Source organism: Streptomyces sp. NPDC002619 (genome assembly GCF_042889305.1).
Classification (GTDB): domain Bacteria; phylum Actinomycetota; class Actinomycetes; order Streptomycetales; family Streptomycetaceae; genus Streptomyces.
The window spans coordinates 31683-147025 of record NZ_JBIAQV010000010.1 but is presented as its reverse complement, the minus strand read 5'-3'; the positions used below and the strand labels follow the sequence as shown (position 1 = coordinate 147025).

At 70.7% G+C, this 115343-nt stretch carries 94 protein-coding genes, 2 tRNA genes and 1 pseudogene (1 of these 97 only partly in view); 51 read left to right on the top strand and 46 right to left on the bottom strand.

Features of this window, described 5'->3' with window-relative positions:
- Positions 1 to 179 carry the 3' portion of a rodlin gene (locus tag ACFYXB_RS18755; RefSeq protein ID WP_389583479.1) on the top strand. Its footprint begins 229 nt before the window's first position, so the window shows 179 of its 408 coding nt (coding positions 230-408); its start codon lies beyond the left edge, outside the window; it ends in the stop codon at positions 177 to 179.
- Between the two features lie 56 nt (positions 180 to 235).
- Here the strand turns inward: ACFYXB_RS18755 and ACFYXB_RS18750 are convergent, their stop codons facing one another.
- The 4 genes from ACFYXB_RS18750 to ACFYXB_RS18735 all read right to left on the bottom strand — a co-directional run bounded on the left by ACFYXB_RS18750 (position 236) and on the right by ACFYXB_RS18735 (position 7479).
- Positions 236 to 2179, bottom strand: a complete 1944-nt coding sequence (locus tag ACFYXB_RS18750) for an AMP-dependent synthetase/ligase (protein ID WP_389583476.1) — start codon at positions 2177 to 2179, stop codon at positions 236 to 238.
- A gap of 107 nt (positions 2180 to 2286) precedes the next feature.
- Positions 2287 to 3831 (bottom strand): von Willebrand factor type A domain-containing protein, encoded by a 1545-nt coding sequence (locus tag ACFYXB_RS18745; protein ID WP_389583474.1) that lies wholly within the window; start codon positions 3829 to 3831, stop codon positions 2287 to 2289.
- Positions 3832 to 3979: 148 nt separating this feature from the next.
- Positions 3980 to 4843 (bottom strand): ABC transporter permease, encoded by an 864-nt coding sequence (locus tag ACFYXB_RS18740; RefSeq protein ID WP_389583472.1) that lies wholly within the window; start codon positions 4841 to 4843, stop codon positions 3980 to 3982.
- Entirely contained in the window at positions 4840 to 7479 is a 2640-nt protein-coding gene (locus tag ACFYXB_RS18735; protein ID WP_389583470.1) for a CocE/NonD family hydrolase, read from the bottom strand. The genes ACFYXB_RS18740 and ACFYXB_RS18735 overlap by 4 nt, the downstream gene beginning before the upstream one ends.
- 145 nt (positions 7480 to 7624) lie before the next feature.
- Here ACFYXB_RS18735 and ACFYXB_RS18730 point away from each other — a divergent pair, with 145 nt between their 5' ends.
- Positions 7625 to 8038 (top strand): GNAT family N-acetyltransferase, encoded by a 414-nt coding sequence (locus ACFYXB_RS18730; protein ID WP_351356215.1) that lies wholly within the window; start codon positions 7625 to 7627, stop codon positions 8036 to 8038.
- Between the two features lie 6 nt (positions 8039 to 8044).
- On the opposite strand, the gene ACFYXB_RS18725 is transcribed toward ACFYXB_RS18730, so the two are convergent.
- Positions 8045 to 9436, bottom strand: a complete 1392-nt coding sequence (locus ACFYXB_RS18725) for an APC family permease (protein WP_389583467.1) — start codon at positions 9434 to 9436, stop codon at positions 8045 to 8047.
- A 362-nt stretch (positions 9437 to 9798) separates the two neighbouring features.
- On the opposite strand from ACFYXB_RS18725, the gene ACFYXB_RS18720 reads away from it, so the two are divergent.
- The gene (locus ACFYXB_RS18720; protein ID WP_389583464.1) at positions 9799 to 10629 is read left to right on the top strand and encodes a hypothetical protein; all 831 of its coding nucleotides are present in this window, start codon (positions 9799 to 9801) and stop codon (positions 10627 to 10629) included.
- 73 nt (positions 10630 to 10702) lie between these two features.
- Here ACFYXB_RS18720 and mmsA read toward each other — a convergent pair whose 3' ends face one another.
- Genes mmsA through iolC form a run of 5 tightly spaced genes read right to left on the bottom strand, consistent with a single transcriptional unit; the run spans position 10703 to position 16850 of the window.
- The gene (gene mmsA, locus ACFYXB_RS18715; RefSeq protein ID WP_389583462.1) at positions 10703 to 12205 is read right to left on the bottom strand and encodes a CoA-acylating methylmalonate-semialdehyde dehydrogenase; all 1503 of its coding nucleotides are present in this window, start codon (positions 12203 to 12205) and stop codon (positions 10703 to 10705) included.
- Positions 12206 to 12219: 14 nt separating this feature from the next.
- Entirely contained in the window at positions 12220 to 14127 is a 1908-nt protein-coding gene (gene iolD / locus ACFYXB_RS18710) for a 3D-(3,5/4)-trihydroxycyclohexane-1,2-dione acylhydrolase (decyclizing) (RefSeq protein ID WP_389583675.1), read from the bottom strand.
- Between the two features lie 5 nt (positions 14128 to 14132).
- Positions 14133 to 14957 (bottom strand): 5-deoxy-glucuronate isomerase, encoded by an 825-nt coding sequence (gene iolB / locus ACFYXB_RS18705; RefSeq protein WP_388497292.1) that lies wholly within the window; start codon positions 14955 to 14957, stop codon positions 14133 to 14135.
- A gap of 7 nt (positions 14958 to 14964) precedes the next feature.
- Entirely contained in the window at positions 14965 to 15888 is a 924-nt protein-coding gene (locus tag ACFYXB_RS18700) for a deoxyribose-phosphate aldolase (protein ID WP_351356300.1), read from the bottom strand.
- An 11-nt stretch (positions 15889 to 15899) separates the two neighbouring features.
- The gene (gene iolC / locus ACFYXB_RS18695; RefSeq protein ID WP_389583459.1) at positions 15900 to 16850 is read right to left on the bottom strand and encodes a 5-dehydro-2-deoxygluconokinase; all 951 of its coding nucleotides are present in this window, start codon (positions 16848 to 16850) and stop codon (positions 15900 to 15902) included.
- A 158-nt stretch (positions 16851 to 17008) separates the two neighbouring features.
- Between iolC and ACFYXB_RS18690 the strand changes: the two genes are divergently transcribed.
- From ACFYXB_RS18690 to ACFYXB_RS18680, 3 genes are all read left to right on the top strand, one after another.
- A complete protein-coding gene (locus ACFYXB_RS18690) occupies positions 17009 to 17935 on the top strand; it encodes a sugar phosphate isomerase/epimerase (RefSeq protein WP_351356235.1) in 927 nt (308 codons plus the stop codon).
- Positions 17936 to 18295: 360 nt separating this feature from the next.
- Positions 18296 to 18496, top strand: coding sequence for a helix-turn-helix transcriptional regulator (locus ACFYXB_RS18685; RefSeq protein WP_389583454.1), 201 nt, complete (start codon positions 18296 to 18298; stop codon positions 18494 to 18496).
- A 74-nt stretch (positions 18497 to 18570) separates the two neighbouring features.
- Positions 18571 to 19143, top strand: coding sequence for a GNAT family N-acetyltransferase (locus ACFYXB_RS18680; protein ID WP_389583451.1), 573 nt, complete (start codon positions 18571 to 18573; stop codon positions 19141 to 19143).
- Here ACFYXB_RS18680 and ACFYXB_RS18675 read toward each other — a convergent pair.
- Together ACFYXB_RS18675 and ACFYXB_RS18670 are read right to left on the bottom strand one after the other, a co-directional pair.
- Positions 19124 to 20167 carry a zinc-dependent alcohol dehydrogenase family protein gene (locus tag ACFYXB_RS18675; RefSeq protein WP_389583449.1) on the bottom strand — a complete coding sequence of 348 codons (1044 nt, stop codon included), beginning with the start codon at positions 20165 to 20167 and terminating at the stop codon, positions 19124 to 19126. The genes ACFYXB_RS18680 and ACFYXB_RS18675 overlap by 20 nt on opposite strands.
- 57 nt (positions 20168 to 20224) lie before the next feature.
- Entirely contained in the window at positions 20225 to 22459 is a 2235-nt protein-coding gene (locus ACFYXB_RS18670; RefSeq protein ID WP_389583446.1) for an MMPL family transporter, read from the bottom strand.
- Between the two features lie 165 nt (positions 22460 to 22624).
- Here ACFYXB_RS18670 and ACFYXB_RS18665 point away from each other — a divergent pair, with 165 nt between their 5' ends.
- The 4 genes from ACFYXB_RS18665 (at position 22625) to ACFYXB_RS18650 (ending at position 26439) form a co-directional block, all read left to right on the top strand.
- A complete protein-coding gene (locus ACFYXB_RS18665; protein WP_389583443.1) occupies positions 22625 to 23308 on the top strand; it encodes a TetR/AcrR family transcriptional regulator in 684 nt (227 codons plus the stop codon).
- Positions 23309 to 23404: 96 nt separating this feature from the next.
- A complete protein-coding gene (locus tag ACFYXB_RS18660; RefSeq protein ID WP_389583441.1) occupies positions 23405 to 23668 on the top strand; it encodes a hypothetical protein in 264 nt (87 codons plus the stop codon).
- 121 nt (positions 23669 to 23789) lie between these two features.
- Positions 23790 to 24029, top strand: coding sequence for a heavy-metal-associated domain-containing protein (locus ACFYXB_RS18655; RefSeq protein ID WP_388497281.1), 240 nt, complete (start codon positions 23790 to 23792; stop codon positions 24027 to 24029).
- 121 nt (positions 24030 to 24150) lie between these two features.
- Entirely contained in the window at positions 24151 to 26439 is a 2289-nt protein-coding gene (locus tag ACFYXB_RS18650; RefSeq protein WP_389583438.1) for a heavy metal translocating P-type ATPase, read from the top strand.
- A gap of 781 nt (positions 26440 to 27220) precedes the next feature.
- Here ACFYXB_RS18650 and ACFYXB_RS18645 read toward each other — a convergent pair.
- Positions 27221 to 28510, bottom strand: coding sequence for a citrate synthase (locus ACFYXB_RS18645; RefSeq protein WP_389583435.1), 1290 nt, complete (start codon positions 28508 to 28510; stop codon positions 27221 to 27223).
- Positions 28511 to 28687: 177 nt separating this feature from the next.
- Positions 28688 to 30982, bottom strand: coding sequence for an ATP-dependent RecD-like DNA helicase (locus tag ACFYXB_RS18640; RefSeq protein WP_389583433.1), 2295 nt, complete (start codon positions 30980 to 30982; stop codon positions 28688 to 28690).
- Between ACFYXB_RS18640 and rbsD the strand changes: the two are divergent.
- Positions 30981 to 31391: pseudogene (gene rbsD, locus ACFYXB_RS18635) on the top strand (D-ribose pyranase); the annotation flags it as partial. The gene ACFYXB_RS18640 and the pseudogene rbsD overlap by 2 nt on opposite strands.
- Before the next feature lie 185 nt (positions 31392 to 31576).
- Here the strand turns inward: rbsD and ACFYXB_RS18630 are convergent.
- The 3 genes from ACFYXB_RS18630 to ACFYXB_RS18620 are packed head-to-tail and all read right to left on the bottom strand — an operon-like array spanning position 31577 to position 34736.
- Complete coding sequence (locus ACFYXB_RS18630) at positions 31577 to 32440, bottom strand: sugar phosphate isomerase/epimerase family protein (RefSeq protein ID WP_389583430.1); 864 nt, start codon at positions 32438 to 32440, stop codon at positions 31577 to 31579.
- Entirely contained in the window at positions 32437 to 33588 is a 1152-nt protein-coding gene (locus ACFYXB_RS18625; RefSeq protein ID WP_389583427.1) for a dihydrodipicolinate synthase family protein, read from the bottom strand. Before ACFYXB_RS18625 ends, ACFYXB_RS18630 begins: the two co-directional genes overlap by 4 nt.
- The gene (locus tag ACFYXB_RS18620) at positions 33585 to 34736 is read right to left on the bottom strand and encodes a Gfo/Idh/MocA family protein (RefSeq protein WP_389583424.1); all 1152 of its coding nucleotides are present in this window, start codon (positions 34734 to 34736) and stop codon (positions 33585 to 33587) included. Before ACFYXB_RS18620 ends, ACFYXB_RS18625 begins: the two co-directional genes overlap by 4 nt.
- 198 nt (positions 34737 to 34934) lie before the next feature.
- Here ACFYXB_RS18620 and ACFYXB_RS18615 point away from each other — a divergent pair, with 198 nt between their 5' ends.
- The 5 genes from ACFYXB_RS18615 to ACFYXB_RS18595 all read left to right on the top strand — a co-directional run bounded on the left by ACFYXB_RS18615 (position 34935) and on the right by ACFYXB_RS18595 (position 39678).
- Positions 34935 to 35981 (top strand): LacI family DNA-binding transcriptional regulator, encoded by a 1047-nt coding sequence (locus ACFYXB_RS18615; RefSeq protein WP_389583421.1) that lies wholly within the window; start codon positions 34935 to 34937, stop codon positions 35979 to 35981.
- A gap of 52 nt (positions 35982 to 36033) precedes the next feature.
- Positions 36034 to 36453, top strand: coding sequence for a hypothetical protein (locus ACFYXB_RS18610; protein WP_389583416.1), 420 nt, complete (start codon positions 36034 to 36036; stop codon positions 36451 to 36453).
- Positions 36454 to 36572: 119 nt separating this feature from the next.
- Positions 36573 to 37505 (top strand): GNAT family N-acetyltransferase, encoded by a 933-nt coding sequence (locus ACFYXB_RS18605; RefSeq protein ID WP_389583413.1) that lies wholly within the window; start codon positions 36573 to 36575, stop codon positions 37503 to 37505.
- Between the two features lie 18 nt (positions 37506 to 37523).
- A complete protein-coding gene (locus tag ACFYXB_RS18600) occupies positions 37524 to 38324 on the top strand; it encodes a sugar phosphate isomerase/epimerase family protein (protein ID WP_389583410.1) in 801 nt (266 codons plus the stop codon).
- Positions 38325 to 38439: 115 nt separating this feature from the next.
- On the top strand, positions 38440 to 39678 hold the full coding sequence (locus tag ACFYXB_RS18595) for an MFS transporter (protein ID WP_389583408.1): 1239 nt from the start codon (positions 38440 to 38442) through the stop codon (positions 39676 to 39678).
- Here ACFYXB_RS18595 and ACFYXB_RS18590 read toward each other — a convergent pair.
- Positions 39656 to 40246, bottom strand: a complete 591-nt coding sequence (locus ACFYXB_RS18590) for an RBBP9/YdeN family alpha/beta hydrolase (protein WP_389583405.1) — start codon at positions 40244 to 40246, stop codon at positions 39656 to 39658. The two genes, ACFYXB_RS18595 and ACFYXB_RS18590, sit on opposite strands and share 23 nt — an antisense overlap.
- Before the next feature lie 124 nt (positions 40247 to 40370).
- On the opposite strand from ACFYXB_RS18590, the gene ACFYXB_RS18585 reads away from it, so the two are divergent.
- Both ACFYXB_RS18585 and ACFYXB_RS18580 read left to right on the top strand, forming a co-directional pair.
- Positions 40371 to 42224 carry a glycoside hydrolase family 3 protein gene (locus tag ACFYXB_RS18585; protein ID WP_389583403.1) on the top strand — a complete coding sequence of 618 codons (1854 nt, stop codon included), beginning with the start codon at positions 40371 to 40373 and terminating at the stop codon, positions 42222 to 42224.
- Between the two features lie 140 nt (positions 42225 to 42364).
- A complete protein-coding gene (locus ACFYXB_RS18580) occupies positions 42365 to 42979 on the top strand; it encodes a hypothetical protein (RefSeq protein ID WP_389583400.1) in 615 nt (204 codons plus the stop codon).
- 24 nt (positions 42980 to 43003) lie between these two features.
- On the opposite strand, the gene ACFYXB_RS18575 is transcribed toward ACFYXB_RS18580, so the two are convergent.
- The 10 genes from ACFYXB_RS18575 to ACFYXB_RS18530 all read right to left on the bottom strand — a co-directional run bounded on the left by ACFYXB_RS18575 (position 43004) and on the right by ACFYXB_RS18530 (position 58648).
- Complete coding sequence (locus ACFYXB_RS18575; RefSeq protein ID WP_389583398.1) at positions 43004 to 44440, bottom strand: S28 family serine protease; 1437 nt, start codon at positions 44438 to 44440, stop codon at positions 43004 to 43006.
- A 103-nt stretch (positions 44441 to 44543) separates the two neighbouring features.
- Entirely contained in the window at positions 44544 to 44936 is a 393-nt protein-coding gene (locus ACFYXB_RS18570; RefSeq protein WP_351349845.1) for a hypothetical protein, read from the bottom strand.
- Between the two features lie 111 nt (positions 44937 to 45047).
- Positions 45048 to 48767: an ABC transporter ATP-binding protein gene (locus ACFYXB_RS18565; RefSeq protein ID WP_389583396.1), complete on the bottom strand. Its 3720-nt coding sequence runs from the start codon at positions 48765 to 48767 to the stop codon at positions 45048 to 45050.
- Between the two features lie 267 nt (positions 48768 to 49034).
- Positions 49035 to 49892, bottom strand: coding sequence for a serine hydrolase (locus ACFYXB_RS18560; RefSeq protein WP_351349849.1), 858 nt, complete (start codon positions 49890 to 49892; stop codon positions 49035 to 49037).
- Positions 49893 to 50050: 158 nt separating this feature from the next.
- The gene (locus ACFYXB_RS18555) at positions 50051 to 51439 is read right to left on the bottom strand and encodes an extracellular solute-binding protein (protein ID WP_389583392.1); all 1389 of its coding nucleotides are present in this window, start codon (positions 51437 to 51439) and stop codon (positions 50051 to 50053) included.
- Entirely contained in the window at positions 51436 to 53991 is a 2556-nt protein-coding gene (locus tag ACFYXB_RS18550; protein WP_389583389.1) for a caspase family protein, read from the bottom strand. Before ACFYXB_RS18550 ends, ACFYXB_RS18555 begins: the two co-directional genes overlap by 4 nt.
- Positions 53992 to 53995: 4 nt before the next feature.
- Complete coding sequence (locus ACFYXB_RS18545) at positions 53996 to 54340, bottom strand: hypothetical protein (protein ID WP_389583387.1); 345 nt, start codon at positions 54338 to 54340, stop codon at positions 53996 to 53998.
- Positions 54341 to 54462: 122 nt separating this feature from the next.
- The gene (locus ACFYXB_RS18540) at positions 54463 to 56148 is read right to left on the bottom strand and encodes a thiamine pyrophosphate-binding protein (RefSeq protein ID WP_389583384.1); all 1686 of its coding nucleotides are present in this window, start codon (positions 56146 to 56148) and stop codon (positions 54463 to 54465) included.
- Positions 56145 to 57113 (bottom strand): agmatinase, encoded by a 969-nt coding sequence (gene speB, locus ACFYXB_RS18535; RefSeq protein ID WP_389583381.1) that lies wholly within the window; start codon positions 57111 to 57113, stop codon positions 56145 to 56147. The genes ACFYXB_RS18540 and speB overlap by 4 nt, the downstream gene beginning before the upstream one ends.
- 74 nt (positions 57114 to 57187) lie before the next feature.
- Positions 57188 to 58648, bottom strand: a complete 1461-nt coding sequence (locus ACFYXB_RS18530; RefSeq protein ID WP_389583378.1) for a sodium:solute symporter — start codon at positions 58646 to 58648, stop codon at positions 57188 to 57190.
- Between the two features lie 122 nt (positions 58649 to 58770).
- Here ACFYXB_RS18530 and ACFYXB_RS18525 point away from each other — a divergent pair, with 122 nt between their 5' ends.
- From ACFYXB_RS18525 to ACFYXB_RS18515, 3 genes are all read left to right on the top strand, one after another.
- Complete coding sequence (locus ACFYXB_RS18525; protein ID WP_389583375.1) at positions 58771 to 60636, top strand: PucR family transcriptional regulator ligand-binding domain-containing protein; 1866 nt, start codon at positions 58771 to 58773, stop codon at positions 60634 to 60636.
- Positions 60637 to 60701: 65 nt separating this feature from the next.
- Positions 60702 to 61490, top strand: coding sequence for a phosphatase (locus ACFYXB_RS18520; protein ID WP_389583372.1), 789 nt, complete (start codon positions 60702 to 60704; stop codon positions 61488 to 61490).
- A 103-nt stretch (positions 61491 to 61593) separates the two neighbouring features.
- The gene (locus ACFYXB_RS18515) at positions 61594 to 62037 is read left to right on the top strand and encodes a hypothetical protein (protein ID WP_389583369.1); all 444 of its coding nucleotides are present in this window, start codon (positions 61594 to 61596) and stop codon (positions 62035 to 62037) included.
- A 128-nt stretch (positions 62038 to 62165) separates the two neighbouring features.
- Here ACFYXB_RS18515 and ACFYXB_RS18510 read toward each other — a convergent pair whose 3' ends face one another.
- The 3 genes from ACFYXB_RS18510 to ACFYXB_RS18500 all read right to left on the bottom strand — a co-directional run bounded on the left by ACFYXB_RS18510 (position 62166) and on the right by ACFYXB_RS18500 (position 65054).
- Complete coding sequence (locus ACFYXB_RS18510) at positions 62166 to 63032, bottom strand: acyl-CoA thioesterase (RefSeq protein ID WP_389583366.1); 867 nt, start codon at positions 63030 to 63032, stop codon at positions 62166 to 62168.
- A 36-nt stretch (positions 63033 to 63068) separates the two neighbouring features.
- Positions 63069 to 64226 carry an acyl-CoA dehydrogenase family protein gene (locus tag ACFYXB_RS18505; protein ID WP_351349978.1) on the bottom strand — a complete coding sequence of 386 codons (1158 nt, stop codon included), beginning with the start codon at positions 64224 to 64226 and terminating at the stop codon, positions 63069 to 63071.
- A gap of 222 nt (positions 64227 to 64448) precedes the next feature.
- Positions 64449 to 65054: a TetR/AcrR family transcriptional regulator gene (locus tag ACFYXB_RS18500; protein WP_389583363.1), complete on the bottom strand. Its 606-nt coding sequence runs from the start codon at positions 65052 to 65054 to the stop codon at positions 64449 to 64451.
- Between the two features lie 96 nt (positions 65055 to 65150).
- Here ACFYXB_RS18500 and ACFYXB_RS18495 point away from each other — a divergent pair, with 96 nt between their 5' ends.
- Genes ACFYXB_RS18495 through ACFYXB_RS18480 form a run of 4 tightly spaced genes read left to right on the top strand, consistent with a single transcriptional unit; the run spans position 65151 to position 70904 of the window.
- Positions 65151 to 66767 (top strand): carboxyl transferase domain-containing protein, encoded by a 1617-nt coding sequence (locus ACFYXB_RS18495; RefSeq protein WP_389583360.1) that lies wholly within the window; start codon positions 65151 to 65153, stop codon positions 66765 to 66767.
- 11 nt (positions 66768 to 66778) lie between these two features.
- Positions 66779 to 68797 carry an acetyl/propionyl/methylcrotonyl-CoA carboxylase subunit alpha gene (locus ACFYXB_RS18490; protein WP_389583357.1) on the top strand — a complete coding sequence of 673 codons (2019 nt, stop codon included), beginning with the start codon at positions 66779 to 66781 and terminating at the stop codon, positions 68795 to 68797.
- A complete protein-coding gene (locus ACFYXB_RS18485; RefSeq protein WP_389583355.1) occupies positions 68794 to 69738 on the top strand; it encodes a hydroxymethylglutaryl-CoA lyase in 945 nt (314 codons plus the stop codon). The genes ACFYXB_RS18490 and ACFYXB_RS18485 overlap by 4 nt, the downstream gene beginning before the upstream one ends.
- 5 nt (positions 69739 to 69743) lie before the next feature.
- Entirely contained in the window at positions 69744 to 70904 is a 1161-nt protein-coding gene (locus ACFYXB_RS18480; protein WP_389583352.1) for an acyl-CoA dehydrogenase family protein, read from the top strand.
- Here ACFYXB_RS18480 and ACFYXB_RS18475 read toward each other — a convergent pair.
- The gene (locus ACFYXB_RS18475; RefSeq protein WP_389583349.1) at positions 70786 to 71514 is read right to left on the bottom strand and encodes a biliverdin-producing heme oxygenase; all 729 of its coding nucleotides are present in this window, start codon (positions 71512 to 71514) and stop codon (positions 70786 to 70788) included. The genes ACFYXB_RS18480 and ACFYXB_RS18475 overlap by 119 nt on opposite strands.
- A complete protein-coding gene (locus tag ACFYXB_RS18470) occupies positions 71511 to 71639 on the bottom strand; it encodes a hypothetical protein (protein WP_389583347.1) in 129 nt (42 codons plus the stop codon). The genes ACFYXB_RS18475 and ACFYXB_RS18470 overlap by 4 nt, the downstream gene beginning before the upstream one ends.
- 92 nt (positions 71640 to 71731) lie before the next feature.
- On the opposite strand from ACFYXB_RS18470, the gene ACFYXB_RS18465 reads away from it, so the two are divergent.
- The 6 genes from ACFYXB_RS18465 (at position 71732) to ACFYXB_RS18440 (ending at position 78746) form a co-directional block, all read left to right on the top strand.
- The gene (locus ACFYXB_RS18465; RefSeq protein ID WP_389583344.1) at positions 71732 to 72781 is read left to right on the top strand and encodes an ABC transporter substrate-binding protein; all 1050 of its coding nucleotides are present in this window, start codon (positions 71732 to 71734) and stop codon (positions 72779 to 72781) included.
- A 14-nt stretch (positions 72782 to 72795) separates the two neighbouring features.
- Positions 72796 to 73617 (top strand): siderophore-interacting protein, encoded by an 822-nt coding sequence (locus tag ACFYXB_RS18460; RefSeq protein WP_389583341.1) that lies wholly within the window; start codon positions 72796 to 72798, stop codon positions 73615 to 73617.
- A 102-nt stretch (positions 73618 to 73719) separates the two neighbouring features.
- Positions 73720 to 75186: a lysine decarboxylase DesA gene (gene desA / locus ACFYXB_RS18455; RefSeq protein WP_389583338.1), complete on the top strand. Its 1467-nt coding sequence runs from the start codon at positions 73720 to 73722 to the stop codon at positions 75184 to 75186.
- A complete protein-coding gene (locus ACFYXB_RS18450; RefSeq protein ID WP_389583335.1) occupies positions 75170 to 76456 on the top strand; it encodes a lysine N(6)-hydroxylase/L-ornithine N(5)-oxygenase family protein in 1287 nt (428 codons plus the stop codon). The genes desA and ACFYXB_RS18450 overlap by 17 nt, the downstream gene beginning before the upstream one ends.
- Positions 76453 to 76977: a GNAT family N-acetyltransferase gene (locus ACFYXB_RS18445; RefSeq protein ID WP_389583332.1), complete on the top strand. Its 525-nt coding sequence runs from the start codon at positions 76453 to 76455 to the stop codon at positions 76975 to 76977. Before ACFYXB_RS18450 ends, ACFYXB_RS18445 begins: the two co-directional genes overlap by 4 nt.
- Positions 76977 to 78746 carry an IucA/IucC family protein gene (locus ACFYXB_RS18440; RefSeq protein ID WP_389583330.1) on the top strand — a complete coding sequence of 590 codons (1770 nt, stop codon included), beginning with the start codon at positions 76977 to 76979 and terminating at the stop codon, positions 78744 to 78746. The genes ACFYXB_RS18445 and ACFYXB_RS18440 overlap by 1 nt, the downstream gene beginning before the upstream one ends.
- Positions 78747 to 78805: 59 nt before the next feature.
- Here the strand turns inward: ACFYXB_RS18440 and ACFYXB_RS18435 are convergent, their stop codons facing one another.
- Positions 78806 to 80371, bottom strand: a complete 1566-nt coding sequence (locus tag ACFYXB_RS18435) for a beta-N-acetylhexosaminidase (protein WP_389583328.1) — start codon at positions 80369 to 80371, stop codon at positions 78806 to 78808.
- A gap of 180 nt (positions 80372 to 80551) precedes the next feature.
- On the bottom strand, positions 80552 to 82117 hold the full coding sequence (locus tag ACFYXB_RS18430) for a purple acid phosphatase family protein (protein ID WP_389583325.1): 1566 nt from the start codon (positions 82115 to 82117) through the stop codon (positions 80552 to 80554).
- A 165-nt stretch (positions 82118 to 82282) separates the two neighbouring features.
- Between ACFYXB_RS18430 and ACFYXB_RS18425 the strand changes: the two genes are divergently transcribed.
- Positions 82283 to 82540 carry a hypothetical protein gene (locus tag ACFYXB_RS18425; RefSeq protein WP_351349898.1) on the top strand — a complete coding sequence of 86 codons (258 nt, stop codon included), beginning with the start codon at positions 82283 to 82285 and terminating at the stop codon, positions 82538 to 82540.
- Positions 82541 to 82553: 13 nt separating this feature from the next.
- Positions 82554 to 84371: a glutamine--fructose-6-phosphate transaminase (isomerizing) gene (glmS, locus tag ACFYXB_RS18420; RefSeq protein WP_388497214.1), complete on the top strand. Its 1818-nt coding sequence runs from the start codon at positions 82554 to 82556 to the stop codon at positions 84369 to 84371.
- 176 nt (positions 84372 to 84547) lie between these two features.
- On the opposite strand, the gene ACFYXB_RS18415 is transcribed toward glmS, so the two are convergent.
- Both ACFYXB_RS18415 and ACFYXB_RS18410 read right to left on the bottom strand, forming a co-directional pair.
- The gene (locus ACFYXB_RS18415) at positions 84548 to 85111 is read right to left on the bottom strand and encodes a GPR1/FUN34/YaaH family transporter (RefSeq protein WP_389583321.1); all 564 of its coding nucleotides are present in this window, start codon (positions 85109 to 85111) and stop codon (positions 84548 to 84550) included.
- Between the two features lie 152 nt (positions 85112 to 85263).
- Entirely contained in the window at positions 85264 to 85791 is a 528-nt protein-coding gene (locus ACFYXB_RS18410; RefSeq protein WP_351349904.1) for a universal stress protein, read from the bottom strand.
- Between the two features lie 342 nt (positions 85792 to 86133).
- On the opposite strand from ACFYXB_RS18410, the gene ACFYXB_RS18405 reads away from it, so the two are divergent.
- From ACFYXB_RS18405 to ACFYXB_RS18390, 4 genes are all read left to right on the top strand, one after another.
- Positions 86134 to 86403 carry a hypothetical protein gene (locus ACFYXB_RS18405; protein ID WP_389583318.1) on the top strand — a complete coding sequence of 90 codons (270 nt, stop codon included), beginning with the start codon at positions 86134 to 86136 and terminating at the stop codon, positions 86401 to 86403.
- Between the two features lie 378 nt (positions 86404 to 86781).
- Positions 86782 to 88008 (top strand): helix-turn-helix domain-containing protein, encoded by a 1227-nt coding sequence (locus ACFYXB_RS18400; protein ID WP_389583316.1) that lies wholly within the window; start codon positions 86782 to 86784, stop codon positions 88006 to 88008.
- A 131-nt stretch (positions 88009 to 88139) separates the two neighbouring features.
- Complete coding sequence (orn, locus tag ACFYXB_RS18395; RefSeq protein ID WP_351349910.1) at positions 88140 to 88748, top strand: oligoribonuclease; 609 nt, start codon at positions 88140 to 88142, stop codon at positions 88746 to 88748.
- 110 nt (positions 88749 to 88858) lie between these two features.
- Positions 88859 to 88931 (top strand) — tRNA-His (locus tag ACFYXB_RS18390).
- Between the two features lie 74 nt (positions 88932 to 89005).
- Here the strand turns inward: ACFYXB_RS18390 and ACFYXB_RS18385 are convergent.
- Complete coding sequence (locus ACFYXB_RS18385) at positions 89006 to 90061, bottom strand: LacI family DNA-binding transcriptional regulator (RefSeq protein ID WP_389583314.1); 1056 nt, start codon at positions 90059 to 90061, stop codon at positions 89006 to 89008.
- A gap of 346 nt (positions 90062 to 90407) precedes the next feature.
- Between ACFYXB_RS18385 and ACFYXB_RS18380 the strand changes: the two genes are divergently transcribed.
- From ACFYXB_RS18380 to ACFYXB_RS18365, 4 genes are all read left to right on the top strand, one after another.
- A complete protein-coding gene (locus ACFYXB_RS18380; protein WP_389583312.1) occupies positions 90408 to 91730 on the top strand; it encodes an ABC transporter substrate-binding protein in 1323 nt (440 codons plus the stop codon).
- Positions 91727 to 92752: a carbohydrate ABC transporter permease gene (locus ACFYXB_RS18375; RefSeq protein ID WP_388497202.1), complete on the top strand. Its 1026-nt coding sequence runs from the start codon at positions 91727 to 91729 to the stop codon at positions 92750 to 92752. The genes ACFYXB_RS18380 and ACFYXB_RS18375 overlap by 4 nt, the downstream gene beginning before the upstream one ends.
- Positions 92749 to 93645 (top strand): carbohydrate ABC transporter permease, encoded by an 897-nt coding sequence (locus ACFYXB_RS18370; protein WP_351349918.1) that lies wholly within the window; start codon positions 92749 to 92751, stop codon positions 93643 to 93645. Before ACFYXB_RS18375 ends, ACFYXB_RS18370 begins: the two co-directional genes overlap by 4 nt.
- A 158-nt stretch (positions 93646 to 93803) precedes the next feature.
- Positions 93804 to 95237, top strand: a complete 1434-nt coding sequence (locus ACFYXB_RS18365; RefSeq protein ID WP_389583309.1) for a GH1 family beta-glucosidase — start codon at positions 93804 to 93806, stop codon at positions 95235 to 95237.
- A 426-nt stretch (positions 95238 to 95663) separates the two neighbouring features.
- On the opposite strand, the gene ACFYXB_RS18360 is transcribed toward ACFYXB_RS18365, so the two are convergent.
- The 3 genes from ACFYXB_RS18360 to ACFYXB_RS18350 form a co-directional block, all read right to left on the bottom strand.
- Positions 95664 to 97121: a cellulose binding domain-containing protein gene (locus ACFYXB_RS18360; RefSeq protein ID WP_389583307.1), complete on the bottom strand. Its 1458-nt coding sequence runs from the start codon at positions 97119 to 97121 to the stop codon at positions 95664 to 95666.
- A gap of 110 nt (positions 97122 to 97231) precedes the next feature.
- A complete protein-coding gene (locus ACFYXB_RS18355; RefSeq protein WP_389583304.1) occupies positions 97232 to 98635 on the bottom strand; it encodes a sensor histidine kinase in 1404 nt (467 codons plus the stop codon).
- Complete coding sequence (locus tag ACFYXB_RS18350) at positions 98632 to 99339, bottom strand: response regulator transcription factor (protein WP_389583301.1); 708 nt, start codon at positions 99337 to 99339, stop codon at positions 98632 to 98634. Before ACFYXB_RS18350 ends, ACFYXB_RS18355 begins: the two co-directional genes overlap by 4 nt.
- Before the next feature lie 98 nt (positions 99340 to 99437).
- On the opposite strand from ACFYXB_RS18350, the gene ACFYXB_RS18345 reads away from it, so the two are divergent.
- Positions 99438 to 99968: a hypothetical protein gene (locus ACFYXB_RS18345; RefSeq protein ID WP_389583298.1), complete on the top strand. Its 531-nt coding sequence runs from the start codon at positions 99438 to 99440 to the stop codon at positions 99966 to 99968.
- A gap of 13 nt (positions 99969 to 99981) precedes the next feature.
- Here the strand turns inward: ACFYXB_RS18345 and ACFYXB_RS18340 are convergent, their stop codons facing one another.
- A complete protein-coding gene (locus ACFYXB_RS18340) occupies positions 99982 to 100851 on the bottom strand; it encodes a spermidine synthase (RefSeq protein ID WP_389583295.1) in 870 nt (289 codons plus the stop codon).
- A gap of 53 nt (positions 100852 to 100904) precedes the next feature.
- Positions 100905 to 101291: a hypothetical protein gene (locus ACFYXB_RS18335; protein WP_389583293.1), complete on the bottom strand. Its 387-nt coding sequence runs from the start codon at positions 101289 to 101291 to the stop codon at positions 100905 to 100907.
- A gap of 281 nt (positions 101292 to 101572) precedes the next feature.
- Between ACFYXB_RS18335 and ACFYXB_RS18330 the strand changes: the two genes are divergently transcribed.
- The gene (locus tag ACFYXB_RS18330) at positions 101573 to 103039 is read left to right on the top strand and encodes a hypothetical protein (protein WP_389583290.1); all 1467 of its coding nucleotides are present in this window, start codon (positions 101573 to 101575) and stop codon (positions 103037 to 103039) included.
- A gap of 7 nt (positions 103040 to 103046) precedes the next feature.
- On the opposite strand, the gene ACFYXB_RS18325 is transcribed toward ACFYXB_RS18330, so the two are convergent.
- Entirely contained in the window at positions 103047 to 103649 is a 603-nt protein-coding gene (locus tag ACFYXB_RS18325) for a histidine phosphatase family protein (protein ID WP_389583287.1), read from the bottom strand.
- 220 nt (positions 103650 to 103869) lie between these two features.
- On the opposite strand from ACFYXB_RS18325, the gene ACFYXB_RS18320 reads away from it, so the two are divergent.
- From ACFYXB_RS18320 to ACFYXB_RS18290, 7 genes are all read left to right on the top strand, one after another.
- Positions 103870 to 104823 (top strand): phosphatase PAP2 family protein, encoded by a 954-nt coding sequence (locus ACFYXB_RS18320; protein WP_389583284.1) that lies wholly within the window; start codon positions 103870 to 103872, stop codon positions 104821 to 104823.
- Complete coding sequence (locus ACFYXB_RS18315) at positions 104720 to 105913, top strand: hypothetical protein (RefSeq protein WP_389583281.1); 1194 nt, start codon at positions 104720 to 104722, stop codon at positions 105911 to 105913. The genes ACFYXB_RS18320 and ACFYXB_RS18315 overlap by 104 nt, the downstream gene beginning before the upstream one ends.
- Positions 105904 to 107490, top strand: coding sequence for a hypothetical protein (locus ACFYXB_RS18310; RefSeq protein WP_389583278.1), 1587 nt, complete (start codon positions 105904 to 105906; stop codon positions 107488 to 107490). The genes ACFYXB_RS18315 and ACFYXB_RS18310 overlap by 10 nt, the downstream gene beginning before the upstream one ends.
- Complete coding sequence (locus ACFYXB_RS18305) at positions 107487 to 108824, top strand: AAA domain-containing protein (protein ID WP_389583276.1); 1338 nt, start codon at positions 107487 to 107489, stop codon at positions 108822 to 108824. Before ACFYXB_RS18310 ends, ACFYXB_RS18305 begins: the two co-directional genes overlap by 4 nt.
- Before the next feature lie 284 nt (positions 108825 to 109108).
- Positions 109109 to 109480, top strand: a complete 372-nt coding sequence (locus ACFYXB_RS18300; protein ID WP_389583273.1) for a hypothetical protein — start codon at positions 109109 to 109111, stop codon at positions 109478 to 109480.
- Positions 109481 to 109602: 122 nt separating this feature from the next.
- Positions 109603 to 110157: a bifunctional DNA primase/polymerase gene (locus ACFYXB_RS18295; protein ID WP_389583271.1), complete on the top strand. Its 555-nt coding sequence runs from the start codon at positions 109603 to 109605 to the stop codon at positions 110155 to 110157.
- Positions 110148 to 110221 (top strand) — tRNA-Lys (locus ACFYXB_RS18290). Before ACFYXB_RS18295 ends, ACFYXB_RS18290 begins: the two co-directional genes overlap by 10 nt.
- Before the next feature lie 154 nt (positions 110222 to 110375).
- Here the strand turns inward: ACFYXB_RS18290 and ACFYXB_RS18285 are convergent.
- Complete coding sequence (locus tag ACFYXB_RS18285) at positions 110376 to 111590, bottom strand: M6 family metalloprotease domain-containing protein (RefSeq protein ID WP_389583672.1); 1215 nt, start codon at positions 111588 to 111590, stop codon at positions 110376 to 110378.
- 363 nt (positions 111591 to 111953) lie between these two features.
- Between ACFYXB_RS18285 and ACFYXB_RS18280 the strand changes: the two genes are divergently transcribed.
- Entirely contained in the window at positions 111954 to 113750 is a 1797-nt protein-coding gene (locus ACFYXB_RS18280) for a putative bifunctional diguanylate cyclase/phosphodiesterase (RefSeq protein ID WP_389583269.1), read from the top strand.
- Here the strand turns inward: ACFYXB_RS18280 and ACFYXB_RS18275 are convergent.
- Positions 113729 to 114817, bottom strand: a complete 1089-nt coding sequence (locus ACFYXB_RS18275; protein WP_389583267.1) for an LLM class flavin-dependent oxidoreductase — start codon at positions 114815 to 114817, stop codon at positions 113729 to 113731. The two genes, ACFYXB_RS18280 and ACFYXB_RS18275, sit on opposite strands and share 22 nt — an antisense overlap.
- Between the last annotated feature and the right edge of the window lie 526 nt (positions 114818 to 115343).

Here is a 115343-nt window from a genome sequence, read left to right as displayed (position 1 = left end):
TCAACGCCGGTTCGCTCGTCGGTGTCGTGCCGGTCTCGGTCCAGGACATCCCGGTCCTGTCCGCACCGCAGAACCAGCAGTGCGTCGAGAACTCGACCCAGGCCAAGGGCGACGAACCGCTCTCGCACATCCTGGACGACATCTCGGCCCTGTCCGGCAACGGCACCGGCAACAGCTGAGCCACCGCTCCGCCGCGGCGGGTCACCGGGTTCTCCGGTGGCCCGCCGTTCGCGTGTCACTTCCGGTACAGGGCCTCGATCTGCTCCGCGTACGCCGCCGTGACCGCGTGCCGCTTGACCTTCAGGGACGGGGTCAGCAGACCGTTGTCCTCGGTGAACTCGCCCTCGACCAGCGTGAAGGCGCGAATCGACTCGGCGCGCGAGACGGCCTGGTTGGCGTAGTCGACGGCCCTTTGCACATCGGCGCGCAGCTCGTCGTCGCGCACCAGCTCGGACAGCGGGGTGTCGGCGGGCCGCTTGCGCACGGACAGCCAGTGGGCGACCGCCTCGGGGTCGAGGGTGACGAGAGCGGCGACGAAGGGCCGGTTGTCACCGACGACGATGCACTGCCCGACCGGCGGGCGGCTGCGCAGCCGGTCCTCCAGGACGGCCGGGGAGACGTTCTTGCCGCCGGAGGTGACGAGGATGTCCTTCTTGCGGCCGGTGATGGTGAGATAGCCGTCGTCGTCGAGCGAGCCGAGGTCACCTGTGGCGAACCAGTCTCCCCCGGACTCCGTCCGGGGGGACCGCCAAAGGACCGCATCCGTGGCCGCCGGGTTGTTCCAGTACGAGCCGAAGACCAGACCGCCCTTGATCAGCACCTCACCGTCGTCGGCGATGCGGATCGCCGCGCCCGGAACCGGCTGACCGACCGTGCCGGGGCGGGGTTGCAGCGGGGGCACGATGGTCGCGGCGGCCGTCGTCTCGGTCAGGCCGTAGCCCTCGTAGACGATGATTCCGGCCGCATAGAAGAAGAGGTTGAGGTTGCGGTCGAGCGGGGAGCCGCCGCTGATGGCGTACCGCATACGGCCGCCGAGTTCCTTGCGTATACGGCGGTAGACCAGCAGGTCGTACAGGCCCCAGGCGGCGTACAGGCCGGGGCCGGGGCCTTTCCCTGTGCCCAGGAACTTGTTCAGGTAGGACTCGCCGAAGCGGACGGCGATGCGGTCCGCGCGGTCGAAAGAGGCACCGCGGCCGATCTTCTCGGCGGTGGCGCGGCCGGTGTCGTGGATCTTCTCGAAGAGGTACGGCACGCCGACCAGGAAGGTGGGGCGGAACTCCCGTAGCGCCGGGCGGAGTTCGTCGGGCTTGATGCTCGGGAAGTGGCCGATCTCGATGCGCGCCATGAGGCAGGCGATCTGCAGGGCGCGGCCGAGGATGTGGGCGAGCGGCAGGAAGAGCAGGGTGGACGCGGTCTGGCCGGTGACCTCGGTGAAGACGGGGTGCAGCAGCTGCACCGTGTTGGCCGCCTCGGCGTGCAGGTTGGCGTGGGTGAGGACGCAGCCCTTGGGCCGGCCGGTGGTGCCGGACGTATAGCAGAGGGTGGCGACGGTGTCGGGGGTCAGGGCTTCGCGGCGCTTGGTGACCTCCTCGTCGGGGACGTCCCGGCCGAGGGTGGTGAGCTCGGCGAGGGCGCCTTCGTCGAGGGTCCACACGTGGGGCGGTTCGGGGTGGCCGACGGTGCCCGTGTTGACGGTGGCGCTGTTCTCGGAAGTCTCGGTGACGACGTACCGGGCGCCGGAGTCGCGGACGATCCACTCCACCTGCTCGGCGGAGGAGGTGGCGTAGATCGGCACGGTCTGGCCGCCAGCCGCCCAGATCGCGAAGTCCAGGACCGTCCACTCGTAGCGGGTGCGGGACATCACCGCGACGCGGCCGCCCGGTTCGAGGCCGGCCGCGATGAGGCCCTTGGCGGTGTCCGTGACGTCACGGGCGAACGCGGCCGCCGTGACCGGGCGCCAGCCACCCGCCTCGCGGCGGCGCAGGATCACGGCGTCGGGCGCCTCGGCCGCGTTGGCGAAGGGCAGGTCGGCGGTGGACCCGGAGGCCGCCTGCGGCACGAGGGCCGGGGTACGGGCCTCGCGTACTACGCCGTGCTCGTCCCTGACGGTCTCCACCTGCGTACGGGCCGCCAGGTCGCTGCGCTTCCTGGCCCGCTTCAGATCCTTGCGTACGCCCATGACGGCTCCCGGTCGCGGCCTCGGATTCACTCAAGTTACTTACTTTGAAGTCAACTTACTCACACGTAATAGGTGGTCAACGGTTTCGACAGGACCGGACCGGCGCGCTAGCCGTCGGCGCGACGGGCCTGTCCGATCGCCTCGGCCAGCTGTCGTACGGCCGTGTCCTCGGTCTTCGTCGCCAAGTCGTCGGCGCGGTCCTGGAGTTCACCGAGGCTGGGGTCGCCGGGCAGGACGCGCCAGCGGTCGTCGCCCGAGCGCAGGGCGTCGGCGAAGTAGGCGGCGACTGCGGTGACCTGGAAGCGCGGGGTCGCGCTCCACACGGAGTCCTTCAGGGCGCCGGCCTCCAGCTCGCCCGACTCCTCGTGCGGGTCGCGGCTGTCGGGGTCGAGCCAGCGGACGGTGGCCGTGGCGAGGTGGCCGTCTGCGCCGGGCCTGGTGCGGACCGCGTAGAGGGCGGTCACGGTGTGGCCGGGGCCGACCTCGCCCCCGTCGACGCGGTCGTTGCGGAAGTCGTCGTCGGCGACCCGGCGGTCGTCGTAGCCGACGAGGCGGAACTCGGCGACCGTGTGTGGATCGAAGGCGACCTGGGCCTTGGCGTCGCGGGCGGTCAGCTCGATGTTCTGCGGGAGCTGCTCGCAGAACACCTTGGTGGCGTCGTCGTTGTCGGACACGTAGGCCGTGTGTCCGTCGCCCTTGTCGGCGAGGCGTTCCATGAGGGCGTCGCCGTAGTCGCTGCCCACGCCGACGCCGAACAGGGTGATGCCGTACTCGCGGCGATCGGAGGCGATGCGTTCGAGGATGGAGTCGGGGTCGGTGTCGCCGTCGTTGGCGAGTGCGTCGGAGACGAGGACGACCCGGTTGGTCGCGCCCTTGCGCAGGCCCTCGACGGCGGTGGCGTAGCCGGTCTCGACGCCCGCGGAGAGGTCGGTCGAACTCTGCGTCTCCAGGCCGTCGATCGCGTCGTGGATCTCGCCGCGGTGGCCGTCGAGCCGGGTCATCGGGAGGACGGTCTCGGCCTCGTCGCTGAAGGTGACGATCGCGACCGAGTCGTCGTCGCGCAGCCGGTCCGTCATCGTGTCGAGGGACTCCTTGGCCAGGTCGAGGCGGCCCGGCTCGGACATGGACCCGGAGACGTCGACCACGAACGTGAGGGCGGCGGGCGGGCGTTCACCCTGTTCCGCATTGCGGGTGGCGAGTCCGACCCGCACCAGGGACCAGTTCCGCTCGTTGGTGCGGGCGCCGTCGACGGTGACCGTGAATCCGTTGCCGTCAGGACGCCGGTAGTCCTGGCGGAAGCTGTTGACGAATTCCTCCGGGCGGATCGTCGACGGGGCGGGCCGCCGGCCGTCGGCGAGCGTGCGGCGCGCATAGCCGTAGGACGCGGTGTCGACGTCCAGGGCGAAGGTGGAGAGGTAGTCGGCGGAGGCGCGCTCCTTGGAGTCGGCCGCCTCGCCGTCGTTCTGTTCGCCCGAGGCCGAGCCCTGGCTCTGGGCGGGGGCGGGCGCGGGCAGACCGCCCGAACGCTTCGAGCTGTCGTAACTGCGCTCGCTGATGCCGCCGCCCCCGCCGCAGGCCGTCAGCAGCAGTGCGCCCATCGCCGTGAGGGCGAGCAGCGCGCCCCGCGCCCGCCGTGTCCCGTACCGATCCATCTCCACTGCCCCCTGTGCCGGTTGACGTCGACCTTCTGTGACTGTGACGGCGTACGGCGGGGGAACGTGCGGTACGGAGCGTTGCGGAACGATCTCAAAGAGGGCACGGCGCAGGGCCGTCGAGACCGGTGGGTGATCCTCCGGTGACCTAGGAGACGATGTCCTTGCGGGCGAAACCCCGGAAGGCCAGGGCGAACAGCACGAGCGCGTACGTTATCGAAATCGCCGCGCCCTGGATCATGCCGGACCACTCGGGATGCGGCTGTACGGCGTCGGCCCAGGCGAACTGCCAGTGCGCGGGCAGGAAGTCGCGCCAGTGGCCGAGGGCGGTGACGGCGTCCAGGACGTTGCCGACGATGGTCAGGCCGACCGCGCCGCCGACCGCGCCCAGCGGAGCGTCCGTCTTCGTCGACAGCCAGAACGCCAGCCCGGCGGTGACCAGTTGGGACACGAAGATGTACGCCACGACCACCACGAGGCGCTGCGCCGCCGTGCCCGGGTCGAGCGCGCCGCCGGTGGGGATCTCCAGCGGGCCCCAGCCGTAGGCCGCCGTGCCGACGGCGATGGCCACGAGCGGGAGCAGGATCATCGCAACGAGGCTGAGCCCGAGTCCGACGACGAGCTTGGACCACAGCAGGCGGGCCCGGGGCACGGGGGCGGCGAGCAGATAGCGCAGGGAGGACCAGCCGGCCTCCGAGGCCACGGTGTCCCCGCAGAACAGGGCGACGGGGATCACCAGCAGGAAGCCCGCCGACACGAACAGGTTCACCGCGGCGAAGTTGGCACCGGACGCGGTGGCCGTGTCCAGCAGGGTGACCTGGCCGTTGCGTCCGCCCGGCTCGCCACCGATCGCGAAGGCGACGAGCAGCACGAACGGCAGCACGGCGAGGATCGCGCCCATGACCAGCGTGCGCCGCCGCTTCAGCTGGCGGACCAGCTCCACCCTCAGGGGCAGGGTCCGTCCCGCCCGATAGCCGGCGGCGACCTCGACGGGCTCGGCGACCGTACTCACTCGGAACCTCCGATCAGGGTGAGGAAGGCATCCTCGAGACGGCGGTGGGGGCCGACCGACTCCACCGGCACGTCGAGCCGGACGAGTTCGGCGACCAGACGGACTGGGCTGCCCGTGGCATCGAGACGAACGAGGAGTCCGTCGTCGGTGCGGACGGCCGAGGCCACGCCGGTGAGCGCGGCCACCTTCTCGACGACCGGTTCCTCCACGGGCGTGGCGGTGCCCACGAGCAGGGTGTCGCCCGAGCCGATGATCTCGGCCACCGGGCCCGCCTGGACCAGGCGGCCGCGGTCCATCACCACCAGGTGGGTGCAGGACTGCTCGACCTCCGCGAGGAGATGGCTGGAGACGATCACCGTGCGGCCCGCGGCCGCGTAGCGGATCATCACCTTGCGCATCTCGCGGATCTGGGGCGGGTCGAGGCCGTTGGTCGGCTCGTCCAGGATCAGCAGGTCGGGCAGGCCGAGCATGGCCTGGGCGATGGCGAGGCGCTGGCGCATGCCCTGGGAGTAGGTGCGGACGGCGCGGGCGAGGGCGTCGCCGAGGCCCGCGATCTCCAGTGCCTCCTCCAGGTGGGCGTCCTCGGGCGGGCGGCCGGTCGCCTGCCAGTACAGCTCCAGGTTCTCGCGCCCGGACAGGTGCGGCAGGAAGCCCGCGCCCTCCACGAACGCGCCGACCCGCGACAGCACCGGCGCGCCCGGCCGGATCGCGTGGCCGAAGACGCGGATCTCGCCGCCGTCCGGCTTGATGAGGCCCATCAGCATGCGCAGGGTCGTCGTCTTGCCCGCGCCGTTCGGCCCGAGCAGCCCCAGTACCTGGCCCTTCTCGACGCGGAAGGACAGCTCCCGTACCGCGTACCGGTCGGACGAGCGGGCGTACCGCTTGCTCAAGTCGGTTATCTGCAGCGGGACTTCGGCGAGGGTGGGGTCGGGCGGCGCCGGAGCCGCCGTACGCCGGCGGCCGGTCAGCAGCAGGGCCAGGGCGAGCAGCGCGCCGGCTCCCGGCAGCCACCACACCCAGGCGGGCAGCGGCGCGGCGGCCGTGGTCACGCCGGGTGCCGTTGGGACGCTCAGGTCGCCCTTCAGGGAGACGGTGTACGTCGCCGGGGCCACCGGTGAGGCGTAGCCGAGGTCGGTCGAGGCGAGGACCAGGCGCAGGCGGTGGCCCTTCTGCACGTCGTGGTCGATCGCCGGGAGCGTGACGGTGACGTCCTTGCCGGACTTGGCTCCCTCGACGCGCAGGGGGGCGACCAGTTGGGAGGGCAGCACCTGCTGGGTGCCGCCGGGCGAGACGTCGTACACCTTCCCGAAGAGGACGGCGTCGTCGCTCGTCGACGTCACGTGCACGGTCGCCGTCGGCGATCCGGTGATCCGCAGGTCGCTCCTGACCGGGGCCGAGTCGAACCTGGCGTACTGGCCGGGGAAGTCGAGGGAGACGCCGAGGCCGAGGGCGGACAGCTGGGCGAGGCCGCCGGTGCCGCCGAGGCCGGGCAGGGCGGAGACGCCGGGCGGGCTGGCTCCGGCCGGGTTGGCGACGTGCTGCGCGCCGCCGGTCAGCGCGATCCGGCGCCGGTCGCTCTCCAGGCCGGGGTAGGTGTCCGCGCTCGCGCCCCGCAGCAGGGCGGCGCCGTCGGTGGAGTCGACGCCTCCGGTGCGGGTGATGCGGAAGGCCGGGCCGGTGGCGGCGCCCTTGTCGTCCTTGAGGTAGCGGTCGAACCAGGCCGTCACCCGGTCCTGGACGCGGCCGGTCTCCAGGTCGCCGCCGTCGTGCCCGCCCGCGATCCAGTCGACGTCGACCGGGGAGCCGTTCGCCCGGATCGCCTTCGCGGCGGCGTCGGACTGGGCGAGCGTGAACAGGGAGTCGGTCTGGCCCTGGAGCAGGAGGGTGGGCACCTTGATGCGGGCGCCGACGGCAGAGGGCGAGCGCTCGTCCAGGAGCTTGCGGGCGGCCGCGTCCGGCTTGCCCGACTCGGCGACCCGGTTGTACATCGCGCAGAGCGCGGGCTCGAACTGGGCGCACCCGCCGCCGGTGTTGAAGAAGATCCCGGCCCACAGCTTCTTGAAGACGCCGCCGGGGAACAGGGCGTCCGCGAGGTTCCAGTAGGTGATCGCCGGGGCGATGGCGTCCACCCGGTCGTCGTACCCGGCGGCCAGCAGGGAGATCGCGCCGCCGTACGAGGCGCCGGCCACGCCCACGCGCGGGTCGCCGCTCCGGTCCAACTGGACCTGGGGCTGCGTCGCCAGCCAGTCGATGAGCCGGGAGACATCGGCGACCTCGTGCTTCGGGTCGTTCAGGCCGATCTTCCCGGTCGACCTGCCGAAGCCGCGCGCGGACCAGGTCAGCACGGCGTAACCATCGCGTGCTAGGTCCTCGGCCTCCTGCCGTACGTCGGTCTTGCTGCCGCCGAAGCCGTGCGCCAGCAGGACGGCGGGGCGGCGGCCGGTGGCGGCGGAGGTGAAGTACGAGGTGTCGAGGCGCACCCCGTCGCCCACGTCCATGACCCGGTCGGCGCGGCGCACGGCGGGCACGTCGTCGGAAGCGGCGACGGCCGTCCACGTACCGGCCCCCGCGAGCACGACGACGGCGGCCACGGCGGCCAGCACCCGCCGCGGCCGCCGCAGCAGCACCCAGCTCACTTTCGCCTCCGGGGCAGTCGAAGATCCATGCCCTCAACGGTACGGGCCGCCACCGACAACCGATGCAGCCGCCGGTCTGAACCCCCGCCCCTCCCCGAGGAGTACGAGCCTGACGCCATGTACACCAGCCGTGGTACGAAGGCTCATGGAGATTCGCCGTGCCGGCTCCGTCGCCGAAGTCGCCGCCGCCGAGCATCTGTTCGATCATCCCGTCCGTACCGCATGGGCCGAGCGCTTCCTGACGGCGGCCGGACACCATCTCTTTCTCGCCTACGAGGACGGCGAGGACACCCCCGTCGGCTTTGTCAGCGGCGTCGAGACGATCCACCCCGACAAGGGCACCGAGATGTTCCTGTACGAGCTCGCGGTCGCGGACCCGTACCGGCGCCGGGGAATCGGGCGGGCGTTGATCGGCCGGCTGGCCGCGCTGGGCCGGGAGCTGGGCTGCTACGGCATGTGGGTCCTCATCGACGCCGGGAACGACGTCGCCCTTGCCGCCTATCGCAGTGCGGGCGGAAAGGACGAGGGGTCGTGCTCGGTGGTGACGTGGGACTTCTGACGCGGCTTACGCCTGCACGTCCTCGGGGATCGACACCAGCCAGCGGGTCTCGCGGCGCGGGCGGAGGTAGAAGACCCAGTAGAGGGTGGCCACGGCCGTGATGCCACCGGTCCACAGCAGGTAGCTCGCCTCCTGCTGGCTGAGGATGTACGCGAGGACGGCGATCAGCAGCACCGGCATCGCGGGCCACAGCGGCATGCGCCAGGCGGGCGTGTGCTTGTGGGAGCCACGCCGGGCCAGCAGGGCGGCGACCGCGACGAGGAGGTACATGCCGGTCACGGAGACGCCCGTGACGCCGTACAGGGTGTCCAGGTTGACGAAGCACAGCAGTGCGCCGGGGACGCCCACCGCGAGCGTGGCGACCCAGGGGGAGCCGAAGCGGCCGAGCTTGGAGAAGACGTTGTTGACCGGCTCGGGCCAGGCCTTGTCGCGGGCCGAGGCGAACAGGACCCGGGAGTTCTGGATGACCATGACGATGCCCGCGTTGATGATCGCGAGGGCCACGCAGAGGCTGACGAAGGTGCCGACGGCCGAGTTGGACCAGGCGGTGACCATGGAGCTGATGTCGCCGCCGGTCAGCTCCTTGAGGTCGGAGGCGCCGAGCGTGATGGCGACGACCGGGACCAGGATGATCACGGAGGAGATGGCCAGGGTGGCGAGGACCGTGCGGGCGACGTTGCGGCGCGGGTTCTCCAGCTCCTCGGAGAGGTAGACGGCGGTCGAGAAGCCCTGGGTGACGAAGAGGGCGATCGCGAGGCCGGAGACGACCAGCATGGCCGTCACGGTGTCCGTGTGCCCGTTCGCGCCGGCCACCTGCATCGAGGTGAGGCTGCCGAGGCCGCGGTGGCCGTGCGTGAAGCCGAGCAGGGCGACGACACCGGCGGCGATGACCTCCAGGACCAGGAAGATGCCGGTGATCCAGGCGTTGGCGCGCAGGTCGAGCAGGCCGGCGAGGGTGGCGAGCAGCATCACGCCGGCGCCGGCCATGGCCGGGTCGAGGTGGACGATCGGGGCGAGATAGTCGGCGGTGCCCATCGCGATGACCGGCGGCACGATCATCACGACCAGGAGAGAGAGGACGAAGACGAGCCAGCCCGCGAGGCGTCCGGCCATCGTCGACACCATGGCGTACTCGCCGCCCGCGCTGGGGATGAGGGTGCCCAGCTCCGAGTAGCAGAACGCCACGGCGATACAGAGGAGGGAGCCGATGGCGATCGTCAGGGCGGTGGCGGTGCCGAGCGAGCCGAACAGGTCGGGCACGACGACGAAGAGCGTGGAGGCGGGGGTGACGCACGAGAGGGTCAGGAGAGTGGCCCCCGTGACCCCGATGGAGCGCCTCAGCCCCGGCGAGGGGGCGGTCGCGGCCTCGGCCACGGACTTCTCAAGCGTGTCGGTCATGGAGGGGTTCCGATCGGCTCGTGCGGTGGTGGTTCGGGCGGGAGCGCTATCGCCTCCGGCGGCTCGCGTCGTACGTCTCTTGTTCTCGCTCCCGGCGCTGATGGAATCCCAACGAAAACCGGCGCGTCAATAGGTGTTTACCTACGGAATCCGTAGCTCAACGACGCCGTTGATCGCGTATCCGACACTTTCACGCAGTCTCCTGGGCGAGTTGTGTGCGTACGACATTCGCAGGGAGGGCGTTAAAAAAACGTCAGGAGATCCGGTATCCGGACGCCGAAAATGCGGTGGCATCGATGTCAGAAGGCCCCGCTAGGGTCGTCGATCACCAACGGCACACAGAATTTTCGGGGTGGGGACACATGAAGCTTCGGCACACCGCTGCCTGGGTGGGGTTCACGGCGGTGACACTGCTCGCGGCCTCCGCGTGCGGAACCGAGGGCGCGAGGTCGGCGGCCAAGGCCGTGAGCAACGGCGACAAGATCATGGCGGCGCTGGCACGCGCGACGGACCGGACGGAGAAGGTGGGATCCGCGCAGGTCAGGATGGTGACCAATGTCGGCACCGGCAAGCCGATCAGCATGGACGGCACATACTCCTGGGGCCACGGGTACGCGTTCGACGTCCAGATGGACACCAAGGCCGCGAACATGCAGTCCGTCCAGGACGACCCGACGATCCGCACGCTGCTGGTCGACGGCGCCTACTACTACGACGTCGACCCGCTGCCCTCCGGCCCGTACAAGGGCAAGGAGTGGATGAAGGTCGACAGCTCCGCGGTGCTCGGCGAGAAGGGCTCCCAGGCCCTGCGCGGGGACAACGGCAGTCCGTCGGCGTCCATGAAGGGTCTGAAGTACGCGAACGACGTCGAGGACCTCGGCTCGCAGACCGTGAACGGGCAGCGCACGACTCACTACCGGGCCGTGATCGACCAGGCCCACATGGGCAAGTTCAAGGAGGCGTACGGCGGCAAGGACAGTGCGGTGGGCTCGCTGACCGGTGGCACGACATCCATCACCATGGACGTCTGGGTCGGTCCGAAGGACCTTCCGGTGCGGCTGAAGGAGAAGTTCGGCGCCGGCACCGTGACCATGGACTTCGACAAGTTCGGCGACACGGCGACGATCACGGCGCCGCCGGCCTCGCAGACCGCCGACGTCACCGAGCTGCTGAAGAAACAGCGGCAGGGCTGAGCCCCGGCGTGACGGCGGTCGCCCCGTCCCCTCCCAGACAGGGGCAGCGGACGGGGCAACTGTCGCGACACGCTCAGTGGTTGCGCGGGAACCCGAGGTCGACGCCGGCGGGGGCGTCGGCCGGGTCCGGCCAGCGGGTCGTGATGACCTTGCCGCGGGTGTAGAAGTGCGTGCCGTCGTTGCCGTAGATGTGGTGGTCGCCGAAGAGCGAGTTCTTCCAGCCGCCGAAGGAGTGGTAGCCCACCGGCACCGGGATCGGCACGTTCACGCCGACCATGCCCGCCTCGATCTCCAGCTGGAAGCGGCGGGCTGCGCCGCCGTCCCGGGTGAAGATCGCCGTGCCGTTGCCGAACGGCGACGCGTTGATGAGGGCGACACCCTCTTCGTACGTGTCGACGCGCAGGACGCACAGCACCGGGCCGAAGATCTCGTCCTGGTACGCCTTCGCGCTGGTCGGCACCTTGTCGAGCAGCGAGATGCCGATCCAGTGGCCGTCCTCGAAGCCCTCGACCGTGTAGCCGGTGCCGTCCAGGACGACCTCGGCGCCCTCGGCCGCCGCGCCGTTCACGTACGACGCCACCTTGTCGCGGTGGACGGCGGTGATCAGCGGGCCCATCTCGGACGTCGGGTCGTTGCCGGGGCCGATCTTGATCTTCTCGGCGCGCTCGCGGATCTTCTCGACCAGCGTGTCGCCGATCGAGCCGACGGCGACCACGGCCGAGATGGCCATGCAGCGCTCGCCCGCCGAGCCGTACGCCGCCGAGACCGCCGCGTCCGCCGCCGCGTCCAGGTCGGCGTCCGGCAGGACCAGCATGTGGTTCTTGGCGCCGCCCAGGGCCTGGACGCGCTTGCCCTGCGCGGAGGCCGTGGTGTGGATGTAGCGGGCGATCGGGGTCGAGCCGACGAAGGAGACGGCCTTGACGTCCGGGTGCTCCAGGAGGCGGTCCACCGCCACCTTGTCGCCGTGCACGACGTTGAAGACGCCGTCCGGCAGCCCGGCCTCGGCCAGCAGCTCGGCGATCTTGAGGGACGCCGACGGGTCCTTCTCGCTCGGCTTCAGCACGAACGTGTTGCCCGTCGCGATGGCGATCGGGAACATCCACATCGGCACCATCGCCGGGAAGTTGAACGGCGTGATGCCCGCGACGACACCGAGCGGCTGGCGGATCGCGGCCACGTCGACGCGGCTCGCGACCTGCGTGGACAGCTCGCCCTTCAGCTGCACGTTGATGCCGCAGGCCAGGTCGACGATCTCCAGGCCGCGCGCGACCTCGCCGAGCGCGTCGGAGTGGACCTTGCCGTGCTCGGCCGTGATCAGCTCGGCGATCGCGTCCCGGTTGGCGTCCAGCAGCGCGCGGAAGCGGAACAGGATCTCGGTGCGCCTGGCGAGCGAGGACGTGCCCCAGGTGGCGAACGCGTCCTTCGCGGCGGCGACCGCGGCGTCCACCTCCTCGACGGAGGCGAACGCGACCTTCGTGGTGACCGCACCGGTCGCCGGGTCGGTGACCGGCCCGTACGTACCCGAGGCGCCTTCGACGGTCTTGCCGCCGATCCAGTGGTTGACGATCTTCGTCATGCCCAGAAACTCCTTCACAGATGGCGGCGTCGGGTGGAGACGTGCCGTTCGTACAGCTCTCGTGCCTTGACCGCGGACGCTCGGGTCGCGGTCTCGGCCACAGGTACATCCCACCAGGCCTGCGCCGGAGGCGCGCCCGACACAGTGTCTGCGGTTTCGGTCTCCACGTAGACACATGTGGGAGTGTCGGCGGCCCGCGCCTCGGCGAGCGCCGCACGCACCTCCGCGACGGTCCTCGCGCGCAGCACGCGCATGCCCAGGCTGGCCGCGTTGGCGGCGAGGTCGACGGGCAGCGGGGCGCCCGTGTACATACCTCTCCCAGACTCCGTCCGGGGGGACCCCCCGGACGGGAAGCGGTACGCGGTGCCGAACCGCTCGCCGCCCACCTGCTCGGACAGCCCGCCGATCGATGCGTACCCGTGGTTCTGCACGAGGAGGATCTTGATCGCGATCCCCTCCTGCACCGCTGTCACGATCTCGGTCGGCATCATCAGATACGTCCCGTCGCCGACCAGCGCCCACACGGGCCGGTCGGGAGCGGCGAGCTTCACACCGATGGCGGCCGGGATCTCGTAGCCCATGCAGGAGTAGCCGTACTCCAGGTGGTACTGGTCCCACGACCGCGCCCGCCACAGCTTGTGCAGGTCGCCGGGGAGGGAGCCGGCCGCGTTGATGATGATGTCGGACTCGTCGACCAGAGCGTCGAGGGCCCCGATGACCTGCGGCTGTGTCGGCCGTACGTCCTGTTCGTCGGCCTCGTAGCAGGTGTCGACGCGCTGTTCCCAGCGCTCCTTGTCCTCGGAGTACTCGGCGACGTACGTCTCGGCGACCCGGTGACCGTGCATCTCCAGCGCCTCGGACAGCTCCTGGAGGCAGCTGCGGGCGTCCGCGACCAGCGGCATTCCGGCGAGCTTGTGGCCGTCGTAGGAGGCGATGTTGAGGTTGAGGAAGCGGACGCCGGGATTCTCGAAGAGGGTGTTCGAGGCGGTGGTGAAGTCCGTGTAGCGGGTGCCGACGCCGATCACCAGGTCGGCGCTGCGGGCGAGTTCGTCCGCGGTGGCGGTGCCGGTGTGGCCGATGCCGCCGACGTCCTGGGGGTGGTCCCAGCGCAGGGAGCCCTTGCCGGCCTGGGTGGCGGCGACCGGGATGCCGGTGGTCTCCGCGAACTCGGCGAGGGCGTCCTCGGCACGGCTGTGGTGGACGCCGCCGCCCGCGACGACCAGGGGACGGCTGGCGGCGCGGATCGCCCGTACCGCCTCGGCGAGTTCGACCGGGTCGGGGCCGGGCCGGCGTACGGTCCACACGCGCTCGGCGAAGAACGCCTCGGGCCAGTCGAACGCCTCCGCCTGCACGTCCTGCGGCAGGGCGAGGGTGACGGCGCCCGTCTCGACGGGGTCGGTGAGCACCCGCATGGCCTGGAGGGCGCTCGGGATCAGGGCCTCGGGGCGGGTGATCCGGTCGAAGTAGCGCGAGACCGGGCGCAGGGTGTCGTTGACCGACACGTCGCCCGCGTACGGCACTTCGAGCTGCTGGAGGACCGGGTCGGCGGGGCGGGCGGCGAAGACGTCGCCGGGCAGGAGCAGCACCGGCAGGTGGTTGATCGTGGCGAGTGCCGCGCCGGTCACCAGGTTGGTCGCGCCGGGGCCGATGGACGTCGTCACGGCGTGTGTGGACAGGCGGTTCGACTGGCGTGCGTAGCCGACCGCCGCGTGGACCATGGCCTGTTCGTTGCGGCCCTGGTGGTACGGCATCGCGTCGGCGTACTCGACGAGCGCCTGGCCGACCCCGGCGACGTTGCCGTGGCCGAAGATGCCCCAGGTCGCGCCGATCAGCCGCTGCCGTACGCCGTCCCGCTCCGTGTACTGGACGGACAGGAAGCGGACGAGCGCCTGCGCGACCGTCAGCCTCACCGCCCGGGACATAGAGGTCATCGGTAACCCCCTGCGCTTTCTACGTGGTCCGGGTGGAAGCAGATCCGCCATTCCCGCGTCGCGCCGGGACCGGCCATGACGTTGAGGTAGTACATGGCGTGTCCGGGCTGGGCGATCGACGGGCCGTGCCATCCGTCGGGGACAAGGACGGCGTCGCCGGAACGGACCTCCGCGAGGACGTCGGATCCGCCCTCACGGGAGGGGAACACGCGCTGATAGCCGAACCCGTTCGGGCCGTCGATCTCGAAGTAGTAGATCTCCTCCAGCTCGGACTCCTCGCCCGGCCGGTTCTCGTCGTGTTTGTGGGGCGGGTACGAGGACCAGTTGCCGCCGGGTGTGATCACCTCGACCGCGATGAGCTTGTCGCACTCGAACGCGTCGGCGGAGGCGAAGTTGCGCACCTCGCGCGCGGACGTGCCGCTGCCACGCTGTTCGACGGGAACCTCCGGCGCGGGGCCGTAGCGGGCGGGGAGTCGTCGCTCGCACTTCGCTCCTGCCAGGGCGAAGCGGCCTCCCGCGCCGGAGGCGATCTGGACCCGGGTGTCCCGGGGCGCGTACACGAAGTCCGAGACTGAGGTGAACACGCTGTCCCGGCCCAGGACTTGGAACTCCTCATCCTCCACGTGCACGGTACAACCGCCGCTGATCGGAAGCACGATCCATTCACTGTCACCCGTGGTGAACAAATGGCTGCCGCCGGGCGACAGTTCGACGATGCGCAAACTGCTGTGCGTCCATCCGGCCCGTTTGGGGTCGATGTCGACGGCGTACTGGGCGTCCGCGGTGGAGCCCTTGGTCAGGTGCAGTCCGGTGCTGGTCATGCGGCCCTCACAGCAGTCCTACGGCGGTGTCGACGGCGGCGGCCACGTCGCCGTCCGCCGGGTACAGCAGCGTGCGGCCGACCACCAGGCCGCGCACGGTGGGCAGTTGGAGGGCGCCGCGCCATTTCTCGTACGCCGCGTCCTGGTCGTCGCCGACCTCACCACCGAGGAGCACGGCCGGGAGTGTGGAGGTCTCCATGACCCGGGCCATGTCGTCGGGGTTCTCGGTGACCGGGACCTTCAGCCAGGTGTAGGCCGAACTGCCGCCCAGGCCCGAGGCGATGGCGATCGACTTGGTGACGGCCTCGGCGGACAGGTCGTTCCGCAGCCGGCCCTCGGGCGTGCGGCGGCTGAGGAACGGCTCGACGAAGACGGGGAGTCGGCGCGCGGCCATGTCGTCGATGGCGCGGGCGGTGGACTCCAGGGTGGTGAGGGAGCCCGGATCGTCGTAGTCGATCCGCAGGAGCAGCTTTCCGGCGTCGAAGCAGAGGCGCTCGATGTCCTCGGGGCGATGGCCGGTGAAGCGGTCGTCGAGTTCGAAGGAGGCGCCCTGGAGGCCGCCGCGGTTCATCGAGCCCATGACCACCTTGTGGTCGAGGACGCCGAGCAGTAGCAGGTCGTCGAGGATGTCGGCGGTGGCGAGGACACCGTCCACGCCCGGGCGGGACAGCGCCAGGCACAGCCGCTCGAGGAGGTCGGCGCGGTTGGCCATGGCGAGCTTGCGGTCGCCGACGCCCAGGGCGCCGCGGGCCGGGTGGTCGGCGGCGACGATCATCAGCCGGCCGTGCTCGTTGAGCAGCGGCCTGCGGGCTCGGCGTACGGCGGCCTCGGCGATCGCCTCGGGATGGTGGGTGCGCGTGTGGACCAGCGTGGAGATGTCAACGCGCGCGTGCGCGGTCCCGTCCCCGCCCTCGCGGTGGGCGCCGCCCACCTTGCCCGCCCTCACAGCACCGCTCCGGCCTCGAGCGCGGCGGCCACCTCGTCCGGGGTGGGCATCGCGGAGGAGCACTCCAGGCGGGAGGCGACGATGGCGCCGGCCGCATTGGCGTGCCGCATGATCGTATCCAGGTCCCAGCCGGCCAGCAGACCGTGGCACAGGGAGCCGCCGAAGGCGTCACCGGCGCCGAGTCCGTTGAGGACGGTGACGGGGAGGGGCGGCACCTCGGCCGACTCGCCTGTGGCGCTGACCGCGAGGACGCCCTTGGGGCCCTGTTTGACGACGGCGAGTTCGACCCCGGCGTCGAGGAGGGCGCAGGCCGCCGCGTGGGGTTCGCGCACTCCGATGGCGACCTCCACCTCGTCGAGGTTGCCGACGGCGACGGTGGTGTGGCGCAGGGCCTCGGCGTAGAAGGGGCGGGCCTCGGCGGGGTCCTTCCAGAACATGGGGCGCCAGTCGAGGTCGAAGACCGTGATCCCGGCCCTGGCCCGGTGGGCGAGGGCCGCGAGGGTCGCCGTACGGCTGGGCTCCTCGCTCAGGCCGGTGCCGGTGACCCAGAAGATGCCGGCCTCGCGGATGGCGTCGAGGTCCAGGTCGTGGGCGTCGATCTCCAGGTCGGGCGCCTTGGGCCGGCGGTAGAAGTAGAGCGGGAAGTCGTCCGGCGGGAAGACCTCGCAGAAGGTGACCGGCGTGGGCAGTCCCGCGACCGGGGTGACCCAGCGGTCGTCCACGCCGAAGTCGCGCAGGGCCTCGTGCAGATATGTTCCGAAGGGGTCGTCGCCGGTGCGGGTGATCACGGCGGTGTGCCGGCCGAGGCGGGCCGCGGCGACCGCGACGTTCGTCGCCGACCCGCCGAGGAACTTGCCGAAGGTGGACACCTGGGCGAGCGGGACCCCCGCCTGCAACGGGTAGATGTCCACTCCGATCCGCCCCATGGTGATCAGGTCGTACGCCATCGGCTTCCCTTCTGCGTCATCCGGCTCGCACCGGGGCGGCGCGACTCACGCGGCTCTCCCCCGGTTTGTAGCCCCGTACGGGGCGCCCTGTCAATGTTTTGTCCAGACATTCGGACCAGGCCTTGACACCCCTTCCCGGGACCCGCACGCTGGCGACCATGACGTCGTTGTCACCTCAGTCTCAGTCTTCCGGTGCGTCTCGCATCCGGATCGGATCGGCGCCCGACTCCTGGGGCGTCTGGTTTCCCGACGACCCTGTTCAGGTGCCGTGGCAGCGCTTCCTCGACGAGGTCGCCGGCTCCGGCTACGAGTGGATCGAGCTGGGCCCTTACGGGTACCTGCCCTCCGACCCCGCCGTCCTCACCGAGGAGACGGCACGGCGTGGCCTGAAGGTGTCGGCCGGCACCGTCTTCACGGGGCTGCACCACGGCGAGGCGGTGTGGGAGAAGACGTGGGCGCACGTCTCCGACATCGCCGCGCTGACCCAGGCGATGGGCGCGAAGCACCTGGTCGTCATCCCGTCGTTCTGGCGGGACGACAAGACCGGCGAGGTGCTGGAGCCGGACACGCTGACCGCCGAGCAGTGGCGCAATCTGACCTCGCTCACCGAGCGCCTCGGGCGGGAGGTGCGCGAGCGGTACGGCCTGTCGATCGTCGTCCACCCGCACGCCGACACCCACATCGACAGCGAGGAGAACGTCGTCCGGTTCCTCGACGGCACCGACTCCTCGCTGGTCTCGCTCTGCCTGGACACCGGGCACTACGCGTACTGCGGCGGGGACAGCGTCAAGCTGATCGAGACGTACGGCGAGCGCATCGGCTATCTGCACCTCAAGCAGGTGAACCCGGAGATCCTCGCCGACGTGCGGGCGAACGGAACCCCGTTCGGGCCGGCCGTCGCCCAGGGCGTCATGTGCGAACCGCCGTCGGGTGTGCCGGCGCTCGGGCCGGTCCTGGAGGCGGCGCGGAAACTGGACGTGGACCTCTTCGCGATCGTCGAACAGGACATGTATCCCTGCGACCCCGACAAGCCCCTGCCGATCGCCCGGCGGACCCGCGCTTTCCTCCGGTCGTGCGGGGCCTGACACTTCGGTGAGTCAGCCGCCGCGTGACAGAATTCATCCGGAACCTGATATTCCTCGGACCAGGTGATTGTGCCGCAGCGGGCGGCACGAGAAGCGACGTACGCGGCCGGGGGCCCTGAGTCAACGGGCCCCGCCCGTGTACCGGCGTACGCCTTTGCGTCACCTCTGTCACAAACACCCCCTTCGTGTCACACATGTCTCGTGTACGCGGGTCTTCCGTCACACCCGGTCGACAGCCGCTTCCCTGCGCTCACTGTGCGTCGTTCACCGGACACAGGCTTGGTGATCGCCAGCGCAGCGCCCGGCTCCCCGACGGCCGTCCCCGGCCGCCCCCGCGGTGCGCGCAGGGAGGTGCAATTCATGACCGACCAAAGGCTCTGGTCCTACAAGGACATCGCGGCGCACATCAAGGTGCAGCCGGACACCGTACGGTCCTACCGCAAGCACGGACTGCTCCCGCCGCCCGATCACGTGGAGGGCGGCAAGCCCTTCTGGTACGCCGACACGGTCCGCGCCTGGGTGGCCTCCCGACCGGGGAACCGGGGCCGCAGGCTGGACTGACCGAGCCGACCGGCCGGCCGCCTTCCCGGAAATTGGTTCTGTCCCCCGCGCTCCCGTGGGGCACAGTGCCTCGCATGAGTCACCTGAGCTTCTCCGTCAAACCCGTGCTCACCGGCGAGAAGACGGTCCTGCGGCCGTTCACCGCGGACGACGCCGACACCATGTGGGAGATCATCAGCGACCCCGAGGTCATCCGCTTCACCTTCCCGCCGAACGACGAACTCGCCTTGGAGCGGTTGCGCTCCTGGTACGCCTCTCGGACCGAACAGGCCGACCGCCTCGACCTCGCCGTCACCGACGGCGCGACCGGTGAACTGGTGGGCGAGGTAGTCCTGTTCGAGTGGGACGCGGACGCCCGCAGCTGCACCTTCCGCACGCTGATCGGCCCGCGCGGACGTGGACGCGGTCTCGGTGTGGAGGCGACCGCGCTGATCATCGGGCATGGCTTCGAGCAACTCGGGCTGCACCGCATCCAGTTGGAGGTGTACGGCGACAACCACCGCGCCCGGCGCGTCTACGAGAAGGTCGGCTTCGTCGTCGAAGGGGTGCGGCGGGAGGCGCTGGTGCGGGACGGTGAGTGGATCGACGAGGTGATGATGGCGGTCCTCGACCGCGAGTGGGCCGCGCTCAGCGCCACGGCTCGATGACCGTGACGCCCGCGCCGGGTGCGGTGCCCATCGCCGCGAGCGCCGCCGGTGCCGCGTCCAGGGGGATGGTCGACGTCGTCAGCAGGTCGGGGCGGAGCACGCCCGCGCGGACCAGCTCCAGCATGCCCGGGTAGGTGTGCGCGGCCATGCCGTGGCTGCCGAGGAGTTCGAGCTCCTGGGCGATGACGCGGGACATGGGGACCGGGGTCGTGCCGTCCTGGGAGGGCAGCAGGCCCACCTGGACGTGCCGGCCCCGGCGGCGCAGGCCGTTCACCGACGCGGCGCAGGTGGCCGGGGAACCGAGGGCGTCCAGAGAGAGATGGGCACCGCCTCCGGTCAGCTCCAGGATCTCCGCCGCCGTGTCCGGGGTGCGCGTCGCGTCGACGCACTCCGCGGCGCCGAACTTCCGCGCCAGCTCCAGGGCCTTGGGCGACACGTCCACTGCGGCCACCCGCGCTCCGGAGGCCGCCGCGATCATCACCGCGGACAGACCCACGCCCCCGCAGCCGTGCACCGCGACCCACTCCCCCGCGGCCACCCGGCCCTGCTGCACGACGGCCCGGAAGGCGGTCGCGAAGCGGCAGCCGAGCGAGGCGGCGGTGGCGAAGGACATCTCGTCCGGGATCGCCACGAGGTTCACGTCGGCGTGGTCGAGGGCCACGTACTGCGCGAACGAGCCCCGGTGGGTGAAGCCCGGCTGGGTCTGCCGCTCGCACACCTGCTGATCGCCCGCCGCACAGGCGGCGCAGGTGCCGCAGGCGCAGACGAAGGGCACGGTGACCCGGTCACCGGGGTGCCAACCGGTCACCCGGGCTCCCACCGCCTCGACGACACCGGCGAGTTCATGACCCGGCACATGCGGCAGGGTGATGTCCGGGTCGTGGCCCATCCAGCCGTGCCAGTCACTGCGGCACAGGCCGGTGGCCTCGACCCGCACCACGACTCCGTGCTCGGCCGGCCGCGGATCGGCCACGTCCCGCACCTCTGCCGGCTCCCCGTACCGCTCGAACACCACAGCCTTCATGTCCCTCACCCTTCCCTGATCGCCTCAGGGATCACTGTGTCCCACCGGCCCCCTGTCTCACACCGGCACCGCCTCCTTCTCCTCGGCGGGCTCGGCCGGCTCGCCCTCGCTCAGACCGAACCGCCGGTGGAAGCGGCGCAGGGGCGCGGGTGCCCACCAGGTGGCCCGGCCGGTGAGCCGCATGATCGCCGGAACCAGCAGGCTGCGGACCACCATGGCGTCCATCAACACGGCCAGAGCGATGCCCAGGCCGAGCATCTTGGTGTTGGTCACGCGCGAGGTGCCGATCGCCACCATGACCACGGCCAGGATGACCGCCGCCGCCGTGATCAGCCCGCCCGTGCGCTGGAGTCCGTGCCGCACCGCCTCGTTGTGGTCGCCCGTGCGGTCGTACTCCTCCTTGATGCGGGAGAGCAGGAACACGCCGTAGTCCATGGACAGACCGAAGGCCACGCAGAACATCAGGACGGGCAGGGTGGTCTCGATGGAGCCGGGGCTGGTGAAGCCGAGAGCGCCCGAGAGATGGCCGTCCTGGAAGACCCAGACCACCGCGCCGAACATCGCCGTCAGGCTGAGCGCGTTGAGCACCACCGCCTGGATCGGTATCACGACGCTGCCGGTGAGCAGGAAGACAAGGAGCAGCGTGACGATCGCGATGAACGCCGCCGCCCACGGGAGCCGTTCGCCTATCGCGTGCTTGGAGTCGACCAGGACGGCGGCCGTGCCGGTCACCTTGGTGTCGAACGGCGGACGCATGGCCCGAAGGTCGCCGACAAGTCGCTGCGCCTCATCATCGACGGCCTCGCCCTTCGGCAGCACGGTGAAGTAGGCCGAGTCGCCCTTCACCAGCGGCCCGTCGACCCGGACCACCTCGGGCAGTGCTTCCACCCGCTGTTTGTAGTCGGCGTACTGCGCCTCGGTCGCCCGCCCCTCGGCCAGCACCTCGAGCCCGCCGCCGGGGCTGCCCGGGAAGCCGTCCCTGAGGTGCTGCTGCACGACATGGGACTCGGCGCCCGACGGCAGTTGCCGGTCGTCCGCGGTGCCGAACTTCACGCCCAGGAAAGGCAGTCCGAGGATGATCAGGAGCGCCGTAGTGCCAAGGGCGAAGAATGGGGCCCGGCGCATCACGAGAGTCGCCGTACGCGCCCAGGCCGTCCCTTCCTCCCCGGAGACCCTGGCCTCCCGGCCGCGCCGGAACAGGCGGCGCAGATCGAGGGAGTTGACCCGGTGGCCGAGGAGCACCAGGGCCGCCGGAAGCAGGATCAGCGCGGCCGCGGCGGCCAGCAGCACCACCGCTATGCCCGCGTAGGCGAAGGAGCGCAGGAAGTACTGCGGGAAGAGCAGCATCGCCGCCAGCGACACGGCGACCGTGAGGGCGGAGAAGAGGACCGTGCGGCCGGCGGTGCGCAGGGTCGTGCCGATGGCGGTCGGCGGGGCGGCGCCCGTGGCCAGTTCCTCGCGGAAGCGGCGGACGATGAACAGGGCGTAGTCGATGGCGAGGCCAAGGCCGAGGGCCGTGGTGAGGTTCAGCGCGAAGACGGAGACGTCGGTGAACTCGGTCAGTCCGCGCAGCACCGCGTTCGTGCCCAGGATGGCGACGATGCCGATGCCCAGCGGCAGCAGGGCCGCGACGGCGCTGCCGAAGACCATCACGAGCAACAGCAGGGTCACCGGCAGCGCGATCATCTCGGCGCGCGCCAGGTCGCCCTTGATGATCGTCTGCATTTCGTGCCGCACCGCGACGATGCCGCCGACCCGCACCGTCACCGGCCCGTGCGTCCCCCGGTAGTGGGGTGCTATGCGGTCGAGGGTCTCCCCCATCGTCTTGTCGTCGCCGGTGATGCGCGCGGCAATCAGCGCCTCGTGGCCGTCCTTCGCGCGCAGGGCGGGCGACCTGCTCTGCCAGTAGGAGCCGACGCCTGTCACGCCCTTCTCACCGGCCAGCCGCTCGGTGAGGTCGCGGGCCCGGTCGGCGACCGCGGGGGCGTCGACCGTGGAGCTGCCGGAGTCGACCAGGAGCAGCAGGTTGGGCTGGGAGCCGGGGAACTCGCGCTCGAGCGCCTTGGTCGCGTACGTGGACTCGGCGGCCGGGTCCTCCCAGCCGCCGCTGCCCAGGCGGTCCGCGACACCGCTGCCCGCCAGCACCGCAAGCACGGTCAGCACGAGGGCGGCGAGCAACGACAGCCGGGGCCGGGCGGTCACGAAACGTGTCCAGCCGCCTGGGCGGATCGGGCCGTCTCCCGACCGGGACGTGCCCTCCCCCTGCCGCGCCGGCGTGTTGACTTCGGTCATCGTGCGGTGTCCCCTTCACCGTGACCAGTGCGACCGTGCGCGAGCAGGGCAGCATGGGTCAGCCATTGCCATAGACCGGCAAACACGAGACATCGCTCGCGTTTCTCCAGAATGCGAGCGAGCACTCGTGTTTGTCAATCGCGTTCGGAGAACTGGGGATAACGCGTGCCCGACAAACCCGGGAGCCAGGGGAAGGAACAGCCGCGCCGCCGACAGGCTCGCGGCGAGCGGCGCATCGCCCAGCTGCTGGAGGCCGCGGCCTCGGTCTTCTGCACGAGCGGCTACACGGCCACCAGCACCAACGCCATCGCCCGCGAGGCGGGCGTCTCGCCGGGCACGCTCTACCAGTTCTTCCCCAACAAGGAAGCCATCGCGATCGAGCTCGGCGACCGGCTCATGCACGAGATGCGCGAGACGTACGGCGTCGCGCTGGCGCCCGTCGACCCCGCCACGCCGCTGGCGGAGGCCGTCGGCGCGGCCGTCGACCGCTTCATCGCCTTCAACACCGAGCACCCCGTGTTCTTCGCGCTGATGAAGGGCCCCGACACCCCCGGCCGGATCGCCGAGGAGCACGACGCCCTGCACTTGACGCTGGTCACCCGTATCGAGGAACTGCTCGCCTCGTTCCTGCCCGACACGCCCCCGGCCGACGTCACACGCACGGCGCACGTCTGCCTCGGCATCTACAAGGCGGGCCTGGAGCTGGTCCTCACCCATGAGGGCGCCGAGCGCGAGGCGTACGTGCGGGAACTGAAGAACGTCCTGGTCCGCTACCTCGAACCCCTCGCCGACGCCCGTCTCGGCACCGGTGGCGGCACCCGGACTGCGACACCCGGCGCATCTGCATAAGGTGCGGATACACCGCCGCATAAGGTGCGGATACGCCGCCGTACACCGCGTGGACACACCGCCCCAGCAGGAGCAGCCAGCAGGAGGGGACCCGCCGTGACCCACTCCCCGCCGCCCCGTGCGCCCCGGGCCCACATCCCCGGCCCGCGGCAGGTCCCGCCGCGGCGCCGCCGGCTCCGCACGGGCCGCCGACGCCGCTGTCGACAGGCCGGGGTGGCCCTGTGGGCGCTGGCCGTGCTGGTGACGTACGCGACGGACGAACCCACCCTGCCGACCGCACTGCTGCTGTTCGGCGGCCTTCTGATCCTGGCCACCTTCGCGCCGAGGACACCCGGGCGGAACGACCGCGACACGAGGTGAATCGCTCCCCGGCACACGAGGGCCAATCCCTTGGAGTGGTACCCCCTAGGGGTATAGTGTGAATAGTGCGGCCCCACCGTGGGCCCCACCGGCCCCGCACGCCTCGACGAGGAGTAACCACATGACCACGCAGATCGACACCACGGGCTCCGTCACCACCGTCTACAAGGTGACCGGGATGAGCTGCGGACACTGCGAAGGCTCCGTCTCCGGTGAGCTCTCCGAGGTCCCCGGTGTCACCTCGGTCACGGCCGTCGCGTCGACCGGCGAGGTCACGGTCGTCTCGGCCGCCCCGCTCGACGAGGAAGCCGTCCGCGCCGCCGTCGACGAGGCCGGCTTCGAGCTCGTCGGCACCGTCTGAGCCGACGCCGTACGCAGGCCCGAGCCGCACGACCAAACCCCTGACACGTATCTCCCGACTCGGGCCGTACCGACCAGCTGATACTGGATCCGTACGGCCCGTCCGTTGCCCGGAGTCGTACATGACCAGCAGCACCGCACCAACCGCCGTACCAGAAACCGACACACCACGGATACCGGCAGCCGCCGCGACCACCGAAACCGCCGAGACCGCCCGGATCGAGCTGCTGATCGGCGGGATGACCTGCGCCTCCTGCGCCGCCCGTGTGGAGAAGAAGCTCAACCGCATGGACGGTGTCACCGCCACCGTGAACTACGCGACGGAGAAGGCGAAGGTCAGCTACGCCCCCGGGGTCCAGGTCGCCGACCTGATCGCCACCGTCGTGAAGACGGGGTACACCGCCGAGGAGCCGGCGCCGCCACAGCCCGAGCCTGACACGGGAGGAACAGAGGCCCCCGACCCGGAGCTGGCGGCCCTGCGCCACCGTCTCCTCGTCTCGGCGCTGCTGGCCCTGCCCGTCGTCCTGATCGCCATGATCCCGGCGCTCCAGTTCGACAACTGGCAGTGGCTCTCGCTCACGCTCGCCGCACCGGTCGTCGTCTGGGGCGGCTGGCAGTTCCACCGGGCCGCCTGGACGAACGTGCGGCACGGCGCCGCCACCATGGACACGCTCGTCTCGGTCGGCACGCTGGCGGCGTTCGGCTGGTCGCTGTGGGCGCTGTTCTTCGGCGACGCGGGCATGCCGGGCATGCACGACGAGTTCCGGTTCACCGTCGCCCGCATGGACGCCGCGTCGACGATCTATCTGGAGGTGGCCGCCGGAGTCGTCGCGCTGATCCTGCTCGGCCGCTATCTGGAGGCCCGCTCCAAGCGGCGCGCGGGAGCGGCGCTGCGGGCGCTGATGGAGCTGGGCGCGAAGGACGTCGCCGTACTACGGGGCGGGCGTGAGGTGCGGATCCCCGTGGCGCAGCTGGCCGTCGGCGACCGGTTCGTCGTACGGCCCGGCGAGAAGGTAGCCACCGACGGCGTCGTGGTCGAGGGCGCCTCCGCGATCGACGCGGCCCTGCTGACCGGCGAGTCGGTGCCGGTGGACGTGGGCGTCGGGGACGCGGTCACCGGCGCCACCGTCAACGCGGGCGGGCGGCTCGTCGTCGAGGCGACCCGCATCGGCGCGGACACCCAGCTCGCCCGGATGGCGCGGCTGGTGGAGGACGCGCAGAACGGCAAGGCCGAGGTGCAGCGGCTGGCCGACCGGATCTCCGCCGTGTTCGTGCCGGCGGTCATTCTCGTCGCGGTGGCCACCTTCGGGGCGTGGCTCGGCGTGACCGGGGACGGCACCGCCGCCTTCACGGCCGCCGTCGCCGTACTGATCATCGCCTGTCCGTGTGCCCTGGGCCTGGCCACGCCGACCGCGCTGATGGTCGGCACCGGCCGCGGCGCGCAGCTCGGCATCCTCATCAAGGGCCCGGAGGTCCTGGAGTCCACGCGCCGCGTCGACACGGTCGTCCTGGACAAGACCGGCACGGTCACCACGGGCCGTATGACCCTCCAGGAGGTGTACGCCGCCGAAGGCACCGACGAGAAGGAACTGCTGCGGCTCGTGGGCGCCGTGGAGCACGCCTCCGAGCACCCGGTGGCCCAGGCGGTCGCGGCCGGAGCCGAGAAGCGCGCCGGGACGCTGCCGGGCGTGGAGCACTTCGAGAACGTCCCCGGGCGGGGCGTACGCGGGCGCGTGGCGGGCCGTGAGGTGGCCGTGGGGCGCCTGTTCACCGAGCTTCCGCAGGAGTTGGCCCGCGTCAAGGACGAGGTCGAGAGGAACGGTCGTACGGCCGTCGTGGCGGGCTGGGACGGAGCGGCGCGGGGCGTCCTCGCGGTCGCCGACGCGGTCAAGGAGACCAGCGCCCAGGCGGTGGCCGAATTGCGCGCGCTGGGGCTCACGCCGGTGCTGCTGACCGGGGACAACCTGGCGGTGGCCGAGGCCGTCGCGCGGGCCGTGGGCATCGACGAGGTGATCGCCGAGGTGCTGCCCGAGGACAAGGTCGACGTCGTACGGCGGCTGCGGGGCGAGGGCCGGACCGTCGCCATGGTGGGTGACGGCGTCAACGACGCGGCCGCGCTTGCCACCGCCGATCTGGGTCTGGCGATGGGGACCGGTACGGACGCGGCGATCGAGGCCGGGGATCTGACGCTGGTGCGCGGGGACCTGCGGGTGGCCGCGGACGCGATCCGGCTGTCGCGGCGGACGCTGGCCACCATCAAGGGCAACCTGGTGTGGGCGTTCGGCTACAACGTGGCCGCGCTGCCGCTGGCCGCCGCGGGGCTGCTCAACCCCATGATCGCGGGGGCGGCGATGGCCTTCTCCTCGGTGTTCGTGGTGACCAACAGCCTGCGGCTCAGGCGTTTTCGCTGAACCCCGCGGAAGTTACCGGCAGTTAGCCGCAGCCGAAGTAAGAGTCCCTCTAGAGACCGGCGCGCGCCTCACATAAGCTCTTCACAAGGCTCGCGCATCATCCTTACGCTGGAGCCCCGATTGCAGTATCGGGGCTCTTGCGCATCTAACGGACATATGCAAGAGACGCAGATCACAGTGATGTGAACGTAACCATCGAAGGGGTTCGAAGGTCTAAGTTGACGATGTCGGAAAGCGTCTTGGGGGGCGCTGACTGGCATCTGGGGATGTCTTGGGGGACTTCCTCAGAGATGCGTTGCCGGGGCACGTACTTCGGGAAGCTTTGAGCGGCCCTCCCGAACCGTACGGGTCCCGGCAGATCGCACCGCATCAACTGCATCACTGGAGCACGGCGGGTTCTGCTCGTTGTGCTCAAGACAGCGATTCAGGCGCTGTCCTTTCAGCGCCCGGCCGGATCCCGTGGGGGGAATCCGTACCGGGACACGGGAAGGCGCCCTGGTCGTCGGCCCGTGGGGGGACCGACGCTCCAGGGCGCCTTCTTTTATGCCTGCTACGACTGCTACGACTGCCGACGGCAGGTGTCAGCGCTCCTCGACGGGAATGAAGTCGCGCTCCACCGCGCCCGTGGCCGTGCTCACCCGGGGGACGACCCCCGGACCCCCGGCCTCAGGCCCCGAGCCACCGCACCACCGGTCACCATGGCACGGCACGCCCGAAGCCCGGGGAACACGGACCCGGTGAACAGGACGCCAGGGAAAGAGCGTCCTCCCACCGGCAGGTGTCAGCGCTCCTCGACGGGAATGAAGTCGCGCTCGACGACACCCGTGTAGATCTGGCGCGGGCGGCCGATGCGGGAGCCGGGCTCCTTGATCATCTCGTGCCACTGGGCGATCCAGCCCGGCAGCCGGCCGAGGGCGAACAGGACCGTGAACATCTCGGTCGGGAAGCCCATGGCCCGGTAGATCAGGCCGGTGTAGAAGTCGACGTTCGGGTAGAGCTTGCGCTCGACGAAGTAGTCGTCGGAGAGCGCGTGCTCCTCCAGCTTGAGGGCGATGTCGAGGAGCTCGTCCTCCTTGCCCAGCGCGGAGAGCACGTCGTGCGCGGCGGCCTTGATGATGCGGGCACGCGGGTCGAAGTTCTTGTAGACCCGGTGGCCGAAGCCCATCAGGCGGACGCCGTCCTCCTTGTTCTTCACCTTGCGGATGAAGGTGTCGACGTCGCCACCCGCGTCACGGATGCCCTCGAGCATCTCGAGGACGGACTGGTTGGCGCCGCCGTGCAGCGGGCCCCACAGGGCGCTGATGCCGGCGGAGATCGACGCGAACATGTTGGCCTGGGAGGAACCGACCAGGCGGACCGTCGACGTCGAACAGTTCTGCTCGTGGTCGGCGTGCAGGATGAGCAGCTTGTCGAGCGCGGAAACGACGACCGGGTCCAGCTCGTACTCGTCGGCCGGGACCGAGAAGGTCATGCGCAGGAAGTTCTCGACGTAGCCGAGGTCGTTGCGCGGGTAGACGAAGGGATGGCCGATCGACTTCTTGTAGGCGTACGCCGCGATCGTCGGCAGCTTGGCGAGCAGCCGGATCGTCGAGAGGTTGCGCTGCTGCTCGTCGAACGGGTTGTGGCTGTCCTGGTAGAAGGTGGAAAGCGCCGAGACCACCGACGACAGCATGGCCATCGGATGGGCGTCGCGCGGGAAGCCCCGGTAGAAGTTCTTGACGTCCTCGTGCAGCAGGGTGTGCCGCGTGATGTCGCCCTTGAAGGCGGAGAGCCCGTCGACGGTCGGCAGCTCACCGTTGATCAGCAGGTAGGCCACCTCCAGGAAGGTGGAGCGCTCGGCCAGCTGCTCGATCGGGTATCCGCGGTACCGGAGGATGCCGCCTTCGCCGTCCAGGTAGGTGATCGCGGATTTATAGGCGGCGGTGTTGCCGTAGCCGCTGTCGAGAGTGACCAGACCGGTCTGGGCGCGGAGCTTCCCGATGTCGAAGCCCTTGTCGCCGACGGTGCTGTCAATCACCGGGTAGGTGTACTCGCCGTCGCCGTACCGCAGTACTACAGAGTTGTCGCTCACGTCTTCCCTCACCGACGTAGTGCCTCATCTTCGAGGTGCCCTGACTGTCTCTACCATCCCCCATTTGGCTGTGGAGAGTGCACTCGGGGCCGCCATTGGGCCTATGGACGGCACTCAGTGCCGCCAATCTGCTCATCCTGCCCCCTCGACCGGGCAACCGGAAGTGCTCTGTGACCTTCACGACTCATTTGATCGATCATTTTTCGGTGATCCGGTGATTCTGTGATCCAGTCTGAAGTCCAGTGCGGTACAACGCCGTCCGGCTGAGACCGTGCGCACCGCCTGGCCGATCGCCTTGCGTGAACCGACGAGGACAACCAGCTGCTTGGCGCGTGTGACCGCGGTGTACAGCAGGTTCCGCTGGAGCATCATCCACGCGCCCGTAGTGACCGGAATCACCACCGCGGGATATTCACTTCCCTGCGAGCGGTGAATGGTCACCGCGTACGCGTGCGCCAGCTCGTCCAGCTCGTCGAACTCGTACGGAACCTCCTCGTCCTCGTCCGTGAGCACCGTCAGGCGCTGGTCGACCGGGTCGAGCGAGGTGACCACGCCCACGGTGCCGTTGAAGACACCGTTCTTGCCCTTCTCGTAATTGTTGCGAATCTGGGTGACCTTGTCGCCGACGCGGAAGACCCGGCCGCCGAACCGCTTCTCCGGCAGGTCGGGGCGGCCCGGTGAGATGGCCTGCTGGAGCAGCCCGTTGAGCGTGCCCGCGCCGGCCGGTCCCCGGTGCATCGGTGCCAGGACCTGCACGTCCCGGCGCGGATCGAGCCCGAACCGGGCCGGAATGCGCCGCGCCGCGACATCCACCGTCAGCCGCCCGGCCGCCTCCGTGTCGTCCTCGACGAAGAGGAAGAAGTCCTTCATGCCGTCCGTCACCGGATGCTGCCCGGAGTTGATCCGGTGCGCGTTGGTCACCACGCCCGACTGCTGGGCCTGGCGGAAGACCCGGGTCAGGCGCACGGCGGGGATCGGGCTGCCGTCGGCCAGCAGGTCGCGCAGCACCTCGCCGGCGCCGACGCTGGGCAACTGGTCCACGTCCCCGACGAAGAGGAGGTGCGCCCCGGGCGGGACCGCCTTGACCAGCTTGTTGGCGAGCAGGAGGTCCAGCATGGAGGCCTCGTCGACGACCACCAGGTCGGCGTCCAGCGGGCGGTCCTTGTCGTACGCCGCGTCGCCGCCCGGCTTGAGCTCCAGCAGGCGGTGAACGGTGGAGGCCTCGGCCCCGGTCAGCTCGGCCAGACGCTTCGCGGCGCGGCCGGTGGGCGCGGCCAGCACGACCCGGGCCTTCCTGGCGCGGGCCAGCTCCACGATCGAGCGCACGGTGAAGGACTTGCCGCAGCCGGGTCCGCCGGTGAGGACGGCGACCTTCTCGGTCAGCGCCAGCCGGACGGCGGCCTCCTGCTCGGGGGCCAGCTCGGCGCCGGTACGACCCTTCAGCCAGCCGAGCGCCTTGTCCCAGGCCACGTCCCGGAAGGCGGGCATTCGGTCCTCGCCGGTGCGCAGGAGGCGCAGCAGCTGGGCGGAGAGGGAGAGTTCGGCGCGGTGGAAGGGGACGAGGTAGACGGCGGTGACGGGCTGCGAGCCGCCGTCGGGCCCGGGCACCTTCTCCCGTACGACGCCAGGCTCCTCGCCGTCCTCCGTGGGCTCCGCCAGCTCGGCCAGGCACTCGATGACGAGGCCGGTGTCGACCTGGAGCAGCTTCACCGCGTCGGCGATGAGCCGCTCCTCGGGCAGATAGCAGTGGCCCTGGTCGGTGGACTGGGACAGCGCGTACTGCAGACCCGCCTTGACGCGCTCCGGGCTGTCGTGCGGGATGCCGACGGACTGGGCGATCTTGTCGGCGGTGAGGAAGCCGATGCCCCAGACGTCGGCGGCAAGCCGATACGGCTGGTTCTTCACGACGGAGATCGACGCGTCGCCGTACTTCTTGTAGATGCGCACGGCGATGGACGTGGACACCTCGACGGTCTGGAGGAAGAGCATGACCTCCTTGATCGCCTTCTGTTCCTCCCAGGCGTCGGCGATCTTCCTGGTGCGCTTGGGGCCGAGCCCGGGCACCTCGATGAGCCGCTTGGGCTCCTCCTCGATGATCTTCAGGGTGTCCAGGCCGAAATGCTGGGTGATGCGATCGGCGAAGACCGGTCCGATGCCCTTGACCAGCCCCGATCCCAGGTAGCGACGGATGCCCTGAACGGTGGCGGGCAGCAGGGTCGTGTAGTTCTCGACGGTGAACTGCTTGCCGTACTGCGGGTGCGAGCCCCAGCGGCCCTCCATGCGCAGCGACTCGCCGACCTGCGCACCGAGCAGCGCGCCGACGACCGTGAGCAGATCGCCGCCACCCCGCCCGGTGTCGACCCGGGCGACCGTGTAGCCGTTCTCCTCGTTGGCGTACGTGATCCGCTCCAGGACGCCTTCGAGCACGGCCAGTCGTCGCTCGCCCGTGGGGTTCCCCACCTGATTGGACATGAGCCGACGCTACCGCCCGTGTCTGACATCACGATCCTGTCTCGGGGTCTTGCGCAGCGGCGCGCTGGCGGAATTGGGCCACGGCGACGGGGTGCTCGTGTGCGACGCCGGTATGCCGATACCCGACGGCCCGAAGGTCGTGGACCTGGCGTTCCGGGCCGGAGTCCCGTCCTTCGCGGACGTACTGGCCGGGGTCCTCGACGAGCTGGTGGTGGAGGGGGCGACGGCGGCGACGGAGGTACGGGAGGCCAATCCGGCGGCGGCCGCGCTGCTGGAGGGCGAGTTCCCGGACCTGGCCCTGGTCCCGCACGACCGCCTGAAGCAGCTGTCGCGGGGCGCACGCCTGGTCGTCCGCACCGGCGAGGCCCGGCCGTACGCGAACGTGCTGCTGAGGTGCGGAGTCTTCTTCTGGAAGCCGGGTGACAGCTTCGAGGGGGCCCAGTCCGTCGACCGGGCCCCCTCGGCTCTTCCCCTCCACATCAGAACCCCCGCGATCCCCCCAGATCCCTCCCCAGAAGTTCTGATGCCAGGTACGACCCGCCAAGGGCGGGAAGGGTTGCACGGGATTCCAAGATCTTTTTCGGCCCTTTCCTGTCAGGCGCGCAACGGATCACGTGTTCCACGCATCACGTGCTCCACGAACCGCCCCGCCGTCTCCGCGAGCACCTCCCGGCCGTCGCGGGCCCACAGCTCCTCGTTGAACAGCTCGACCTCGATGGGACCGGTGTATCCGGCGGACTCCACGTAGCCCTTCCACTCCCGCATGTCGATCGCGCCGTCGCCGAGCTGGCCGCGCCCGTTGAGGACGCCTCTTGGCAGTGGGGTGGTCCAGTCGGCCAGTTGGAACGTGTGGATACGGCCGCCCGCGCCCGCCCGGGCGATCTGCTCGGGGGCCGCGTCGTCCCACCAGATGTGGTACGTGTCCACCGCGACGCCCACCTGAGCTGCCGGGAAGCGTTCCGCGAGGTCCAGGGCCTGGGTGAGGGTGGAGACCACGCAGCGGTCGGCGGCATACATGGGGTGCAGGGCCTCGATGGCCAGGCGTACGCCGTGCGCCTGCGCGTACGGGCCCAGTTCCGCCAGCGCGTCCGCGATGCGTTCCCGGGCGCCGTGCAGGTCCCTGGAGCCGGGCGGGAGACCGCCCGAGACCAGTATCAGTGTGTCCGTACCCAGGGTTGCCGCCTCGTCCACGGCTCTGCGGTTGTCTGCCAGGGCGGCGGCGCGTTCGGCGGGGTCGGTCGCCGTGAAGAAGCCGCCCCGGCACAGCGTCGTCACCGTCAGGCCCGCGTCGCGCATCAGCTTCGCCGTCGCCTCCACGCCGTACGTCTGGACGGGTTCCCGCCACAGGCCCACCTGTGACACACCCAACTCGCGGCAGGCCGCGACAAGTTCGGGGAGGGACAGTTGCTTCACCGTCATCTGGTTGATGGAGAAGCGGGCGAGGTTCTCGTCGGTCATTGGTCCACCCCGTGGAGGGAGAGAAGGGTTCTCATCCGGGCCTCCGCCTGCTTCGGGTCGGGGAACAGGCCCAGGCCGTCGGCCAGTTCGTAGGCGCGGGCCAGGTGCGGCAGGGAGCGGGCCGACTGGAGGCCGCCGACCATCGTGAAGTGGGACTGGTGGCCCGCCAGCCAGGCCAGGAAGACCACTCCTGTTTTGTAGAAGCGGGTGGGGTGCTGGAAGAGGTGACGGGACAACTCGACGGTGGGGTCCAGGAGTTCACGGAAGCCGTCCTTGCTTCCCGTGTCCAGGACGCGCACCGCCTCCGCCGCCAGCGGGCCCAGTGGGTCGAAGATGCCGAGCAGGGCGTGGCTGAAGCCGCGCTCGTCGCCCGCGATCAGCTCGGGGTAGTTGAAGTCGTCGCCGGTGTAGCAGCGGACACCGTCCGGGAGGCGTCGGCGCAGGTCGATCTCGCGGTCCGCGTCCAGGAGAGAGATCTTCACGCCCTCCACCTTGTCGGGGTGGGCGGCGATGACCTCGAGGAAGGTGTCGGTGGCCGCGTCCAGGTCGGACGAACCCCAGTAGCCCGCCAGTGCCGGGTCGAACATCGGGCCGAGCCAGTGCAGGATCACCGGCTCTGCGCACTGGCGAAGGAGGTGGCCGTAGACGTCGCAGTAGTCGTCGGGGCCCTTCGCCGTCGCGGTCAGTGCGCGTGAGGCCATGAGGATGGCCTGCGCTCCCGACTCCTCCACCAGCGCCAGCTGCTCCTCGTACGCTCCCCGGATCTCCGCGAGCGAGCCGGCGATGATGTGGTCGGTGCCGACCCCGCAGGCGATCCGTCCGCCGGTCGCCCCGGCCTCGGCCGCGGAGCGCCGGATCAGCTCCGCCGCACCCACCCAGTCCAGGCCCATCCCGCGCTGGGCGGTGTCCATCGCCTCCGCCACGCCAAGCCCGTGGGACCACAGATGGCGGCGAAAGGCGAGAGTGGCGTCCCAGTCGACGGCGGCGGGCGAGTCGGGCGACACGTCGGCGAACGGGTCGGCGACGACGTGCGCCGCCGAGAAGACCGTACGGGAGGTGAAAGGGGCGCCGGGAGTGAGGGCGAGCGGGTCGGTGCGGGGTTCGTAGGTCCGCAACCCGCCGTCCGCGTCCGGGAGTCGGAGGGTCACAGCGCGATCTCCGGTACGTCGATACGGCGGCCCTCGGCCGAGGAGCGCAGGCCCAGCTCGGCGAGCTGCACACCGCGGGCGCCGGCCAGGAGGTCCCAGTGGTAGGGGGCGTCGGCGTAGACGTGCTTGAGGAACAGCTCCCACTGGGCCTTGAAGCCGTTGTCGAAGTCCTGGTTGTCCGGGACCTCCTGCCACTGGTCGCGGAAGACCTCGGTGGCGGGTAGGTCGGGGTTCCAGACGGGCTTGGGGGTGGAACCTCGGTGCTGGACACGGCAGTTGCGCAGGCCGGCGACCGCCGAGCCCTCTGTGCCGTCCACCTGGAACTCGACCAGTTCGTCGCGGTTGACCCGTACGGCCCAGGAGGAGTTGATCTGGGCGACGGCGCCGCCCTCGAGTTCGAAGATGCCGTACGCCGCGTCGTCCGCCGTCGCGTCGTACGGCTTGCCGTTCTCGTCCCAGCGCTGCGGGACGTGGGTGGTGGCGAGGGCCTGGACGGAGGTCACGCGGCCGAACAGCTCGTGCAGGACGTACTCCCAGTGCGGGAACATGTCGACGACGATGCCGCCGCCGTCCTCCGCGCGGTAGTTCCAGGAGGGGCGCTGGGCGGGCTGCCAGTCGCCCTCGAAGACCCAGTAGCCGAACTCGCCGCGGACGGACAGGATCCGGCCGAAGAAGCCGCCGTCCACGAGGCGCTTCAGCTTCAGCAGGCCGGGGAGGAAGAGCTTGTCCTGGACCACGCCGTGTCTGATGCCCTTCTCGTGGGCGAGGCGGGCCAGTTCGAGGGCGCCGTCGAGGCTGGTCGCGGTGGGCTTCTCGGTGTAGATGTGCTTGCCGGCGGCGATGGCCTTCCTGATCGCCTCCTCGCGGGCGGAGGTGACCTGGGCGTCGAAGTAGATGTCGACGGACGGGTCGGCGAGGACCGCGTCCAGGTCTGTCGACCAGTGGTCCAGACCATTCCGCTCGGCGAGCGCCCGTACGGCGTGCTCGCGGCGTCCGACCAGGACCGGTTCGGGCCACAGCACAGTGCCGTCGCCGAGGTCGAGGCCGCCCTGGTCGCGCAGGGCGAGGATGGACCGGACGAGGTGCTGTCGGTGGCCCATGCGTCCGGTCACGCCGTTCATGGCGATACGCACCGTCTTGCGCGTCACGTCGTCCCCTTCGTCCGCCAGGCCGGTCCGCACGGACCGGTCGTGCAAGCGCTTTCTACATGGAAGAAGCTAGCCTCTCACCAGTGGTCTGTACAAGACCGTGACATGGTCGAGTTGTTCGAGGGGGCGAACAACTCGGGGCATTGGCCTTATGGTCTGCACGACGTACGACGAGATGCGCGACCGGAGGACGACGAGATGACGGTGACCCTGGCGGACGTGGCGGCCCGCGCCCAGGTCTCGCCCGCGACGGTGTCGCGCGTGCTGAACGGCAACTATCCCGTGGCCGCCTCCACGCGGGAGCGGGTGCTGCGGGCCGTGGACGAGCTGGACTACGTCCTCAACGGCCCCGCGAGCGCCCTCGCGGCGGCCACGTCCGACCTGGTCGGCATCCTGGTCAACGACATCGCGGACCCCTTCTTCGGGATCATGGCAAGCGCGATCCAGGCCGAGATCGGCGGGCCGGGCGGCCGGGCCGGCGGCGAACGGCTGGCCGTGGTCTGCAACACGGGGGGCTCGCCCGAGCGGGAGTTGACGTACCTGACCCTGCTCCAGCGGCAGCGGGCGGCCGCGGTCGTGCTGACCGGCGGGGCCGTAGAGGACGCGCCGCACGCGGCGGCGGTGGCGGCGAAGCTGCGCAAGCTCACGGAGGCGGGCACGCGGGTGGTGCTGTGCGGTCGGCCACCCGCCCCCGAGACCCAGGCCGTCGCGCTCACCTTCGACAACCGTGGTGGCGCACGTGAGTTGACGGATCATCTGATCGGTCTCGGTCATCGCCGGCTCGGCTACATCGCGGGTCCCGAGGAGCGCACCACGACCCGGCACCGACTGGAGGGCCACCGCGCGGCGCTGGCCGCGGCCGGGATCGAGGAGGACCCGAACTGGACGGTCCACGGCCGCTACGACCGCCGTTCCGGTTACGAGGCGACGCTGGAACTCCTGCGGCGGGACCCGTCCCTGACCGCGGTGGTCGCCGCGAACGACTCCGTCGCCCTCGGCACGTGCGCCGCCCTGCGCGAGTCCGCCCTGCGCATACCCGAGGACGTCTCGGTCGCCGGCTTCGACGACCTCCCCTTCAGCATCGACGCGGTGCCGTCCCTCACGACGGTGCGGTTGCCCCTGGCGGAGGCGGGAGCACGTGCGGGCCGCATCGCGATGGGGCGTGAGGAGCCGCCGCCGGGTGGTATCGCCACGGTGCGGGGGGAGTTGATGGTACGGGGGTCCTCCGGGGTGCCACGGTCCTGACGTCACGGACGTCGGTGTTGCCGGCCCGAGTGCAGAGGGGTTTCTCCGGGTCGTGCGTGCCGTCTCCCTCGAGGATTCCGTCCCGTGCCCGGACTGCGGCGCCCCCGCCAGGTGGCATGGGGTCCAGGCCCTGGTCGGGGACTCGTTGCGCTGGGACACCGAGACGGTCTGCCCGGAGTGCGGGGCAGCCGTCGCCGTATGCGGACGGGAGGTGCCGGACGACGTACGGCGGCGGTTGCTCATCGAACACGGGGCGGCGGTGCTGCGTCTGGAGCCACCCGTCGACCGGGTGGCAGTGATGCGGGTTCTGCGGAGGGAGCTCGATCTCGGCCCGGCCCAGGTCGGAAGCGTGTTGGAGCGGGTTCTGACCGCCGGATACGAGGGCACCTTGCCCGAGATCGAGCTGCTGGCGCGCCGGTTGCGTGACGTCGGAGTGGGTGCCGCCGCGGTGTGGCCCCGTGGCGGAGGGTGACCGCCTACCGGCCCGTCGACGAGCAGGGGCCCGGGCATGGACGCGCGGCGTATGCCGGTCTAGCCTCGGAGTAACGGTATCTCTGACTGAGTCAAGCATCGAGACTTCGAGGCCGCATCATGACCGTCCAGGACATCCGCGCCTTCAACCGCTTCTACACCAACGTGATCGGCGCCCTCGACTACGGCCGCCACCTCTACGCCCCGTACACCCTCACCGAGTCCCGCGTGCTGTACGAGCTGGCCCACTCGCCGCGCACGGACGTCGCCGATCTTCGTGCCGAACTCTCCCTCGACGCGGGGTACTTGAGCCGGATCCTGAACAAGTTCGAGCAGGACGGGCTGGTCCAGCGGGCGCCGTCGGAGAAGGATCCGCGGCGTCGGCGTATCAGCCTCACGCCGCGCGGGCGCGAGGCCGCCGATCTGCTCGACGAGCGGGCGCGGGAGACGGTCGGCTCGCTTCTGGGGACCGTCGCTCCGGGTGACCGGGACCGGCTCGCGGAGGCGATGCGCACCATCCGCGGCATCCTCGGCGACGGACGCGCCCCGGGCCCCGGGGACGTCGTCCTGCGCGAGCCCGGCCCCGGCGACCTCGGCTGGATCGTGCAGCGCAACGCCGCGCTGTACGCCGCCGAGTACGGCTGGAACACCGACTACGAGGGACTCGTCGCACGCATCGTCGCCGACTTCGCCGAGGACCACGACCCGCATCTGGAGCGGGTGTGGATCGCCGAGCTGAACCGCCGGGCCGTGGGCTGTGTGATGTGCGTGCGCGACGACACGCCCGCCACCGCCCGGCTGCGGCTCCTCCTCGTCGAACCCGAGGCGCGCGGGCTCGGCATCGGCGACCGGCTGGTCGAGGCCGTGATCGACTTCGCGCGCGGCGTCGGCTACCGGGACCTGGTGCTGTGGACCAACGACATCCTGGCCTCGGCGCGCCGCATCTACCAGCGCCACGGCTTCGTCCTCATCGCCGAGAAGCCGCACCGCTCCTTCGGCAGGGATCTCGTGGGCCAGGACTGGCGCCTGGATCTGCACGGATCGGCCGAGTGACGAGTAGGGTCGGTGCATATGAAGCTCGCCTTCTCCACCCTCGGTGTCCCCGGCCTGCCCGTGCCTGAGGTACTGGCGCTCGCGACCGCCCACGGCTACCACGGCGTGGAACTGCGCGCCCACCCGGAGGAGCCGGTGCACCCCGGGCTCGGGCCCGCCGACCGGGCCGACGTGGCCGCCGCGTTCAAGGCGACCGGCGTCGAGGTGCTGGGGCTCGCCGGGTACGCCAAGGTCGCGGCCCCCGGCGACGACCAGCCCGTGCTCGACGAGATCCGCGGGCTCCTCGAACTCGCCCACGACCTGGGCGCCCCCTTCGTCCGGGTCTTCCCGGGCGCCGACCCGGACCTCCCGCGGGCGGAGTCCGACGCCACGGCCGCCCGCCGCCTGGGCACCGCCGCCGAGGACGCGTCCGCCCTCGGTGTCCGCATCCTCCTGGAGACCCACGACTCGCACCGCACCGGCGCCGACGCGATCCGCGTCCTCGGCCCCGTCGGCCATCGTCAGATCGGCGCGCTGTGGGACGTGATGCACACCTGGCTGGGCGGCGAGCAGCCGCAGGAGTCGTACGCGGCCCTGTCCCCCTACCTCGGATACGTCCAGGTCAAGGACATCGCCTCGGCCGACGACACCACCCCCCTGCCGCTCGGTGCCGGGGTGCTGCCGCTCACCGAGTGCGTGGACGTCCTGTGCCGCCACGGCTGGGACGGCTGGCTGTGCTGGGAGTACGAGAAGCGGTGGTACGAGACGGCCGCCCCGCTCCCCGAACTGCTGGGCGCGGGGCGCGAACACCTCGTGCGGCTGCTGAACGAGGCGGCGTAGCGGGGCGGCAGCCGAGGTGCGGTCGAATTGACTGGCCGGGGTCGCGGGTGCCCGGTTAGCCTCCCCCGGTGATCCAGCCGTCGGCGCCGTGCGCCATCCCCGTGCCACCGCGCTCATGAGCCTGACACGTTCCCTCATCGACGTACGCCCCCTGCACACCTCCCCCGTCTTCCGGCGGCTGCTGATCGGGCGCACCGTGTCCACGCTCGGCGGCTTCATGACCATGGTCACCGTCATGTACCAGGTCTGGGACATGACGCACAGCGCGGCGTGGAGCGGTGCGGTCGGGCTGGCGCAGGCGTTGCCGATGGTGACGTTCGGGCTGTTCGCGGGGTCGTGGGTGGACCGCGCCGACCGCCGCCGGATCTTCCTGACGGCCACGGTCGGCCAGGCTGCCTGCTCCCTCCTCCTCGCGGTACAGGGCTTCACCGGACACGTCCCCGTGATCGCCGTACTCGCCCTGGTCGCCGTCCAGTCGGCGTTCGGCGCGCTCGGCGCTCCGGCGGCGGGCGTGTTCGTGCCCCGGCTCCTGCCCAAGGACCAGGTGGCCGCCGGACTCGCGCTCAACCAGGTCACCGGCCAGGCGATGATGCTCGCCGGCCCCGCACTGGCCGGCGTACTGCTCGGCCGGCTGGGCATCGGCACCTGCTACCTCCTGGACGCCCTCAGCTTCGGCCTCTCCTTCTACGGCGCCTTCGGCCTGCCCGCGCTGCCGCCCGAGGGCGAACCGGCGCAGGGCGGCCTGCGCGGGGTGCTGGACGGCCTGCGTTTCCTGGCCGGGCACCGGGTGGTTCGGGGCGCGCTGATCACCGACCTCGCCGCCACGGTCCTGGCCTTCCCCATCAGCCTCTTCCCGCTGGTCAACGCCGAACGGTTCGGCGGCGACCCGCGCACGCTGGGCCTGTTCCTGTCGGCGATGGCGGTGGGCGGGACAGGAGCGACGCTGCTGTCCGGCCCGGTGACCCGGTTGAGGCGCCCCGGCCGGGTGATGCTGTGCGGCACGGGCACCTGGGGCGCGGCCGTGCTCCTCTTCGGGCTCACGACCAGCCCCCTGACCGGCATCGGGCTCCTGGTCGTGGTCGGAGCGGCGGACTCGCTGTCCGTCGTGTCCCGCTCCACGATCGTCCAGACCCGGACACCGGACGCGCTGCTCGGCCGGGTCACCGCGGCCGAGGTGATCGTCGGCCAGGCGGGGCCGAGCCTCGGCAACGTACGCGGCGGCCTCGTCGCCGGCTGGACCTCCGGCGCCACCGCGCTCGTCACCGGGGGCCTCATGTGCCTGCTGGCGGTGGCTGCGGTGGGCGCGACGACGCCGGAACTGCGCGACAGGGCTACACCGTCGGACGGGCGGTGAGCGGGCCGGCCGGGTCCAGACACCACTCCAGTACGGCGGGCCAGGAGCCGTAACCGGCGTCGAGGTCGAGGTGGCCGGCGCCGGGGATGATCTCGGTGGGGATCCCGAGGGGCTCACCGAAGCCGGCACGGGCGCCTTCCGGACAGTACGGATCGTTGTCACCCGCCACGAGCCGGGTCGGCCCCGGAAGGCCGAAGTCCAGCGCGGGTGCGGCGAATTCGGCGACTTCCGGATACTGGAGGAGTACGGATCCGGAGGGCGGTGCGACGAGAAGCACCCGGTCCGCTTCCCGCACCTCCTTCACACCGCGCGCAACGGCATGCAGCCACAGCACGGCGGAGAGACTGTGCGCGAGCACGATCCGCTCCCCGCCCCTCGGCAACTCCGTGAGGTGCCGTCCCAACTCGGCCAGCCAGACCTCGAGATCGGGGTCGTCGGGGTCGGGCAGTTGCGGATAGGTGACGTGGTGCCCGAGCTCACGGAGGTGATCGGCGAGCCAGTGCTGCCAGTGGTCCCTGGGCCGGTGATTCTGCCAGCCGTGAAGTACGAGGAAGGAACGTGTCGTCATGCCGGGATGCTCGCATCCTGGGGCCGTCCGCTTGCTGCGCGCTCCCTTGACTGGCAGAAACTTCCCGGATATTGGTGGCTCCTCGGAAGTTTCCTTCAGTGGATCTCCTCCGGAAGGAGCGCACGTGCCCGACACCAGCACGGGAAGCACAGGAAACACCGCACGCCCCTCCAGACGTACCGTCCTCGCCGCCACCGCAGGCATCAGTGCAAGCCTCGCGCTCAGCGGGACCGCCCATGCCGACGCCACCGACGCCTCCGACGCCGTCGACCGCGACACGCGGCTGCGCGGCCTCATCTCCCAGATGTCGTTGGAAGAGAAGGTCGGTCAGCTCTTCGTGATGCGGGTCTACGGCCACTCGGCCACCGACCCCGACCAGGCCGACATCGACGCCAACCTCACCGAGATCGGGGTGCGGACGGCGGCCGAGCTGATCGCCAAGTACCACGTCGGCGGCATCATCTACTTCGCGTGGGCCCACAACACCCGCGATCCCCACCAGATCGCCGGCCTGTCCAACGGGATACAGCAGGCCTCACTCGACCGGCCCCGTGGGCTGCCCCTGCTCATCACCACCGACCAGGAGCACGGCATCGTCTGCCGGGTCGGCGAGCCCGCCACCCTCTTCCCCGGCGCGATGGCCATCGGGGCGGGCGGGTCGCGGACCGACGCACGCACCCTCGGCCGTATCTCCGGCGCCGAGTTGCGCGCGATCGGCATCAACCAGGACTACTCCCCCGACGCCGACGTGAACGTCAACCCGGCCAACCCCGTCATCGGCGTCCGCTCCATCGGCGCCGACCCCCAGGCCGTCGCCGGGCTCGTGGCGGCCGAGGTGAAGGGGTATCAGGGGTCACGGGTCGCCGCGACCGCCAAGCACTTCCCCGGTCACGGTGACACCGCCGTCGACAGTCACTACGGCTTCCCCGTCATCACCCACAGCAGGGAGGTCTGGGAGTCGCTCGACGCCGTACCCTTCCGCGCCGCGATCCGGGCCGGCATCGACTCGATCATGACCGCCCACATCCAGTTCCCGGCCCTCGACGACTCCGGCGACCCGGCCACCCTCTCGCACCCGATCCTCACCGGCATCCTGCGCGAGGAACTGGGCTACGACGGGTGCGTGGTGACCGACTCGCTCGGCATGGAGGGCGTACGGACCAAGTACGGCGACGACCGGGTGCCGGTGCTCGCCCTGAAGGCGGGCGTCGACCAGCTTCTCAACCCGCCGAACCTGGACGTGTCGTGGAACGCCGTCCTTGCAGCCGTACGCAGTGGTGAACTGACCGAGGCACGGCTCGACGAATCGATCCTCCGGGTGCTTCGGCTGAAAGACCGGCTGGGACTGTTCGACGATCCCTACGTCAGCGACGCCCACATCGACCACGTCGTGGGTACGGCCGAACATCTGGCCGCCGCCGACAAGATCGCCGAGCGGACGACGACGCTGCTGGTCAACGAGGGCGGCCTGCTTCCGCTGTCCCGCCGTACGCACAAGAAGGTGCTGGTCGTCGGCGCCGATCCGGCCTCCCCGTCGGGCACGACCGGTCCGCCCACCAGCGTGCTGGCCGCCGCCCTCACCGAGCTGGGGTTCACCGCCTCCGCCCTGTCCACGGGCACGGCACCGTCCGCCACCACGATCACCAATGCCGTCAGTGCCGCGCAGGGCGTGGACGCGGTGGTCGTGGCGACGTACAACGTCACGGCGGGCAACAGCCAGAAGACGCTCGTCGAACGGCTCGTCGCCACCGGGAAGCCGGTCGTCGCCGTCGCGATCAGGAATCCGTACGACGTCGCTCAACTCCCCACGGTCAAGGGCTACTTGGCGGCCTACTCCTGGACCGACGTCGAAGTCCGGGCCGCCGTACGGGTGATGGCCGGGCAGGTGGAGCCGCGGGGCAAGCTGCCGGTGCCGGTGCAGCGGGCCGACGATCCGACGCAGGTGCTGTATCCGATCGGGCACGGACTGACGTACTAGGCGCACGTCAGGCGTATGCCCTGAATCGGTCTTGCCCCCCTCAAACGGGGGAAAACCTCCCGCATGTCTGGCGTGTGCCCGCTGTCGCGGGCCACGCTGGACCGAGATCTGGTGGGATGCCGATGTGCGGGAGATGTTTCATGCGGGTGGTGTGCGCGCTGCTGGCGGCGCTGACCGGCGTCCTGCTGGCGGGATGTCAGCGATCGTCGTCGGGTGGCGCGGGTGCGGACGGGCGCGGCGGGCGGCCGACACCTGTCGGCAACTCGACCTCGGCGTACGGCGAGCGGGTCCTGGCCGTCGGCGAGTGCAGTTCGTTCGGTACGGCGAGTTTCACCGAGGTGCCGTGCGCGAGTGAACGGGCGGCCGCCCGGGTCGTCGCCCGTTACGACGGCCGGGTCGGCGACGGTCCGCCGTGCCCGCCGACCACCGACTTCGTTCTCCACATCAGCGCCCAGCCGCCGGTGGAGGGCAGCGACGCCTCCATCCCGCAGGGCTACGCCTGCATGCGCAACCTGGAACCCCCGCACCCCGGCGACCCCGGCGGCGGAGGCGGTCCCCGCACGATCGCCGGGGACTGTGTCTACAGCGCGGGCAAGGGCGAGGTCCGCGAGACCGCGTGCGACGGGTCGGGGAAGCGGAAACCGCAGTACAAGGTCACCGGAGCCGTGGCCACTCTCGCCACGTGCCCTGCTGCCACGGCCCTTTACGTCCAGCTCGGCGGCAAGGCCCCGGTGGGCTGCGCCCGGCGGATGTAGCCCACCGGGCGCAGCCCTTGAGTGTCACGGGCGCAGCATCGGCTCCCGCTCCACCTCACGGACGTCCAGCTTCGCGTCGTAGCGTGCCAGCGGCTTCGCCGCCAATGGGTTCGACCGGACCGTCGGGGACGCGACTCCGGCCCACTCGAGGATCCGGGCCGTGGCGAGCGCCTTCTCGTCGGCGACCAGGCCGGCCACGTTCGCACCGTGGTTCATGCCGGGGGCGGTGAAGACGTACGAGTCCTTCGCACCGTGCCCGAGGCGGAACCGCTCGGCGCCCCAAGGGTCGTTCTGGCCGTAGACGTAGAGCATGTGGTGGGCGTTGTGCCGTACCCAGCTGTCCACGTCGCGCATCGCGCTCGGCTGGAACTTCATCGGGATGGCGCGCGGGACGAAGTTCCGCGGCGGCTGGTAGCCGTACGTGACGTACTTCTTCTCGATGTACGGGAAGTGGATCGTCGGCGCACCCAACTGGGTGCCCGCCTGGTAGTAGTACGGCGTGTACGGCTCCAGGCCCTGGTCCGTGTAGAAGGAGAACCCGGAGATCGTGTCGACCGAGTTCCAGATCTCGTCGTCGGTCGCGGTCTTCGCGTCCGCCGGGATCGTGTTGCAGTCGGACAGCAGGCTGTACTGCCAGAAGCCCCACACGTAGTCGAGGACGACGGCCTCGTAGGCGCGGTCCAGGCTGCCGACGGTGGTGAAGGTGTAGCCGTTGTCGGCCGCGTACGCCGCGTACTTCTTCTCCAGCGGCTCACGGCGCACCAGCGCCTCCCGCTGGACCGCGTTCAGCCGGTCCCGGCACTCCTTGGTGCCGACCTGCGTGAAGAAGCGGTCGTACGCCGAATCCTCGTTGTTGACCACGTCGTTGGGGGCGACGTAGGCGACGACGCCGTCCATGTCGCCCGGGTAGAAGCGCTCGTAGTAGGTGGCGGTCATGCCGCCCTTGGAGCCGCCCGTCGCGATCCAGTTGCCGGAGTAGACGGCCTTGAGGGCCTTGAAGATGCGGTGCTGGTCGCTCGCCGCCTGCCAGATGTCGAGCTTGGACCAGTCGGCCGGGGCCGGGCGGGAGGGTGTGAAGAAGCGGTACTCCATGGAGACCTGGTTGCCGTCCACGATCTGGGTCGGCTCGCGGCGGCTGGGGGTCGTGGAGACGTTGTAGCCGCCGGTGTAGAACACCGTCGGGCGGCTGACGTCCTTGTGCAGCACGGTGATCCGCTGCTGGAACGTGCCCTTGGACGGGTGCCGGTGGTCGACCGGCTGGGTGTAGTTGAGGACGAAGTAGCGGTAGCCGGTGTACGGCTTCTCCTCGATCAGGCTCATGCCCGGTATCGCGAGGAGCTGTTCCTTGATGTCCGTGGTGCCGGTCGTGGCCGCCGGCTGGGCCGCGGTGGCCGCCCCCGCCGTGCTCAGCGTGCCTATGAGCACCGTGAGCGCGAGCAGCCATCTGAGCGCCTTGCGCATGCACCCTCCCTATGAGAACAGATGTGCGCCGGAAGCTATCGGAGCAACCGCCTTCACACCAGGGGGGTTTGCGTTATGTGGTCACGTCGGTGCTGTCACGCCCTCAGCAGAGAATCCAGCCGGAGCTGACCGAGCCCCGGCCCACCGAGCCCTTGACCCACACGCAGCGGTGCCCGGCATGGACCGTGACCGGGCCGGCCAGTTGTGCGTACCGCCCCCGGTCCACGACCGGCCGGTTGCCGCGCGCCTGCACGCTGACCGACATCAGGCGCCTCGTGCCGGGGTTCTTGGGGAGGGTGACGGCGCAGACGTAGCCGTTGCGCTTGTAGATGTGCACGGTGCCGGTGGAGAAGGGCAGGGTCTTCACCTGGCGTCCGGCGCAGCCCCCGTTCGCCGCCGCCTGCGCGCTGCCGGGTGCCACGAGCGCGAGCACCCCGGACGCGGCCAGCACGGCCGCGCCCAGCGCCAGTCGTCGGCGTATCGCACCACTGTCCACTGTCGCCCCTCCCGTACCGCACCCCTGCGCCTGCCATGGACGTACTGATGTACGGACGCACGACGTATGTCGGATGGTTGCACGGCCGTCAGCGGAACGCTGTGCCGGGTCTCAACGGGCCACGCCCACCGGCTCCTCCGGCTCTCCCTCCCCCACGAACGTGCGCCACAGCGACGCGTACCGGCCGCCCCTGGCCAGCAGTTCCTCGTGGGTGCCGTCCTCCGCGACCCGGCCGTGATCCATCACCACGACCCGGTCCGCGCGGGCGGCGGTGGTCAGGCGGTGGGCGACGACCAGGGTCGTACGGCGGCCCGTCAGTCGGTCCGTGGCCTGGTTGACCTGTGCCTCCGTGGCGAGGTCGAGGGCCGCCGTGGCCTCGTCGAGCAACAGCACGTCGGGATCGACGAGTTCGGCGCGGGCGAGGGCGATCAGCTGGCGCTGGCCCGCCGAGAGGTTGCGGCCGCGCTCGGCGACCTCGTGGAGGTAGCCGCCGTCGAGTGTGGCGATCATGTCGTGCGCGCCCACCGCCCGTGCCGCCGCCTCGACTTCGGCGTCGGTGGCGTCGGGGCGGCCGTAGGCGATGGCGTCGCGGACGGTGCCCTGGAACAGGTACGCCTCCTGCGGGACGACGCCCAGGCGGTGCCGGTACGACGTGAGGTCCAGGGCGCGCAGGTCGGTGCCGTCGACGGTGACCCGGCCACCCGTCGGGTCGTAGAACCGCGCCACCAGCTTGACCAGCGTCGACTTGCCCGCACCGGTCTCGCCGACGAAGGCGACGGTCTGCCCGGCGGGGATCGTCAAGTCGATGCCGGTCAGGGCCTCTTCGTCGGTGCCGTACGCGAAGTGCACGTCCTCGAAGGCGATGTCGCCGCGCAGGGACAGCACGTCGAGCGGTGCGTCGGCGGCCTTGGTGGACGTCGGCTCCTGGAGCAGCTCCTGGATACGGCCCAGGGAGACGCTGGCCTGCTGGTAGCCGTCGAAGACCTGGGAGAGCTGCTGGACGGGGGCGAAGAACAGGTCGATGTACAGGAGGTAGGCCACCAGCGCGCCGGTGGTCAGCGTGGCCGCCTCCACCCGGCCTGCGCCCGCGATCAGTACGGCGGCCGCGGCGACCGACGACAGGAGCTGGACGAACGGGAAGTAGACGGAGATCAGCCACTGGCCCCGGATGCGCGCGGCGCGGTAGTCGGCGCTGCGCTCGGCGAACCGCCGTCCGCCGTCCCGCTCGCGCCGGAAGGCCTGCACGATACGCAGCCCGGAGACCGACTCCTGGAGGTCTGCGTTGACCACCGAGACGCGCTCGCGGGCCAGTTCGTACGCCTTCACACTCGCCCGGCGGAAGAAGACGGTGGCGACGATCAGCGGCGGCAGCGTGGCGAACACCACCAGGGCCAGCTGGATGTCGATCACCAGCAGGACGACCATGATCCCGAAGAAGGTGACGACGGAGACGAACGCCGTGACCAGACCGGTCTGCAGGAAGGTCGAGAGGGCGTCGACGTCGGTCGTCATCCTCGTCATGATCCGGCCGGTCAACTCGCGCTCGTAGTAGTCGAGTCCGAGGCGCTGGAGCTGGGCGAAGATCTTCAGGCGCAGGGAGTACAGGACGCGTTCGCCGGTGCGGCCGGTCATCCGGGTCTCGCCGATCTGCGCCGCCCACTGCACGAGGACGGCGCCCAGACCGAGCAGCGACGCCGCCCACACGGCGCCGAGGGCCATCCGGGTGACGCCCTGGTCGATGCCGTGCCGGATCAGGACCGGCAGCAGCAGGCCCATCCCGGCGTCGACGGCGACAAGCAGCAGACTGACGAGGAGGGGGAGGCCGAAGCCGCGCAGCAGGCGCCGGAGGCCGTACGACTCCTCCGCCCGGACCGCCCGTGCCTCGTCGATACCGGGGGTGTCGGTCGCCGGGGGCAGGGCCTCGACCTGGGCGAGGAGCTCGGGGGTGGCCGGGGTGCCCGCGAGGGCCATGTCCTTCGGTTCGCGGTCGCCGGTCCACAGGTGCGGGGTCACCCCGCGTTCGGCGTGGAACTCGGCGTCCAGCTCCTCGCGGACCGTGGTGTCCTCCGAGGCGGCCGCGGGCAGCGCGTGGCCCGGGGAGACGCCGCCCAGCTCGTCCGGGTCGGTCAGCAGACGGCGGTAGAGGGCGGAGCGTTCCTGGAGCTCGTCGTGGGTGCCGATGTCGGCGAGCCCGCCGCCGTCGAGGACGGCGATGCGGTCGGCGAGGTTCAGGGTGGAGCGGCGGTGGGCGATCAGCAGAGTGGTCCGCCCCTGCATGACCTGCTTGAGGGCCTCGTGGATCTCGTGCTCGACCTGGGCGTCCACGGCGGACGTGGCGTCGTCCAGGACGAGCAGCCGCGGGTCGGTGAGGATCGCGCGGGCGAGGGCGACACGCTGGCGCTGGCCGCCGGAGAGGGTCAGACCCTGCTCGCCGACCTTGGTGTCGTAGCCGCCCGGCAGCTCGGCGATGAAACGGTCGGCCTGGGCGGCGCGGGCGGCGTTCTCGATCTCCTCCTGGGTGGCGTCCGGGCGGCCGTACGCGATGTTGTTGCGCACGGTGTCGGAGAACAGGAAGGAGTCCTCGGGGACCAGGCCGATCGCGGCCCGCAGCGAGTCGAGGGTCAGCTCGCGGACGTCGTGGCCGCCGACGAGGACGGCGCCGTGGGTGACGTCGTAGAAGCGCGGCAGGAGCAGGGAGACCGTGGACTTGCCGGAGCCGGAGGAGCCGACGACGGCGAGGGTCTCGCCGGGGCGGATCTCGAAGCTCAGCCCGTCGAGAACCGGGCGGTCGTCCGCATACCCGAAGGACACGTCGTCGAACTCGACCGTCGCGGGCGCGTCGGCGGGCAGGACCTTCGTGCCGTCCCGCATGGTCGGCTCGGTGTCGATCAGCTCCAGGACGCGCTCGGTGCCAGCGCGGGCCTGCTGGCCGACCGTGAGGACCACGGCGAGCATCCGGACCGGGCCGACGAGCTGGGCGAGGTAGGTGGAGAAGGCGACGAAGGTGCCGAGCGTGATGTGCCCGCGTACGGCGAGCCAGCCGCCCAGCGCCAGCATGGCGACCTGGCCGAGGGCGGGTACGGCCTGGAGAGCCGGGGTGAACTTGGCGTTCAGCCGGATGGTGCGCAGGCGTCCCGCGAAGAGCCGCCGGCCGACCTCCCTCAGCTTGCCGGTCTCCTGCTCCTCCTGTCCGAAGCCCTTGACCACGCGGACGCCGCTGACGGCGCCGTCGACCACGCCGGCTACGGCGGCGGCCTGGGCCTGGGCGTACCAGGTGGCGGGGTGCAGCCGGGTGCGGCTGCGGCGGGCGATCCAGGCCAGCGCGGGGGCCACGGCGAGGGCGACCAGGGTCAGCGGCAGCGACAGCCAGGCCATGATCACCAGGGAGATCAGGAAGAGCAGCACGTTGCCGATGGTCATGGGCAGCATGAAGAGCAGGCCCTGGATCAGCTGGAGGTCGCTGGTGGCGCGGCCGACCACCTGGCCGGTGGACAGCTCGTCCTGACGCCGTCCGTCGAGCCGGGTGATCGCGTCGTACATCTCCGTCCGCAGGTCGTGCTGGACGTCGAGGGCGAGCCGGCCGCCGTAGTAGCGGCGGATATAGGTCATGGCGTAGACGAGTGCGGCGGCGCCGACCAGGGCGCCCGCCCAGGGGCCCATGGCGCGGCTGTGGTCGCCGATCACGTCGTCGATGATCACCTTGGTGACCAGCGGGACCAGCGCCAGGACCGCCATGCCGGCGAGGGAGGAGCCGAGGGCGAGCACGACGTCCTTCGGGTGCCGCCACGCGTACCCGGCCAGCCGTCCTGCCCATCCCCGTTGCGGTGTCACGCGGGTGCCTCCCAGTTGACCTGATCTTCCGGAAGGCACCAACGCACAAGGAAGCGGATTTCATCCCTCCGCAACAAAACGCTCCGCTGGGTTCGGCCGTCGTCACAGAGCGGGTCCGTTGTGGCGCAGAGGGAGGAGCGGTCTGACGGGGCGGCGAGGGGGACGGTGGGCGAACAGGCGTGCCCGGCGGCGGTCAGGAACATGGCCGCCGCCGGGCCGGCGGTGAGGGTGCGCCACCGTAGGACGGACCGGTGACACCGTGGAGGGTCAAACCCCGGCGGCCGCGAGGTCCTTGTGGATCACCTTGGCGACGCCCTGGATGGTGGTGATGCCGTAGTTCATGGTGCTGTTGCCGTGGGTCAGCACCGTGATCATGTAGTCGTGGCCGCCGCCCTTGAAGGTGCCGACGCTGTGCACGCGCCAGCCGTACGTGGAGCGCTGGAGCCAGCCGTTCTTGACGTGCCACGAGACTCCGGAGGGAAGGCCGTACGGGGTGCCCCAGCGCTGCGACGAGATGACCTGACCCATCAGCTTGAGGATGTAGGCGCGGGAGTTGTCGCTCAGGACCGTGTTCTTGGCGGTGATCAGCTTCAGCAGCTTCTGCTCGTCGGTCACCGTGATCTGGGTCAGTCCCCAGTAGCCGTTCGCGCCCGGCTTGGTCTGGGTCATCCCGGCGGCGCTCAGGAAGCCCTTGATCTTCGTCAGACCAAGCTGCTTCCACAGGGCGCTGGTCGCATTGTTGTCCGACTTGGTGATCATGGCCTTGGTGAGGGTGACCTCACGGTCGGTCAGATACCGGTTGTGCTTCTTCGCGTCCCACAGCAGCGTGGCTAGGACGGTCACCTTGACGACGCTGGCCGAGTCGTAGGCGGTGGAGGGGCGCAGGGTGCAGGTCGTCTTGGTGGTGCGGTCGTAGAGGCCCACGGCGATGGTGCCCTTGCGGGTGGCGAGGGCGGCCGTGATGTCCTTCTTCAGCTTGGTGGCGAGGCCCGCCTTGGCGGACGTACAGCTGACCGTGGGTGTCGCCGCGGCGGCGGGCGTGGCGGCGACGATGCCCGGTATGAGCACCGCGCCGCCGACGGCGGCCGCCAGCACTCTGGCACGTCTGGGTGTCGGATGAGTCATGCCCTCTTGACGCACGAGTTCGAGGGAAAGGTTGTACGACCCGGAACCCTTTGCGGATTCCCGGCACACTCAGCGCATCTCGACCCCGCGGACGTCGGCTGAAGTCCCGCCCGGATCAACCGACTTGCCGGATCCCGTCGCGCAACGGGGCCTGCCCCTCAGTCCGGAAGTGCCTTGCGCAGGGCCTTGTCGAGGCTCTGCGCCAGCTCCGTGTCGCTCGGTGGGTGGTCGCCGAACAGGGGGCCCAGTTCCGTGGTGAAGGTCTGGGTGAACGCCCCGTAGAGCGGGGTGCGCGGGCGCTGGACCGCGTTGCGCAGGGCCGGGAGCAGGATGTCGCGGGCGTACTTCGGGCGGCCGGCACCGTCGCGCGGCATGTGGTCGGTGCTCTCACCGGTCGGGGATGCCGAGGGCGCGGCGACGGACGTACGGGCGTGCGAGCAGGTCAGTCCGTCGTTCTCGTAGGCCGAGGTGCGCGTCGCGGCGAACCCGGCGTCCAGCAGGCAGCGTTCGCTGTCCTGGTCGGTGAGGAACTTGATCAGGTCGGCCGCCTTGGCCGCCCGCTCCGAGGAGCTGGTCACCGCGAGGTTCTGGCCGCCGAGCACCGCCTTGCCGGGCAGCGGGGCCACGCCGAGCTGTTTCTCCGTGAACGTCTGGAACAGGGCTCCGTAGGCATAGGGCCAGTGGCGCACGAAGGCCGTGCGGCCGTCCGCGAAGTCGCTGAGTGTGCCGGCCTCGTCGGAGTGGACGGCGTCGTCGAGGGTGTACGCCGATGCCGTCCGCAGCCGCAACTCGCCCACCCCGTCGGCCAGTTCCTGCTCGGAGGCCGCGTAGTGGCCGTCGGCGTCGGTGAGCCGGAAGTCCTTGACGGCCGAGGCGAACGCCTCGATCGCGTTGACGGTACGGCCCTCGTACCCGGCGAGCTGGGTGGTCCAGCCGGCCTCGTAACCCTTGGGATGCTTGCGGTCGACGGCGTCGAAGAGCCGCTGCAACTCGTCCCACCTGACGCCCTTGCTCAGGTCGGTGCGCTGGGCGCCGGCCTCGATCAGATAGTCGCGCCGGTAGTACAGCAGCCCGACGTCGCTGTTGAACGGCACCGCGTACCGCTTGCCCTTCCAGTCCCCCGTGCCCGCCACCGAGGGCACGAGGTCGGTGGGTTTCTCGACGGCGGTGTCGGGCAGCGGCTGGATCAGCTTCGCCTCGGCGAACTCCGGCACCCAGGTCACGTCCAGGTTGACCACGTCGTACGTGGCGCTGCCCGACTGCAGGGCGCCGAGCAGCTGGCTGCGCTGTTCGTCGGCGGAGCCGGGCAGCTCCACCAGGCGGGCGTGATAGCCGGAGTCACCCTGCTGACGGTTCCAGGCGTCGATGAGCTGCTGTCGTATGCCGTTCTTCCCGGTGACGTCCCGCCCGCTGGCGACCACGATCTCGCCGGCTGTCTCGGCGGTGGCCTTCGGGTCCGCGCCGCCGCCCGGCCCGCCGGTGCAGGCGGCCAGCAGCAGTGCCGGCGGCAGGAGCAGCGCGAGGAGTTTGTGTCGCAGGGCCGTCACTGCTCCCCCGTTCCCGTGCGGGCGACCTCGTCGTGCAGGCCCGCGCCGAGGTCGTCGCCCGCGTCCAGGCAGCGCCCGCCGCTCGTCTCCGAGATCAGCGCGTCGGCCCGGCCCCGGTCGCAGCCGCCGCTGGTCAGCGACACCATGGCGACCGGCACGCCGGCCTGGTGGGCCTTGTCGAGCACCTGGGTGAGCTGCTCGCCCTTGAGGCGGTTGTCGTCCTCGTCGTCGGTGAGATAGACGATCAGCTGCGGATGGTCGTCGTCCTTGCCGCGGCCCGCCATGTCGGCGAGCGCGGCGAGCAGGGCGACGCGCGGATCGGCCTCGGCGTCGCGCACCCGCGTCCTGTTCGGGTCGGCGAGGACGCGCTGTGCCTCGCCGTTCTTGTGGGGGCCGAAGGGCAGCAGGTCGGTGTGGCCGCTGCCGGTGGTTCCGTACACCGCCCACACGCCGTACTCGTCCTGGGGGCCGAGCCCGCCCAGGGACTGCTTCAGGAGCCCCGGCCCGCCGCTGGGTCCGTCCCACCGCCCCTGCATGGAACCGGAGCTGTCGAGCAGGAAGAGCACCCGGCCGGGACCGTTGGCACTGCGGTACTTCTCCAGCGCCGTGTCCATCCCCGTCCCTCCCGCCGCCTCCAGGAGCGGGCCGGGGTCCGACAGCACCCCGGGACCGAGCTGCGAGGTCAGCAGCGGGTGCCCGGCGGACGCGCTGCGGAAGCCGTCCGCACCGAACACCTTCAGCCCGTTCACGCCCGTCAGCCAGTCGCGGAAGGCGTTCACCGCGTCCTGGCGTGCCTCCGTGTCACGTTCGGCGTCCCGCCAGCTCACCCGCACGAACGTCGGCTCGAGACCAGGCACGTCATTGGGATAGCCGGCCGTGCGCGGGGTGCGGGTCGCCCCGTCGCAGCCGACGCCGCTCTTCAGCAGGAACTCCGGGACCAGGGCCGCGGTGCTGTTGTCCACGGGCTCGTTGTCGGGCAGCGTGCACAGCAGATCGGCGGCCGTCGGCGCGGGCGGTCCGGACTGCGCGAGGCGCTGCTCGCCGCCGCGGGCGTCGGCCGAGCCGCCGTACAGGCCCATCGTCGCCAGCAGTGCCGCGTCGGTGTACTCCGGGTCGGTGCGGCGCACGTCCGCTTTCGAGTCCCTCTTCTCCAGGTCGTCGATCAGCTCCACCAGCGAGCGGCCGGTGCGCTGCGCGTCCCCGCCGCCGGCGAGCCCGTTCGGGACGGCGAGGACGACCGGCGAGTAGGCGAACGGCGCCTGGTCCGGCTCCAGTTGTGCGCGGACGCGGCCCTCCTGCCCGATGGTGACCCGGCCGACGTCCGCGTGGGCGGCGGGGATCCACACGTCCGGCTGCGGACCGACGTCCCGCTGCGGGTCGTCGTCCTCCCCCGGGTCCTGCCAGGCGTCGGTCCGCTCGCGCAGCGCGGTCACCGCGTCGGCGGCGCCCGCGCTGTAGACGGTGATTCCGGTACGGCGGCATCCGGCGCCGGTGGTGTTCGCGTCGGAGGTCAGATAAGTGGCAGCGGCAAAGCGGACGGTGGACTCCAGGTCGGGGTCGGTCATGACCCGCAGCTCCAGGGGCGGTGTGCAACTGCCGTGACCGGCGGCCAGGGTGGCGATGCCGTAGCCACCGAGAGTGGTCAGGGCGAGGGCGAGCAGCAGGACGAGTACGGCGCGCAGATGACGCCTGACCCACGTGGTGCCGTTCCGGAGGCGGGTGCGGAGGGCACCCAGGACACGTATCCAGGGCGACGGGCGTGGTGGGAGCTGCGGGGTCGGCCGTCTTGTGTACGGCTGCCCGAACCCGCGGCGCAGCAGCACGTCCTCGCCCGGCTCCCATGCGGCCTGCGGCTCCTGCGCATCGCCGAACGCGGTCACGTGCCCGGCCCGGCCCATCCGGTTCTTCAGCTCGGCGTAGAGATCGGAGAGCCACAACTCTCCGTCATCGTCCAGGAGTTGTACGAGTTCCTCGGTGAAGGGCGTCGCCCCGCTGCCGTCACCGCCGTCGATGAGACGGTTGGACTGCACGCTCATCAGCAGCAGGATCTTTTCCCGGTGGGGGCCCTTGAAGTTCTGCCAGATCCCGGCCGCGTTGCCCGCATAACAACAATCGAGGACGACCACCACCCGCTCGGCGCGGCTGCCGGCGAGCTCGACCAGCACCTGGAGGAGCCGAGCCGAGTTGGGGAACACGTCGTGCAAGCCGGCGGACACGCGCGCGTTGCGCATCTGCAGGAACAGCTCGTCCCCCGAGTTGGAGACGATGCCGTGCCCGGCGAAGTAGAACAGCAGCAGGCCGTCCGTCTCCTGGGCGGCGTGGTGCAGTGCCTCGTCGAAGACGTCGTGGTACGGCGACGGACAGACGACGATCTCGCCCTGGCCGAACACACCTGACTTGTGCAGGGCGTTCTTGAGCCGGTTGCGATTGTGGTGGACGGCCGGGAGCTGGCCCGGCACCCCGTCCGGTGTCTCCGCCGTGATGTAGTCGTACTCGGACACGCCGACCAGCAGCGCCCGGTTCGTCTTACCGCGCGGGTCGTAGCGGCTCACCGGACTACCTCTCGTCGGAGTCCAGCGGCTCGACGCTCGGCGTGGGTGATTCCCCGCTCTCCACCCGTCCCCGGTTCTCCAGCCAGGCCCGCACCGCCCGTTCGACGTACCCCATGAGTCCCGTGACGGCGGCCGAGGTGGCGGAGCCGAGCACCACGAGCACGATCTCCGTGCCGAAGCCCATGTGCCCCGGGGGCTGGTCCGTGCGGTGCCGCACTTCGATGCGGAGAGTGTCCTCGCGGATCCGCTCCTCCAGCGGCTTCTCCCGCTCGAGCCACGCCTTCAGAGCGTTGACGTCACTGTCGCTCGCTCTGCCGTCCAACCGGACCCGCACGCCTAATTCGGGCACTGCATCCCCCTCAGTCATGGTCCACATCATGACACCGGCCCCCGTGCCGGAGGGAGACCTCGGACCGACCTGGCGAAAGCGCTTGCGCGACAACCCCAACACCGCCACGGAACAAACACAGTTCAGTCCAGGTGCGTGGGCGCGAACATCCGCAGCAGCGCCGGGAGTACGACCACCGACGGGCCGGGGGACGTCAGCGCCTTCGCGAGGTCGGCCTCCAGGGTCTCGGGGGTCGTACGGGCTCCGGGCACCCCGAAGGACTCGGCGAGCGCCACGTAGTCGGGGCGCGTCAGTTCCGTCGCCGTCGCCTCGCCGAACGCGTCGGTCATGTACTCGCGCAGGATGCCGTAGCCGCCGTCGTCGACGATCAGCCAGGTGACGTTCAGCCCGTACTGCCGGGCCGTCGCCAGCTCGGCGATCGAGTAGAGCGCGCCGCCGTCGCCGGACACGGCGAGGACCGGGCGGCTCGGGTCGGCGGCGGCCGCGCCGAGCGCCGCCGGGAAGCCGTAGCCGAGACCGCCGGCGCCCTGGGCCGAGTGCATGGTGTTCACACCCTGCGGGTCGAAGGCCGACCACGCCCAGTACGCCAGGATCGTCATGTCCCAGAAGGACGGTGAGCCGGCGGGCAGCGCAGCCCGGACCGCTCTCAACACGTCCTGTTCCAGGGTGAGTTCCTGGGAGGCGATCCGCTCGGAGACACGGGAGAGCAGGTTCCGTACCCGCTCCGGGGCCGTCGGGTCCGTCCGCGCGTCCACCGTCTCCAGCAGGGCCTGGAGCGCGAGGCGCGCGTCCGCGTGGATGCCCAGCGCCGGGTGGTTGGCCTCCAGCTTGCCGAGGTCCGCCTCGATGTGAATGACCCGGCCACGCGGTTTGAACGTGTGGTAGTTCGAGGAGAGTTCACCGAGGCCCGAGCCCACCACGAGGACCACGTCCGCGTCCTCGAGGAAGTCGGTCGTGTGACGGTCCTCCAGCCAGGACTGGAGCGAGAGCGGGTGCGTCCAGGGGAAGGCGCCCTTGCCGCCGAAGGTCGTCACCACGGTGGCGTCGAGCTTCTCGGCCAGCTGCTTCAGCTTGCCGGAGGCGTCCGCCCGTACGACTCCGCCGCCCGCGATGATCGCCGGGCGTTCGGCGCGGGACAGCAAGTCGGCAGCCACAGCCGTGAGTTCGAGGCGCGGTGGCAGCTCGTCCGGGGTCGCGTCCACCGCGGTCACCACCGGCACCGAGGTCTCGGCGAGGAGGACGTCCTGCGGGATCTCCACCCACACCGGGCCGTGCGGAGCGGTCAGCGCCGACCTCCAGGCCGCCGCGATCGCCGAGGGGATCTGCGACTGGGTGCGGACGGTGTGGACCGACTTCACCACACCCCGGAACGAGGCGGACTGGTCCGGGAGTTCGTGCAGATAGCCGTGCCGGCCGCCGCCCAGACCGGCGCTGGGGATCTGGCTGCTGATCGCCAGGACCGGGGCGGAGGCCGCCGCCGCTTCCTGGAGCGCGGCCAGTGAGGTCAGCGCGCCCGGCCCGGTCGACAGGAGCAGCGGCGCGGCCTCGCCCGTGATCCGGCCGTACGCGTCCGCCGCGAACCCGGCGTTGTTCTCCACCCGCAGGCCCACGTACCGCAGGTCGGAGCGGCGCAGCGCGTCGAACATGCCGAGGGCGTGCTGGCCGGGCAGACCGAAGACGGTGGTCGCGCCGAGCCCGGCCAGGGTCTCCACGACCAGGTCTCCGCCGTTGCGTCCCGGGGGAGGATTCAGCGCTGCCGAGGTCTGTGCCGCCGTGGGACGGAGCACCAGGTCGTGGTCGTGCGTCACTTCGCGCGAGCCTCCGCGATCTGCAGGGTCATGATCGTGGTCAGTTCGTACGCCGTGTGGGAGGCCGCCACCGAGGTGATCTCCGCGTGGTCGTACGCGGGGGCGACCTCGACGACGTCCGCCGAGACCAGGTTGCAGGATGCCAGCCCGCGCAGGATCTCGAGGAGTTCGCGGGAGGTCATGCCGCCGGCCTCAGGCGTGCCCGTGCCGGGCGCGTGGGCCGGGTCGAGGCAGTCGATGTCGATGGAGATGTAGAGGGGCCGGTCGCCGATGCGCTGCCGCAGCTGGTCGGCGACCTCGTCGGCGCCGCGCCGGTAGATGTCGGCGGAGGTGACGATGCCGAAGCCCATCTTCTCGTCGTCGGTGAGGTCCTGCTTGCCGTACAGCGGGCCGCGCGTGCCGACGTGGGAGAGCGCCTCGGTGTCGAGGATGCCCTCCTCCACCGCCCGCCGGAACGGGGTGCCGTGCGTGTACTCGGCGCCGAAGTAGGTGTCCCAGGTGTCGAGGTGCGCGTCGAAGTGGAGCAGGGCGACGGGGCCGTGCTTCTTGGCGACCGAGCGCAGCAGCGGGAGCGCGATGGTGTGGTCGCCGCCCAGGGTCATGAGACGGGCACCGGTGCCGAGCAGCTCGTCGGCCGCGGCCTCGATGGTGTCCACGGCCTCGTTGATGTTGAACGGGTTCACGGCGATGTCGCCGCCGTCCGCGACCTGGGCGAGCGCGAAGGGGGAGGCGTCCTGCGCCGGGTTGTAGGGGCGCAGCAGCCGGGACGCCTCACGGATGGCGTTGCCGCCGAAGCGGGCGCCCGGCCGGTACGAGACGCCGGAGTCGAACGGCACGCCCACCACGGCTACGTCGGTGGTGCCGACCTCGTCGAGCCGGGGCAGCCGGGCGAAGGTCGCGGGACCGGCGTACCGCGGGATGCGGGAGGAGTCGACAGGGCCGCGGGGCGTCTCGTTGCCGCTCATGGTGGAATGCCTTCTTTCCTGCGCTTCATCGCGCACGTACCGCTTGTTCTTCTTGTACGTCTTGTCGTACGACTCTACTGGTGAGCCGGGACCGGTTCGGACGCGCGATCAGGGGCCCTTCCGGCGAGCCGGTCCCGCCAGGCGGACAGGACGGCCGCGTCGGTGGGTTTCGTCGCCAGGGAGACGGCGACGTAGACGACGAGGGAGGAGAGCAGGCCGTAGTAGACGGGCTCGTTGGCGAGGATGCCGTATCCGGCCATCAGGCCGATGACGGCGAGGCCGCCGACGATCACCGAGGCGAGGGCGCCGTGCGCGGTGCCGCGCTTCCACAGCAGTCCGCCGAGGATCGGGACGAGGAGGCCACCGACGAGGAGGTTGTAGGCGACGGTCAGCGCCTCGACGACGTTGTTGAGCGCGATGGCCGTGCCGATCACGGCGACGCCCATGATCAGGATGAAGGCGCGGTTGCCCCTGACCTCGTCGTGCGCGTCCGTGTCAGGGCGTACGGCTCCCCGCAGCCGGGACCAGATGTCGTTGTTGGCGACGGTGGCGCAGGCGATCAGCGCGCCCGAGGACGTCGACATCACGGCGGCCAGGGCGGCGGCCAGCACCAGGCCGCGCACACCGACGGGGAGTTCGTCCTTGACGATGGTCGCGAAGGCCTCGTCGGGGCTGCCGAACTTGGGGTAGATCACCTTGGCGGCCGTGCCGATGACGGCGCCGGCGAGGGCGTACGCCAGACAGTAGGTTCCGGCCACCGTGCCGCCCCACTTGGCGGTCTTGTCACTGCGGGCGGTGAACACGCGCTGCCAGATGTCCTGACCGATCAGCATGCCGAAGGTGTAGATCAGCACGTAGGTGAAGATCGTCTCGCCGCCGATGCCCAGCGGGTCGAAGTACTCGGTGGGCAGCCTGGCCTTCATCTCGCTGAACCCGCCCGCCTTGACCACAGCGATCGGCAGGAGCAGGAGCAGCACGCCGATCGTCTTGACCACGAACTGCACCATGTCGGTGAGCGTGATGGACCACATGCCGCCGAGCGTCGAGTACGCGACGACGATCGAGCCGCCGAGGACGATCGCGACGGTGCGGTTCATGTCGAAGAGGACGTCGAAGATCGTGGCGTAGGCGATGGTCGAGGTGACGGCGAGCATGAGCGTGTACGCCCACATGACGACACCGGAGATCACCCCGGCCCGGCCGCCGTAGCGCAGGTCCAGCATCTCGGAGACGGTGTAGACCTTGAGGCGGGCGATGCGGGCGGAGAAGAAGACCGACAGGGCGAGCAGGCCGAGGCCGATGGTGAAGACCATCCAGGCGCCGGAGAGGCCGTACTGGTAGCCGAGGCCCACGCCGCCGATGGTAGAGGCGCCGCCGAGGACGATCGCGGCCATCGTGCCGGAGTACATGGCGGGACCCAGCCGCCGGCCGGCGACCAGGAACTCGCTCTTGGACTTGGCGCGGCGCATGCCCCACCAGCCCATGGCCAGCATGCCGGCGAGATAGACGACGATCACGGTGTAGTCGACGGCCATGCGAACCCACCTCTCGGTTGACGGCTGATGTGCTTCGGGGGTTGACCCTAGGTGGCCGAAAAGGGCCCTGGAAGTGTACGTTTCATCCACTGGAGCCGCAGGGAGTGAAGGAAACGCACACCATGCCGGAGCCCTCTGTTCCGCCCACGCCACCGGTGCCCCTCTCGGCGCTGCTGGCCCGCGAGGACCTGGGCCTGCGCCAGATCGCGGGCCCCTCCGATCCGGACATCGTCATCCACTGGGTGCACACCTCGGAGATGGCCGACCCGTACCCGTACCTGCTGGGCGGCGAGCTGCTGCTGTCGGCGGGCGTGCACATCCCGGAGGCGGCGGGCTCGGGCACCTACTTCGACGACTACGTGGGCCGGATCGTGGCGGCGGGCGGCGCGGCCCTCGGCTTCGGTCTGGCTCCGGTCCACGACACGGTGCCGCGCGCGCTGGTGGCGGCCTGCGAGGCGTACGGCCTTCCCCTGATCGAGGTCCCGCCCCGGACGACCTTCTCCGGCATCGCCCGCGCCGTGTGGCAGCTGATGGCCGAGGCTCGGACGGCGGAGCTCCGCCGAGTCACGGAGGCCCAGCAGAGCCTCGCGTCCGCCGCATCCCGCCCCGACCCGATCCCCTCGGTCCTGCGCCGCCTCTCCCAGCGCCTGGGCGGCCTGGCGGTCCTGTACGGCCCCGACGGCACGCGGATCGCGTGGGCAGGGCGGGAGCCGGGCGACGAGGCACGGGCGGCGCTGGAGACACTGGCCGAGGTGGTCCGACCCACACGAGCCCAGGCCACCGCCCCGCAGCCCACAAGGGCACCGGCCCCACAGTCCAGACGGGCGCAGTCCCCCGTCCTGCGAACCGCAGAGACACCCGCTCCCGGCCCCCGTCCCGCGCAGGCACAGACCCCCGGCCCCCAGCCCGCCCAACCACCGGCCCCCGCCGGCCAACCCGCCCAGGCGCAGACCCACGGCCCCCAGCCCGCACAGGCACACGCCCCCGACCCCCGACCCGCCCAGGCACCGGCCCCCGCCGACCAACCCGCACGGACACAGACCCCCGGCCCCCAACCCGCCCAAGCACAGACCCCCGGCCCCCAGCCCGCACGGACACAGCCCCCCACCCACCGACCCAGACAGGCACAGGCCTCCATTCCCCGCCCCGAACAAACCCCGGCCCCGGCCTCGTCCCCCGCCCCCACCTCCGCCACCGACACCGTCGCGGGCACCCACCTCGCCGCCTACGCGCTGGGCACCGGGCAGGGCTTCGTTCTCGGGGTCGCCGCGTCCCGGCGTGAAGCCGGGGATCACACCATCGCCTCCGTCGCCGCCGTGCTGCTCTCCCTCCTCACCGGGGAGCATCAGAGCGGGGCCGGCGCGGCACGCGGGTCGGCGCTCGTACGGCTGCTGCTCGGCGCGCGGCCGGAGGACGTGGCGCCGCTCCTCGGAGCGGGCCGGTGGGTCGTCGTGCACGCCCGGCCCACGGACCAGTCGCCGGACGCCGTCGCCGCCTCCGCGCTGGGCGCGGCACTGGGCTCGGCGCTGGTCGACCTCGCCCGCGACGTCGTACGCGTCCTCGTACCGTCCGACCGCGAGCCCGCCCCGCAGCCCGGCTGGACCCTCGGCATCAGCGCCGCCGTCGCCCCGCACGAGTGGCCGGCGGCCGACACCCAGGCGGCCCGTGCGCTGGCCCGCGCCCGCGCCACCCGCACCGCACTGGTCCGGCACGGCAGCCGCCCAGGGCTGGGACAACTGGTCGCGCCGGACGAGGCGCAGGCGTACGCCCGTGAGCTGCTCGCGCCGCTCGCCGAGCACCCCGCGCTGACCGAGACATTGCGCACCTGGCTGTCCCTGCACGGGAGTTGGGACCGTACCGCGGTCGCCCTGGCCGTGCACCGCAACACCGTGCGGCAGCGGATCTCCCGGTGTGCCGCGCTCCTCGGCACGGACCTCGACGATCCCGACGTGCGCATGGAACTGTGGTTCGCCCTGGGGCAGGTGTGAGTGACCCGCGTCCCAGCGTGCGATACGCAGGGGAATCGCCCCCCGCCCTGCCCCACAATGGGGGCATGCCGATACCCGGGACACCCAGCCGCGCCGAGCTCGTCGACCACCTGGTGACGACCCGTATCGCGGGCGACGTCGCCACGCCCCGCGAGAACAACCTCTCCCACTACCGCAAGCTGGCCAACGGCGACCGCAACTTCTGGCTCGGCCTCGAACTCGACGACCGCTGGACCGACGAGCAGGACGTGCTCGCGGTGATGGCGGAGCGGGTCGGGGTGAACGACGACCCCGAGTACCGGTACGGACAGGACACGATTGACCCGGAGTTGACGGTTGACGCCCTGCACAGGATGGCCGCCCGGCTGCGCAAGGCCGCCGAGGGACGGCAGCGGGTGCTGTTCGCGACCGGCCATCCGGGCGGTCTGCTCGACGTGCACCGGGCCACGGCTGCCGCGCTGCGCGCCGCAGGCTGCGACATCGTGGTCATCCCGGACGGGCTGCAGACGGACGAGGGGTATGTCATGCAGTTCGCGGACGTGGCCGTCCTGGAGCACGGCGCGACGCTCTGGCACACCCACTCGGGCGAGCCGATGCGCGCCATTCTCACGGGACTTGAGCGCGAGGGCTCCACGCCGCCGGACCTGGTGGTCGCCGACCACGGCTGGGCCGGGTTCGCCGCCCAGCACGGCATCGACTCGGTCGGATACGCCGACTGCAACGACCCGGCCCTGTTCCTCGCCGAGTCGGAGGGCACGCTCCAGGTGGCCGTGCCGCTCGACGACCATGTGCTCAGCCCGCGTCACTACGACCCGATGACGGCGTATCTGCTGACGGAAGCGGGCCTGGCGTAAGGGAGTTCACACTCCTGTGCCGTTGAATGCCGCGATGTGCGGCCCTGTTGAGGGACCCGCACATCGCGTCTTCCATGTTGGGTCAGCGACCGCCGCCACCACCGTGACCGCCGCCACCGTGACCGCCGCCACCGTGACCGCCGCCACCGTGACCGCCGCCGTAGCCGCCATGACCGCCGCCGTAGCCGCCATGGCCGCCACCGTAGCCGCCATGGCCGCCACCGTGACCGCCGCCGTGACCGCCACCGTGGCCGCCACCGTGACCGCCGCCGTGGCCGCCGTCGTTTTGACTGTAGCTGCCGTGGTCATAGGAGTGTTCGGCCGCCGAGGCGGTGCCCGCTGTACCGATCGCGACGCCACCGGCGATCAGCACTCCGGCGGCAGACACCGCGAAAAGGCGCCTGGCACGTTGTGCTCGCATGAGAGATACCTTTCGTTCCATCGTCTCTCGCGTCTCCCGGAGGGAGGCTTGGGAGAGCGGATGGCCGCAGCCGCATGGAGCAAGAAAATGCGGCTCGGTCGTAGGTGTCACCGCGTATTCATCTGAAACGCACGGGCTCGGCCTGCGGTCTTCTGACCTGATCGGCCAGGGGTACCGTGCGTGCGGCTTTCACTCATAGAGCCTAGTCCCGCGCAGGCAACTCGGCACCTCGGGAATCCCACTGTCCACAGGGGTTACCGGGGGACGCGGACCACACCCTCCTGGATCACCGAGATGGCGAGTCTGCCGTCCTGGGTGTAGATGCGAGCCTGGCCGAGGCCCCGGCCGCCGTGCGCCGATGGCGATTCCTGGTCGTACAGCAGCCACTCGTCGGCGCGGAACGGGCGGTGGAACCACATCGCGTGGTCCAGCGAGGCCCCGACGACGTCACCGACGGCCCAGCCGCCGCGGCCGTGCGCGAGCAGCACGGAGTCGAGCAGCGTCATGTCGGAGACATAGGTGGCGAGGACGACGTGCAGCAGCGGGTCGTCGGCGAGCTTGCCGTTGGTGCGGAACCACACCTGGCTGTGCGGCTCGCGCGGCTCGCCGAACTTCCCGAACGGCGGCTCGTCGACATAGCGCAGGTCGATGGCCTCGCGGGCCTCGATGAACTTCTCGACGACCTGCGGGTCGAGGTGGCCGTAGTCGCGCAGCCGCTCCTCGGAGGTGGGCAGCGTGGCCGGGTCGGGCGCGGGCGGCATCTCGGCCTGGTGCTCGAGGCCGTCCTCGTACGTCTGGAAGGACGCCGACAGCGCGAAGATCGGCCGGCCGTGCTGGACCCCGATGGCCCGGCGGGTGGTGAAGGATCGGCCGTCACGGATGCGCTCGACGGTGTAGACGATGGGCGCGCCAGGGTCGCCGGGGCGCAGGAAGTACGCGTGCAGGGAATGGGCGAGTCGGTCCGCGGGGACCGTACGCCCGGCGGCGACCAGCGCCTGGGCCGCGACCTGTCCGCCGAAGACGCGGGGGACGACGGCGGACCGGGACTGGCCGCGGAAGATGTTCTCCTCGATCTGCTCGAGGTCGAGCAGATCGAGGAGATCCTGAAGTGCCTGGCTCATGGGAGTCAGTTGTACCCGCCAGTAATTTCGCGGACCTTACAGGCCCATGTCCTTTGCGATGATCGTCTTCATGATCTCGCTGGTCCCGCCGTAGATGCGGTTCACCCGGTTGTCCGCGTAGAGGCGGGCGATCGGGTACTCGTTCATGTAGCCGTAGCCGCCGTGCAGTTGGAGGCAGCGGTCGATGACGCGGTGGGCGACCTCGGTGCAGAACAGCTTGGCGCTGGCGGCCTCGGCGGGGGTGAGCTCACCGGCGTCGAGGGCCTCCGTCGCACGGTCGACGACGGCCTCGGCGGCGTCCACCTCGGCCTGGCAGGCGGCCAGCTCGAACTTGGTGTTCTGGAAGTGGGCGACGGGCTTGCCGAAGACGGTGCGGTCCTGGACGTACTGCTTGGCGAACCGGACGGCGGCCTTGGCCTGCGCGTAGGCGCCGAAGGCGATGCCCCAGCGCTCGGAGGCCAGGTTGTGGCCGAGGTAGTAGAAGCCCTTGTTCTCCTCGCCGAGGAGGTCCTCGACGGGCACCTTGACGTCGACGAACGCCAGCTCGGCGGTGTCGGAGGTCTTCAGGCCCAGCTTGTCGAGCTTGCGGCCGACGGAGTAGCCCTCGGACTTGGTGTCCACGACGAAGAGGGAGATGCCGTGGCGGCGGTCCTCGGCGGTGGGCGCGGAGGTGCGGGCGCAGACGATCATGCGGTCGGCGTGCACGCCGCCGGTGATGAAGGTCTTGGCGCCGTTGAGGACATAGTGCGTGCCGTCCTCGGAGAGCTTGGCGGTGGTCTTCATGCCCGCGAGGTCGGAGCCGGTACCCGGCTCGGTCATCGCTATGGCCCACATCTCCTCGCCGGTGACGAACTTCGGCAGGAAGCGCTTCCTCTGCTCGTCGTTGGCGAGCAGCTTGATGTACGGCAGACCGAGCAGCACGTGCACACCGGAGCCGCCGAACTGGACACCCGCGCGGGCCGTCTCCTCGTACATGACGGCCTCGAACTTGTACGAGTCGATGCCGGCGCCGCCGTACTCCTCGTCGACGCGGATGCCGAAGATGCCGAGCTCGGCGAGCTTGTAGTAGAACTCGCGCGGCGCGATGCCCGCGGCGAACCACTCGTCGTACACCGGCACGACCTCGGCCTCGATGAAGGCGCGGAGAGTCTCCCGGAACGCCTCGTGGTCCTCGTTGAACACCGTACGGCGCATCGCCGCCACCTCCACCGGGGGTTCTTCGGGCACTTACGTGCACATGTCTAAGCGCTTGCTCAGACCCAACCGTACCGGCGAGTACGGACACCCGTCCAGGGGAGCCCGACCGTAACGCTCGTCACGCCGGGCAGCGGTCAGCTCGCGTCGTTGCCCGCCTTGCCGTAGCGGCGGAAGTAGTACCGAGGTGAAGCCCGGCCGACGGGCCCGCCGGACCACCACTCAGCTATCCGTCGGACCCGCCGCCGCGAACGCCCCCCGCGCCATCCGGTGGAGCAGTTCGGCCGTGACCGCCCGACCGGGCAGCGCGGCCGGGCGCCCCAGGTGCGGTGTCGAGTTCAGGAGCCCGAAGACCGAGTGCACCGCCGAGCGGGCCGTCGGCTCGGCCAGCGACGGGTACACCGTCCGGACGACCTCCACCCACAGCTCGACGTACTGCCGCTGGAGCTGGCGGACCAGCTTACGGTCGGTGTCCCGGAGGCGGTCCAGCTCGCGGTCGTGCAGGGTGATCAGGGGACGGTCGTCGAGCGCGAAGTCGATGTGCCCCTCGATCAGGGAGTCGAGGACCGCCTCGGGGCCGGCCGTCCCGTCGGCCTCCTGCAGGCGCCGCTTCGCCCCGGTCAGCAGCTGACCGCTGATGCCGACGAGGAGCTCCGCCAGCATCGCGTCCTTGCCCGCGAAGTGCCGGTACAGACCGGGGCCGCTGATCCCGACCGCGGCTCCTATCTCGTCGACACCGACGCCGTGGAAGCCGCGCTCGGCGAAGAGCCGGGCGGCCTCCTTGAGGATCTGCTCACGGCGGGTGGGGGCGTCGGTTCTGGTGACCATGAAAGCAATTCTAGACAGGGACGTTAGCGGTCGTTAACCTGAAGGAAATGGTTAACGCTCATTAACAGTCAACCACTGGGTGAGGGGACCGCAAGGATGCACGAGGCACCGGAGCTGACGAGCGCGGCCGACCCCGCGTCGGCGGCCTGGCAGGCCAACGAGGAGGCGCACCGCGCGCTCGTCGAGGAGTTGCACGGCAAGCTCGCCGCGGCCCGGCTGGGCGGCGGCGACAAGGCACGCGCCCGGCACACCGCGCGCGGCAAGCTGCTGCCCCGCGACCGGGTGGACACGCTGCTCGACCCCGGCTCGCCCTTCCTGGAGCTGGCGCCGTTGGCGGCCGACGGGCTCTACGACGGGCAGGCCCCCGCCGCCGGTGTCATCGCCGGGATCGGGCGGGTCAGCGGGCGCGAGTGCGTGGTCGTCGCCAACGACGCCACGGTCAAGGGCGGGACGTACTACCCGATGACCGTGAAGAAGCACCTGCGCGCGCAGGAGGTCGCCCTCGAGAACCGCCTCCCCTGTGTGTACCTCGTCGACTCGGGAGGGGCCTTCCTGCCCATGCAGGACGAGGTCTTCCCCGACCGCGAGCACTTCGGGCGGATCTTCTACAACCAGGCCCGGATGTCCGGCGCGGGCATCCCGCAGGTCGCGGCGGTGCTCGGCTCGTGCACGGCGGGCGGGGCGTACGTCCCGGCGATGAGCGACGAGGCCGTCATCGTGCGCAATCAGGGCACGATCTTCCTGGGCGGTCCCCCACTCGTGAAGGCCGCCACCGGCGAGGTCGTCACGGCCGAGGAGCTGGGCGGCGGCGAGGTCCACTCCCGGATCTCCGGTGTCACCGACCACCTCGCCGAGGACGACGCGCACGCGCTGCGGATCGTACGGAACATCGTCGCCACGCTCCCCGCGCGCGGACCGCTGCCCTGGGAGGTGCAGCCGGTCGTCGAGCCGAAGGTCGACCCGTACGGCCTCTACGGCGCAGTGCCCGTCGACTCCCGCACCCCCTACGACGTGCGGGAGATCATCGCGCGTGTGGTCGACGGCTCCCGCTTCTCCGAGTTCAAGGCCGAGTTCGGCCAGACCCTGGTCACCGGCTTCGCCCGCATCCACGGCCACCCCGTCGGGATCGTCGCCAACAACGGCATCCTGTTCTCCGAGTCCGCCCAGAAGGGCGCCCACTTCATCGAGCTGTGCGACCAGCGCGGCATCCCGCTGGTGTTCCTGCAGAACATCTCCGGCTTCATGGTGGGCAGGGACTACGAGGCGGGCGGCATCGCCAAGCACGGCGCCAAGATGGTGACGGCCGTGGCGTGCACGCGCGTGCCGAAGCTGACCGTGGTGGTCGGCGGGTCGTACGGCGCGGGCAACTACTCGATGTGCGGCCGGGCCTACTCCCCCCGCTTCCTGTGGATGTGGCCGAACGCCAAGATCTCGGTGATGGGCGGCGAACAGGCCGCCTCGGTCCTCGCGACCGTCAAGCGGGACCAGATCGAGGCCCGTGGCGACTCCTGGCCGGCCGAGGAGGAGGACGCGTTCAAGGCCCCGATCCGCGCCCAGTACGAGCGCCAGGGCAACGCCTACTACGCGACCGCCCGCCTCTGGGACGACGGCGTGATCGACCCGCTGGAGACCCGCCAGGTGCTGGGCCTGGCCCTGACCGCCTGTGCCAACGCGCCTCTGGGAGACCCCCAGTTCGGCGTCTTCCGGATGTGAGGAGGGGAACCGTGTTCGACACAGTGCTGGTGGCCAACCGGGGCGAGATCGCCGTACGCGTGATCCGTACGCTGCGCTCGCTCGGCGTGCGCTCGGTGGCCGTCTTCTCGGACGCCGACGCCGACGCGCGGCACGTACGCGAGGCCGACGCAGCGGTACGGATCGGTCCGGCGCCGGCGGCCGAGAGCTATCTGTCGGTGGAGCGGCTCCTGGAGGCCGCCGCCCGCACGGGCGCGCAGGCCGTCCACCCCGGGTACGGCTTCCTGGCGGAGAACGCCGGCTTCGCGCGGGCGTGCACCGAGGCGGGGCTCGTCTTCATCGGGCCGCCGGCGGAGGCGATCTCCCTGATGGGTGACAAGATCCGCGCGAAGGAGACGGTGCAGGCGGCCGGGGTGCCCGTCGTCCCCGGCTCCAGTGGCAGCGGGCTGTCCGACGCCCAACTCGCCGAAGCGGCACGGGAGATCGGCGTACCGGTGCTGCTCAAGCCGTCCGCGGGCGGCGGCGGCAAGGGCATGCGGCTGGTGCGGGAGCTGTCGGCGCTGGAGGACGAGATCGCCGCCGCCCGCCGCGAGGCCCGCGCCTCCTTCGGCGACGACACGCTGCTCGTCGAGCGCTGGGTGGACCGGCCCCGGCACATCGAGATCCAGGTCCTGGCGGACGGCCATGGGAACGTCGTCCACCTGGGCGAGCGCGAGTGCTCGCTCCAGCGCCGGCACCAGAAGATCGTCGAGGAGGCACCGAGCGTGCTCCTGGACGCGCGGACCCGGGCCGCGATGGGCGAGGCTGCCGTGCAGGCGGCACGGTCGTGCGGGTACCGGGGCGCGGGCACGGTGGAGTTCATCGTGCCGGGCGGGGACCCGTCGTCGTACTACTTCATGGAGATGAACACCCGCCTCCAGGTGGAACACCCGGTGACCGAGCTGATCACCGGCCTCGACCTGGTGGAGTGGCAGCTACGGGTGGCGGCGGGCGAGCGGCTGGGCTTCGCACAGGAGGACATCCGTCTCACCGGCCACGCGATCGAGGCCCGCATCTGCGCGGAGGACCCTTCGCGCGGGTTCCTGCCGTCGGGCGGGACGGTCCTGAAGCTGCGCGAGCCGCAGGGTGACGGCGTGCGCACCGACTCCGGGCTGACCGAGGGCGCGGAGGTGGGCAGCCTGTACGACCCGATGCTGTCCAAGGTGATCGCGTACGGCCCGGACAGGGAGACCGCGCTGCGGAAACTGCGGGCGGCGCTCGCGGGGACCGTCACGCTGGGCGTGCAGACCAACGCGGGCTTCCTGCGCCGGCTCCTGGCCCATCCGGCGGTCGTGGCGGGCGAGTTGGACACGGGGCTGGTCGAGCGAGAAGTGGACGGGCTCGTACCGGACGAGGTGCCGGCGGAGGCGTACGCGGCGGCGGCGCTGCTGCGCCAGGCCTCTCTCGTGCCCGCCGGCGGCTGCGGTTGGGCCGACCCGTTCGCCGCCGCGGACGGCTGGCGCATGGGCGGCGAGCGGGCCTGGACGGGGCATCACCTGCGGGTGCCGGGCCACGAACCGGTGACCGTGCGCGTGCGCAGCACGCCGGACGGAGGGACGGAGCTGCTGCTGCCAGGGGCCGACAAGCCTCTGCGGGGGTCCGGGGGCGTGCCCCCGCGGCCTGACGGCGAGCACCGGTTCACCTTCCGGCTCGACGGCGTCGCCCACACCTTCGCCGCCATGCCGGACGGCACCTGGCTGGGCCGCGACGGCGACGCCTGGCAGGTGCGCGACCACGACCCGGTGGCCGCATCGCTCACCGGGGCCGGACACGCGGGCGCCGATTCCCTCACCGCGCCCATGCCCGGCACGGTCACCGTCGTGAAGGTGGCCGTCGGGGACGAAGTGACCGCGGGCCAGAGCCTGTTGGTGGTGGAGGCGATGAAGATGGAGCACGTCATCGCCGCCCCGCACGCGGGCACGGTCGCCGAACTGGACGTGACACCCGGCACGACGGTCGCCATGGACCAGGTACTGGCCGTCATCGCACCGCACGAGGAGACCGAGGCATGACCGAACTGGGACTGCCCATGACCGTACCGGCACAGGATCTGCCCGTGCGGGTTCGCATCCACGAGGTGGGCGCGCGCGACGGTCTGCAGAACGAGAAGACGTCCGTACCGACGGAGGTCAAGGCCGAGTTCATCCACAGGCTGGCCGACGCGGGCCTGACGACGATCGAGGCGACGAGCTTCGTCCACCCCAAGTGGGTGCCCCAACTGGCGGACGCGGAGGAGTTGTTCCCGCAGGTCAGCGACCTCCGCGAGGTGGCCCTCCCAGTGCTGGTCCCCAACCGCCGCGGCCTGGACCGGGCTCTGGCGCTCGGCGCCCGTCGGGTGGCCGTCTTCGCCAGCGCCACGGAGTCCTTCGCCAAGGCCAATCTCAACCGCACGCTGGACGAGTCGCTGGCCGTGTTCGACCCGGTGGTACGGCACGCGAAGGACGAGGGCGTGCACGTGCGCGGCTATGTGTCGATGTGCTTCGGCGACCCGTGGGAGGGCGCGGTTCCCCTCCACCAGGTGGTGAGGGTCTGCAAGGCGCTGATGGACATGGGCTGCGACGAGCTGAGCCTGGGCGACACGATCGGCGTCGCCACCCCGGGGCACGTCCTCGAACTCCTCTCCCTCCTCAACGAGGAGGGGGTACAGACCAACGTGATAGGCGTGCACTTCCACGACACGTACGGCCAGGCGCTCGCCAACACCTACGCGGCGCTGGAGCACGGCGTGACGACGATCGACGCCTCCGCCGGAGGCCTCGGCGGCTGCCCGTACGCCAAGTCCGCCACCGGAAACCTCGCCACCGAAGACCTCGTGTGGATGCTGCAGGGCCTCGGCATCGAGACAGGGGTCGACCTCGGCCGTCTGACCGCCACCAGCGTGTGGATGGCCGAACAGCTGGGCCGGCCCAGCCCGTCCCGTACCGTCCGCGCTCTCTCCCACAAGGACCAGTGATCAGCATGGACCACCGTCTCAGCCCCGAGCTGGAGGAACTCCGCCGCACGGTGCAGGAGTTCGCGCACGATGTCGTGGCGCCGAAGATCGGCGACTTCTACGAGCGGCACGAGTTCCCGTACGAGATCGTCCGCGAGATGGGCCGTATGGGCCTGTTCGGGCTGCCGTTCCCGGAGGAGTACGGCGGCATGGGCGGCGACTACCTGGCGCTGGGCATCGCGCTGGAGGAGTTGGCGAGGGTCGACTCGTCCGTGGCGATCACGTTGGAGGCCGGGGTCTCGCTGGGCGCGATGCCGATCCACCTCTTCGGTACGGAGGAACAGAAGCGCGAGTGGCTCCCCCGTCTGTGTGCGGGCGAGATCCTGGGCGCGTTCGGCCTCACGGAACCGGACGGCGGCAGCGACGCCGGGGCGACGCGTACGACGGCCCGGCTGGACTCGGAGACGAACGAATGGGTGATCAACGGCTCGAAGAGCTTCATCACCAACTCGGGCACGGACATCACGGGTCTGGTGACGGTCACGGCGGTGACGGGCCGCAAGCCGGACGGCAGGCCGCAGATCTCAGCGATCATCGTGCCCTCGGGCACGCCGGGCTTCACGGTGGCGGCGCCGTACTCGAAGGTCGGCTGGAACGCGTCCGACACGCGTGAACTGTCCTTCCAGGACGTCCGGGTCCCGGCGGCGAACCTGCTGGGCGAGGAGGGCCGGGGCTACGCGCAGTTCCTCCGCATCCTCGACGAGGGCCGCATCGCGATCGCGGCGCTCGCCACCGGCCTGGCGCAGGGCTGCGTGGACGAGTCGGTGAAGTACGCGAAGGAACGCCAGGCCTTCGGCCGCCCGATCGGCGCCAACCAGGCCATCCAATTCAAGATCGCCGACATGGAGATGAAGGCCCACACGTCCCGCCTCGCCTGGCGCGACGCAGCATCCCGCCTGGTCGCCGGCGAACCCTTCAAGAAGGAAGCGGCCCTGGCCAAGCTCTACTCCTCCACCATCGCGGTGGACAACGCCCGCGACGCCACCCAGGTCCACGGCGGCTACGGCTTCATGAACGAGTACCCGGTGGCCCGTATGTGGCGCGACTCGAAGATCCTGGAGATCGGCGAGGGGACGAGCGAGGTTCAGCGGATGCTGATTGCTCGGGAGTTGGGACTGGTGGGCTGATCCGTGTGAGGCCCACGGACAGTTCCTCGGCGACGGCGGCGACGTGCCGGTAGGTCCGCTCCGCGGCGGCAAGGACGCGGGTCTGGGTGTCGGGGTAGGTGAGGGCCTCGTTCAGGCAGGCGGTGAAGGAGGTCCAGCGGGTGCGGTCGCCGCTGGTGTAGTAGGCGACGCCTTCGGGGTCGGTGAGGCCGTAGGCCTCGGTGACGTGGCGGCGCAGGATCATCGCGCCCAGGGTGGAGCCCTCCAGGACGTAGAGGAAGCCCAGTAGTTCCTCGGGAACGGCCTCGGCGGTTCTCCGGATCTCCTGGGCGAACTCCCTCGCCGCCACTCCCGTGTCCGCCTCCAGCGCCCCGAAGTAGCGCAAGTCGCGCTCAACCAGGGGGAGTTTGACCAGGTCCGTCGACCAGACCGACGTGACGGGCCGGCAGGTGGCTCTGCGCAGCTCCTCCTCGAGGACCTCCAAGACCTCGCGGTAGGCGGCCAGTTGGGCGACGTACCGGTCCAGCGGGAGAGCGCCCGCGACCACCGCCGTGGCGAACGGCGTGCGCTCCAGGGTGTCGTGCCAGGCGCGTGTGCTCGACCGCAGGCGCTCGACCGCCGTGGGCGTCATACGCGGCTCCGGCGCCGGACCGTCTCGTGGAGCCGGTCGATGAGGCGGCCCTTGCGTTCGATCGTCACGTCGAAGTACTCGGCGAAGGCGCATTCCGGCCACACACCCGTGAACCGCGGCGCCACGCCCCACCCCCTGGACAGCTACTGAGGTTAGGCTAACCTACCTTCGAACTTGTCCGGTGGGCGCTTCGCCCCGTTCGAAAGCAGTCATACCCATGCCCAATGCCCGTGCCACCCATCTCACCCGCCGCGGCATCCTCGCCGCGGGCGGCGCCCTCGGTCTCGGTGCCGCGCTCGTGGCCTGCGGCGACGACAACGGGAAAAGCGCCGACTCCGGCAAGGGCACGGAGGCGGCGAAGTCCGGCCCCTGGACCTTCAAGGACGACCGCGGCCAGACCGCCAAGGCCGACAAGACCCCCTCGAACATCGTCGCGTTCGTCGGTGTCGCCGCCGCGCTCTACGACTACGGCGTCCAGACCAAGGGCGTCTTCGGCCCGACGACGACCAAGGACGGCAAGGCCGACGTCCAGGCGGGCGACATGGACGTAAGCAAGGTGACCGTCCTCGGCAACGAGTGGGGCCAGTTCAACATCGAGAAGTACGCCTCCCTCGCGCCCGACCTGCTCGTCTCCACGATGTTCGACAACATCGGCACCCTCTGGTACGTCCCGGACGAGTCGAAGAAGAAGATCGAGGCCGTCGGCGCCCCGAGCGTGGGCATCTCGGTCTACGACCGCCAGCTGACCGAACCGCTCCAGCGCATGCTCGCTCTCGCCAAGTCCCTTGGCGGAGACACCACTTCGGCCAAGGTCACCGAGGCCAAGAAGCGCTTCGAGGACGCGGCCGCCCGGCTGCGCGCCGCCGCCAAGGCCAAGCCCGGCATCAAGGTGCTGGCCGGTTCCGCGAGCCAGGACCTCTTCTACGTCTCCGGCTCCAACCTCTCCATCGACCTGGAGTACTTCAAGGCCCTCGGCGTGAACTTCGTCGAGCCCCCGGAGAAGGCGAAGGCCCAGGGCGGCGGCTGGTACGAGTCGCTGAGCTGGGAGAACGTCGACAAGTACGACGCGGACATCATCATGATGGACAACCGCACCTCGGCCATCCAGCGCGCCGACATCACCGAGGGCACCTGGAAGAAGCTGCCCGCGGTCAAGGCCGGCCAGGTCATCGCCCGCAACCCCGAGCCGATCCTGTCGTACGACAAGTGCGCCCCGCTGCTCGAGGACCTCGCCGCGGCCATCGAAAGGGCCAAGAAGGTCAGCTGAGGAGTCGGTTCACCATGACGACGGCCGTAGCCGCCCCGTTCCGTTTCTTCATCCTCCAGGTCGTACGGACGAGGCGGCTCGGCCCGTCTCTCGTCCGGGTCACCTTCACCGGGCCCGAACTGCACGCCTTCCACTCCCACGGCCGCGACCAGTCGCTGTCGCTCTTCCTGCCGCATCCGGGGCAGAGCGAGCCCGTCGTGCCCATTGAGCTGGGTGAGGGGTGGTGGGCGGCCTGGCGTGAACTCCCCGACCACGTACGGGCCGTCATGCGCTCGTACACCCTCCGCGCCCTGCGTCGCGAACCCGACGAGATCGACATCGACTTCGTCCTGCACGCCCCGGCAGGGCCCGCCTCCCACTGGGCCTCCCGCGCCACCGCCGGTGCCCGTGTCCTGCTGCTCGGTCCCGCCGTCGCCGACAACCGCGCCATCCGCTTCCGGCCGCCCGAGGACACCGGTCTCGTCGTCATCTGGGGCGACGAGACCGCCGTACCCGCCGCCTCCGCCATCCTCGAGTCCCTGCCCGCCGGTCTGCGCGCCGTCGCGTGGCTGGAGGTGCCGCACGCCGGTGACATCCAGGACCTCGCCACCACGGCGGAAGCGGACATCACGTGGCTCGTGCGCGCCCACGGGTCCCCCATGGCCGTGGACGCCGTACGCGCCGCTCAACTCCCGCTCGCCGAACGGCCGTACGTCTGGATCGCGGGCGAGTCCGGGCGGGTCAAGGAGCTGCGCCGGCACCTCGTCGGCGAGCGTGGGATCGACCGGCGGCGCGTGACCTTCGTCGGCTACTGGCGGCACGGCCTCAGCGAGGAGCAGTTGCGCGAGCAGGAGTGATCACGGACACCGGCGAGGCGGCGCTTCCGAGTCGCACTACTTAGGTTAGGCTTACCTAAATTGAATCGTCCCGCACGGACTGTCCCCTCGGAGGACTCCCACATGCGCTCGCACCTGCTCAATGACCTCACCGCGGAGCACTATCGCCGCTCCGTGACCGAAGGAGTCGAGCGGGTGGCGGCCAAACTTGCCACCACCGACCGTCCGTTCACCGGCGTCACGGTCGACGCCCTCACTCCCGGCATCGAGCGGATCGACCTCGACCAGCCCCTGCACGACACCACGGCCGTGCTGGACGAGTTGGAGGACGTCTACCTCCGCGACGCCGTCTACTTCCACCACCCCCGCTACCTCGCCCACCTCAACTGCCCGGTCGTCATCCCCGCGGTGCTCGGCGAGGCCGTGCTCTCCGCGGTCAACTCCTCCCTCGACACCTGGGACCAGTCGGCCGGCGGCACCCTCATCGAGCGCAAACTGATCGACTGGACGGCCGCCCGCATCGGCCTCGGCCCCGCCGCCGACGGCGTGTTCACCTCCGGCGGCACGCAGTCCAACCTCCAGGCGCTGCTGCTGGCGAGGGAGGAGGCGAAGCCAGGGCGGGAAGGGCGGGAATATCCGGCCTCGCTCGCCAAACTGCGGATCTTCGCCTCCGAGGTCAGCCACTTCAGCGTCAAGAAGTCCGCGAAACTGCTCGGCCTGTCCCCCGACTCCGTGGTGTCCATCCCCGTCGACCACGACAAACGCATGCAGACCGTCGCCCTCGCCCATGAGCTGGAGCGCTGCAGGCGGGACGGTCTGATCCCGATGGCGGTCGTCGCCACGGCCGGCACCACCGACTTCGGCTCCATCGACCCGCTGCCCCAGATCTCCGAGCTGTGCACGCAGCACGGGGTGTGGCTGCACGTGGACGCCGCCTACGGCTGTGGACTGCTCGCCTCGCTCAAGTACCGGGACCGCATCGCCGGCATCGACCGCGCCGACTCCGTCACCGTCGACTACCACAAGTCCTTCTTCCAGCCGGTGAGTTCGTCCGCCGTACTGGTCCGCGACGCCTCCACGCTCCGGCATGCCACCTACCACGCGGAGTACCTCAACCCGCGCCGCATGGTGCAGGAGCGCATCCCCAACCAGGTCGACAAGTCCCTGCAGACCACCCGCCGCTTCGACGCCCTCAAGCTGTGGATGACCCTGCGCACGATGGGCGCCGACGGTATCGGCGAACTCTTCGATGAGGTCTGCGACCTGGCGCGGGAGGGTTGGCAGCTGCTCGCCGCCGACCCCCGCTTCGACGTCGTCGTCGAGCCGTCCCTGTCCACCCTCGTCTTCCGCTACATCCCTGCCGCCGTCACCGACCCGGCGGAGATCGACCGCGCCAACCTGTATACGCGCAAGGCCCTGTTCGCCTCTGGCGACGCGGTCGTCGCGGGCACCAAGGTCGGCGGCCGTCACTACCTGAAGTTCACCCTGCTCAACCCCGAGACGACGACGGAAGACATCGCCGCCGTCCTCGGCCTGATCGCCGGCCACGCCGAGCAGTACCTGGGAGAGTCCCTTGACCGCGCGTCCTGAAGCCCCGCACCGCACCCACGACTTCGTGGGGATCGGGCTCGGCCCCTTCAACCTCGGCCTCGCCTGCCTCACCGAGCCGATCGCCGAACTCGACGGCGTCTTCCTGGACTCCAAGCCCGACTTCGAGTGGCACGCCGGAATGTTCCTGGACGGCGCCCGCCTCCAGACCCCGTTCATGTCGGACCTGGTCACCCTGGCGGACCCGACGTCGCCGTACTCCTTCGTCAATTATCTGAAGGAGAAGGGCCGTCTGTACTCGTTCTACATCCGCGAGAACTTCTACCCGCTCCGCATCGAGTACGACGACTACTGCCGCTGGGCGGCCGGCAAGCTGAGCAGCGTACGCTTCGACACCACGGTCACCGAGGTGACGTACGAGGACGAGCTGTACGTCGTCCGGACGGCGGCCGGCGAGACCTATCACGCCCGGCACCTGGTCCTCGGCACGGGCACGGTCCCGTTCGTCCCCGAGGCGTGCCGGGACCTCGGCGGCGACGTCATCCACACCTCTCAGTACATGCACCGCAAGGCGGAGCTGCAGGCCAGGAAGTCGATCACGATCGTCGGCAGCGGACAGAGCGCCGCCGAGATCTACTACGAACTCCTCTCCGAGATCGACGTCCACGGCTACGAGCTCAACTGGGTCACCCGCTCCCCGCGCTTCTTCCCCCTCGAATACAGCAAGCTGACGCTGGAGATGACGTCCCCGGACTACATCGACTACTTCCGCGCGCTGCCCGAGGAGACCCGCTACCGGCTGGAGAAGCAGCAGAAGGGCCTGTTCAAGGGCATCAACTCGGACCTGATCGACTCGATCTTCGACCTGCTCTACCAGAAGAACGTCGAGAGCGGCGACCGTCCCGTCCCCACCCGGTTGCTCACCAACTCCTCGCTGGCCAGCACCCGTCACGAGGACGGCTCGTACACCCTCGGCTTCCACCAGGACGAGCAGGACAAGGACTTCGAGATCCGCACCGGGGGCCTGGTCCTGGCCACCGGCTACCACTACGAGCCCCCGGCCTTCCTCGCCCCCATCCGCGACCGCCTCCGCTTCGACGGCCACGGCCGCTTCGACGTCGCCCGCAACTACGCCATCGACCTCACGGGCCGCGGCGTCTTCCTCCAGAACGCCGGCGTCCACACCCACAGCATCACCAGCCCCGACCTGAGCATGGGGGCATACCGCAACAGCAGCATCATCCGCGAGCTGCTCGGCACCGAGTACTACCCGGTCGAGAAGACCATCGCGTTCCAGGAGTTCGCCGTATGACCTTCACCTTCCGCCCCCTCGACCCCCTCAAGGACGCCGAGTTGCTGCACGGCTGGGTCACCCACCCCAAGGCGGCCTTGTGGATGATGCAGGACGCGGAACTGGAGGACGTCGAGCGGGCCTACATGGAGATCGCGGCCGACGAGCACCACCACGCGCTGCTCGGTCTGCTCGACGGAGAGCCCGCCTTCCTGATGGAGCAGTACGACCCGGCCCACCGGGAGCTGGTCGGGCTGTACGAGCCCGAGCCGGGCGACGTCGGCATGCACTTCCTGGTGCCGCCGACGGACACCCCGGTGCACGGGTTCACCAAGGACGTCATCACCGCCGTCATGGCACACCTCTTCGAGGACCCGGCGACCGAACGGGTCGTCGTGGAGCCGGACGTGCGCAACAAGGCGGTGCACGCCCTGAACGAGGCCGTCGGGTTCGTCCCCGAACGGGAGATCCGGAAACCGGAGAAGAACGCGTTGCTGAGCTTCTGTACGCGGGAGAGCTTCGAGAAGGCGGTGGCAGCCTGATGACCCTCGCCGACGCCGTGACCCACCTCTCCCCCGAGCGCTGGGACACCGCCAACCGCCTGCTCATCCGCAAGGCGCTCGCCGAGTTCGCGCACGAACGGCTGATCACGCCGGAGGAGGACGGGGAGGCGTACGTCGTCCGCAGCGACGACGGCCTCAGCCACTACCGCTTCACCGCCACCCGCCGCGCCCTCGACCACTGGCAAATAAATGCCGCGTCGATCAGCCGCCACCGCGAAGGCAGCCAACTCCCCCTCGCCGCCCTGGACTTCTTCATCGAGCTGCACCAATCCCTGGGCCTGAGCGACGAGATCCTGCCCGTCTACCTGGAGGAGATCTCCTCCACCCTCTCCGGCACCTGCTACAAGCTCACCAAGCCGCAGGTCACCTCCGCCGACCTCGCGAAGAGCGGCTTCCAGGCGATCGAGACCGGCATGACCGAGGGCCATCCCTGTTTCGTCGCCAACAACGGGCGGCTCGGCTTCGGCCTCCACGAGTACCTGTCGTACGCCCCGGAGACCGCGAGCCCGGTCCGCCTGGTGTGGCTTGCCGCGCACCGCTCGCGGGCCGCGTTCACTGCGGGGGCCGGGATCGAGTACGAGTCGTTCGTGCGGCAGGAGTTGGGCGCGGAGACGGTCGAGCGGTTCGACCGGGTCCTGCGCGACCAGGGTCTGGACCCCGCCGACTACCTCCTCATACCCGTCCACCCCTGGCAGTGGTGGAACAAGCTCACGGTCACCTTCGCCGCCGAGGTGGCCCGGCAGTACCTGGTCTGTCTGGGCGAGGGCGACGACGAGTATCTGGCGCAGCAGTCGATACGAACCTTCTTCAACCGCTCGAACCCCGGGAAGCACTATGTGAAAACGGCCCTGTCCGTCCTCAACATGGGCTTCATGCGGGGGCTTTCGGCCGCGTACATGGAGGCGACCCCGGCGATCAACGACTGGCTGGCCCAGCTGATCGAGGGCGACCCGGTGCTGAAGCCGACGGGTCTGACGATCATCCGTGAGCGGGCCGCCGTCGGCTATCGGCATCTGGAGTACGAGGCGGCCACGGACCGCTACTCGCCGTACCGCAAGATGCTGGCCGCGCTGTGGCGGGAGAGCCCGTTGCCCTCACTGGAAGAGGGCGAGTCGCTCGCCACCATGGCGTCCCTCCTCCACGTCGACCACGAGGGCGCGTCCTTCGTCGGCGCGTTGATCGAGCGGTCGGGGCTGGCGCCGGTGGAGTGGCTGCGCCGCTATCTGCGGGCGTACTTCACGCCGCTGCTGCACAGTTTCTACGCCTACGACCTTGCCTTCATGCCGCACGGCGAGAACGTCATCCTGGTCCTGAAGGACGGTGTCGTACAGCGCGCGATCTACAAGGACGTCGCCGAGGAGATCGTGGTGATGGACCCGGACGCGGTGCTGCCGCCGGAGGTGCAGCGCATCCGGGTCGAGGTCCCTGAGGACCAGAAGCTGCTGTCGGTCTTCACGGACGTCTTCGACTGCTTCTTCCGCTTCCTCGCCGCGATCCTCGCCGACAAGGGGATCCTGGACGAAGACGACTTCTGGCGTACGGTCGCGGAGGTCACGCGCGCGTACCAGGAGTCGGCGCCCGAACTCGCCGACAAATTCAGGGAGTACGACATGTTCGCCCCCGAGTTCGCGCTGTCCTGCCTCAACCGGCTCCAGCTGCGCAACAACCGGCAGATGGTGGACCTGGCGGATCCCTCCGCCGCGCTCCAGCTGGTCGGCACCCTGCGGAACCCCATCGCCGGGTTCTGACCCCTCAGCCGGACGGGCACCCCGGAGTGAGGTCCTCCGGGGTGCCCGTCAGCCGTGTCTCAGTCCGTCCAGGGCACCTGCGGCGAGCGGTAGTACGCCATGCCCCGCGCCTCCCAGCGCGGACCCTGCGCGGCCAGCCGCACCTTGTAGGCGTCCCAGTCGTGGGTGGCCGCCGGGGACCAGCCCAGCTCGGCCACGCCCGCGACGCGCGGGAAGGCCATGTACTCGATGTCGGCGGACTTGGTGATGGTCTCCGTCCACAGCGGCGCCTCGACGCCCCGCACGGCCGCACCGGGGACTCCGGCAAGGTAGGTGCCCGGATCCCAGTCGTAGGACCGCCGTACCTCCACGAGGCCTGCCCAGTCCTGACCGAGGGGCGTGTCCTCGGTGTACTTCATGTCGAGGTAAAGCCGGTCGGCCGGGGAAAGGATCAGCCCGGTCCCGTTCTGCGCCGCCTTCGCGACCTGGGCCTTCTCCTCGGCGCTGGTGTCGTCCAGGCCCCAGTACTGGGCGAGGGCGCCCTTGGCCGGAGTCGCTCCGGTCAGCTGGTGCCAACCGATCACCGTCTTGCCGTACTTGGCGACGATCGGCTGCACCTTGTCCATGAAGGCGACGTAGTCGGCGTGACTCGTGGAGTGCGCCTCGTCGCCGCCGATGTGGAGATAGCGGCCGGGGGTCAGGGCGGCCAGTTCGCGGATGACGTCGTCTACGAAGTCGTATGTGATCTGCTTCGGCACGCACAGCGAGCTGAAGCCGACCTCGGTGCCGGTGTAGAGCGGGGGCGCGACGCCGTCGCAGTTCAGCTCGGCGTAGGAGGCCAGGGCCGCGTTGGTGTGGCCCGGCATGTCGATCTCCGGGACGACCTCCAGATAGCGGGAGGCGGCGTAGCGGACGATCTCCTGGTAGTCGGCCTTGCTGTAGTGGCCGCCGGTGCCGCCGCCGACCTGGGTGGAGCCGCCGTACGTGGCCAGGCGTGGCCAGGAGTCGATGGCGATGCGCCAGCCCTGGTCGTCACTGAGGTGGAGATGCAGCTCGTTGAACTTGTAGAGGGCCAGCTCGTCGATGTAGCGCTTGACCTGGTCGACGGTGAAGAAGTGCCGGGAGACGTCCAGCATCGCGCCGCGGTAGGCGAAGCGCGGGGTGTCCTGGACGGTGCCGCCGGCCACGAGCCAGGGGCCGGGCTGTACGGACTTCTTCTCGACGGAGGCGGGCAGCAGCTGGCGCAGGGTCTGGACGCCGTGGAAGAGGCCGGCCGGTGCGCTCGCGGTGATGGTGACGCCGCCGTGGCCGCTGTCGAGCCGGTAGCCCTCGGCGCCGAACTTCCCGGGCTGGAGGCGGAGTTGTATGTCGGCGGGGCCCCGGGTCGTCACCGGCAGGGGGTAGCCGGTGGAGGGCCGCAGGAGGTCCGCCAGATAGGCGCCGACCTGGCGGGCTGCGCGGGTGTCGGGGACGCGGATGCGCGCCTCATGGGTGATCCGGTACGGCGATCCGCCCGGGGTGACCGACGCGGGCGCCGGGACCACCTGGTCGAGCGGGGTGGCGGCGGGCTTCGAGGCCGGTGTCGCGGCGACGGTGAACGCGCCCGCGGCGGCGACGAGCAGCAGGGATCCGAGGATTCGGGCCATACGGGGAGTCGTGCTGTGGTGCCGTCTCACATGCGCTCCCTTCGGAAATGGTAGAGACCACTCTCCCGCAGAGCCGATGAGTTCGGAACCGACAAGCAGGCGGTCCTCACACGGATGTTGAGGACCGCCTGCTCGCGGGCTGTGTGTGCGCCCGGCCTTCCGGAGCGCACCCGTGACGGACTACTTCGCCTTGCGCGCCACCGTGAAGTGGTCGATCCGGTCACCGGTCTCGGCGATGCCCTGGACCTTCAGCGTCGTGTAGTGACCCTTGGACGCGGGCGTGACGTCCACGCGCAGGAACGAGTAGTTCAGGTAGCGGACCCGGGACCAGGCGACAGTCTCGTTCTGCTTGCCGCCCTTGAGGTTGATGAAGGAGGCGACGGACTCGACCTCGTTCTCGTGGCCCTCGTAGGAGTCGGGAGCGCTGAACGCGTACAGGCTGCGGCCGGCCGCGCCCGCCGTGACGTACACGACACCCTCGGTCTCGGGGTACGCCGTGCCACCGATCGGGAGCTTCTTGGTGACCGCGTCGCCCTTGATGACGTCGGTGCGCTCGTACTGGTGGTTGTGACCGTTGATGACGAGGTCGACGTTGTACTTCTCGAACAGCGGCACCCACTCCTGTCGCACGCCCCCCTCCGAGGCGTGCGCCGTGGACGTGCAGTACGCGCAGTGGTGGAAGAACACGATGACGAAGTCGATGTCGTTCGAGGCCCGGAACTTCTTCAGCTGCGCCTCGAACCATGTGGTCTGGGTGCCGCCGGAGATGCCCAGGTTCGCCGGGATCTCGAAGGAGACGTCGTTGGGGTCGAGGGAGATGACCGCCGTGTTCCCGTAGACGAAGGAGTAGACGCCGGGCAGGTTCGCCTTGTCCGGGCCGTTGTCCGGGAGGCTCCAGCGGGCTTCCTCGCCGCCGTAGCCGTTCGGCGAGTACCAGGCCTCCATGTCGTGGTTGCCGTACGAGACCATCCACGGGATCTGCTTGGCGACCGACTCGGTCTGGGCCAGGAACTGGTCCCAGGTGCGGGAGTCGAAGCCGGTGTCCTCGGCCTTGCCCTGGCCGGCCGGGTCGCCGTAGGCGATGTCGCCGGCGTGCAGGTGGAAGGCCGGGTTCTGGCCGAGGATGAGGCTGTCGTTGGCCAGGGCGTGGTAGCTGACGCCCTGGTCGCCGAAGGCCGTGAAGGTGAACGGGGCCTTGTGGGCGGGGGCGGTGGTGAAGGTGCCCAGGGTGCCGAGAAGGTGCGCCTCGGCGGGGTCGAAGCCCTGGTGGCCGACGCCGTAGTAGTAGGTCTGGCCGGGGCGCAGGTGGGTGAGCTTGGCGTGCACGTAGTACTGGGTGTGGTTGCCGCTCGCGCCGACGCCGGCCGGGGTGTAGAGGGTGCGGACCTCGGCGTCGATCTTGCGGGACAGGTCCGTGGGGCGGGCGCCGATGCGGATGAAGGGCTTCTTCACCGCGACCGGGACCTGCCAGGAGACGGTGATCTCCGTGCGCGGGTCGTTGCCGTAGGCCAGGTGGCGGCCGAAGGGGGCGACGTACGCGCCGTCGACCGTCTCGGTGGCCGGGGCGGTGCGCTGGGTCGGTACGGCGGCCTGGGCGGTCCCGCCCGCCACGAACGCGCCACCGGTGACGGCGCCGAGCGTGACGGCGCCGCCTCTGATCATCGTGCGCCGAGAGAATCTGGCGCGCAGGTACTCGTGCTGCTCGGCCATGCTCATGCGCTCGGCCAGCTTGTCGGGTACGCCCATGCGAGGAATGTCCATGGCGTCTGAAACTCGTTCACGTTGTCAACGAGACACAGGACACAGGATGGACGGATCGCAAACAGACTCCCATAAGAGTTTCAACAGGTAGTTGCCCGAAATCGGGCAGGATCCTTGCGAAACTTTCGCCGGTACCCCAGGATCTACCGGGTGCACGACGAACTCGTTGATCATCTGACGCGGTCCACGACCCTCAACCGGGGCGAGGCGCTGCGTGTGATCCAGGACGTGCTCGCCTACTTCGACGAGACGACCGAGGACTACGTCCGTCGCCGCCACCGCGAGCTCCAGACTCAGGGCCTGGTGAACGCGACGATCTTCGAGCGGATCGAGGCGGACCTGAAATACCGGGCGGTGGCACCGCCGGAGCTCACGCTCCGACAGTTGCGCCGCATGGTCTACGGCTGAGGAATACCTATATATGTGCGGAATTGTCGGATACATCGGGAAGCGTGACGTAGCCCCCCTCCTCCTCGAAGGCCTGCAGCGCCTGGAGTACCGCGGCTACGACTCCGCAGGCATCGTCGTCACCTCGCCGAAGACGGCCGGCCTGAAGATGGTCAAGGCCAAGGGCCGGGTGCGCGACCTGGAGGCCAAGGTCCCGGCGCGCTTCAAGGGCACCACCGGTATCGCTCACACCCGCTGGGCCACCCACGGCGCCCCGTCCGACGTGAACGCCCACCCGCACATGGATGCCGAGGGCAAGGTCGCCGTCGTCCACAACGGCATCATCGACAACGCCTCCGACCTGCGCCGCAAGCTGGAGGCGGACGGCGTCGAGTTCCTCTCCGAGACCGACACCGAGGTCCTCACCCATCTGATCGCCCGCTCCCAGGCCGAGAAGCTCGAGGACAAGGTCCGCGAGACGCTGCGCGTCGTCGAGGGCACGTACGGCATCGCGGTCCTGCACGCCGACTTCCCCGACCGGATCGTGGTGGCCCGCAACGGCTCCCCGGTGGTCCTCGGCATCGGCGAGAAGGAGATGTTCGTCGCCTCGGACATCGCCGCGCTGGTCACCCACACCCGCCAGATAGTCACCCTCGACGACGGCGAGATGGCCACCCTCAAGGCCGACGACTTCCGCACCTACACCACCGAGGGCACCCGCACCACGGCCGAGCCGACCACGGTGGAGTGGGAGGCCGCGTCGTACGACATGGGCGGCCACGACACCTACATGCACAAGGAGATCCACGAGCAGGCCGAGGCCGTGGACCGTGTGCTGCGCGGGCGCATCGACGACCGCTTCTCCACCGTGCACCTCGGCGGCCTCAACCTGGACGCCCGCGAGGCCCGTCAGATCCGCCGCGTCAAGATCCTCGGCTGCGGCACCTCGTACCACGCGGGCATGATCGGCGCCCAGATGATCGAGGAGCTGGCCCGCATCCCCGCGGACGCCGAGCCGGCCTCCGAGTTCCGCTACCGCAACGCCGTCGTGGACCCCGACACCCTCTACGTCGCCGTCTCCCAGTCCGGTGAGACGTACGACGTCCTCGCCGCCGTCCAGGAGCTGAAGCGCAAGGGCGCGCGGGTCCTCGGTGTCGTCAACGTGGTGGGCTCGGCGATCGCCCGCGAGGCGGACGGCGGCATCTACGTCCACGCCGGACCCGAGGTCTGCGTCGTGTCGACCAAGTGCTTCACGAACACGACGGTCGCCTTCGCGCTGCTCGCCCTGCACCTCGGCCGCACCCGTGACCTCTCCGTGCGGGACGGCAAGCGGATCATCGAGGGCCTGCGAAGGCTGCCCGAGCAGATCAGCGAGATCCTCAAGCAGGAGGAGCAGATCAAGGAGCTGGCCGAGCAGTACGCCGAGGCCCGCTCGATGCTCTTCATCGGCCGCGTCCGGGGCTACCCGGTGGCCCGCGAGGCCTCTTTGAAGCTCAAGGAGGTCTCGTACATCCACGCCGAGGCGTACCCCGCCTCGGAGCTGAAGCACGGTCCGCTGGCCCTGATCGAGCCTGCTCTGCCGACGGTCGCGATCGTCCCCGACGACGACCTCCTGGAGAAGAACCGCGCCGCCCTGGAGGAGATCAAGGCCCGCAGCGGCCGGATCCTCGCGGTGGCCCACCAGGACCAGGAGAAGGCCGACCAGACGATCGTCGTTCCCAAGAACGAGGACGAGTTGGACCCGATCCTGATGGGCATCCCCCTCCAACTCCTCGCCTACCACACGGCATTGACCCTGGGAAGGGACATCGACAAGCCGCGGAACCTCGCCAAGTCGGTAACGGTGGAATAAGCGCCCCCGAAGGGGCGCGGGGCTGTATCGACCTGCGCTCCGCCGCGCGGGCGCGACCAGCTCCCACAAACCCGCGCGGGCCGGACAACAGAACGGACCCCCACGTGTGCCACCAAACCACGGGGGGTCCGCTCACAGTCACCGGGGAAGACCAACTCCCCGGCGTCGGCTGCGTATTAGCCGGCGGCCGTCACCCCCCGGCCCGCAGCCCGCTTGGAAAGCGCGGTCGGCCAGTGCGCCAGCGCCGCGGTCGCCGCGTACCAGGCCACCGCACCGGCGGCCACGGCGACCCAGCCGCCGACCTTCGTGAGGCTGTCGTTGGTCGCGAACTGCCCGATGGCGAGGAGCACGAGGGAGACGCAGAACAGCCCGTAGGTCCCCTGGGTGAGCTGATCGCCGCCCGCGAGAGTCAGGGTGAGGGTCACGAGGGCGAACAGGAGTAGGAACATCCCCGCCGCGTTGGCGGACGCGTTGCCCCCGGCCGAGACGGCCCAGGTGAACCACAGGGCGCCGAGCGCCGAGTAGGCCGTACCTGTTGCCGTGTCGCGGTCGCGGAAGGCGAACAGACCGGCGACGAAGAGTGCGACGCCGCCTACGTAGTGGGCCAGTGACACGGCGTCGGATGCCCCCACGCCGTCGATCACGTCGGTCAGGCCGAGACCGAACGCCAAGAGGGTGATCCCCAGGGCGAGTCGGCCGACGACCGTGGTGGTGCTTCCCGCAGAGACGTCGTTGTCCACGGCGGGCTCCCTTCATGCAAAGTGCAACTGCGCGGTGACCGATATATGCCCTTCACAAGGACACAAACACTCCTACGCGCGAGTAGATTTGTGTCGCTCGGAAGGACAGTCGGACGCCGCCAGGGAGCCATGTCACCTGGGCCAACGATGAGTTACGGAATGACGACGACCGGGCGCTGGGCCCGCTTCGCGAGCCGCCCGGCGACCGAGCCGAAAATCCGCCCGACGATGCCGTGGGTGGACCCGACGACGATCGCGTCGGCCTCGTACTCTCGCCCCACCTCTTCGAGTTCGTGGCAGATGTCGCCGCCGCGCTCGACGAGGATCCAGGGCACTTCGGCCAGATAGTCCGCACAGGCGAGTTCGAGCCCGAGGACCTCGGTGCGGTGATCCGGCACGTCGACGAAGACCGGTGGTTCGCACCCCGCCCACACCGTGGTGGGCAGCCGGTTGGCGACGTGGACGATGATCAGGCCCGAGCCGGAGCGGTGGGCCATGCCGATCGCGTAGGCGAGGGCGCGCTCACTGGAGGTGGAGCCGTCGAAGCCGACGACCACTCCGTGCTTGAAGGCGGGATCGCAGGAATGGCGTGACTCTTCCGCCGCCAGGGGATCGGCCGCCGTGGGGTCGGCGACCGGCCGCTTGCGGTCCTGGGATTCGAAGAATTCGTGACCGGCCATGGGTGTCTCGGCGTTTTGATCCTCGTGGGTGGGACGACAGTGTGCGGCGGAGCTGTGTCCGGGAAACATCTTCCCAACCCCATACCCCAAGGGTACGGCGGCACGCCTCCTTCGCCCAGATCCCGTGCGCACTCCACGAGGAGGTCCCGGGAGCCCGTCGGGGTTCCCCGGAGCATGCACGAGAGGCGCCCGTGACGCAATGGTCGCTGCTTCGTACAGGCGGTTTGCACAGGATTCCGTCGGGTACGCGCATCCGGCCGGATCCGTACAGTGACCGAACCCTCGAGCATGCGTTGATCACGGCGAGCCACCACCCCAGGGCGCGCGACAGGGAGTGACGACATGTCCGGACCACGACCCACCAGCGAACCGCGTCGCGCACCGGACGCCGTGACCGACCTGGTCCGCTGGGCGGCCTTCAGCTGCGTCCTCGTCCCCATGGTCCTGATCTGGTACGGCACCTCGCCGGCCGGCGCCGCGGGCACCGCCCTCGGTCTGGCCGCCATGACCGGCGCATGCTGCTTCCTCATGCGCCGTTCCGAGCGTGCGGGCTCCCGAAGAGGCGGACGTCACATTCGGGAACGGGCCGAGGATCGGGCACCGGTCGACTGACCGGTTTCCGCGCACACGACCACTGGTTTTCAGCCAACTTCAGGACACCATGCGGGACATGGTCCAGCCACCCCCCAACCCCCGTTCCACCTGCACGGAAAGGGCCCTGGAGACCCTGCGCACCCTACGCGGTTTAGCCACTGCCACGAGGCGCACTTCCCTGCACGGCCCGCGAGTGCAACGCTTCGTGATCGAATGCTTCACGCCAAGTTGCCATGTCGACAATGTGCCGCGTGTCGAACTGGTCACCGCGGGCCCGCGGAACCCAGTAGATTCGATCTTGACTGTCTTACGGCGGGGGAATCGTGCAGGACCAAGGGGAAACGTGCAGGAGCGACACAACCGAGGAGCCGCGACCACCGAGGGGGGCTTAGCAGGATGAGCCACGACTCCACTGCCACGCCGGAAGCCGCGGCCCGGAAACTGTCCGGGCGACGCCGCAAGGAGATCGTCGCGGTGCTGCTGTTCAGCGGCGGCCCCATCTTCGAGAGTTCCATACCGCTTTCGGTGTTCGGGATCGACCGCCAGGACGCCGGGGTACCGCGCTACCGACTACTGGTGGCCGCCGGTGAGGAAGGCCCGCTGCGGACCACAGGGGGCCTCGAACTCACCGCGCCGCACGGGCTGGAAGCGATCTCGCGCGCGGGCACGGTCGTCGTGCCGGCCTGGCGCTCGATCACCTCACCGCCACCGGAGGAGGCGCTCGACGCACTACGCCGGGCGCACGAGGAGGGCGCCCGCATCGTAGGCCTGTGCACCGGCGCCTTCGTGCTGGCCGCGGCGGGCCTGCTGGACGGCCGCCCCGCCACGACGCACTGGATGTACGCGCCGACGCTGGCCAAGCGCTACCCGTCGGTGCACGTCGATCCACGAGAACTCTTCGTGGACGACGGCGACGTCCTGACCTCCGCCGGTACCGCGGCCGGAATCGACCTCTGTCTCCACATTGTGCGCACGGACCACGGCAACGAGGCGGCGGGCGCGCTCGCCCGGCGCCTGGTGGTACCGCCGCGCCGCAGCGGCGGTCAGGAGCGCTACCTCGACAGGTCTTTACCAGAGGAGATCGGCGCCGACCCGCTGGCCGAGGTCGTCGCCTGGGCGCTGGAGCATCTTCACGAGCAGTTCGACGTGGAGACGCTGGCCGCGCGCGCGTACATGAGCCGCCGTACGTTCGACCGCCGCTTCCGCTCGCTGACCGGAAGCGCGCCGCTGCAGTGGCTGATCACGCAGCGTGTGCTCCAGGCGCAACGCCTCCTGGAGACGTCGGACTACTCGGTGGACGAGGTCGCGGGTCGCTGCGGCTTCCGCTCCCCGGTGGCACTGCGCGGCCACTTCCGGCGCCAGCTGGGTTCGTCCCCGGCGGCCTACCGCGCCGCGTACCGGGCACGCCGCCCGCAGAGTGAGAAACCCGGCGACGGCGAGCCTGCGGCGATGCAGTCCGGTACGTCCCCCGGCCTGCCGGGCGGAGTCGGCGCGCCGCCCCTGCTGCACCCGGAGAGCGCGGTACCGATGCAGAGCCGCCGCACGGCCGCGGCGATGAGCCTGTCACCGGACCCGTACGTGACGAGCAGAGCCAGCCTGCCGGGCCCACGAACGGGCACGTGACGGCGCCGGGGCCCGAGGCATCCACCTCGGGCCCCGGCCACTCCCTCACCCCGGCCTGTCCGGGCAACCCCACTCACAAGGTCACCGCACGGTCGGCTCAGCCGGCGTCACCGCGCCGTAAGGTTAGACATATGAACGATCGCATGGTGTGGATCGACTGCGAGATGACAGGACTCTCGCTGTCCGACGACGCGCTCATCGAGGTGGCCGCGCTGGTCACCGACTCCGAGCTGAACGTACTCGGCGAGGGGGTGGACATCGTCATCCGTCCACCCGACTCGGCGCTGGAGACGATGCCGGAGGTGGTGCGTCAGATGCACACGTCGTCCGGGCTGCTCGACGAGCTGGCCGGCGGCACGACGCTGGCCGACGCGGAGGCGCAGGTCCTGGCGTACGTGCGGGAGCACGTGAAGGAGCCCGGCAAGGCCCCCTTGTGCGGCAACTCCGTCAGCACAGACCGCGGCTTCCTGCTGCGGGACATGCCGACCCTGGAGGACTACCTCCACTACCGGATCGTTGACGTGTCCTCCATCAAGGAGCTGGCCCGGCGCTGGTACCCGCGGGCCTACTTCAACAGCCCGGAGAAGAACGGCAACCACCGCGCCCTCGCCGACATCCGCGAGTCGATCGCGGAGCTGCGCTACTACCGCGAGGCCATCTTCGTACCCCAGCCCGGCCCCGACTCGGAGACCGCGAGGACGATCGCCGCCAAGCACGTCCTGCCTGCTCAGCAGGCCTGAGCGGCAGCCGCGGAGGCGCGCCGTAAAAGCCGTGCGCGAGCACCCCTTCGGACCCTGTACACTTTTTCTCGGCCGGTCGGGAAGACCACGCAGTCCAACTGCCGGTCATGGTGGGTGTAGCTCAGTTGGTAGAGCACCTGGTTGTGGTCCAGGTGGTCGCGGGTTCAAGTCCCGTCACTCACCCTCAATAGTCAGCCGGTGACTTCGTCGAAGGACGAGGTCACCGGCTTTCTCGTTGCCCCCGACGGGGCCGGGCGTCACGACGACGCCCGCGCCACCAGCTCCGTAGCCAACACCACATGCCGCCGCTCCAGCCCCCTGGACGCGGGCGGGCGGCTGTCGGCGATCTCCTCCAGGAGCAGGTCGAGCATCGCGCGGCCCATCTCCTCGATCGGCTGGCGGACGCTGGTCAGGGGCGGGTCCATGTGGCGGGCTATCGCCGAGTCGTCGTAGCCGACCAGGGCCACGTCGGCGGGGATGCGGCGGCCCGCCTCGCGCAGCACCTGCCGGGCGCCGGCCGCGGTGACGTCCGAGCCGGCGAACACCGCGTCCAGGGCCGGGTCGCGCTCCAGCAGCCTGGTCATCGCGCGGCGGCCGCCCTCCTCGGTGAAGTCGCCCGGCTCGATGAGGAGTTCGTCCACCGGGTACCCCACGTCGCGCAGGGCGTCGCGGTAGCCGGCGACGCGCTGCTGGGCACCGTACACGTCGAGGCGGCCGGTGATGTGCGCGATCGTGCGGCGGCCGTGGGCGAAGAGGTGCTCGACGGCCGAGCGGCCGCCGCCGTAGTTGTCCGAGTCGACCGAGGTGAGCGTCTCCGCCGCCGAGCGCGGGCCGCTGATCACCGCCGGGATCTCCAGCTGCGCCAGCAGATCGGGCAGCGGGTCGTCCGCGTGGACGGAGACCAGCAGGACGCCGTCGACCCGGTGCGCCGCCAGGTACTGCGCCAGCCGCTGCCGCTCCCGGTCGCTGCCCGCGAAGATCAGCAGCAGCTGCATCTCGGTGTCGGAGAGTTCGGCGCCGACACCGCGCAGCATGTCCGAGAAGTACGGTTCCGCGAAGAAGCGGGTCTCGGGTTCGGGGACGACGAGGGCGATGGCGTCCGTGCGGTTGGCGGCGAGGGCGCGGGCCGCGGTGTTGGGGACGTAGCCGAGTTCCTCGACCGCCGCCTCGACGGCCGCGCGGGTCGCGTCGCTGACCCGGGGCGACCCGTTGATCACGCGCGAGACAGTGCCACGGCCCACTCCGGCGCGGGCGGCGACCTCTTCCAGCGTGGGCCGACGGCCACTCCGGCCCCGCGTTCCGTGGCTTGCCATGGGCTCCGCCTCCATCGACCGTTCACTCGACCGCAACGTGCACCGCCGCAGGGCGGCTGGCCTGGAATCTAACAGTCCCGTGTGTTGAGGTGGTTCCTCGCGGGTCCCCCAGGCCACCAACCGGCGTTAGCTAACAGGCAGATAACTGAACGCATATCTCCGCGTCCGCTCCCTTGACACCCCCGCCGGAACCGACGACCCTTCAACACATCACTGGTGGGAGCGCTCCCACAGTACCTGACACATACACATCCCGCACGTTCCCCGCCCGAGCCGCAGCGAGTAACAACGGGCCCAACAGTGCAGTTGGCCGGGGGGTCGGCACGTCAGGCAACAGGAGGACGCAATGCGCACGAGTACCCGCCGGTCCCGCAGGCTGGCGACTGTCGCGGTCGTCGCCGCGCTGGCCACGGGGCTGCTGGCCGGTTGCTCCAGCGACCCGGACGACGGCTCGTCGGACACCGGTGGCGGCAACGCCAACGGGAAGACCACTCTGACCATCGGTACCTTCGGCGTCTTCGGCTACAAGCAGGCCGGCCTCTACGACGAGTACATGAAGCTGCACCCGGACATCAACATCAAGGAGAACGTCACCACTCGTACCGACGTCTACTGGCCGAAGGTCCTCACCCGCCTCCAGGCCGGCTCCGGCACCGACGACGTCCAGGCGATCGAGGTCGGCAACATCACCGAGGCCGTCCAGACGCAGGCGGACAAGTTCGTGGACCTCGGCAAGGACGTCGACAAGTCCCAGTGGCTGGACTGGAAGCTCGCCCAGGCCACCACCAAGGACGGCAAGACGATCGGGCTCGGTACGGACATCGGCCCGATGGCGATCTGCTACCGCAAGGACCTGTTCCAGAAGGCCGGGCTCGAGACCGACCGGACCAAGCTCGCCGCGCAGTGGAAGGGCGACTGGACCAAGTACGTCGACCTCGGCAAGGAGTACATGAAGAAGGCGCCCAAGGGCACCAAGTTCGTGGACTCGGCCTCCTCCGTCTACAACGCGGCCCTCGGTGGTCAGGACCAGCGTTACTACGACAAGGACGGCAACGTCATCTGGGACAAGTCCACGGGCGTGAAGAACGCGTGGAACGCCGCCATGGAGGTGGCGACCAGCAACATGTCGGCGAAGCTGAAGCAGTTCGACCCGACGTGGGACCAGGGCTACGCGAACGGCACCTTCGCCACCGTCGCCTGCCCGGCCTGGATGATCGGCTACATCGAGCAGAAGTCCGGTGACTCCGGCAAGGGCAAGTGGGACGTGGCGGCTGCGCCGACCGCGGCCAACTGGGGCGGTTCGTTCCTCGGCGTGCCGACGGCGAGCAAGCACCAGAAGGAGGCCGTCGCCCTGGCCAAGTGGCTGACCGCGCCCGAGCAGCAGGCGAAGGTCTTCGCCAAGCAGGCGAGCTTCCCGTCGACGCCGTCGGCGTACGCGAACCTGACGCCGGCCGCCGACACCACGGCGTACTTCTCCGGGGCCCCGATCACGCAGATCTTCTCCGACTCGGCGAACACCATCCCGACGCAGTACTTCGGCGTCAAGGACCAGCCGATCGGCACCGCGATCACCGACATCGGCATCCTCCAGGTCGAGCAGAAGGGCAAGACGCCCGCTCAGGGCTGGGACGCCGCCAGCAAGGAGATCAAGGACGTGCTCGGCCAGTGACCAGCTCCAAGCAGGCTCTCGCGCAACCCGCGTCGAGCGCCGACGCCGCGCCCGGCAATCAGCCGGGCGCGGCGGGGGGCGCTCAAGGTCGCGGTGCGCCGCCGGGCGCCGACTCCTGGCGCCGGCGGCTGTACCGCTGGGACATGAAGGCGTCGCCGTACGCGTTCGTCGCCCCGTTCTTCATCCTGTTCGGGGCCTTCACACTGGTCCCGCTGCTCTACACGGCCTGGTACTCGCTGCACAACGTGCAGCTGTCCGCGCTGGACACCCAGACCTGGGCGGGCCTGGACAACTACAAGAACCTGTTGTCCTCGGACTTCTTCTGGAACGCCCTCACGAACACCTTCACCATCGGCCTGATCTCTACCGTGCCGCAGCTGATGGCGGCGATCTGGCTGGCGCACCTGCTCAACTACAAGTTGCGGGGCTCCACCGTCTGGCGGGTCGTGATGCTCACCCCGTACGCCACCTCCGTGGCGGCGGCGACGCTCGTCTTCACGCTGCTGTACTCGTGGGACGGCGGCATGGTCAACTGGATCCTGCACTTCGTCGGGGTGGATCCGATCAACTGGCGTGAGTCGGACTGGGGTTCGCAGTTCGCGGTGTCCTCGATCGTGATCTGGCGGTGGACGGGCTACAACGCGCTGATCTATCTGGCGGCGATGCAGGCGATCCCGGCCGATCTGTACGAGTCGGCGGCGATCGACGGGGCCAACCGCTGGCAGCAGTTCCGGCACGTGACCGTCCCGCAGCTGCGGCCGACGATCCTGTTCACGGTGGTCGTCTCCACCATCGGCGCGACCCAGCTCTTCGGTGAGCCGCTGCTGTTCGGCGGGGTCAGCGGGTCGAAGGGCGGCTCCGAGCACCAGTACCAGACGCTAGGTCTGTACATGTACGACCAGGGCTGGATCATCGGCAACCTCGGCAAGGCCTCCGCGATCGCCTGGTCGATGTTCCTGATCCTGCTGATCATCGCCGCGGTCAATCTGCTGATCACCCGACGGCTGAGGAAGTCCCAATGACCACCAGTGAACTGACCCTGCCGCAGACATCGAAGGTCGGGAAGACCGGGCGCCGCCGGCTGATGGGCGCGGGCAAACAGCTGTACGCGGGTCCCGTCACCTATGTCGTCCTGACGGTGTTCGCGCTGATCTCGCTGGCGCCGCTGGTGTGGACGGCCATCGCGGCCTCGCGCAACGACCGGCGTCTCGCGCAGACCCCGCCGCCGCTGTGGTTCGGCGGGAACCTGTTCAAGAACCTCGAGACCGCGTGGGACCAGGCCGGCCTCGGCACCGCGATGGTCAACTCGACGTTCGTGGCGGGCACGATCACCATCAGTACGGTCCTGTTCGCGACGCTCGCCGGCTTCGCCTTCGCCAAGCTGCGGTTCCGCTTCTCCGGGCTTCTGCTGCTGCTGACGATCGGCACGATGATGATCCCACCGCAGCTGGCGGTCGTACCGCTGTATCTGTGGATGTCGGACCTCGGCTGGTCGAACCAGCTTCAGACGGTGATCCTGCCGAGCCTGGTGACCGCGTTCGGCACGTTCTTCATGCGGCAGTACCTGGTGCAGGCGCTGCCGACGGAGCTGATCGAGGCGGCCCGGGTGGACGGGGCGAGCAGCCTCAGGATCGTCTGGCACGTCGTCTTCCCGGCGGCGCGTCCGGCGATGGCCGTGCTCGGTCTGCTGACGTTCGTGTTCGCGTGGAACGACTTCCTGTGGCCGATCATCGCCCTCAACCAGCAGAACCCGACCGTGCAGGTCGCGCTCAACTCCCTGGGCACCGGCTATGTGCCTGACCAGGCGGTGATCATGGCGGGCGCGCTGCTCGGCACGCTGCCCCTGCTCGTCGCGTTCCTCCTGTTCGGCAGGCAGATCGTGGGCGGGATCATGCAGGGCGCGATCAAGGGCTGACCGCGTCCGGGCCTCCGGCCTCCCCGCGCCGCTTCCCCGCTCGGGCAGCCCTTCAGGGCCGGGTCACCGCCGCCCCGGCCCTCCCCCTCCTTTTCTCCCCTTCCCCCTCTTCTCCCCACCCCTCTTCGGTCTCCACGACCACTTTTGGGAGCGCTTCCATGCCTGACTCCGTTACCCCCGTGACCTTTCCTCCCGCCTTCCTCTGGGGCGCCGCGACCTCCGCGTACCAGATCGAGGGGGCGGTGCGGGAGGACGGGCGCACCCCGTCGATCTGGGACACCTTCAGCCATACGCCGGGCAGGACGGCAGGCGGCGAGACCGGTGACATCGCTGTCGACCACTACCACCGCTACCGCGACGACGTGGCGCTGATGGCGGAGCTGGACCTTTCCGCGTACCGGTTCTCGATCTCCTGGTCGCGGGTGCAGCCGACGGGCCGGGGACCGGCCGTGCAGGTGGGTCTGGACTTCTACCGCCGTCTGGTGGACGAGCTCCTCGAGCACGGCATCAAGCCGGCCGTCACCCTCTATCACTGGGACCTGCCGCAGGAGCTGGAGGACGCGGGCGGCTGGCCGGAGCGGGACACGGCGTACCGTTTCGCGGAGTACGCGCAGATGGTCGGCGAGGCGCTCGGGGACCGCGTGGAGCAGTGGATCACGCTGAACGAGCCGTGGTGCAGCGCGTTCCTGGGCTACGGCTCCGGGGTGCACGCGCCGGGCCGTACGGACCCGCTCGCGTCGCTGCGGGCCGCGCACCACCTCAACCTGGCGCACGGGCTCGGCACTTCGGCCCTGCGCTCGGTGATGCCGTCGCGCAACTCGATCGCGGTGAGCCTCAACTCCTCGGTGGTGCGCACGGTGTCGCAGAGCCCGGCGGACCTGGCGGCGGGACAGCGCATCGACGACCTGGCCAACGGAGTCTTCCACGGCCCGATGCTGCACGGCGCGTACCCGGCGACGCTGTTCACGGCCACGTCGTCGGTCACGGACTGGTCGTACGTCCTCGACGGCGACCTGCGCGCGATCCACCAGCCGCTCGACGCGCTGGGCCTCAACTACTACACGCCGGCTCTGGTGTCGGCGGTCGACACGGACGCGGACGCGGCGACCAAGCGCGCGGACGGGCACGGGGCGAGCGACCACTCCCCCTGGCCTTCGGCCGACGACGTCGCCTTCCACCAGACGCCGGGCGAGCGCACGGAGATGGGCTGGACGATCGACCCGACGGGCCTGCACGAGCTGATCATGCGGTACTCGCGGGAGGCGCCGGGCCTGGCGCTGTACATCACCGAGAACGGCGCGGCCTACGACGACAAGCCCGACCCGGACGGCACCGTGCACGACCCGGAGCGCATCGCGTACCTGCACGGCCACCTGTCGGCGGTCCGCCGGGCCATCGCGGACGGCGCGGACGTGCGCGGCTACTACCTGTGGTCCCTGATGGACAACTTCGAATGGGCGTACGGCTACGAGAAGCGCTTCGGCGCGGTGTACGTGGACTACGCGACGCTGGCCCGCACCCCGAAGTCGAGCGCCCGCTGGTACGCGCAGGCGGCCCGGACGGGGACGCTGCCGGAGGTCGAGGGCGAGTAGCCGGGCTCGGGACAGGGGGCCGAGTCGGGGGAGGGACGGGGCGCGGCACGCTCACATGGAGGGGACGTGCCGTGCCCCGCTGCTCACCGGGTCACCCGTCCTGGAACAGCTCCTTGGCGGTCGAGACGGTCAGGGTCCGGTCGAGCCAGGTACCGAGAGGAGCCGTGCGAGGCGCGCACTGCGTCCACCGTCGTGGAGCCCGGCGGCGACGAGCAGCCGTGCGACAGGCAACACGGGATCACTGCGCATGCCGTGGAGCACGTCGTCCACCAGTCGACCCGCCATGTCCGGGTCGTGTGGCCACAGGCCCGCACGACCCCGCGCGGCGGATGGAGCGCGAACCAGGCCGCCAGTGCCGTCTTGCCCGCCCACGGCCTGCCCTGCAGCCAGCGGTACGGATCCGTTCCGCCGGGTTTCGAGAGTGGCTCAGTTGAACGCGTTGAACGCCTTCGAGAACGCGAACGCGTCCTGGGTGATGGAGCTGCACGTGGGGTCGGCCGAGGGCTTGGGGCCGCCGGCGCACTGCTTGTCGCGACCCGCGGACCACATCGACAGCCCGCCGAGGCCCTTGGACTTGGCGAAGTTCACCAGCTGGGTGGCGTCGTCGACCTTGAAGATCTCGGAGGAGACGTCGTTCACGCCGATCATCGGGGTGACCGCCACCGTCTTCCAGGCGGCCGCGTCCGACAGGCCCAGCACGCTCTTGACCTGCGCCTGCGTGGCTGTCGCGGCCTGCTCGGCGTACGCGCCCATGTCGCCGCTGTACGAGGCGCCGTAGTCCATCGCCATGATGTTGACCGTGCTGGTCCTCACGCCGTTGGACTTGGCGTTCGACAGCAGGTTCACGCCGTCCTGGGTCAGGCCCTCCGGCATCACCGGAAGCGTGAAGGAGACGTCCAGGCCGGGGTGTTGGGCCTGGAGTTTGGCTATGGCCTGGGCTCGGCGCGTGTTCGCCGTCGTGTTGGGCAGCGCGCCGCCCTCCACGTCGAAGTCGACCTTGGTGAGCTTGTACGCGTCGACGACCTTGCCGTACGCCGTCGCCAGCGCGTCCGCCGAGGAGCAGGTCGTGGCGAGTTCGGAGCCGGACGCGCCGCCGAAGGAGACGCGCACGTCGCCGCCCTTGGCGCGCAGGGCGCCGATCTGGGCCGCCACGCCGTCGCTGTTCAGGTCGCTCACGCCGCCCCACTTCGGCGTGCAGCCGCCGCCGCCGTCGGTGATGAAGGCGAGGTTGTAGTTCTTGACGCCGGTCGCGTCGGCGCTCGCGAGGAGGTCGAAGGCAGGGTAGAGGGACGTGTCGACGTACGGCGCGAAGCCCGCGCCGGTGGGCGTACCCGTGCCCGTGCTTCCCGAAGGGGTGGGCGTGGGGGTCGGGGTCGGGGTCGCCGTCTTCGTCGGGGTCGAGGTCGGGCTCGGGGTCGGTGAGCTGGTCGGGCGGCCGCTCGGTTCCGGCGTCGCACCGTCGTCCGCGGAGCACTTCGCGTTGTCGATGAGACAGGCCGTCGGGTCGCCCGAACCGTTCACGACGAAGCCGATGGTGACCGACTCGCCCGCGGCCAGGCCGTCGGTGTCCCACTTCGGCGGTTTCACGGTGACGTGCCGGCCGCTCACGCTCGACTCGCCGTTCCACAGCGAGCTGAGCTTCGAGCCCGCCGGCAGGTCGAACTCCAGCGTCCAGTCCGCCTCTCGCTGACCGCTGTTGTTCATGACGACGTACTGCGCGGTGTAACCCGTCGACCAGTCGCTGGTCTTGGTGTACGCGGCGCCGATGCCCGCCGCCTGCGCGGTGCCGGTGAGCAGGACCGCGCCGCCACCGACGACGGCCGCGGCGACCAGTCCGCCTATCGCCTTGTTCCTGCCACTGATCCTGCGCCGGTGCGTGCTCATGCGCGTGCCTGCCTTCGCTGCTCACGGGGGTGGGGTGCGGCAGCACGCTAGCGACCGGGAATCGGACAAACGTCTTGATAGGGGCGGCCGTTGGGGATCTTAGGGTGCACTTAAGGAAGGGATCGGGAGCGGTTAAAGGTAGAGACCAATTTGCCGGTACGGCGGCGGCGTACGGCTCCTCGATGCCCCCTGCGCACCGGCTCGCGGCCGTCCAGCTGGATCCAGATGCGCACCTCGGTCCCGCCGAGCACCGAGGAGCCGATCCGTACGTCCCCGCCGGTCGACTCGGCGAGCCGACGCACGATGTCCAGGCCGAGGCCGGTCGAGCCGTCGTGGCCGGAGCCGCGGCCGCGGGCCATCGCGGCGGCCGGATCGGGGATGCCCGGGCCCGCGTCCGAGACGAGCACGATCACCGCGTCTTCGCCGTTGTGCACGTCCACGGCGAAGGCCGTGCCCTCGGCCGTGTGCCGGAAGACATTGCCGAGGAGCGCGTCGAGCGCGGCGGCCAGATCGGCGCGGGCCACGGGTATGCGCACCGGCCGGTCCACGCCGGCCACCCGCCATTTGCGGCCCTCGTCCTCGGCGAGCGCGGACCAGAAGCCCATGCGTTCGCGGACGACCTCGGCCGCGTCGCATCCGGCGCCCGGTCCCGCGGCGGCCGTCTGCGGCTTGGCGTCCCGGGCCGTACGGATGATGGTGTCGACCTCGCGTTCCAGCTGCGCGACCGCAGCCCGGGTCTGGTCGGCGGCCGGACCGTCGCCCAGAGAGGCCGCGTTGAGGCGCAGCACGGTCAGGGGCGTACGCAGGCGGTGGGACAGGTCGGCCGCCAGCTCCCGTTCGTTCGCGAGGAGTTGGACGACCTGGTCGGCCATCGAGTTGAACGCGACTGCGGCCAGCCGGAGTTCGTTCGGCCCCTCCTCCGGCACCCGTGCGCCGAGCTTCCCCTCCCCCAGTTCGTGCGCACCCTCGACGAGCCGCTGCGCGGGCTGCACCATCCGCACGCCCAGCCGGTCGGCGACGGCGACGGAGCCCACGGTCAGCGCGACCCCGACCGCCGCGAGGACCGCCCAGGCCGTGCCGACGCCGTTGCTGACCTCGGACTCGGGGACGTACACCTCGACGACCGCGATCGCGCCCGAGCTGAGGGCGACCGGCTGAAGCAGCGTGGAGCCGCCGGGCACCGCCGTGGTGGAGGCGCGGCCCAGCTTCCGTACGGTCGCGATGTCGCGGTCGGCGGCGCGCTGCCGGCCGAGGTCGACGGCCGCGGCGGTGTCGACGGCCGGTATATGCACGGCCATCCCGGAGTCGGAGCCCGCGGAGGCGACCACTCGCTCCAGCTTGTCGCGGTCGGTGGTGATGGACAGCGCCGGTGCGACGGCCGCGGCCTCGCGCTCGGCGCTGGAGAAGGCGCGGTCGCGAGCCATCTCCTTGATGACGAGGCCGAGGGGGACGGCGAAGGCGACCACGACCATCGTGGTGACCGCCAGACAGACCTTGACCAGTGCCCACCTCATCGCGGCGGCTCCGCTCCGCCGGGCGGCTCCAGCTTCACGCCGACGCCGCGCAGGGTGTGCAGATAGCGCGGCCGGGCGGCCGTCTCGCCCAGCTTGCGGCGCAGCCAGGACAGATGGACGTCGATGGTCTGGTCGTCGCCGTAGGCCTGCTGCCAGACCTCGGCGAGGAGTTCCCTGCGGGCCACGACCACGCCGGGCCGGCCGGCCAGGAAGGCGAGCAGGTCGAACTCGCGGCGGGTGAGGTCGAGCCGTACGCCGTCCAGTTCGGCCTGGCGGCGCAGCGGGTCGACGGTCAGGCCGCCGACGCGGATGACGGTGGACGGCGGGGCGTCCGTGGCGGTGGCACGGGAGCGGCGCAGGACGGCAGCGATCCGGGCCGAGAGGTGCTCGACGGAGAAGGGCTTGGTGAGGTAGTCGTCCGCCCCGGCGTTCAGCAGGCGCACGATCTCCGTCTCGTCGTCGCGCGCGGTGGCGATGATGACAGGCACGTCGGTGATGCCGCGCAGCATCTTGAGGGCCTCGGAGCCGTCCAGATCGGGCAGGCCGAGGTCCAGGATGACCACGTCGAATCGGAGGTGGGCGACCTCGCGCAGCGCCTCCAGTGCCGTAGCGACACTGCGCACGGTGTGCGAGGCGTCGGTCAGATGCCGGATGAGCGCCGAGCGTACGAACTGGTCGTCCTCGACCACGAGCACACTTGCCATGCGCCGCACCGTACGCCATGCGCGGATGGGGGTCCCCCGCCTGTGGATAACTCGGACCGGGTGCGGCCCGTGGGACGCGTGAGGCAGTATGGCCCGCGATGCTCCGCGGACTCGTACACGTACTGGCTTGGTCGCTCGCCACGGGCGCGGCGGTCACGCTGTCGTGGTGGGGTGTCCACACGGTGATGGCGGGGACGGCGTACGACCCGCCGCGCGCCCTGCCCATCACGGCGCCCGGCGCGACCACGCAGGGCTCGAAGCCCCTGGCGTCCTCGACATCCAAGCCGCCGTCCCCGTCGGCGAGCGCGTCGCACACCGCGTCCCCGGCCCGCCGCATGCCCGCCCCCTCGCCGAAGGCGCCGAAGCCGCCGACGAGCCCCGTCGCGTCCCCGTCGCCCACCGCCTCCGGGCAGATCAAGGCCTACGACACCGACGGCGGGCGGGCGGTGTTCGACCTCGGGAAGGCCGACGCGACGCTCGTCTCGGCGACGCCCGGGACCGGCTGGTCGATGCAGGTGTGGAAGACGCAGACGTGGATCCGGGTGGAGTTCGCCAAGGACACGGACCGGGTGTCGGTGTTCTGCAACTGGCACGACGGGCCCCCGCATGTCGAAGTGGGCACCTACTGACCTGAGTACCTGGTCAGCGGAACACCGAGGGCGGCGGGGCCGGGGAGGCCACCGCCGCCTCGTCCGTGACAGGAACCGCCCCGCCGGTGAAGTCCGTGAGCGGCTTGCCGTGTTCGAGGCGGGCGGGGTGCGGGTCGGAGGCGGCCCGGCGGGTGAGGTCGGCGATGGGCAGCGGGCGGTCGGCGGCGACCAGGACCGCGTTGCCGAACCGCTTGCCGCGCAGCACGGCCGGGTCGGCGATGAGCGCGAGCTCGGGGAAGCGGGCGGCGGCGGTGGCGATCTGGCCGCGCAGATGGGCGAGCGGCGGGCCGTCGGCGAGATTGGCGGCGTACACGCCGGTGGGGTTCAGAGCCCGGCGGACCTCGTCGAGGAACTCGGTCGAGGTGAGGTGGGCGGGCGTACGGGCGCCGCTGAACACGTCGGCGATGACAAGGTCGGCCCAGCCGTCCGGCACCTTGGCCAGACCCGCACGCGCGTCCGCCGCCCGCACCCGTATCCGGGCGGTGGGGTCCAACGGCAGCTCCCGGCGCACCAGTTGGACGAGGGACGCGTCACGCTCGACGACCTGCTGGGTGGAGCGGGGGCGGGTGGCGGCGACGTAACGGGCGAGGGTGAAGGCGCCGCCCCCGAGGTGCACGGCGTGCAGGGGGCGTCCGGGCGGGGCGACGAGGTCGATGACATGGCCGAGGCGCCGCTGGTACTCGAAGGAGAGGTACGCGGGGTCGTCGAGGTCGACGTGCGACTGCGGGGCCCCGTCGATCAGCAGCGTCCAGGCACGGCCGCGGTCCGGATCCGGGATGAGCTGCGCGAGCCCGCCGTCGACGGGCTCGGTGACGGCCGCGTCGGCGGCCGCCCTGCGCTTCGGATTCCTGGACCTGCCCATTCCGTCATTTTCGCAGGCCGGGCGTGCGCCCGCCGACCGCACAGTGGCGGGCGTCAGCTGCAGCTGTCCGCGGCCTCGATGATCCGGGCCGCCTCCCCCAGGGCCCGGCGCAGCACGGCCGGATCGGTGGAGAGGTCGGCCTCGCCGGGCGGCACCAGCCAGTCCGAGCCCACGACCGGCGGCTCCGGGTTGAGTCTCAGTCCCCGCCCGTCGGTCCCGGTGCATGTGCTCCCGGGGACGTCCCAGGCGGCGGCGGTGCCCTGCGGTACGAGGAAGCCAAGGGTGTCGTCCCCGTCGTCGTGCAGGACGGGCCCCACCGCGTCGCCCACCCCGCGCCGCAGGATGTCGATCGCCTCCAGCCCCTGCCGGGTCGGCACCGTCACGAGGTCGCAGGCGTTCGCCGACGACGTACAAGGTTCGTTGCTCTGGCTGGTCTCCATCCCGACCTCCACCACACCACGCAGCCCTTTGCGGTCCACACGGTTCAACGCGACAGCGGCGTCAACGGCAACGGCGCAAGTCCGCCGCAAAGGATGGCAGTTCATGGCAGATCGTGGGTGAGATATCCGGTTTGTAGCTAAACAATGCGTGGCGGGTCCATCACAGCAGGTACGTTCTTGCCCGCCGGAATCAGGGCGTCCCACGGGTGAGTTGATCCACTTCCACCCCGAGCCGACCAGAGTCCGGCATGGTTCGACGGTTCGCACGAGAGGACCCGGCCATGGCGTCGTCAATGGTGACCTCGTCACAACCCGACCGGCCAGCACGGCCGAACGCCGTCTTCCGGCAGCTGCGCGGCCGGCACTCACCGGCCGAGTTCGCCGCGCTGGTACGGCGTGCCGCCCGCGAGATCGGCGAGCGGGTCAGCTGTGACGCGCGCTACGTGGGCCGGGTCGAGGCGGGTGAGATCCGCTGCCCGAACTACGCGTACGAACGGGTGTTCCTGCACATGTTCCCCGGTCGCACGCTCGCCGACCTCGGCTTCGCGCCCCGCGCGTCCGTACGCGGACGCGGGGCGCGCCCGGCCGAGGAAGCGCCCCCCTCGTGCATCGCGAGCCCGGCGTACACGGCGGGTGAGATGCGCGGAGCCTTCGAGCCGTATGACACGCAGGACCCGTACGACACCGATGAGACGCACGACCCGCACGAGAACGACGAGAACCACGAGGAGAGCGACGTGCTACGTCGCGCATTCATGACCGGCGGAGGCGCCACGGTGGCCGCCGCGCTCGGCCCGTTCGGACTCACCATCGACGCCGCGGCCGCCGACCGGCCGCTGCGCCGCGTCGGCAGCGGCGAGGCTGCCGCCCTCGAGGAGGCCGTCCGCAGAATCCGGCTGCTCGACGACCGGCACGGCGCGGACGGCCTGTACCGGCGTGCGGCGGCTCCGCTGCGCGCCGCCTATGAGCTGCTGGACGCCGGCGCGACCCGTCAGACGACCGCCGACCGGCTGCACTCGGGCGCCGGTGAACTCGCCATCTCGGTGGGCTGGCTGGCACACGACTCCGGCCGCTTCGACGACGCCCGCTCGCACTACGCGGAGGCGCTGGCCACCGCCCGGATGACCAGTGACCCGGGGCTGGAGGCGCACGCCTTCTGCAACACGGCGTTCCTCGCGCGGGACGCTGGGCGGCCGCGGGAGGCGGTGCGGGCGGCACAGGCCGCGCAGCGGGTGGGACGCGAACTGGGCTCCGCGCGCCTGATGTCGCTGCTCGCGCTGCGGGAGGCGGGCGGCTGGGCGGGGCTCGCCGATCGCACCGGCTGCGAACAGGCGCTGGCCCGCGCGCAGGCCCTCTACGAACGCGGCCGCTCGGACGCCGACCCCGAGTGGATGAGCTTCTACGGAGAGGCCGAGCTCGAGGGCCTGGAGGCGCAGTGCTGGTCCACGCTGGGCGACTGGCCGCGGGCGGCCCGGCACGCGCGCCGCGCCGCCCAGCTCCAGGACCCCCACTTCACCCGGAACATCGCCCTGTACACCGCCGAACTCGCCGACGACCTCGCGCGCGGGGGGCGCCCCGACGAGGCGGCGCTGGCCGGGATGCGGGTCCTCGACCTTCTCGGCCAGGTGCAGTCGTCCCGCATCCAGACCATGCTGGCGGGCACGGCCCGGGTGCTGCTGCCGCACCGCCGGGCCTCGGGAGTGTCGGAGTTCCTGGAGCGTCACTCGACACTCCCGCGCGCGGTATGAGGCGCGGCTAACCGGCCAGGTGCAGGTGCCCGAGGTCGTTCCAGCTCTCGATCGCGGGTTCCCCGTAGGCCCAGCCCAGGACCGAGAGTGAAGTCGGGTTGAGGCGGATGCGTGCGGCGAAGTCCAGGGGAAGGCCCAGCCAACGGGCGCCTATGGAGCGCAGGATGTGCCCGTGGGCGAAGACCAGCACATCGCGGTCCGTCGCGCGCGCCCACTCCACCACTTCGTCCGCCCGCGCGGTGACCTGGGCGAGGGTCTCGCCCTCGGGGACGCCGTCGCGCCAGATCAGCCAGCCGGGGCGGACGGCCTGGATCCCGGCCGGGGTCATGCCCTCGTACGCGCCGTAGTCCCACTCCAGGAGCGTGTCCCACTCGGTGGCTCGCTCGCCGAACCCGGCGAGTTCGCACGTCGCACGCGCGCGTGCCAGCGGGCTGGTGCGCACCTCGACCCCGGGCAGCCCGTCGAACGGCGCCCGGTGCAGCCGCTCGCCGAGCAGCTTGGCACCGCGACGGCCCTCCTCCAGGAGCGGTACGTCGGTCCTGCCGGTGTGCTTTCCGGACAGTGACCACTCGGTCTGTCCGTGCCGGGCCAGCAGGATGCGCGGTGCCATGAAAGGGGCCTTTCCGGGAGAAGGGTCGAAAGTCAGAGAACCCGAGAATTCAGAGGCGGAATCCCCCCATCATCGCGCACGCTGTCGGGGGGCAACCCGGGGGCCGATCCGTGCGTCTTCGAGGACTGGAGCGCCCCGCATGTGCGGAATGTGTCCACCGTAAAGTGTCACGGTCGGCCCGCCGGGCGCCGCACGGAGGAAGAAGGGGGAGGGCGATCGGATGCCGCAGACCGAGACACCGGGCATCGAGGTGTCGCCGCGGACCCGGCTGCGCTGGTGGACCGAGCTGCCGCTGATCCTGCTGGTGTACGGCAGCTATTCGGCCGGCCGTCTGCTCGCCCGCGGTGACATCTCCAGCGCCGTCGACCACGGCCTGGCGGTCCTGCGGATCGAGAAGGTCCTGCGCCTCAATGCCGAGCACCCGCTCAACCGGCTGTTCACGCGCGAGGCGTGGCTCGGAGTGCCGGCCGACTTCTGGTACGCGTCGCTGCACTACCTGGTCACTCCGGTGATCCTGGTCTGGCTCTTCCGGTTCCGCACCGCCCACTACCGCGCCGCCCGCACCTGGCTGATGACGTCCACGTTCATCGGTCTGATCGGCTTCACGCTGCTGCCGACCTGCCCGCCCCGGCTCCTCTCGCCGGGCCACGGGTTCGTGGACACGATGTCCCAGTACAGCTCGTACGGCTGGTGGGCCGGGCAGGCCAGCGCCCCCCGGGGCCTGGGCAGCATGACGAACCAGTACGCGGCGATGCCCAGCCTGCACGTGGGCTGGGCGCTGTGGTGCGGTGTGATGCTGTGGCGGTACGGCGGCACGCGCGCGACGAAGGTCTTCGGCGTGGCCTATCCGCTGCTGACCGCGATCGTGGTCATGGGCACCGCGAACCACTACTTCCTGGACGCGGTCGCGGGCGTCGCCGTGATGGGCGCCGGACTCCTGCTCGCGCCGTACGTGCTGCGTACGGGGAATCTGCTCAGGGCCCGCCTGAGCCCGCGTGACACAGCGGTCCCGGTGGCCCCGGGCACCGCGGGCTCCCCGATTGTCAGTGGCGGATGCCAGACTTCCCCGGGTGAGCGATTTCCACGGCAGCGCAAGGAGCGGTTCGGCACCGGAGCCGAGCCGGACACCTCCTCCAAGGACGCGGGAGAAGGGGCTCCGGCAGCGGCTCGCTGAGCTGCGCGGTCCCGAGGTACCGGCCAAGGCACTGGACGCGCGCGCCCTCGCGGCGCTCGCCGCGAACCCGGGGTGCCGCAGGCGCGCGATCCTGGACGGCGCCGGGGTGGACAAGGCGGCGCTGGCGAGCGCGCTCGGCTCACCGTCGGCGTTCGGCCAGTCGCAGTTCGCCCTCACCCGGGGCAACGCCTTCGAGGCGCGGGTGAAGGCCGACGGCGGCGCGGAGATACTGAAGCTGGTGCACGAGCGCCTCGACCCGGCCGCCGTACCGCCGCGCGAGGCCGCCGTACCAGACCTGTCGGCGGTCGGCCCCGAGGGACGTACGGCCCGTACGGCGCTGGCGTTGCGCGAGGCCACCGGCGCGCCCGGCACCTGGACGCTGCTCGACCACCCGATGCTCGCCCTGGACGTCGCGGGCTCCCCCGCTTTCCTGGAGCCGGACGCCGTAGTCGTGCACCCGGACGGCAGCTGGACGGTCGTGGAGATCAAGTCCTTCCCGATGCTGGACGGTTCGGCGGACCCGGCGAAGGTGGGCGCGGCCGCGCGCCAGGCAGCGGTGTACGTGCTGGCCCTGGAGGAGGTCGCTGCGCGACTTGAACCCGCCCCGCGCGTGCGTCACCGGGTCCTGCTGGTGTGTCCCAAGGACTTCTCCAACCTGCCCACGGCCTCCGCGGTCGACGTCCGCAAGCAGCGCGCGGTCACCGCCCGCCAGTTGGCCCGGCTCACGCGCGTGCAGGACATCGCCGACAGCCTCCCGGAAGGCACCTGCTTCGCCCCGGACCGGCCGGCCGGCGAACTCACGAGCGCGGTCGAGTCGGTCCCGGCGATGTATGCGCCCGAGTGCCTGGCCGCCTGCGAACTCGCCTTCCACTGCCGGGACCGCTCGCGCACGGTCGGCGCGGTGACCACCCTCGGCCGCCCGGTCCGCGCCGAACTGGGCGGGCTGACCACGGTCGACGACGTGCTGTCGGCGGCCCGCGGCGAGAGCGGCGACCCTGACGACCCGGCGGTGGCGGCCCTGCGCAGGGCGGCGGCGCTGCGGCAAGAAGCCCTCGCGGCGGCCGGCCGGGAGGTGGCTCCTTGTCGCTGATCGCCACCCTGGCCCGCCTGGAGGCCGTCAGCACCGGGCGCGCCCACCCCGCCGCCACCTTGCGGCACCGCCATCTGTCTGACCGCCCCCTCGTGTTCGTGCCGCTCACCACGGCCGGTGAGGCCGGTGCCCCGCTCGGCGCGCTGGTGGGCACCGACCGGGACGCGCCGCGCCTGCTGGTGGTGCCACAGCCGCGCGACCGCGACCTGCGCTTCGCGTTCCTCGCCGAACTCGCCGATGTCGTCCTGCCGTACGTCGACTCGTACGCCGACTCCGTGGAGGCCGCCGAGCGCACCGAGACCGACCCGGAGACCGGCAAGCGGGTCAAGGTCGAGGTGGAACTGTGCGCGGACGCACCCCAGTTGATCGTGCCGAGCCGCGCGGGCATCGAGTTCGTACGGCTGCTGGGCCGTTCCATGCGGTTCCGCCGCACCGCCGAGCAGGAGCCCGAGGCCCCGTATCCGGCACCGCCCCGGGTGCCGCTGCTCGGGCGGTGGCTGACCCACTTCGGGGAGCGGGCCCGCGTTCCCGGCTCCTCGCTGCTGCTCGCCCTGACCGAGGTGCTGGGCCGGCACTGGGCGACCGGCCAGTCCAGCCTGGAGGACCAACACCTGGGCGCACTGCTCGCCTGGATCGACCCGCCCGAGGGCGAGACCGGCGCCACGGCGGCGCTGCATGCCGAACTCACCCGTGAAAAGGGCCAGTTGCTGTGCCCGCCCGCGGGCCCGGCCACCGACCCGGCGTTCGACAACAAGCTGCTCGCCCCCGCCATCGAGCGCTACGACCGCGCTCGTACGGCTCTGGCCACTGCCGAGGACGGCCTGGCCGCCGACGACCGGCTCGGTGAACTCACCGCGGCCGAGCAGGAGATCCGCCGACTGGTCCTCAGCCAGCTGCAGCCCACCTGGCAGAAGGTCTGGCAGGGCCTCGACCTGCTGCGGGAGCTGCCCGAGGGTGCGCATGTCGAGGAGCGCTGGACCCGCGACCGCTGGTCGTTCACCGGTCATCGCGACCGCGTCCTCGCCGGCGAGCCCCCGCAGCCGCGCCGCGACGACGCGGTCACCGCCGCCAACAAGCTCGCCACGCGCGAGCGCGAACAGGCCCGCCTGGAGGCCCAGGAGGCGCTCGACGATCCGCTGGTGATGGCCGGGCGGCGGCTGGCCGGTGAGGCGTTCGCGGGCGAGGTCGTCGAGGTCGTGATGGCGTACAGCGAGGGCAAGCGGCCCAGTCCGCGCCCGCTGGTCACCGTCCGCACGGACGACCGGCCGCACCTCGGTGAGCGGGCGAGGGTGTACCGCGCGCTGGGCGGCAAGCCGCAGTCGGCGGAGTTCGTCGGCCACGAGGGCGAGGGGCTGGTGGTCCTGCGGATCGTCGACAAGATGGGCCGCGGCAAGGAGCCGGAGGCCGGATCGGTGCCCGAGAAGGGCGACCGGCTGTGCTTCACGCTGTTCGAGCACGAGCAGCGCGGCGGGGCGAAACTGCCCGACCCGGAGGAGACCCCGTGGACGCACGGCGGCCCGCCGGGCGAGGCGGTACCCGAGACTCCCGACACCGTGACCGAGGAGGACGTCCTGTGACGGCGCCGGCCTTCGACCCTGCCGCCGCGGCGACGCGAGCCACCGACGCGATCCTGGGCGACACCCTGCACGGCACCCATCGGGGCGTGGTCGTGGACTCCCCGCCCGGTGCCGGGAAGTCCACGCTCGTGGTCCGGGCGGCGCTCGAACTCGCGGACTCGGGGCGCCCGTTGATGGTGGTGGCGCAGACGAACGCCCAGGTCGACGACCTGGTCCTGCGCCTCGCGGAGAAGAACCCCGAACTGCCGGTCGGCCGTCTGCACAGCAGCGACACCGACCCGTACGACAAGGCGCTGGACGACCTGCCGAACGTCCGCAAGTCGGCGAAGGCGGCCGAGCTGACCGGCATCCCGGTCGTGCTCTCGACGGCCGCGAAGTGGGCGCACGTCAAGGTGGACGAGCCGTGGCGGCACGCGATCGTGGACGAGGCGTACCAGATGCGCTCGGACAGCCTGCTCGCCGTGGCCGGGCTGTTCGAGCGGGCGCTGTTCGTGGGCGACCCGGGACAGCTGGACCCGTTCGCGATCGTGGGCAGCGAGCAGTGGGCGGGGCTGTCGTACGACCCCTCGGCCTCGGCGGTGACCACCCTGCTGGCCCACAACCCGAATCTCCCGCAGCACCGCCTCCCGGTGTCCTGGCGCCTCCCGGCGTCGGCGGCGCCCCTGGTCTCGGACGCCTTCTACCCCTACACCCCGTTCCGCAGCGGCACGGACCACGGCGACCGGCGCCTGTCCTTCGCGGTGCCGTCTGACGGCTCCGGCCCCGACCGGGTGATCGACGAGGCGGCGGCTTCAGGCTGGGGCCTACTGGAGCTGCCCGCCCGGCACACCCCGCGCACGGACCCGGAGGCGGTGCGTGCGGTGGCGACGGTGGTACGGCGTCTGCTGGACCGGGGCGGCGCGGCGACGTCGGAGCGCTCACCGGACCCCGCGCCGGTGACGGCCGACCGGATCGCCGTCGGCACGGCGCACCGCGACCAGGCGGCGGCGGTCCGCTCGGCGCTGGCCGAGCTGGGCGTCACGGACGTCACGGTGGACACGGCGAACCGGCTCCAGGGCCGGGAGTACGACGTGACGGTGGTCCTCCACCCGCTCTCCGGCCGCCCCGACGCCACGGCGTTCCACCTGGAAACGGGCCGCCTGTGCGTCCTGGCCTCCCGCCACCGCCAGGCCTGCATCATGATCTGCCGCGCCGGCGTGACCGACCTCCTGGACGACTACCCGTCCACGGAACCGGTCCAGCTGGGAACGGTGGTGAAGTTCCCCGACGGGTGGGAGGCGAATCACGCGGTGCTGGCACATTTGGCGGAACACCGGGTGGCCTGGCGGCCATGACACACACCCGGCGCCCGATCAACCAACGCCCGGCACGCACCCCGCACCCGCCGGACGGAGTCCGGCACGCCGCCGGAGGCGGCCAAGGGATACAGCCCCGACGGCTGGGAGGCGAATCACGCGGTGCTGGCACATTTGGCGGAACACCGGGTGACCTGGCGGCCTTGAACATCTGGCGGCTGAACCGAGGGGTGCCGTCCGAGGAGCCCTTGCGCGGGCGCGAGACAATGGTTGGTGGCCCACCCAATGGCGAGGCCCATCGAACTGTACGAGGAGGAGAAGACATGGCGGAGCCCACGCCGCGTCGGAACGAACCGCGGCTACGCCCCGCGCCCCTGCTCTTCGAGCCCCAGGAGGCGGCCGCCGACCCCGAGCACTTCTTCGATCTGGAGTCGATCGACGACCCCCGCGCCCTGCTGGCCCGGGCGACGGAGCTGACCCAGGCGTTCCGCGCGGCCGCCGACCGTGCCGTGGAGTACCAGGCCATCGCGGCGGCCCAGCTCGCCGACCCGCGCCGCTTCGACCGTCTGACGCCGGCGGACATCGCGGAGCGCGCGGAGTGGACCGAGGACTACGCGAAGAAGATGGTGGAGTTCGGCCAGGACCTGATGCGGGGCGTCGGCGCCGAGGGCCGGGGCACCGCCGACCCCGTGTAGGCACTCGGTACGGGCCATGCGGCATATGCCAGGCGGGCACGATACGCCCCTCCCCGGCTCTCTGTCCCGGATTCCCACAACTCTCCGGAACCGATTGCTCACGAGCGGTAGATATATCCGCCATGAGCAGCACACGGAATGTCACCGCTGACGGCGCCGCCTGGCTGGCCTCCGCAGGAACGTATACGCGGAGCACGCTCGCGTACTGGGAGGAGCGGCCCGACGCCCCGGTCGTCCTCCCCTGCGGCACCGTCTTCGACGTGGTGAACGCACCGGCGATCTTCGGTCGCCGGATGCTGGACCGATTGTGGGACGTGGGCCCAGGCTCCGGCCCGGTCGCGATGTTCCGGAACCGCCTGCTTCTGTTCGCGGCGCCCGGCACGGCGCAGCGGCTGCCGTCGCTGCTGGAGTGGGAGGAATGGGGGTCGCACGTACCGTCGCTTCTGTGTCACGGAAACAGCGACGCGGTGACTGTCCCGGCCCCGCACGGCGACGGTTCCCCGGACCCCTCCGGCTCCCGCTGGCTGGTGGCCCCCGACACGCGTCATCCCTGGTTACCGGGCCCCGAGGTCCTGCTCTGGGCGGCCGTCGGAGCGGCTCGCGCGACCGTGCGGATATCGATTTTTCCTCCCCCCGATCAGGGTGCTAAGGTCTACGACGTCAGCAGGCGCCGCTAGCTCAGTTGGTTAGAGCAGCTGACTCTTAATCAGCGGGTCCGGGGTTCGAGTCCCTGGCGGCGCACGATGGCGATGGCGAGGCGTGTTCGCGGACAGCGCGAACCTCCTCGCCATCGTTGTTTTTGCACGGCTTCGCCGCGCGTTGTGGGGGCCTCGCCACCCACACCCCCTACCAGGTCGCCCTTGGCCGGAAAGTCGGCACGTAGCTCCCCCGGCGTTCAGCCGGTCACCCTCGGCGTGATCTTCACCGTCCACGCCCCCGACGCCGTACGCCCCTCCACCTCCACCTTCACCCCTTCCCCCGGCACCGTGAAGCTCTCGCCCAGGGCCACCGGGGCGTCCGCGAGCGGGGGGTAGACCGAGCCCTCCCAGCAGGCCTCCGTGTGCGGGTGGGCGTCCACGACCTCGATCGGGCCGCCGCCGGAGTCCTTGCCGCTGCGCACCCGGTACACCAGTACGCCCTGCCGGCACTCCGCGTGGTCGTTCCCGGCCGGTCCCCGCGCCTCGAAGGCGAGCGCGGTGTCGGGGCCGGTGCGGACGACGGCCAGTTTCACGCCGCCACCGAGGCCGAACGCCTCGGGCCCGGCGGCGCCCACGTCCGGCTTCTCCTCCCCGGCGGACAGCGGCTCCAGGGTCAGCCGCGTCGGCGCGGCGCCCCGTACGCACACCACCTGGCGCGGATTCAGCCAGCCCAGCCTCCACTTGTGCCAGGCGAACAGATCCGGCGCGAGACCGAACTGGCTGCCCATCAGGTCCCAGTCGCCGACGTACGTGTCCCAGTCCCCCTTCCCGTCGGCCGGGCGGTGGTACAGGTCCGGCAGATCGAAGACGTGGCCCGTCTCATGGGCGAGGACCAGCCGGTCCGGCGGGTGCTTCTCGAAGACCGTGACGACGCGGCGGACGTCCTTGCCGTCGAGACGCACCGGGTTCTGCAGGTTGACGACCTTCGTCGCGTCGGAGTCCACGCCGGGCGCGTCCGGATCGGCCACGAAGTAGACGACGTCGTAGCGCGAGTAGTCGACCTCGCGATCCGTCGCCGCGAACGCGTCGCGCAGATAGGCGGACCGCTCCGTCCCGTCCCAGTCGCGTCTTATGGCATACGACGTCGAGCGCCGCGGCATGCGGATCCAGTGGCTCAGCGGATGCGGGTGCAGCGTGAACCGGCCGTAGGAGGCCTGCTCGAAGAAGCGGCTGGTGGCGGGGAAGTGGTCGGCGGTCAGTTCGGCCGGGGTGTTGTGGGGGGTGGCGTCCGGGAAGGAGAGGAACACCATCACGGCGTCGAGGGCGCGGGTCGGGCGCGTGTAGGCGGCGTTCCAGGTGTCGACGCCCTCGGAGTGGTGCGCCTGGCTGCGCTGGAGGGCGCAGGGCGCGGTCGAGAACGGCTCGGCGACCGAGGGGCCGGTCAGGATCGAGGTCGCGGCCAACGCCGACATGGTTGTGAACACGGCGGCGGTGCTGCGCAGCTGGCGACGCGGCACGGGTGGACCTCCGGGAGCGGTTCGCGGGACACCGCACCCAGCGTGTGACAGTTCGTTACTGTTTGCCCTGTTTGTCTACACCAGAAGGGTGAGGACCGAGGGGCGTCCCCGAATGGCCGACACCCCGAACCGCTCACGGAACGTCACAAGTGGTCGGGGGGGCTCGAAGAACCCGTCCAGGCGCGGGCAGAAACGATCTGTCAGAACGGTCGTCGCTTCGGGGACACTGGACATTGGCTGGAAGGCCTTCGGGCCAGCATCTATGATCGGCACACTTTCCGGCACGGACAGAGATCGAGTGCACTGCGGGAGCGAGCGGTGAGCGGAACGTCCGAAGGGCCGACGCCCGCGGCAGACCTCGACCGGTCGGCCGTCACAGAGAGCGACCATGTCTATCATCGCGCTTTCGCGACCGCTCCCCTCGCCATGGCCGTCGTCGACGGCGAGGGTCTGGTCGTCAGCGCCAATGACGCGTTCGGCGCACTGCTCGGCACCGAACCCGAGAGCCTGACCGGACGCCTCGCCGCCGACCTCGTCGACCTGGCCTCCGACGCCCGCTCCTGGCACGCCTACCGCGAGGTGCTGCGCGGCCGGCACGCGAAGCTGCGCTGCACCCGGCGGCTGAAGCAGCCCGACGGCCGCTCGGTGTGGGCGCAGCTCACCGTCGCGCCGCTGACCGGGCCGCAGGCCGGCGTGCTGCTCTCCGTCGCCGACATCAGCGCCCGCCGTGAACTACAGGCCAAACTGCGGCACTTGCAGATGCACGACCCGGTGACCCGGCTGCCCAACCGCACGCTGTTCTTCGAGCGTCTGACGGCCGCGCTGGAGGCGGAGTCGTACGAACAGAGCGGCACCGGCCGCATCGGCCTGTGCTATCTCGACCTCGACGGCTTCAAGGCGGTCAACGACACCCTCGGCCATCGCGTCGGCGATCGGCTGCTCGCCGCCGTGGCCGAGCGGCTGACCCAGGTCGCCGACGAGAACGGTTTCGCGCGGGCGGGCGCGCCCCTGGTGGCGCGGCTGGGCGGCGACGAGTTCGCGCTCCTCGTGGAGGACTCGACCGGCACGGACCAGCTCGCCGACCTCGCCGAGTCCGCGCTGGCGGCTCTCCAGAAGCCCTTCGACATCGCGGGCCGGCGCCTGTCCCTGTCGGCCTCGATCGGTGTGGTCGAGCGGCACGCGGCCGGGACCACGGCCACCGGTCTGATGCAGGCGGCCGACACCACCCTGTACTGGGCGAAGGCCGACGGAAAGTCCCGATGGACCCTGTTCGACCCGGAGCGCAACGCGCACCGCATGACCCGGCAGGCCCTGTCCTCGACGCTCCGCCCGGCCATCGACCGGGGTGAATTCGTCCTCGACTACCAGCCGTTGGTCGGTATGGAGGACGGCAGGCTGCACGGCGTCGAGGCGCTGGTGCGCTGGCACCACCCGCAGTTCGGCACGCTGACGCCGAATCGGTTCATCGGATTGGCGGAGGAAGACGGTTCGATCGTGCCGCTCGGCCGCTGGGCGCTGGCCACGGCCTGCCGCCAGGCCCGCAGTTGGCAGTTGGCCCACCCGAGCGAGCCGCCGATCTTCGTGAGCGTCAATGTGGCGGTGCGCCAGGTGTGGGACTCCGACCTGGTCGCGGACGTGGCCAGGACCCTGGCGGAGACGGGCCTGGCGCCGCATCTGCTGCAACTCGAGCTGACGGAGTCCGCGGTGATGGGCTCGGCGGGCCGTCCGCTGCAGGCGCTCCAAGCGCTCAGCGACATGGGGGTGCGCATCGCCATCGACGACTTCGGCACGGGCTACTCGAACCTGGCGTACCTGAGCCGGCTGCCGGTGTCGGTCCTCAAGCTGGACGGCTCGTTCGTACGGGGTTTCCAGTACGACGACCCGGGGGACCGTCCGAATCCGGCCGACGAGGTCGTGGTGGAGGCGATGATCCAGCTCGCGCACCGGCTCGGGCTGACCGTCACCGCCGAGTGCGTGGAGACGTCGGCACAGGCGACGCGGCTGCGGCACATCGGCTGCGACACCGGCCAGGGGTGGCTGTACTCCCGTCCGGTGCCGCCGGATCGTATCTCCGAACTGCTCGGCACGCAGTCCTACGCGGTGGGCAACCCGTAGGCGTCCGCGATCAGTTCGTAGGAACGCAGCCGCAGTTCGCCGCGGTGGGCGTGCGAGGTGAGCATCAACTCGTCGGCGCCGGTGCGCTGTTGCAGGGCGTCGAGTCCGGCGCGGACCTCGTCCGCGGTGCCGTGCACGATGTTGCCCGCCCAGGACCGCACGAAGTCCTCCTCCATGGGGCTGAACTCGTACTTCTCGGCCTCGTCCGGGTCGGGGAAGAGCCCCGGGCGGCCGGTGCGCAGCCGGATCATGTTCAGCGCGGTGGCCTTCACCTGCCGGGCGGCATCCCGCTCGTCGTCCGTGGCGAGCGTCGAGACGCCGATGAGGGCGTACGGCTCGTCGAGCACGTCGGACGGCCGGAAGAGCTCCCGGTACAGGTCGAGCGCCGGGATGGTGTTCTGCGCGGAGAAGTGGTGCGCGAAGGCGAAGGGCAGTCCGAGCAGGGCGGCGAGCCGGGCGCTGAAGCCGGAGGAGCCGAGCAGCCAGACGGGCGGGCGGTGCGGGGACTGGACGCCGCCGGGGGCGGAGCCCTGCACGGGGCCGGGGATGGCGTGGATGCGCCGGTAGGGGTGGCCGTCCTGGAAGTCGTCGTCCAGGAAGCGGGTCAGCTCGGCGAGTTGCTGCGGGAAGTCGTCGGCGCCCTCGTTGAGGGTGTCGGTACGGCGCAGTGCGGCGGCGGTGGCTCCGTCGGTGCCGGGGGCGCGACCGAGGCCGAGGTCGATCCGCCCCGGTGCCATGGCCTCCAGGGTGCCGAACTGCTCGGCGATGACGAGGGGCGCGTGGTTCGGCAGCATCACGCCGCCCGAGCCGAGCCGGATGCGGTCGGTGTGGGCGGCGAGGTGGGCGAGGATCACGGCGGGCGAGGAGGAGGCGACGCCCGGCATGGAGTGGTGCTCGGCGACCCAGTACCGGTGAAAGCCCCGCGCCTCGGCGAGCCGGGACAGCTCGACGCTGGTGCGCAGGGCGTCGGTGGCGGTACTGCCGACGCCGACGGTCACCAGGTCCAGTACGGAGAGGGGGACGGGGGCGGTGCCGTGCGTCGTACCCCGGATCTCATCTGCCGACACGCTGGTGCCTCCTGTGTTCGACCGTGCAGTTGCCTCCGGTGCTTAACAGGAGGCGGTCTCCGGTTTATTCCCGGGCGGGAAGGTCGGGGGGTGCCGGGGCGGCGCGGCCGAGTCTGCGGGGGGCAGAGCAGTCCGGCGGAACGGGCCTGCGTTCCGCCGGCCGGCGCGGGTGCCGGACGCCCGGGTGCGGCCCCGGGCGTGAGAGCGCGCCCCGGGCGAATGGACCCCGGAATCGCGAGCGACCGCGCGGGACGCCCGGAGTCTGTCGGGGGGGCGGGAGCGGCGTACGGCGGATGCCGGGTGGCACGCGGGACCCGGCCCGGACGGCGCGGGCGCTGAACGAGAGGGTGCCGCCCCGGGCATAAGAGCGCGGCCCCGGGCGAATGGACCCCGGGGTCGCGAGCGACCGCGCGGGACGCCCGGAGTCTGTCGGGGGGCGGGAGCGGCGTACGGCGGATGCCGGGTGGCACGCGGGACCCGGCCCGGACGGCGCGGGCGCTGAACGAGAGGGTGCCGCCCCGGGCAT

Excerpts from the sequence above, each read along its gene's own strand:
- ACFYXB_RS18750 (WP_389583476.1), bottom strand. The coding sequence starts at position 2,179 with ATGGGCGTACGCAAGGATCTGAAGCGGGCCAGGAAGCGCAGCGACCTG.
- ACFYXB_RS18745 (WP_389583474.1), bottom strand. The coding sequence starts at position 3,831 with ATGGATCGGTACGGGACACGGCGGGCGCGGGGCGCGCTGCTCGCCCTC.
- ACFYXB_RS18730 (WP_351356215.1), top strand. The coding sequence starts at position 7,625 with ATGGAGATTCGCCGTGCCGGCTCCGTCGCCGAAGTCGCCGCCGCCGAG.
- ACFYXB_RS18725 (WP_389583467.1), bottom strand. The coding sequence starts at position 9,436 with ATGACCGACACGCTTGAGAAGTCCGTGGCCGAGGCCGCGACCGCCCCC.
- ACFYXB_RS18720 (WP_389583464.1), top strand. The coding sequence starts at position 9,799 with ATGAAGCTTCGGCACACCGCTGCCTGGGTGGGGTTCACGGCGGTGACA.
- mmsA (WP_389583462.1), bottom strand. The coding sequence starts at position 12,205 with ATGACGAAGATCGTCAACCACTGGATCGGCGGCAAGACCGTCGAAGGC.
- iolD (WP_389583675.1), bottom strand. The coding sequence starts at position 14,127 with ATGTCCCGGGCGGTGAGGCTGACGGTCGCGCAGGCGCTCGTCCGCTTC.
- iolB (WP_388497292.1), bottom strand. The coding sequence starts at position 14,957 with ATGACCAGCACCGGACTGCACCTGACCAAGGGCTCCACCGCGGACGCC.
- iolC (WP_389583459.1), bottom strand. The coding sequence starts at position 16,850 with ATGGCGTACGACCTGATCACCATGGGGCGGATCGGAGTGGACATCTAC.
- ACFYXB_RS18690 (WP_351356235.1), top strand. The coding sequence starts at position 17,009 with ATGACGTCGTTGTCACCTCAGTCTCAGTCTTCCGGTGCGTCTCGCATC.
- ACFYXB_RS18685 (WP_389583454.1), top strand. The coding sequence starts at position 18,296 with ATGACCGACCAAAGGCTCTGGTCCTACAAGGACATCGCGGCGCACATC.
- ACFYXB_RS18680 (WP_389583451.1), top strand. The coding sequence starts at position 18,571 with ATGAGTCACCTGAGCTTCTCCGTCAAACCCGTGCTCACCGGCGAGAAG.
- ACFYXB_RS18675 (WP_389583449.1), bottom strand. The coding sequence starts at position 20,167 with ATGAAGGCTGTGGTGTTCGAGCGGTACGGGGAGCCGGCAGAGGTGCGG.
- ACFYXB_RS18670 (WP_389583446.1), bottom strand. The coding sequence starts at position 22,459 with ATGACCGAAGTCAACACGCCGGCGCGGCAGGGGGAGGGCACGTCCCGG.
- ACFYXB_RS18655 (WP_388497281.1), top strand. The coding sequence starts at position 23,790 with ATGACCACGCAGATCGACACCACGGGCTCCGTCACCACCGTCTACAAG.
- ACFYXB_RS18650 (WP_389583438.1), top strand. The coding sequence starts at position 24,151 with ATGACCAGCAGCACCGCACCAACCGCCGTACCAGAAACCGACACACCA.
- ACFYXB_RS18640 (WP_389583433.1), bottom strand. The coding sequence starts at position 30,982 with ATGTCCAATCAGGTGGGGAACCCCACGGGCGAGCGACGACTGGCCGTG.
- ACFYXB_RS18630 (WP_389583430.1), bottom strand. The coding sequence starts at position 32,440 with ATGACCGACGAGAACCTCGCCCGCTTCTCCATCAACCAGATGACGGTG.
- ACFYXB_RS18615 (WP_389583421.1), top strand. The coding sequence starts at position 34,935 with ATGACGGTGACCCTGGCGGACGTGGCGGCCCGCGCCCAGGTCTCGCCC.
- ACFYXB_RS18605 (WP_389583413.1), top strand. The coding sequence starts at position 36,573 with ATGACCGTCCAGGACATCCGCGCCTTCAACCGCTTCTACACCAACGTG.
- ACFYXB_RS18600 (WP_389583410.1), top strand. The coding sequence starts at position 37,524 with ATGAAGCTCGCCTTCTCCACCCTCGGTGTCCCCGGCCTGCCCGTGCCT.
- ACFYXB_RS18595 (WP_389583408.1), top strand. The coding sequence starts at position 38,440 with ATGAGCCTGACACGTTCCCTCATCGACGTACGCCCCCTGCACACCTCC.
- ACFYXB_RS18590 (WP_389583405.1), bottom strand. The coding sequence starts at position 40,246 with ATGACGACACGTTCCTTCCTCGTACTTCACGGCTGGCAGAATCACCGG.
- ACFYXB_RS18580 (WP_389583400.1), top strand. The coding sequence starts at position 42,365 with ATGCGGGTGGTGTGCGCGCTGCTGGCGGCGCTGACCGGCGTCCTGCTG.
- ACFYXB_RS18575 (WP_389583398.1), bottom strand. The coding sequence starts at position 44,440 with ATGCGCAAGGCGCTCAGATGGCTGCTCGCGCTCACGGTGCTCATAGGC.
- ACFYXB_RS18560 (WP_351349849.1), bottom strand. The coding sequence starts at position 49,892 with ATGACTCATCCGACACCCAGACGTGCCAGAGTGCTGGCGGCCGCCGTC.
- speB (WP_389583381.1), bottom strand. The coding sequence starts at position 57,113 with ATGAGCGGCAACGAGACGCCCCGCGGCCCTGTCGACTCCTCCCGCATC.
- ACFYXB_RS18530 (WP_389583378.1), bottom strand. The coding sequence starts at position 58,648 with ATGGCCGTCGACTACACCGTGATCGTCGTCTATCTCGCCGGCATGCTG.
- ACFYXB_RS18525 (WP_389583375.1), top strand. The coding sequence starts at position 58,771 with ATGCCGGAGCCCTCTGTTCCGCCCACGCCACCGGTGCCCCTCTCGGCG.
- ACFYXB_RS18520 (WP_389583372.1), top strand. The coding sequence starts at position 60,702 with ATGCCGATACCCGGGACACCCAGCCGCGCCGAGCTCGTCGACCACCTG.
- ACFYXB_RS18510 (WP_389583366.1), bottom strand. The coding sequence starts at position 63,032 with ATGAGCCAGGCACTTCAGGATCTCCTCGATCTGCTCGACCTCGAGCAG.
- ACFYXB_RS18505 (WP_351349978.1), bottom strand. The coding sequence starts at position 64,226 with ATGCGCCGTACGGTGTTCAACGAGGACCACGAGGCGTTCCGGGAGACT.
- ACFYXB_RS18500 (WP_389583363.1), bottom strand. The coding sequence starts at position 65,054 with ATGGTCACCAGAACCGACGCCCCCACCCGCCGTGAGCAGATCCTCAAG.
- ACFYXB_RS18495 (WP_389583360.1), top strand. The coding sequence starts at position 65,151 with ATGCACGAGGCACCGGAGCTGACGAGCGCGGCCGACCCCGCGTCGGCG.
- ACFYXB_RS18485 (WP_389583355.1), top strand. The coding sequence starts at position 68,794 with ATGACCGAACTGGGACTGCCCATGACCGTACCGGCACAGGATCTGCCC.
- ACFYXB_RS18480 (WP_389583352.1), top strand. The coding sequence starts at position 69,744 with ATGGACCACCGTCTCAGCCCCGAGCTGGAGGAACTCCGCCGCACGGTG.
- ACFYXB_RS18475 (WP_389583349.1), bottom strand. The coding sequence starts at position 71,514 with ATGACGCCCACGGCGGTCGAGCGCCTGCGGTCGAGCACACGCGCCTGG.
- ACFYXB_RS18465 (WP_389583344.1), top strand. The coding sequence starts at position 71,732 with ATGCCCAATGCCCGTGCCACCCATCTCACCCGCCGCGGCATCCTCGCC.
- ACFYXB_RS18460 (WP_389583341.1), top strand. The coding sequence starts at position 72,796 with ATGACGACGGCCGTAGCCGCCCCGTTCCGTTTCTTCATCCTCCAGGTC.
- desA (WP_389583338.1), top strand. The coding sequence starts at position 73,720 with ATGCGCTCGCACCTGCTCAATGACCTCACCGCGGAGCACTATCGCCGC.
- ACFYXB_RS18445 (WP_389583332.1), top strand. The coding sequence starts at position 76,453 with ATGACCTTCACCTTCCGCCCCCTCGACCCCCTCAAGGACGCCGAGTTG.
- ACFYXB_RS18440 (WP_389583330.1), top strand. The coding sequence starts at position 76,977 with ATGACCCTCGCCGACGCCGTGACCCACCTCTCCCCCGAGCGCTGGGAC.
- ACFYXB_RS18435 (WP_389583328.1), bottom strand. The coding sequence starts at position 80,371 with ATGGCCCGAATCCTCGGATCCCTGCTGCTCGTCGCCGCCGCGGGCGCG.
- ACFYXB_RS18430 (WP_389583325.1), bottom strand. The coding sequence starts at position 82,117 with ATGGGCGTACCCGACAAGCTGGCCGAGCGCATGAGCATGGCCGAGCAG.
- glmS (WP_388497214.1), top strand. The coding sequence starts at position 82,554 with ATGTGCGGAATTGTCGGATACATCGGGAAGCGTGACGTAGCCCCCCTC.
- ACFYXB_RS18410 (WP_351349904.1), bottom strand. The coding sequence starts at position 85,791 with ATGGCCGGTCACGAATTCTTCGAATCCCAGGACCGCAAGCGGCCGGTC.
- ACFYXB_RS18405 (WP_389583318.1), top strand. The coding sequence starts at position 86,134 with ATGTCCGGACCACGACCCACCAGCGAACCGCGTCGCGCACCGGACGCC.
- ACFYXB_RS18400 (WP_389583316.1), top strand. The coding sequence starts at position 86,782 with ATGAGCCACGACTCCACTGCCACGCCGGAAGCCGCGGCCCGGAAACTG.
- orn (WP_351349910.1), top strand. The coding sequence starts at position 88,140 with ATGAACGATCGCATGGTGTGGATCGACTGCGAGATGACAGGACTCTCG.
- ACFYXB_RS18385 (WP_389583314.1), bottom strand. The coding sequence starts at position 90,061 with ATGGCAAGCCACGGAACGCGGGGCCGGAGTGGCCGTCGGCCCACGCTG.
- ACFYXB_RS18380 (WP_389583312.1), top strand. The coding sequence starts at position 90,408 with ATGCGCACGAGTACCCGCCGGTCCCGCAGGCTGGCGACTGTCGCGGTC.
- ACFYXB_RS18370 (WP_351349918.1), top strand. The coding sequence starts at position 92,749 with ATGACCACCAGTGAACTGACCCTGCCGCAGACATCGAAGGTCGGGAAG.
- ACFYXB_RS18365 (WP_389583309.1), top strand. The coding sequence starts at position 93,804 with ATGCCTGACTCCGTTACCCCCGTGACCTTTCCTCCCGCCTTCCTCTGG.
- ACFYXB_RS18360 (WP_389583307.1), bottom strand. The coding sequence starts at position 97,121 with ATGAGCACGCACCGGCGCAGGATCAGTGGCAGGAACAAGGCGATAGGC.
- ACFYXB_RS18355 (WP_389583304.1), bottom strand. The coding sequence starts at position 98,635 with ATGAGGTGGGCACTGGTCAAGGTCTGTCTGGCGGTCACCACGATGGTC.
- ACFYXB_RS18350 (WP_389583301.1), bottom strand. The coding sequence starts at position 99,339 with ATGGCAAGTGTGCTCGTGGTCGAGGACGACCAGTTCGTACGCTCGGCG.
- ACFYXB_RS18345 (WP_389583298.1), top strand. The coding sequence starts at position 99,438 with ATGCTCCGCGGACTCGTACACGTACTGGCTTGGTCGCTCGCCACGGGC.
- ACFYXB_RS18340 (WP_389583295.1), bottom strand. The coding sequence starts at position 100,851 with ATGGGCAGGTCCAGGAATCCGAAGCGCAGGGCGGCCGCCGACGCGGCC.
- ACFYXB_RS18335 (WP_389583293.1), bottom strand. The coding sequence starts at position 101,291 with ATGGAGACCAGCCAGAGCAACGAACCTTGTACGTCGTCGGCGAACGCC.
- ACFYXB_RS18330 (WP_389583290.1), top strand. The coding sequence starts at position 101,573 with ATGGCGTCGTCAATGGTGACCTCGTCACAACCCGACCGGCCAGCACGG.
- ACFYXB_RS18325 (WP_389583287.1), bottom strand. The coding sequence starts at position 103,649 with ATGGCACCGCGCATCCTGCTGGCCCGGCACGGACAGACCGAGTGGTCA.
- ACFYXB_RS18320 (WP_389583284.1), top strand. The coding sequence starts at position 103,870 with ATGCCGCAGACCGAGACACCGGGCATCGAGGTGTCGCCGCGGACCCGG.
- ACFYXB_RS18300 (WP_389583273.1), top strand. The coding sequence starts at position 109,109 with ATGGCGGAGCCCACGCCGCGTCGGAACGAACCGCGGCTACGCCCCGCG.
- ACFYXB_RS18295 (WP_389583271.1), top strand. The coding sequence starts at position 109,603 with ATGAGCAGCACACGGAATGTCACCGCTGACGGCGCCGCCTGGCTGGCC.
- ACFYXB_RS18285 (WP_389583672.1), bottom strand. The coding sequence starts at position 111,590 with ATGTCGGCGTTGGCCGCGACCTCGATCCTGACCGGCCCCTCGGTCGCC.